We start from the raw sequence: 115,343 nt of genomic DNA, 5'->3' as shown, positions 1-115,343 counted from the left end.
TGATTGTTATTCAGCTAACGCTTCTCTGACTTCCTCACGAAAATATTCCTCCGTTACTAATTTATCGGTCAATGCCTGCACCTGCATTGCTGCAATCTCCAGCTCTGAAAGGTTGAGATCATTTGTAAATAAGATCATCTCAAACCGATTCCCGTCCTCATCTTCTGCATAAACAGCCTGATTCAAAACAAAAGCAGTGCTTCCGCCTTTTTGTGCTGTACGTACAATGGAATCATCCTCTAACTCCAAGTTGAAAATAGCATCCAATTCTTCATAAAATACTTCCGAATAATGTTCTTTATTATTTAACATTGCCATGATTTGATGGTAATCTTCCGCAGTAGCATGCGTCAGCCGATCGGACCAAACCTTTTGTATCGACATATCATTAAGCGGGGCAGCGGCTTCCTCTTTTTCCGCTTCGTCTAATGGATTCTCCTGCCATTCTTCAAAAAGGTCAACCGCTATTTGCCGGTAGGCATCATCATCCAAATCACGTAATGCTTCCTCTAATTGACCTTCTTCAATCCCCTTATCCTCTATTACTTTTTTGGGAATGATAATACTTGCTGTTAACGGATAGATAGGCTCGTGATTGTTCAAATTGAGTTCTTCTATCCGATTGTTTACTTCTTCTAACCCTAATCTTTCAATTAAATAATCGGTATTGGCATTGGAGCTGAAATCCATCATGCCTCGTGCGATTTGTTCCAGGGAAACGTCGCCTTCCTCGTCTTCCAATGTACTTTTCCAGGCGTCATGTGCTCCGCCATCTGTATTCGGAAAATAATACTTGTCTACTTCCTCCATCGCTGTCATTTCAGCAGGATCGATATCCCCTTCTTCCGCCTGGCTGGCAAATTCAATCGCAATGATTATTTTAACAACACTGGCAAGCGGCATAGCTAAATCTGTATTGATCTCTGCTAAGGCCTCATCATTCCAGGTGGCTAGAAAAGCAACCCGGTCCGAATCTTTGTTTTCATTGATAAATTCCATCAAAAGTCCAGTTGCGGGATCCAGATTTTCTTTGTTTTCTTCCAAAGCTTCCTCTTGCTCCATATCATTTGAACCGGCTTCCCGCTCTTCTTCCTTATCATTGGAACAAGCTCCGAGGAAAACCAGAAGACCTACAAACAATAAAGGATAAAATTTCTTCATGAAATCCCGCCCTTTCCGATTAATTTCCAGCCACATCCCGTTTTTTAAAGGTGAGCCATCCTGCTGCCATAAATACGATATAATAAACAAGAAGAACAGCAATGGAAAAACCAAGTGATGTTCCTTCAATTATCGGTGATCCTTCAAAGATTTCTTGAAGGTTTAGATGTGCGGTCAACAGATATTTCGCAATTTCGTATTGGCTTACCATCATCGTAATAATTGGTGCAGCAATATAAATAACAATACTTGCCGCAATAGCCATGGCACTTCCTTTGAATAAAATTGCAATCATAAAGGATAAGGTTGCCACTATAATTAACGGTACAAGCTGAAAGAGGATATCCTTACCAATGGAAGCAATGATAGAGACCTCCGTATAGCCTGAACCCATATTATCTACAATGGTTGGATTCCAAGCATCCACACCGAAAAAAATAAGTCCGATAAGTAATGATAAAACGATTGTGTAGAGGATTAACACAACTGCAAAAAGTAACACCGTAATATATTTTGACGCTAACACAGTCCCTCTTCCCGCTGGTCGGATAAGTAATAATTTAATCGTGCCCCATTTATACTCATTTGAAATAATTTTAGCGGCAACAACAATAATAAAAATCGTGATAAAACTGATATAGGAGATATTTTCCGCCACGAAAGCCCACATATCATAAGCCGGAACCTCTAACCCCATCGACTGATATGCCTGCATGAGTTCCCCTTGGAAGGTTTGATTTATCATCATGCTTTGATCCACTACAAAGTTTGTAATAAGTGCACTGCCAATAAGGAGAATCGCCAGGATAATATACATTGCCCAGGTAGATTTATAATGATGCAGTTTGATAAATTCATTTTTTATAAGCTGTCTTAAATTACTCAATGACATTCTCTCCAATCAAATCGAAAAATTTATCTTCTAACGTGCCTTTGGCAGCTTGAACCTCATATACATTGATATCATGGATTAATAATTCTTTAAGAATAACTGGGATTTGTTCCCGTTTGACCGCCGTTTTTAAGGTAGTTTCATCCACTGCCTCTACAAATAAAGCATCCTCCTCCAAACGATCTAAATGCGCTTTTGCAGTCTGCGCATTACTTACAGAAATGGCGTACTCTGAAATATCACTGTCCTCTGCCTTTCGGTTCTTCTCTACATCCTCTACAGCGATTAAAGCACCATTTTTTATAACACCGATACGATCACACATCAGTTCAATCTCAGACAATAAATGACTGGATACAATCACACTGACTTTTTCTGTCTCTGCCAAAGTACGAATATATTGGCGGATTTCCTTCATTCCAGAGGGATCCAGTCCATTTGTAGGCTCATCTAAAATGAGAATCGATGGTTTATGTAACAAGGCCTGGGCAATCCCCAGCCGCTGCCGCATTCCGAGAGAATACCCGCCAACCCGGTCATTGACCACTTTTTCAAGTCCAACTAATCGAACAACTTCTTCTATCCGCTCTTTTGTCGTACCTGGAATCATCCGGGCGAACTGTTCTAAATTCTTTCTTCCTGTTAAAAAGGGATACATCTCCGGATTTTCCACGATTGCGCCAACCTCTCTGATGGCTTTACTATAATCTGTTTGGATGCTTTTACCGACAATGCGGATATCCCCTTCTGTCAATTTCATCAAACCGACCATCATCCGGATTGTTGTCGTTTTACCGGCTCCATTAGGCCCGACAAAGCCAAACACCTCCCCTTGTTTTATTTGAAAGCTGACATCTTTAATAATTTCTTTATTCTTGATGCGCTTACTCACATTTTTTAATTCCATTGCAATTTCTGTCAATTCTAGTCCTCCTCTTCCAATCTTTCTTCTTAATCAGGTTATACGAAAGAATGGAATAAAAGTTTCAAATTCACCAATATTTTTAAATACTTCGTTTATTAAGGACAATCGTCCAAAAAATCCTATGGAATGAAGTTTTATTTTATGAATCTACATTCTCCACGTGAAAATGTGTTAGCTCCTATTAAGTTTGTCTAATCTCTTTTTTCTTCCTTGCGTATATTGAATGAGAAAGGAGGGATAAGCTATGTGCGGTCATCACTCATCCAGAAAAAAATGCGAAGATCCTTGTCGCAACACAAGTCGTCGAGGGGGCGACTATCGTCAAAAAGATCATAAATCCAATCATTGTGACAACAGACATCAAAATCATCACAGATGTGGAAGCAGGCATGAAAATTATTGTCACTGCCGGAAACATCAAGGAAACGAGCAGCATCACAGATGCGGAAACAAGCATGAAAATGGTTGTTGGAACCGGGACGGTCACAGAAACGATCATCACCGATGTCGTGAATCGAATCATTGCGATAATAACAGGAATAAAAGGAAGTTCTGTTTTTGCTGTAACCATTTCTACTAATTAGAGCTTGCGGACAGATAACCCTCACTTTTTAAAAACAGCCCAAGCTATCAGAGGTAGAAATCTGATAGCTTGGGCTGTTCGTTAGAAAATGGTTCTTTTTTATTTTGGAAAACGCAGCTTATCCCTAATACTTTACTTATCTTTCTTTTTTCATGCTGTCAGGGAGCTTGGACAGCTGCTTACGGAATAAATCAATGAAATTTTTTGTTTTCCAGCACAATCACTTTGGCAGTCATGGAATGGCTCATTTTTTTGGTTTCCTCTACTAATCGGTCAATTTTTTCACAACATTGCTTCGCGCCGGCAACCAGTAAAGGTTCGCCTAAGAAATTAATATTTAACCCTCTTGCTAAGAAACCACCAACAGACATTACAAATGGTACAGTAGGAGAGGTATTAGAAATAATAACCTTTTCACTTAGCTGATTTCTTTCTTGTAACAAAGCAGCAAACTCTTGTATTGCCGGCACAACATATTTACTATTTCTTCTTCCAATAGTGTATACCGGATTATTGTCTTCATCGATACCATGAAAAATAAGCTTACCGAGGTCATGCTTCGTTAATTTATTAAAATACCTGACGCTTTGTATCTCATCCTTGGTCAGCTTTCGATTTGAAGGTAGTTTTTTTAAATGATAGGCTGCTGTAAGTGAAGTGGTGTGCGTGCCTCCATAATCATTGTATATATAAATCAAATTACTTCTCTCCTTTCCGAAATACCGCGTAATCAATTGAAATCTGCATGCTTGCTTTTCTAATTTTGTTCTCTCCGTTTTGAAATACTTTCCTGTTATGGATAATCAAGCTTTATTATTATCTAAATCCAAAAAAGAATACATATTACATACCTAAACAAACATTCGAAAAACAAAATGGCTTATTCTCTGGTCATATAAAAAGAGGATGGACGTATAACCATTCACCCCATTAAATAAATGTATTGATTTGCTTAAGATTTCGTATAATTCAAATTCCAAATAACACCGATGTTTAAAAGATTAAGTGGTGTTCTTGGTTTTTCTTAATGAAAGCATTCCTTCTTTTTGATTACGCAATTGATTTTTAAAGATACATATGGATACAAGCACTTACTTAATCATCCCCATTAGTTATTGAAAAAATTCTCTGTATAAAACGGCTGATCACTTTCATTAAAGTCCACGCCAATTCCTAAATGGCTGAAATCTCCATGTAAAATATTTTCTCGATGCCCCTCCGAATTCAATAATCCCTGATGCGCAAAAACACTGCTGAATTGCCCATATGCAAGGTTCTCCCCTGCACTTAAGAATGAAATATCATCTTCCTTCATCCGGTCAAAAGGAGATTGTCCTTCTAAATTGGTATGGCTGAAAAATTGATTAGCAGCCATATCTGTACTATGCTTTCTCGCTGTTTCTCTTACTGCTTCATCCCATTCTAAAATAGACAGCTCATGCTTTACGCGAGTTGCATTGGTCAAATCAAATAATTGATACTCCAAGCCTTCTTTTAGAGCCTCACTGCCAGGTGTATAAAGGGTGCTTTTAGCAGATTCCATATCCTCATCTATTAACTGAATTGCCGTTACTTCTTCTGATTCATGCAGGTCATAAAAAATGGTTGCGTAGGTCCCTTCCATATGATATACATCATATTCGCCTTCGCTTTCAATTTTATAATTAAACCAGCCATTACGGATCATTTCTTCCGGCTCCCCTAATGTCTCGTTTACAAACGACTTGGGGTCTCCCAGGGCAATACCCTGCTGAGAGGATAGTAAATCCTGATTAGTAAAGAGTCCACGCACCATTTCCTGTTCATCATAAGCAACCATCATAAAGTTTTGATAGTTTTCATGATATGTGAACCATTCCACTCCATACTCATTCTCACTTTGCCGCTTAGCTTCACCATACATTTCTTCCACTTGTTCTCTAGTGTCGCCTATCTCTATATTGCCAACGGAGAATGATTGTTCCTCCGGGGTAGTGAGCTCCGGTGTTTCCACTTGTTCATACGAGGTGTCTGTTTCAGAATCAGTAAAGGATTGAAAAAAAGAAGTTGCTTCATCTGCTACTTGTCGGAAGTAAAAGTCATTATCTATCGCTTCTGAAACAAAATCGCTTGCAGAGGAAAACGTATCACTGACAGCATCGGGGATGGCATCGCGGACCGGGTCTTCCCATAAAGGTCTTGTCCAAATGGCTAACAGAATCATAAACAGCAATAATAATAATCGCTTGAAAATAGCTATCCCAACCTTTATAAATACTTTAATGCAGCAGAAGGATTACCGCTGCTATTCTATTCTTTACGAAATTAGCCTTGGCTAATCCTAAAAAAATCGTCAGCTCGCTGACTTATATAAATTATACTATCTCCAAATTACTTTCAACAAATCTAAACCTTTTTTATTCAGATATACATCAACATAAATAAAAAAATCTGCTTCTGTAATTATGACAGAAGCAGATTTTTAGCCGCCCTACATCAAGGTGCCAAACCATACAGCAAGGAAAGTTCCAACATAGTTCCCAATAATATAACCTAATGTTCCAACGATTAATATCGGACCGACTAATTGTCTCCAGCCCTTCGCAATCGCAAATGCCGCGGCCGTCGTCGGCCCGCCGATGTTTGCATTGCTTGCCAGCAGGATTTCTTCTAAACTCATCCGGAATAATTTCCCGAAAACAAGAGACAGCATTAAATTAATCGCCACAATAATAAATGCAAATACAAGCAGTAATGGTGCCGTTTGAATAATAAGGGCGATAGAAGCTGGTATTCCGATTACGACAAAAAAGATGTGAATCAGATATGTCCCTATTTCCTGGCTGCCATTTAACCCTGAGAAATAGTTTGGAAATACAGCTAAAGCGACAAAAGTAAGGGTCGTTAATACTAAATACTGATCTCCGATAATTCCATTCAACAGGTTATTGAAGAAAGAAGCCTCTTCCCCACTTGGAATAATCCCGGCAAAAAATTCGGCAATTTTTAAGGAAACTATAACTAATAGAAAAGCTGTTCCAATCGAAAGCGCCATGTCCTTCAAAGAAACTTCTTTCCTTTTCCAGAAACTTTCTGCCAATGTTTTCTCATCATCAGCCAGCTGGTTCTTTTCTACCTCATCAATATGTGGTGTCGGATAACGTTTACGGATAAAATGAAGAACAGGTATTATCATAAGTATAATAAACAGCAGAGCCATCATTAAATTATCCGCAACAACCGCTGCAGAAATAATTTCTCCAGGTGTTTCGAATTTAGCAGCCATTGCCGCAAAATTTACGCCTCCCCCAATATATGTAGCACTAAAAATACCGCTCAATTGATCTAACAGAGGTATGTGATTCCGTAAAGTAAAAAATGCGATAATCGTTCCGGCAACCGTACCAATGGAGCTCAACAGGAAAATTAGCAACAATCTGCTGCTTTCCTTCCATATTTTTTTAAGGTTAACGTGAAATAACAAAAGCGGTATGGCTAATGGTACAATAACAGACCAAACTGCGTCATATACCGGTGACTCTGTTGGAATAATTCCGAAGTTGGATAAAGCCATCGCCCCGACTAATGCGATGATTGCCCCTGTCACCTTGGAAGCCCAGCTGTAACGCTGTTCTAAAAAAATACTGACAGATGCCCAGATAATGATAATTCCCCAAAGCGTAATGCTGTCATCTGCTTGAATCAATGTTTCTTTCATCCACTCCCCGCCCCTTCTCTTTTTTCAAGTTGATATATATCATATTTTACCACTTCATTTTAAACATTTGTTAGGTATTGTGGAGTGTTTTTTGAAATTAGCTTATCATGCTGCCGAAAAATTCCCGTCAAAAAACCTCTCTAACCATTGTCAGAGAGGTTTTCAACAGGATTATTTCACTTGCTCTAATAACGCTAGTTTATGGTTCAACGCTTGCAGCTGCTCATCATTTAATGGAAGCAGCGGCAAGCGGACGCCGCCGACATGGACACCATTCCGATTTAATGCTGCTTTTACAGGAGCTGGACTCGGTGCCGCAAACATTTCCTGCATGACCGGCAGGATTCGCTGATGAATCGAAGCAGCTTTTTTCACGGCTCCCTGCTCATATGCAGCAATCATTTCTTGCATTTCATTGCCGATAACATGCCCGGAAACCGAAACAATGCCTATAGCTCCAACTGCAAGAGACGGAAGGGTCAAAGCGTCTTCCCCGCTGTATACAGAAAAGCTTGCATCTGTTTGGGCCGCCATTTCAGTTATCTTATCCATATTGCCGCTTGCATCTTTGATTGCCACAATATTATCAACCGCTGACAAACGAATAACGGTTTCTGCTGCCAAATCAACAGAAGTTCTGCCAGGCACATTATATAGCATGACCGGCAGCTGAACGGAATCAGCCACTGTTTTAAAATGCTCATATAAACCGTCCTGAGAAGGTTTATTATAATAAGGCGTTACAAGCATAATCGCATCCACACCAGTTTTTTCAGCTGCTTGTGATAACGCAATAGACCCTTTCGTCTGATTAGACCCGGTGCCCGCAATTACTGAAATTCTTCCATTTACTTTTTGTACCGTATGTGAAAATAATGCCAGTTTTTCTTCATCTGATAAAGTCGGTGACTCTCCAGTTGTTCCAGCTACCACCAATCCGTCTGAACCGTTTTCGATAAGATGCTCGATTAACTGATCTAATGCCTCGTAATCAATTTCCTGCTGTTCGTTAAATGGCGTTACCATCGCCGTAACCACTTTTCCAAAATTCATAACAACACACCCTTTATATAATATCAACATTCTTTGATGAAAAATAGACGGATAGCACCGGAGTAAAGTGCCAAAAAAACTAGAGGGTGGAAAGTAATAAAGATAAGCAGAATCCCTGTTATTGTTTATTTCCATTTTTCCTGATTCCTTTTTTCTTATCACCATGCATTACTTAAACTATTTCCACAAAATAAAAAGCACCAACGGAGACCGCTGCTGCTTAAACACTTAATGTCCTCTCAGCTGATAGCCCTCCACATAGTTTCCTATATGACAGCACTGGATTTATTTAATCCCAGTACCAGTATAATAAGAATAAGGCTTATTATACTTCGGCAAATTCCCCTTTCCATATGCTTCATCGTCAGCCTATTCTGTCTCAGCATATTTACTAATGGTTTTTGCACCTCTACCGTTCACCTATGAATAATGAATTTGTCTGTATTATAGCAAGAATAACAGAGAAACACAATTGAAAAATAGAGGTTTTTTCAAAAGAGCCAAAAAAGCTTTACAGCGTGCGCATCCTCCATGGTGTTAAAAAATCATGATGAAGCTTCTTTACTGGTAAACTATGCAAAATAAAAAAATAGGTGATTCCCCCGCCCCTCTATTCTTCCTCTTGCAGAAAGTCCATGGACAGGTATCTTTCTCCGGTGTCAGGTGCGATACAAACCACCTTTTGCTCAGGATTCAGACGCTTGGCGACTTCTGTGGCTGCATAAACAGCTGCTGCTCCAGACGGTCCGAGGAACAAGCCTTCCTTCTGGGCAAGCTCTTTTAACAAACTTAATGCCTGCTCATCATTGATCTGAATGATTTCATCATAAACCGATGTGTTTAAGATTTCAGGCACAAAACCCGGACTCGTTCCCACCAATTTATGCGAACCAGGCTCTCCGCCGGATAGTACAGGAGAACCTTTAGGCTCCACAACTGCAATATGCAAATCCGGAATATAAGATCTTAGCGATTCTCCTGTACCTGTTACAGTTCCTCCTGTACCCGCAGTACAAACAAACGCATCCAATTGATGATTCAAATCATTTAAAATCTCCAAAGCTGTTGTATTACGATGCGCATCCGGATTTGCTATATTTTTAAATTGCTGTGGAATAAAACTGTTTGGTATTTCTTGTTGCAATTCTAATGCTTTTTGAATAGCACCCGGCATTTTTTCACTGCTTGGCGTTAAAACTACCTTGGCTCCATATGCTTTCAAAAGATTTCGTCTTTCCTGCGTACTATTATCCGGCATTACCAGAATCGCCTGATATCCCTTTGCAGAGGCAGCCATGGCCAATCCGATTCCTGTATTTCCGCTTGTCGGCTCAATAATCGTATCTCCGGCCTTTATCAGTCCTTCCTGCTCAGCAATATGAATCATATGCACTGCAGCCCGGTCCTTCACACTGCCGCTTGGATTAAACATTTCCAGTTTCACATATATCTTTGCAGCATTTTCAGGCTGCAGTTTATTTAGTGTTATCATAGGAGTATCTCCCACGAGCTCTGTAATATTATCCGCTACTCTCATTCTTTATTCTCCTTCCTCATCCTTTAATAAACGTTTATCTACTGAAATATTTGGATTTAACTTCGCCAATTCTTCTACAAAAGCAAGCTTATCCTTGGGCGAAATAGCTATCAGATCATATTTTCCGCTTCGAATCTGGATACGGTCCAATGATAATGCCGGTGCAATTAGCGGCATCTTAGATTGAAGAATCAATTCCATATTTTCTATATAAATCGTTTGCCGGATAGGGCCATAATAAACAATTAACCGGTCTCTATCAATTTTATACCCCGTGCGGAACCAGAACCAGAGCAATATACCGCATAACAGCAGCATAATCGCTACATTGATTACCTGGCCCCTGAATAGGGGAATGAGCACCCCGCTAATCACAATAGCCCAGAGAACGATCGCCATCCATTTATCCTTCTTTGATTTAAAATACATTCAATTCCCCCATTCATTCGAACAATATTCCTTCTTTTATTATAGCTTTTGTATGACTTTATACCAAACTTCAGCAATCCGTTTCTGCTAATTATTTAACAATAAGGAAAACTTATACTGACTCCACATTAGTTCTTTATTAAGAACAACATGTTTTTTGCTCCCTTGAACAATCTATATATGCTTACAGGCTGTGAATATTCTTTTTCAAACAAGAATTATAAAAACAGCGAAAAGAGGGGTATCCACCGTACCCCTAACAGGTATACAAGATACCCCCCATTTCATTCTGAAGATAAATTAAAACGATATAGATGTTTGATCCTTTATAGGTGCCAGTAACCGGTCTACATGCTTCCATTCCAGCTTATCTAGTGCTGATGTCACTTTCTCTTCTTTAAAATTCCATTTAGAATCCTCTAAATCACAGCTAATTGGCACGTCACATTTAATCTCGGCAAGCGTCCGGGATAAATAGAGCATATCCATATCTGTCTGTAATTTATTTTGCACCCCTTTTGGAAGCTTTTCTATATTATTTACTAATTCATCAATGGTTCCGAATTCCTGTAATAATTTCAAGGCTGTTTTTTCTCCGATTCCTTTTACCCCTGGATAATTATCCGAGGAGTCTCCCATTAACCCTTTTAAATCTATAATTTGCGCAGGAGTAAGTGCTTTTTTCTCATAGAAGTTATCTTTATCAAAGACTTCATAGTTCCCCTGGCCTTTCCGCATAATAATTACGCGGATATTCTCCTTGACTAATTGCAGCAAATCCTGATCTCCTGACAGAATAAACACGTCATTTTCCGGATTATACATATTGGCAAGCGTCCCCATGCAATCATCCGCTTCAAAGTTTTCTAAACCGATATTAGGAATATCAAAGGATTCTACTACTTCTTTTACTAAATCAAACTGCGGAATCAGTTCCACCGGCGGCTCATCCCGATTGGCTTTATAGCCGTTATACATTTCTGTGCGGAAGGTTTTGCTCCCCATGTCCCAGCAGCAAACCACATGAGACGGCTCAAATGTATGAATAGCATCTGTTAAATAACGTAAAAACTGATAAACTCCGTTTGTCGGAACTCCTTTTGAATTATACATAAAATTTCCGCGGAAAGAAGTGGCGAAGAAGCCCCTAAACAGGAGCGCCATGCCATCTACTAATAAAACTTTTTTTGTTGTCATGCTTCATTTCCTTCCTCTCTGTATACAGTCAGGATAACATCCATCTGTTGTTTCGTTTTCATTAAATAATCCATATCCACCTCTACAAACAGACGGTCAATAAATTGCTGATAAAGGACATCCGCTTCATGTACAAGCGTTGTTTTTTCCTGTTCTATTCCTTTATCCCACTGCGCTTGGTAAGAAGACTGAATTAACCTCCCGCCTTCTTCTACAAATGCCAGGATGTTTGGTTCAATAATTGTATAAAGCTGTTCTTTGATTTCTTCTTTTTGATTCTGAACAAAGAAGGTTTTCGTATCTTTAAACTTAGCAAATAATTTTTGCAGCTCATTCTGCTTGTTGATCGATAGTTTTATCGTTATATCCGGTGTGTCAAAAGCCGCCATATCCCAATCCGAAATGGAAAAAACCGGATCCAGTTTTTTTGCTTCCTCAATCATTTCTTGCTGATTGGTTTTTAATAAGCTTTTTAACAGCTGTTCTATCCGTAAAGAAATCGCTAATAATTCCTGATGCAATTCAGATTCCATGTACTGAACCAGCTGTTCAAATTGCTTTGTGAGCTGTTCCCGTCCCGTTTTTCCAGACTCTGTAATGGTTGTCGGGTTATAAATTTCTTTAAACAGGTCATGGAAACGGATGGTAAAACGTCCATTCAAAAAGTACGTTTGCTTTTCTAATTTCTGATGCCAGCGATTTTCGGTCGAAGAGATATCCCGTTTTTCTACATGTTGAACAAGTTGCTGATACGCATTCTCTAATGTTTCTTTCCGTTTCGTTTTTGCAGATTGATCCAGTTTTAAGGATTGGATAAATTGGTCCAATGCCTCCCCGGAACGTTCGATATCGCTGATTGCAGCTCTTTTCGCAAGGGCAGTTAAATCATGGTGAATAAAGTCATAGAACCGTGTTTCAAAAGCCTGCATCTGTTCGTTCAAGGTCTTCTGGGCTGTTTTTTCTGCCAAAGAAAGCTTGCTGGAAACTGGGTAAAGACGCGGAAAACGAATTCCCAATTGCGCTAATTGTTCTTTAACATAAGTGGTTACCATATTTAATTCTGCCGGATTGCTGGCAAGGTCTGCGGCATTGACGATGAAGAACATTTTATCCAGTTCAAATACATCCTTTACACGCCCCAGCTGCATCAGAAAATCTTTATCTGCACGAGATAAAGCATGATTATAATAGGTAACATATAAAATAGCATCCGCATGCTTGATATATTCAAAGGATACATTGGTATGTCTGGCATTGATCGAATCCGCCCCCGGCGTGTCCACAAGCGTAATTCCCTGTCTTGTCACTTCACAATCATAAAAAAGATCCATCGATGCAATATAACACGCTTTTTCTTCATCTGTCACATACGACTCAAAATCATCGAAGGTTATTTTTTTCGAGGCACCAATTGCCGGTTTTGCCTCTACATACCCTTCCAGCATGGCACGTAAATATGCCTGATACATTTTTGGCAAACGCGTATCTGTCAGTACTTTTTCTGTTTTCAGCCATGTAATCAGCTCGTCCAGAGAAGCTTCCGGCGGTTCACATTCTTTTGCCAGTGTTTGAATATCGTCGGCCAGCATTTCCTCGGATTTAAAGGTTACAATAACATCCCGGTGCTGATTTTCACTGGTAACCGGACGAATCCGATTGACCGCAGCGGTTGTCGGATTCGGGGAAACCGGCAAGACACGTTCCCCAAGAATGGCATTGGCAAAGGATGATTTCCCGGCACTGAAGGCACCAAATAAAGCAATCGTATAGGAACGCTCTGTCAGAGAAATTTTTCGTTTCTTTAAATCCTGCTGGTAGCTTTCGAAGCCCGGCAATTGAATCAGCTGTAATACATGATCAATATCATCGACGACATCCTGAGCTGTATTATCATGCCATTCCTTCTCTTTCTCTAAGGCTTCTTGTTCCTCTTCAGGCTTATCTGCCGGTATTTCCTCATTAGATATTTCCAAAGCAGCTGTACCCTGCTCTGGAATCACTTGGCGGGCTTCCAGCTCCTCCTTCATTTCCGTAATAATTTCTGCCGGCACTTCCGGGTGTTCTTCCGCCTCATCTAAATGGTTGAAATAAGCTGCCTTTTCCTTATCAAGCGTCTGATTAGCCTCTCGTTCTGACGCTTTCTTCTGCCATTCCTCCAATGCTTGTTTTAACTCATTTAATTTACTCTCATTTTTATTTTCAAGTTCTTTTTTCACTTCATTAGCCAGCTGTCTCATCTGTTTCTTAAAATATGATTTTAAACTGGCTGCAATTTCATTTGTATAATTTAAAACATAGTCGCCGTTTATCGTAGCTCCTTTACGCAAATTATTTTCCAGCAGCTCTTCACTTAACGTCCATTCCAGGAAAGAAACTCCTTTTTCCTGATAGGAAGAATCGAGCTGATTGCTTTCAATATACTCATACCACTTATCACGAAGCTTCCATTTTAATGTTGTCTCGACATTCTTTTCTAAAGCTTCCATGAAATTTTGTTTTCGTTCTAATTTAGCTTCTTTTGTTTTTTTGCTGCTAGTGAATAACCCGCCGACCTTAAAATCAGGCTGTACAGATTCTAAATATTCCTTCGCAAGCTCTCTTAAATCAGCTGGCATCAGATAAGCATTTTTCGCAGTCTGATCCACCTCCGTTAAAAAACCGGCTGCTATCTTTTCCGGCTGCTGCTCCAGATTTTCAATTTCGTTTGTTAAGCTTTCTATTTTCTGAGCCAACGATGCTTCATCAACGTCATCCAGGGATGCTTTCTGATTCGATATTTCCCGATGCACCTTTTCTTTATGATCACGCACAATTTGTCGAATGCTCGCCTCCATCGTCATATACTCATGCTTCGATTGCAGCATATGAAACACGGTATCTTTCAGCTCTGACCACTCATTGTGCGGTGCTTCCGGATTTTTAAGAGATGTGTAGAAAATGGAAGAAGGGTGCAGATTCCATTGATCAAACGTTTGTTTAATTTTTTTATCAAATTCGACAAAAGGCAATTCTGCTTCATTATGCTTATCTATCTGGTTGATAACAATCATAAATGGCAGCTCATTTTCCTGCATTGCCTGTAAAAATAATAGATTCACTTCGGATTGCACATGGTTATAATCCGTTACATAAATAAGATAATCGGATAAATGAAGAGAAGCTTCTGTCAGCATCCGGTCCACGTCATCTGCAGCATCGATTCCCGGCGTATCTAAAATAGCCGTATAGGGCGGCAAAATGTCATCACCTGTGCTGATATGCATTTTTTTAATATCATTTTTATTGGTGGCGAACTGCTTGATTTGCTCCAGATTGTACGGTTCATGATATTCTACCACGTCTCCATTGTGATAAAACACACTGACAGTGCCCTCTCCAGATGAGATTTTTACAACATTCGCACTGGTAGGAATCGGACTGTTCGCTAAAATTTCTTCCCCTAATAAATGATTGATTAAAGAAGACTTCCCCGCAGAAAAATGACCTGTTAAGGTGATAATAAACTCCTGGTTAACGTATTTTTCCAAGATATCAAGCATCTTATCTGCATTTACCTGATCTCCCTTGCTTTTCATTTCATTATAGAGGAATGCAATTTGTTGTTCTGTTACTCTTTTTTCCATATACGTGATCACAAGCCTTTACCCCTTTTTTCAACTTATTCATATCTACTTTTAGCGTCTATGACGTTTCTTCCTGTCTTTATAGAATCGTTCAAGTACTTTACATAACACCTTCATTATACGCAATATTTGTTTTGATTTCTAGATGCTAATCAGATTCTGATAAAGCGAAACTGTCAAGCCTTCTTTATCCCTCAAACGGGTGTCTTACTAAAGCCCTTCGATGGGGCAAGTAATCACAGCAACGGTTTTAATAGACCGAGTAATCGCAGGTCTCAATGCTGTCAGCTTAGTACGCCGCTGCTGAAAAAAAGCACAAAAACAGCATAACATATGAATAACCCCCTGCGTGCAGGGGGTTATCAATCTATTACTTTATCATTTAACAGCATGTTCCGGTTATCTTATTTTTTAAAATAGCCTTTCCAAAGGGAGAAACCGATGATAATAAGACAAATGATAAATCCGTAAAGCCATATGGAAAGCATCGGATTAACAAACATCCACACTCACCCTCTCTTTAATTTGCCCGGACTTGATTTTTTTCTGCTTCTTTCTCTTCAGGTAAAGAAGGGTCTTTCAATATCTTTGCCAGAATCGTAATCGTTGCTATACCAATAAAAGTTGCTGCCGCGCCAGCTGACATGGTGCTTGGAATAATACCAGTAAAGTAAATAATAAGGTAGGAAAATAACCCGGCTGCCATCGACAGCTCTGCCGCTCTCGCAGGTGCTTTTTTCTTGCTGTAAATAGCATGTAAAATCGGTCCCATCGTTCCTGCAGCAATACCGGAAATTCCAATCCACATCACATCGCCCATATATGCGGGCGGCCTCAATACAATTAAAAAGGCGATCAAGCCCACCAGCGGAACAGCCAGACGGCTGATTTTCAGCGCAATTTTCTGCGCCCTCTCATTGCTTATATTGATAATTTTCTTTTTCACGAGGAATTTCAAGAAAATATCATTGGCAAATACGGTAGAAATGGAAACAAATATCCCGTCCGTTGTGGACATGGCAGCAGCAAGAATAACGATTCCAAAAAGAGCTACAAAAATTGCCGGAAAGGCCCAAACGACATATTCCATTAATGCTAAGTCAGCGGCCACGACATTATCGCCAAGCGCTGTTCTGCTGTATAATCCTCCGAAAAGAACAAGCAGACAAAAGACAGCGGTAATAACATAGGTTACAATCATTTTTCCCATGTCTCTTTCATGCTTCAGACCAAGTACTTTATTGAACAAATGCGGTGCAGAAGCAAAGGCCCACTGAATAATAATAGCGCCAGAAATTGCCCCAAACGAATAGAAATGAAGCGAATCAGGGTTAAATACACGGACTAGATTCCCATTCTGAGCACTGAGATTGTCCGTAATGCCAGTAAATGTTGCTGTAACACTTCCTTCCCAGAAAATAATAATTCCGGAAATAAATATAGCTAAACCTGCAATTGCCATCATAACCGCTTGGACAGCGTCTGTATAAATATCAGCAAATGCTCCTCCGGCATATACATACAGAACAACAATGGCTGCGATGAATATCAATCCGCTTGTATAGGACATCCCTAAAAGATACTCAAAAATTCTTGCTCCTGCTACAAACTGAGCTGCTATATAAAAAATGTTAAACAGTAAAATCAGCCCAGTCCCTACTCTTAAAATATCACTATTATAGAAGTCGCCAAGCCAATCCGGCAGGGAAAGGGACTTTTGTTTTGTATTCAGCTTCCTGACCTTTTTGGCTACCATCAGCACTCCTATCGGCCCGCCGCCGATCATCGCTAAAAACAGCCAGAGATTGGACAGTCCCCAGTCATGAGTCCAGCCGGGGTAACCCAGAAATGTTGCTGCACTTAAATAAGTAGCGGCAAAAGACAACCCCAGCACATAGGGCCCCAGACTTCCGCCGCCTGTAGCGAAATCACTGATGTTTTTCGTTTTTTTAGCACTTATGTAACCAAGGATCAGCATAACAGCTAGAAATATTGCAAAACCAATCCATGTATACAGCATAATTGTACTCATCTCTGACCTCCTTACACATACGAGTAAACCGGGGAATTTGCTTCCCCGTTATCTTTGCTGTAAACTGCCAAGCTTTCTCGCAGGATGGTTATCGGGCAAATGGGGATTTCCTTTTCCAAACATATTTTCTCTGAGTGTCTTTCCTTCATATTCAGTCCGGTAAATGCCTCGTTTTTGCAATTCAGGAACAACTAGATCCACAAATTCCCGAAATGTATCTGGAGAGTATGTCTGCGCGATATTGAATCCATCGACATCACCTTCAACTGCCCATTCTTCCATTCGATCCGCGATTTGTTCAGGCGTCCCGATAAATTTCACTGTACCATTACCGAGTCCATGATTTTTGACCGCTTCCCACAATGTCCATTTCTTATTCGGATCTTTTGTATACATATCCAGATTTCCTTGCACTGCTTCTGTCTGTATATCTTCAATATACTGATCCGGATCATATTTTGAAAAATCGATTCCTGTATGTCCGGAAAGAAGAGATGCAGTACCTTCATAGCTGACATGATCCGTTAAATCTTTATATTTCGCCAGCGCTTCTTCCTCCGTTGCTCCAATGATTGGCAAAATCATTGGAAAAACAAATATATCCCGCTGGTCTCTTCCCTGTTCCTGTGTTCGTTTCCGAATATCTGCAACATAGGCCTTTAATGCATCCAGCGAATGATTTTTGGTGAAAACCGCCTCTGCATGTTTGGCTGCAAAATCTCTTCCTTTTGGTGAAGCTCCCGCCTGGAATAAAACAGGAGTACGCTGCGGAGAAGGTTCAACCAAATGTGGACCAGGAACTTTGAAAAATTCACCTTCATGATCGATCAATCGAACTTTGTCCGGATGTGCAAATGTATCATTCGCACCATCATAAACAACAGCATCGTCTTCCCAGCTGTGCTCCCAAAGCTTATAGACAACTTCAAGAAATTCATCTGCTCGGTCATAACGCTGTTCTTTAGGAAGACGGCTGGAAAGACCCAGATTGACTGCCTCACTTTCTAAATAAGAAGTCACCACATTCCAGGCAACCCTTCCATTCGTTAAATGATCTAATGTTGATAGCTGCCTTGCCAGCGCGTATGGTTGTGCATATGTAGCAGAAATAGTTGGCGCAAAGCCGAGATTTTCAGTTACAGCAGCCATCGCAGAAATCGGAATCAACGGGTCATGAGCCGGAAGCTGCACAGCATGCCGGACAGCTGCTTCATGACTATTTCCATATACACTGTAGGTTCCAAGCACATCGGCAATAAACATGGCATCAAATTTTCCGCGTTCCAGGATTTTTGCTGTTTCTGTCCAATATGACAGGTCATTATGTTTTGTCCCCTCGTCCTTTTCATGCTTCCATAATCCTGTCGAGTGAGGGGAAGGTGAATTTTGAATAAATCCATTCAGGTGAATTTGTTTAGTCATCGTTTCGATAAACTCCTTTTCTCATAAATTTTCATCTTGACCGCTTCACCAAAATCTATGATTGTAAGCTAGATTTTATCGTAGTGTAACTGGCTGGGACTGAGACTGCGATTACCAATGTTGTCAGGTTAACGCGACCGCTACTGATTAAAGTTTCTCTTTATTTGATTTAGACAACCATTGATTTTGGTGTTGACCCTACCCTCTTTTGATTGCTGCTTACTTATGATTCATCGAAAGCATTTAAGGCATTTACACTATGTGCCACTGCTGAGCCAGCTTTTAAAGCAGCTGCTACAAAAATAGCTTCTGATATTTCCTCTAGACTGGACCCTGTTTTTTTGGCATTTTTCGTATGCAGGTCAATGCAATAAGGGCAGCCTGTAGTGTGTGCTGATGCCACCGCGATAAGTTCTTTTTCCTTTTCGGACAATTTTCCTGCTTTAATGGATTTATGATCAAAAGCAGCAAATGCCTTGAATGTACCCGCATCAATGTCACCAAATTCTGTTAATCTATTAAAATAGGATGCTTTGTACAGCTCGTCTTTTTCCTCTTCATCAAACGCATTTAGCGCATTCACACCATGAGCAACTGCTAAACCAGCCTTTAGAGCTGTTGCAACAAAAATGGCCTCTGTTACTTCCTCTTTATCAGCATTATTCTTTTTAGCATTCCCCACGTGTAAATCAATGCAGTACGGGCATCCAGTAATGTGTGCTACGGCTACCGCAATTAATTCCTTTAATTTAACTGATAAATTTCCCTCAGCCAATGCCTTGTCGTTAAAAGCAAAAAAAGTTCGAAATGCTTCAGGCGCATATTCTTTTAATTCTGTTATCCGGTTAAAATAAGATTTTTGATATAAACTATCTGTTTTAGTCAATGAAATCTCTCCTCATACATTTAAAATTTTTGTTTTTTGTTTGTCATAAAATCATAAAAACTGTAAGCTCATTTCGCTTATTTTCGTACAACTCCAGCAATAATTAAACTTTACCTATCTAATTACTCGGTTTTAGTCATACTTATACCATTGAAATTATTCCCTCCCTATCATTGTTTAAAATGAAAAAAACCCTTTCCAATGAGAAGAGGTTTTTTTATACACTGCCTCATCTCCCAAGTGAAAAGCTTGCTGGAATTAGCACCATTTTACTGTGTTTTAAGTAATGGTTGCTGCGGGATTACAGGACCAGTTCCTCCCCCGGCTCTTGATAAGGAATTACATTATTTAGTTTTTTAAGATTTCTTCATATACTATCGAATTCTAAAAAATGTGTCAAGCGGAAATTTTAATTAAATTAAGTGGTTCCTTACCAAAACCTATCGATGATGCGAGTAAAAATAATTTTACTGTAAGCGGCCATTAGTCGTTTTAACACTTTTAATTATATTTTCCAACCATAGATTTTGGTATTGGTCAATCTGAGCAAGTTTTTTTGAAATCAGTTCGAAACACAAATTATAGTTTACATAATATTATTATGGTTAAATAAATGTTTTTATACGCTTCATAAAAAACGCCTAGCCCCTATTGGTCTAAGCGTTTTCTTATTCGCCTACACAGGATATACCCCATGTTTTCTCTCGGTAAATTGCTTTTTCTTATTCTGATAAATGGTAAAACGTCTTGTCAGCTCGCTCCGAAGATGATCTGGATCAATAATATCATCAATAATCATTTCGGAAGCTAAGCGATAAATATCAATATTCTCTTTATAGGAGGCCTGCTTCTCTGCGATATATGCCTCTCTTTCTTCTTCAGGAAGCTGAGCGATTTTATTTGCTTCTACTGCATTCACTGCTGCTTCCGGTCCCATAACAGCAATTTGTGCATTCGGAAAGGCTAAGCAGCAATCCGGGTCGAAAGCAGGTCCTGACATCGCGTATAGACCAGCTCCATAAGCCTTTCGAACAATAACAGAAATTTTAGGTACCGTTACTTCACTCATTGCAAATAGCATTTTGGCTCCATGGCGGATAATTCCCTGTTTCTCCACTCTTGTTCCAATCATAAATCCTGGTACATCCGTTAAGAACAGCAGCGGAATTTCAAACGCATCACATAATTGGATAAACTTTGCTGCTTTATCTGCTGAATCAGTAAAAAGAACGCCTCCCTTGACACGCGGCTGATTGGCGATGATTCCTATACTTTGACCGTCGATGCGGGCCAGCCCAGTAATTAGTTCTGGAGCAAACCGCTTTTTTATTTCACAAAAACTGCCTTCATCGATCGTACGGTCAATCAGTTCATACATGTCAAATGCAGCATTTTGATTATCTGGAATAATTTCGCTGATTGGCTTATCAAAGCTTTTTGGTTCTACAGATGCTGCTTTTTTTGGCTTCTCACGAAAATTAGCAGGAAAATACGTTAAGTACTTCTGTGCAAATTGAATCGCTTCTTCTTCGGTATCCACTAAAACATCGCCCACTCCTGAGGTCGTACAGTGCATTTTTGCTCCGCCCATTTCCTCTAAGGAAACCTTTTCACCAATGACCTTTTCAGCCATTCGCGGGGAACCTAAATACATCGATGCATTCCCATCAACCATGACAACGATATCACAAAAGGCAGGGATATAGGCACCGCCGGCAGCAGATGGACCAAACAATAAACAGACTTGCGGCACTCTTCCTGACAGCTTGATTTGATTGTAGAAAATACGTCCCGCTCCTCTTCTGCCCGGGAACATATCTATTTGATCGGTAATGCGGGCACCTGCAGAGTCAACCAGATAAATCATAGGTACTTCCAGTCGTTCTGCCGTCTCTTGAATACGTAAAATCTTCTCTACCGTCCGCTGTCCCCAGCTTCCGGCTTTCACGGTGGAATCATTTGCCATCGCACAGACTGTCTGGCCATTTATTTTCCCTGTCACGGTAATCACGCCATCTGCCGGCAGATCTTCATCCATCGCATTGGCAAATAAACCATCCTCAATTGTCTCATGAGAGTCAAAAAGAAGCTGTATTCTTTCCCTAGCAAAAAGCTTGCCCTTTTCAGCATTGCTGTCGTGATACTTTTGTTTTCCTCCCTTTTTTATTTTTTCTATACGCTTCTTTAGTTCCTTATTTACAGGCATATAAGCATACTCCTTCCTGGCTTTAACTTCCGTGGTAATCAGGCTTTCTTTTCTCTTGAAATGCAAGCAATCCTTCTTTTCTGTCCTTTGTCGGTATAAGTTTTACATAAGATGCATGTTCCAGTTGAACCGCTTCATCTATCGGAAGTTCTATCCCCTGATTAATCGCTTTTTTAGCCTGCTTCATAGCAATCGGCCCATTTTGGCTTATTTTCCGGGCGATACTGATTGCTTCGTCTTGTAAAAAAGAAGCAGCGACTGACCGCTCAATCAGTCCAATAGCTAATGCATCCTCTGCTGAAATTGTTTTGGCAGTATAAATAAGCATTTTGGCTTGCCCGACCCCGATTAATCTTGGCAAACGCTGTGTCCCGCCGGCTCCGGGTATAATCGCCAGAGAGGTTTCCGTCAACCCCAGCTTTACATGATTGGCTGCAATACGCAGGTCACAGGCTAAAGCGATTTCCAGCCCGCCTCCAAAGGCGACGCCATTAATAGCAGCAATTACAGGGACCTCTATTTTTTCTATGGAATCGGCAAGTCTGCTAATTTTCTGTACAGCAGCAACAACTTCCTCCTCATTCATTGCCTTTCGTTCTTTCAAATCTGCTCCGGCACAGAAAGCTTTTTCTCCGCTGGCTGTAATAATCACACAGCGTATAGTATCATCAGCACGGATTTTTTGAATACAATTCTCTAAATCTGTTAATAACGCAAAAGATAACGCATTGGCAGCTTCCGGCCGATTTAATGTGATAACAGCGATATGATTATCTACTGTTTCAACGTTTACAAGTTGCATAGGCATTCACTCCAAACTGATTTAGTCAACGATTGCAATCGTATCTCCTTCATTAACAAAATCTCCTTCTTGGACCTTCCATTCCTTCAAAATTCCTTTTCCCTCTGAAGCAATCGGAATTTCCATTTTCATTGACTCGAGAATAACGACATCCTGCCCTTCTTCCACAGCCTCTCCCTGCTGCACTGTAATTTTCCATACGTTTCCTGCCATCGATGCTTTGATTTCCATCTTAATTCCCTCCTGTAGTTGGTTGATAATATTTATCTAAAAAGTTTGTTTGTGTATTTCCTTTTTTAAATGCCTCATAGGTGATGATTTCCTGAAGCATCGGTATATTGGTTTTTATCCCTTCTATTTTGAACCGACCCAGCGCTTTTTCCAGCTTATTCCTCGCTTCTGCCCGATTTTCCCCGAAAACGATCAGTTTTGCAATCATCGGATCATAAAAAGGCGTTACCGTATCTCCGGAGGTGACAGCACATTCATTACGGACACCTGCTCCTTCAGGCAGTTCCAGTGCTGTGATTTTACCAGGCGACGGAAAGAATCGAATGGGGTCTTCTGCGTAAACTCTTATTTCTATCGCATGGCCGTTTCGTGTGATTTCTTCCTGTGTAAAAGATAGTGCCTGCTGATTGGCAATACGGATCTGTTCTTTGACAATATCAATCCCTGTTATTTCTTCTGTGACGGGGTGTTCTACCTGAATACGTGTATTCATTTCCAGAAAATAAAATTGCTCCGATTCATCAACTAAAAATTCAATTGTTCCGGCATTGGTATAATCAATTGCCTCCGCAGCGATAACAGCTGTTTCTCCTAATTTCATGCGAAGTGCTTCAGAAATAGATGGCGATGGGGCTTCTTCTAACACCTTTTGGTTCCGGCGCTGAATAGAGCATTCTCTTTCAAATAAATGAACCGTATGCTGATGACAATCTGCTAAAACCTGTACTTCAATATGTCGGCTGTTTGTTATGTGTTTCTCTAAAAACATTGCTCCATCTCCAAAGAAAGACAAGGCCCGCTTGGAGTTATTTTCAAAAGCTTTTCGCAGTTCATCTGAAGCGTGCACAACCTCCATTCCGATACCTCCGCCGCCAGCAGATGCTTTTAACATCACAGGGTAGCCAATTTGCTCAGCAAAAGTGACCGCTTCTTCCAATGATTCCACCGCGCGATCAGTACCGGGAATAACAGGTACACCCGCCGCTATCATTGCTTTTCGAGCTTCAATTTTACTTCCCATCAGACTTAAAATAGCCGCTTCCGGTCCAATAAAAATAATTCCTTCTTCTTTACAGCGTTCAGCGAATGAAGGGCTTTCACTCAAGAAACCGTAGCCTGGATGAATCGCATCGGCATTTGTTTTTTTGGCCACTTCTATGATTTTATCTAATTGAAGATAGCTTTGCTGCACTTGTGAAGGACCGATAGGATAAGCTTCGTCAGCTTCTTGTTTAAATAAAGCATTCGCATCTGCTTCGGAATAGACAGCTACCGTCCTGATACCTGACTCTTTGCAGCTGCGGATAATTCTTCTGGCTATCTCACCGCGATTAGCAATCAATACTTTTTGTATCATGGTCTTCTCTCCTTCTCTAGCAGCCTAGCTGTCTTGCAATAACCAAGCGTTGGATTTCAGACGTCCCCTCTCCAATTTCCAATAACTTAGCATCCCTGAGCAGCCTTTCCACTTCATATTCACGCATATAACCATAACCGCCATGAATTTGAATCGCCTGATTTGCCGCACGAAATGCCATTTCCGTTGCATATAATTTTGCATATGCTGCCTCTTTGGAAAAGCTTCTATTCTGATCCTTTAACCAGGCTGCTTTATAAACCATATTACGGGCAAGCTCAATTTCCATCGCTATATCTGCTAATTTAAATTGGATTGCCTGAAAACTGGAAATAGATTTACCGAATTGTTTACGGTCCTTTGCATACTGCAAGGAGCGGTCTAAAGCCGCCTGGCCAATACCGACAGCTAATGACGCAATAGAAATCCTTCCGCCATCTAATGTTTTTAAAAATTGCTGATGACCTTGATGTTCTGTACCAAGTAAATTTTCTTTGGGAACACGGACATTATCCAAGATGACTTCTGCGGTATCTGACCCGCGTACGCCCATTTTGTCATAACCACTGCGGATAGTCAGTCCTTCAGCATCTGTCGGCACAATGATGGCAGATATTTTATTCTTGTTATTTGCGTCCTTTTTCGTGACGGCCGTTACAATAATAAAATCTGCAAAACTGGCATTCGTGATAAAACATTTTTCCCCTTGAATAATATATTCGTCTCCGTCTAATTTAGCAGTAGTTTTTGTCCCCCCGGAATCAGACCCTGCATTCGGTTCTGTTAAACCAAAAGCTCCAAGAGAACGGCCTTCAGCAATTGATTTTAAAAACCGCTGCTTTTGTTCTTCTGTTCCAAAATAATAAATCGGGCTGGCGCCTAAAGAAACTGCAGCGGCATAACTTAAGCCCGTACTTCCGCATCGGCGGCCGATTTCCTCTACAGCGATGGCATATGAAACGGTGTCACCGCCCGAACCTCCATAGCTTTCAGGAAATGGAATCCCTAATAAACCAAGCTCTCCCATGTCTTGAAAAATATCTTCCGGGAAAGCTGCGTTAACATCAATATCGATTGCTCTTGGACGGATAGTTTTTTCAGCAAAGTCAGAAACCATCCGCTGAATCATCTTTTGTTCCTTCGTTAAATCAAAATCCATTCTCGTACCCCCTTTTGACGAATTGAACACGCTTACATTATCATTTTATCAAAAGCTGGGATTTAGGCAAAGGAAAAGCTAAAAATCTTTTTCTTGAGCAGCTGCTCTTACTTCTTCATTCAACTAAAATACAAAAATCTCCCTAACAATGTTTTGGCATTGTCAGGGAGTTAATATCATTTTTTTACGATTCTTCATCATTATTTTCAAATGGTTTTTCATACACTGTTTCTTTATATACTTCCATCACTTCACCGGTCTGATCTGCATCAATCATAAACGATCCGTTGCCATAACGATCGGAGGCGGATAACTCCAGCGGATATACCTTCTGTGTATCGCCATTTTTCGTTTTATAGCAAATCATTTCCTGATTATTCACCATAAAGAATCCTTGGATCCGATGCGGTTTTTTCTTTAATTCCTTCAGCATAAGCAATCCGCGCTTCGCCCGGCTTGCTTTTTCAAAGGATTTTAGCTTCATGCGTTTGCTGGCTCCGCGCTGCGTAATGATAAATAAATCTTTTGGCGCTTCCAGATCAAATACTTGTCCATTGACAACAAAATCATCCTCTTTTAAAGAGATCGATTTTACTCCGGCTGCTCTCTGCCCGACAATGGACACTTCTGCTTCTTCATACCATAGACCATAGCCTTTGTTGGTTGCAATAAATATATCTTTCCTGCCATCTGTACGGCTTACATGAACCAGTTCATCATCATTCTTCAGATTTAATGCAATTAACGCCTTACCACGTCGCTGCGCTTCATAAAGCTGAAATTCGCTGCGTTTGACCATGCCATTTCGAGTAAAGAACATTAGAAAGCCGTCTTCTTCTTTAAAATCACGTACAGGTATGACCTTAATCAAATGCTCTTCTTTCTCCAACGGAACAATATGTGAAATGTGCTGTCCCATATCCTTCCAGCGTATATCCGGAAGCTCGTGAACAGAACAAATAATATATCTTCCTTTGTTCGTAAATAACATGATATTATCTGTTGTATTGATTTCCAGGAGACTTATCGGATGATCATCGTCCTTCAGCGGTAAATCCTCACTATTGGAAGCTGCATAGGACCGCAGGCTGGTTCGTTTGACATAACCGTCTCTGGTTACGGAAACTAACACATCCTCACTTGCCACGGTTACCTCAATATTTATTTTCAGTTCTTCCACTTTTTCCTCGATATGAGTGCGCCGGTCATCTGCAAATTTTTTCTTGATTTGTCTTAAATCATTTTTAATGGTTTGCAGTAATTTCTTTTCGCTTTCCAAAATAGCAGACAGCTTCTCCATTTGTTTTCTTAATTCGCTAGCTTCTTCCTCAAGCTGAACAATATCCGTATTTGTCAGCCGATAAAGCTGCAAGGTAACAATTGCTTCCGCCTGCGGTTCGGTAAAACCATATTTATCCATAATCTGGTTTTTTGCATCCGCCTTATCTTTTGATGCACGGATGGTGGCAATCAACTCATCTAAAATCGAAATTGCTTTGATTAAGCCTTCGACAATATGCGCTCTCTTTTTCGCCTTATTTAAATCAAATCGGGTTTGATTCGTTACAACCTCGCGCTGATGACTGACATATGCATCTAGAAGCTGCGGCAGGGATAAGAGTGTCGGCGTTTTATCTTTGATAGCAACCATATTGAAATGGTATGTGATCTGCAGGTCTGTGTTTTTATATAAAAAGTTTAAAATACCTTCACTATTTGCATCCTTCTTTAACTCAACAACAATACGGAGGCCTGTCCGGTCTGTTTCGTCGCGCACTTCCGCAATGCCCTCGACCTTCCTGTCAATACGGAGCTCGTCCATTTTCTTCACCATTGCTGCTTTGTTCACCTCAAAAGGTACCTCTGTCACAACGATTTGTTCACGATTCCCTTTTAACGTTTCAATGGCTGCCTTTCCACGAACGACAACCTTTCCTTTGCCGGTTTCATATGCTTTTTTGATTCCTTCGACCCCTTGAATAATACCGCCGGTCGGGAAATCAGGTCCTTTCAGCACACGCATTAAATCATTTACACTTGATTCCGGTTTATCGATTCGCATAATCACTGCATCGATTACTTCTCCTAAATTATGAGGCGGAATGTCGGTTGCATACCCTGCGGAGATTCCTGTAGAACCATTTACTAAGAGATTCGGAAATTTCGCCGGTAAAACAACCGGCTCATCGGTTGTTTCATCGAAGTTAGGGATGTATTCAACTGTCTCTTTGTCAATATCCCGAAGAAGCTCTGACGCAATCGGAGATAATCTTGCCTCTGTATAACGCATTGCAGCAGGAGGATCTCCATCGATACTGCCGTTATTCCCGTGCATTTCTATCAGTCTGTTACGTACCTTCCAGTTTTGGCTTAAGCGGACCATTGCTTCGTATACAGAAGAATCTCCATGTGGATGGTAATTCCCGATTACGGTTCCAACCGTTTTAGCAGCTTTTCTAAAATTCTTGTCATGCGTATTTCTCTCTACATGCATGGCATAAAGAATACGCCGCTGTACAGGCTTCAAGCCGTCTCTGGCATCAGGCAGTGCACGATCTTGAATGATATATTTACTGTATCTTCCGAAGCGATCTCCGATAACTTCTTCTAAGGGGAGATCTAAATATTTCTCTGTTTGATCCAAATGGAATCACTCCTTACAATCCGAACTAATCTTCCTTATGAATATTTTCATTTTCTAAAATGGTTGCATCTTCTTCCAAACCAAATTTAACATGACCTTCAATCCACTTACGGCGGGGTTCTACTTTATCCCCCATTAACGTTGTTACTCTCCGTTCTGCACGCGCTATATCATCAATGGATACACGAATAAGTGTACGTGATTCCGGGTTCATCGTTGTTTCCCACAATTGATCCGCATTCATCTCCCCGAGACCTTTATAACGCTGGATATCATAGCCATTTTTTAATTCCTTCACTGCTTTTTGGAGTTCATTTTCATCCCAGGCATAACGTGTTTTTTCTTGTTTTCCCTTTCCTTTAGATACTTTAAACAGCGGCGGGAGAGCAATAAACACTTTTCCCGACTCCACTAAAGAACGCATATATCGATAGAAAAAGGTTAACAACAGCACCTGAATGTGCGCTCCATCGGTATCTGCATCGGTCATAATAATAATTTTATCATACTGGACGTCTTCCAAATTAAAATCTCCGCCGACTCCGGCACCTATCGTATGGATAATCGTTGAAATTTCTTCATTTTTAAAGACATCCTCCAGCTTAGCTTTCTCGGTATTGATAACCTTCCCCCGGAGCGGAAGCACAGCTTGGAATTTACGGTCGCGCCCTTGCTTTGCTGAACCGCCGGCAGAGTCTCCCTCTACAAGATAAAGCTCATTCTTTTTTGGGTTCTTTGATTGTGCCGGGGTCAGCTTTCCACTAAGCAACGTATCTTTTCGCTTTCGTTTCTTCCCGGTACGAGCTTCCTCACGTGCTTTTCTGGCAGCTTCCCGCGCTTCTTTTGCACGAATAGATTTTTTAATCAGCAAAGAAGAAATCTCTGCATTTTCCTCTAAAAAGTATGTCAGATGTTCAGATACTACGCCATCAACGGCCGAACGGGCTTCTGTTGTTCCCAGCTTGCCTTTTGTCTGACCTTCAAATTGCAGCTTGTTCTCCGGAACACGGACGGACACAATCGCAGTTAATCCTTCCCGGATATCTGTCCCTTCCAAGTTCTTATCTTTTTCTTTTAATAACCCTGCTCTTCTTGCATAATCATTTATAGTACGGGTAATTGCCGTTCTGGCTCCAAATTCATGTGTACCACCGTCTCTGGTCCGCACATGGTTTACAAAGGAAAGCATATTTTCTGCAAAGCCGTCATTGAACTGAAAAGCAAATTCAACTTCAATTTCCGATTGCTCCCCTTCAAATGAAACAACTGGCTGAAGCACGTCCTTTTCCTCATTAAGCCACTCTACAAAAGATTTTAGGCCATCAGGATATTCATAAATCTGCCGCTCTCCATTGTGTTCATCCTTCAGTTCGATTTTTAGCCCTTTTAATAAGAAGGCAGATTCCCGTAAACGCTCGGAAATCGTTTCAAAATTAAATACCGTTGTCGAGAAGATAGATGGATCCGGCTTAAAATGAATACAGGAGCCTTTCTTCCTGGAAGGCCCTTTATCCTCTAAGGTCGTTGCCGGGTGTCCTCCATTTTCAAAACGCTGCTCATATTTATGACCGTCGCGGTAAGTGGTTACTGTCAGCCATTCCGATAAGGCATTAACAACAGAAGCACCTACCCCGTGTAATCCTCCGCTTGTTTTATAGCTTCCTTGCCCAAACTTTCCGCCTGCATGCAGCACAGTAAATATAACCTCAGTGGTTGGTTTTCCGGTTGCATGCATTCCGATCGGCATACCGCGGCCGCTATCTTCCACAGAAATACTGTCATCTTTATGTATGGTTACCGTAATTTGATTGCCGTGACCAGCCAGCGCTTCGTCAACAGCATTATCAACAATTTCATAAACAAGATGATGCAGCCCGCGAATGTCTGTACTCCCAATATACATTCCTGGGCGTTTTCGTACAGCATCCAGTCCTTCCAGCACCTGAATGGAGCTATCAGAGTATTGATATTCTTTCTCCACGAATCATCTTCTCCTTTCAATACTACCTCTATATACATCATAGAACATTCGTTCTTATTAAGCAAACAGAAAATCATCCTGCTTGTAACACGAACACAATGTTCCTGTATTAGCGTTCCTCATAAATGTTTATCCTCGATACGAGTCAGCGATTCAATCAGGACTTACATGATTAAAGTATAAGGAGCTTCAAAAAGCAGCCTGCGCTCTCAAGAGGCCCTTTTAAAATGCCATGCTTTCTTATAAAGTGAAACTTCATTGCAATCTTCTAACAGAAAAACAATTTTTGTTGATAAAAGTCTGCAGGTTAGAATGGGAGGCAGCTATACTTATATTACGCTTCTTTCAACCCTTGTTCTATCTATATAACATGAAGCATCCTTTCGAGGAAAGTTTATAAACGCTTATCGGTGATAAATAAAACCTTGTTTATACACTATAGAGCAAAATTTGTTTCTCCGTCTAGTCTAAACATGCTCATTCCACATAAAGGGTAAACGCACTATATCCATATTTACATCATTAATATCTTATGGGAAAAATCGCAGAAAAGCAAGGTAATCATTTATTTACATAGAATCACAGACAATTGTCGACCCCGTTTTTTAGCGATGAGAATACACGTAAAAGTTCTCCGGCGGGACGAGCAACTGCACCAATGCGGGGCAGGTTAATACGTTTTTGCTGCAATAACCGTTGCATTGTCTCTGTGACAAGCGCATAGTCAGCAGAAGATGCTTTTCACCCGGGCAAGCTGGCAGCTGCATCCGCTGAAACAAAAAGACCGAGCCTGGCTTATCATGCCTGGCTCAGTCTTTAATTGTTTATACACTATTTCAATAAAACTGCGTGTAACACCTTAATGCAAAGGTCCATAACGACTTCAAAATCATGCTCTTTTAAATAATTATAAGCTTCTTCATTCACAATTCCCTGCTGCGCCCAGAACATCTTACAATCCGTCTGTACAGCATCTTTTGCGACATCAGGCAGATGCTCCGGACGGCGGAAAACATTGATAATATCGATTGGTTCGTCTACTTCTGCCAGGGAGCTGTAGGCTTTTTCCCCAAGAACCTCATCAATGGTTGGATTGACAGGAATAATTTTATATCCTTCTTCCTGCATTCTATGAGCTATTTGGTACGATGTTCTTTCTGGATTAGCAGATAAGCCTACAACTGCAATCGTCTTCGCATTCTCCAGAATTTCTTTTATTCTTTCTTTACTTGGATTTTCAATGGACATGATAATTCCTCCTTTAATAACGTACTTAGCATCTTCTCTTTACCTTATTCAATGAAACCATTTTCCATCAGATAATCTCTGGCAACATCCTCTGCAGCTGCATCCTCATAATCCACTTGATAATTCATTTCCTGCATTTCTTCATCCGTGATTTGTCCGCTCAGCTGATTTAATATGTCCTCGAGCTCTGGATATTCCTCTAACGTATCTGCCCGCATTAACGGTGCGCCCTGATATGGCGGAAATAGATTTTCAGAATCTCCCAAGGATACTAACCCTAATTCTACCATATAGCTGTCTGTTCCATAGGCATCAATCACATCTACCTCACCGCTCGAAATGGCCCCCTGACGAAGGCCTGGATCCATTGTATTTACCTCGTTGAAGTCCAGGTTATATACTTCCTGCATCCCGACATAGCCATCATAGCGGTCATTAAACTCGGATGTGAATCCAGCTGTTACCTGGTTTTCAATCGACTTCAAATCAGAGATATCCTCCAAATTGTTTTCTTCCGCAAATTCTTCTGTAACTGCTACCGTATACGTATTATTAAACAACATTGGCTCTAAAAGCTCCAAATTATATGCTTCTTTTATACCGTCTCTGGCTTGTGCATATACTTCCTCTGCTTCATTGGATTCCGCCTGTTCATCAAGCAGCGAAACGATAACCGTCCCTGTGAATTCCGGATAAATGTCAATGCTGCCCTGCTGGAGTGCGTTAAATACCATATCTGTTTTTCCAAGATTCGGTTCTATATCAACAGTGATATCACTTTCTTCCTCAATTAAAATTTTATAGAGATTCATAATAATTTCTGGTTCAGCTCCTAATTTCCCGGCTATCACAATTTCTCCCTTTTGGCTGCTTGGAATCATCAAGGGAATGGTGATGACAAGTACAACAATAACAAGCATTGCAATAAATGCCTGAATACCATATTTTTTAGACATCTTTTCAAATAAACGCAGAATAAAATCAAGCATAACAGCTAATAAAGCTGCCGGTATCGCACCTAATAATACAAGCGGAATATCGCCGCCCCGGTCCAGACCAAGTAAAATGATATCTCCAAGTCCGCCAGCACCGATTAAAGCTGCGATAGTTGTAGTACCAACGATAAGAACCATAGAGGTACGAATACCAGCCATAATAACCGGCATCGCAATTGGCAGATCTACTCGCATTAATTGCTTTTTTGTATTCATCCCCATGCCTCTGGCAGCTTCCCGTAAGGCAGGATCTACACCGTCTATCCCTGTGTATGTATTTCTCAAGATAGGCAGTAGTCCATAAAGGACTAGGGCAACGATAGCCGGCTGGATACCGATTCCTAAAAACGGGATCAAAAAAGCCAATACAGCAAGACTCGGAATTGTCTGTAGAACTGCGGATGTGCCAATGATAGGCTCGGCAATGCGTGGATATCTGGTCAGTATAATGCCGATTGGCACAGCGATTAAAATCGCAATTCCAAGTGATATCAAAGAAATTTGCAAATGCTCCCAAATCGCCTGAAGAAGCATATCCTGCCGATTCTGGAACACGTCTATAAATTCCTTCATAGAACACTCGCCCCTTCCTTCTCCTGCTGATAGAAGTATTGAAGCAATTCATCCCTTGTAACAATTCCGATGATTTTCTGATTGTCAGCGACTACCGGAAAATCAATCTGATTTACTGATTGAATTATTGCATATGCATCCTCTATTGTACTTGTTGCAGGAATTGTCACGACATTTTCCAGCTCCCGGTCACGAGCAGCTGGTATCTCCTTTTTCATGACTTCCTGAACAGATGTCAGCCAGGCTGATTTTCGATTTCCAATGAATTCCTCCACAAAATCATTTTTTGGGTGTTTCATTAATTGTTCAGGCGAACCGCATTGAACCACACCACCTTCTTGCATTAAACAAATCCGGTCGCTCATTTTTAATGCCTCGTCCATATCATGGGTAACAAATACAATCGTCTTCTTGATCTCTTTTTGTAATTTATCGATATCCATTTGTAATTGCTCCCGGCTGATTGGATCGAGTGCACTGAATGGTTCATCCATCAATACGATGTCAGGATCTGCAGCTAATGCCCGGATAACACCGATACGCTGCTGCTGTCCTCCCGAAAGCTCGCTTGGATATCTTTTTTTAAAAATTGATGGATCGAGCCCCACCATCTCCAATAATTCATCTGTTCGTTTCTCTTTTTCTCCTTTTTTCCATTTCAGCAGTTCTGGAACAACTTGAATATTCTCCTGAACAGTCATGTGAGGAAATAAAGCAATCTGCTGCAGAACATATCCAATATTCCATCGTAATGCATCAATGGAATACTCACTTACCGGCTTCTCGTTTATGTATATGGTTCCTGCAGATGGGTCAATCAGACGATTAATCATCTTCATTGTTGTTGTTTTACCGCAGCCGCTGGGACCAATCAGCGTCATAAATTCCCCTTTTTCGACTGTCAAATTAAATTGATCGACAGCGGTTGTCCCATCAGGGTATGTTTTTGTTATGTCCTTAAATGTAATCATAAGAATAACCTCCTTCGTAAAAAGATTCCCGCTTGTACACATTTAAAAACCTGTCCTGGTTTTATTTTTCACTTTAAATCAAGGATAAAGAGAATAATTTATTCTTAAAAGAGAGCTTTACTGCGTTTTTCTAAAAAATTTTGTACTTAAACAGATTGGTTCATGCTAAAATAGCCATAGGAACATAGAATAAGAATTTGAAAAAGAGAGTTGGGAACGTATGGATTATATTATTTTCGGGATTATCGCATATCTCTTAGGATCTATTCCATTTGCCTTAATCATCGGCAAGCTTGGTTATAAAATAGATATTCGCGAGCATGGAAGCGGCAACCTTGGAGCAACTAATGCCTTTCGTGTGCTTGGAATAAAAGCAGGAAGCATCGTTATCCTGGGCGACATTTTAAAAGGAACATTAGCTGCTGTATTGCCTCAATTATTTCATGCGGATGCTTATCCATTGATAATAGGTATTATCGCTGTTTTAGGCCATACTTATCCGATATTTGCTAAATTTAAAGGCGGAAAGGCTGTTGCAACATCGGGAGGGATGATACTAGGAATCAACCCTATCCTGTTTATTATTATGATTGCAACATTTTTACTGTCATTATATTTATCTAAATATGTTTCCCTTTCTTCTATGATTACGGGAGTTGTAGCCTTTTTTGCGTCACTGTTTTTCCAAAATACCGGGTTGTCCGTCGTTATCCTGATATTAACTGCTTTTGTGGCGTATCGACACTGGGCAAATATTAAACGGATAATAAATGGAACAGAGCCTAAAATAACCTGGATGTAAAAAGCCGATAAATTGAATATTTAAGCCGAATTCAGTATACTAGTGGCTATAATTAAAGATTGTTTGAACATCCTTGAGCTTCTAGTCTAAGCTTTCAGATGTTTATCAGGAAAGGACGTTTTTATGCATCAATTAAACACGATTCCATTAAAAAAACTTCCTTCAAAGGAAGAAAGACATAAATTATTTGGTTCTGTTCCTCCTGGCGAGAAGAAAAAACCGACTGAAAAAAATGAAATGGCTGACCTGCAAAATGTAAAACGTGATTTTCTTTTTGATTTGGATGTTGTCGGTGTTTCAAATGTAAAATATCCTGTCCGCGTTTTAAGCGGACAAGCACCATTTGAGCAAACCACTGTCGGCACGTTCACCTTTTCATCCAGCATCCCTGCGAATAGCAAAGGAACGAATATGAGCCGTTTTATGGAGCTGTTAGAGCAATATCATCAAGGCGGATTTACCGTTTCTATTGATGAATTAAAACAGTTCGCAAAAGATCTGGCCGTGAAATTGGAACAAACAGATGCGACGGTTTCTGTCAGCTTCCCCTGGTTCTATGAGCGGAAAGCGCCGCAAACCTATGCTGCTGGTTTAAACCATGCAGAAGCAGCTGTTTCCGTACGTTACTCCAAATACGAGGATTATCAAATCAGTGTTTCTTTAAACGTACAAATAACAACATTATGCCCATGCTCCAAAGAAATCAGTGAATACAGCGCTCATAACCAGCGCGGTAATGTAACAGTGGAAACCGAACTGGAGCCAAGCTTTTCTAATACAGATGGGGATTGGAAGGGCATTTTGTTAGAAGCTGCAGAAAGCAATGCAAGTGCCAGACTCCACCCTATCCTGAAAAGACCGGATGAAAAAATGGTGACAGAAGCAGCTTATGAAAACCCCCGATTTGTAGAGGATATGGTCCGCTTGATTGCTGCCGACCTTTACGAGCTGCCGGCAGTAATGAAGTTCCATGTAGCATGCCGTAATGAAGAATCAATTCATATGCATGATGCGATTGCTTCTGTTACCTATGATAAACGTAACAGACAAGGGTAACTGTCCAATGAAATATATTTTTATTGGACTGATTCGTTTTTACCAGCTTGCTATCAGCCCTTTTACACCAGCAACCTGTCGTTTCTATCCAACCTGTTCAGCTTATGCATTGGAAGCATTTCAGCGTTTTGGATTTTTTAAAGGTGGAATATTAACTATAAAGCGAATAAGTAAATGTCATCCATTTCACCCAGGCGGCGTAGATTACGTTCCGGAAAAAAGGGAAAAGAAAAAACAGCAGGAAAAGGGAGAGATATAATGGAAATCACCGTATCAGAACAAGCAGCAAAATGGTATAAAGAGGAATTAGATTTACAAAACGAAAAGAATATACGATTCTTCCCGAGATATGGCGGAGTCGGCGGCAGAATTGCCGGTTTTTCCCTCGGTATCAAAGCAGAAGCACCTGAAAACGAATCTGCTTCCACATCAGTAGAAGGGATCCATTTCTTTATCGAAGAATCAGACGATTGGTATTTTGAAGGTGCAGACTTATCTGTTTCTTATGACGAGACAAAAAAGGAACCAAAAATCGAATACCCTGAGAAAAACGAATCAAATTAAAAAATTAAAAAATGCAGGTCGGTACCTTTCCCGCCTGCATTTTTATTATTTAAACCGTTCTAATTGCTCCAGCCGATTTTCTGATTTTAAAATTTTCCACTGATGTTCGCCGAACAAATCAAAATGGGGATATTTGGGCTTTAAATCAATCCAGGATTCATCCAACTGATATTTTCTACCCCATTCTTTCAACTTTTCCAAATCACTGCAACCCACTTTGGTTACTGTATTACAGCCTGGAAAACGGTCATCCAGCCAATAATGAGTAATAAAATCAATCTTTCCGGCACGGACATTCTGCTTCCACTCGTTTAACTCTTCTCTTTTTAATCCAAAAGCCATTCCTATTCCTCTTTCTTTAGAAAACTTGGTAGTCACCAAGCCTTTAGGTGACAACCTTAGTTACACTTATGCAGTAAGAAAGTTTATACTTTCTTAACTGCCAAGCTGGTTTTGATATGCTGCATGCCAATCAGGAAATTTTCTTCGAATAGACAGCGGCCGAAACGTATCTTTATCAACAATCGTATGGGTCGTCGTACCAGTGACAGCTAAATCTCCAGATCCATTCAAAATTTCATAACGGTAAACCGTACGCAAGCCGTCATAAGCATCAAGCCACGTTCTTACAACAGGTTTTTCACCATAACGAATTGCGTTTTTATATGAAATCTGAGCATCAATCACTGGAGAAACCACATTTTGCTGTTCCATTCCTTGATGGTAGTTAAGCCCCAAGGCTTCTACAAACTTTGTACGTCCGATTTCAAACCAAACAAGATAGTTTGCATGGTAGACGACACCCATCTGGTCGGTTTCTTGGTATCTTACTTCTATTGGTGTTTCTGTAACTAACAATCTTTCTTCCTCCTTGCTTCTCTTTCAATCAATCCATTCCTTGAACCATTTCTTCCATAAATTCATAGTCCATCGGCCCGATTCTTCTAGGCTGTTGTATATTTCCGTCCGTACCTATAAAATATGTCGTCGGTGCGGCATAGACAACATACGGCTCCGTTAACGTATCCTCTCTATCTAAAGGAACAGTAAAGGTATGCTCATGCTCATCGATAAAATCGCCAACATCCGAAAGCTGATTCTCATGCTTCGTCATATTGACAGCAACAACTTCAACCTCATCCTGATATTCCTCATAGAATTCCTGTATTTCAGGCATTTCTTCAATACAAGGCGGGCACCAGGAATACCAGAAGTTTAAAATCACTTTCTTTCCTTGCAAATCAGAAAGTTTGAAAGTCTCTCCTTCTAATGTCTCCAGTTCGAAATCTGGAGCTGGCTCACCAGGCTCTACTCCGGCACTTTCCGCAGGTGCAATCGCAGCTCCCTGACTGGAAGATCCATCGTCTACAAGCACCGCTTCCTCTTCTTCAGCAGCATTGTCCGCAGCTCTGTTCTGAAGCACATTTGCGATAACAATTCCAACAAGCACTAATAATAAAACAAGCGAAAATATCCGTTTATACAATTTGTATCTCCCACCATCCACATTGTTTTCCTACTTCTATCGTAAAGAGAAACTTCACTTTTGTAAAGAATACAGACCTCAATAAGAATGCATAGAAAAAGAGCCTTGCTCCATAAAAAGCAAAGACCCTTTTTCTCTTACAAAGCAGCTGGCTGCTTATGCTTTTACTTTTTCACGCAGTACCATGCGAAGGATACCGCCATGACGATAGTAATCAATTTCTACATCACTGTCGAAACGGGCAACTGCTTTAAATGAAGTTACTTTTCCAGCTTCATCTGTTGCAGTTACATTCACTAAATCACCTGGTTTAACAGACTCATCTACTTCTACAGCAAACGTTTCTTTACCAGTTAATCCTAAGCTTTCCGCGCTGTCGCCTTTTTCAAATTGAAGCGGCAATACACCCATCATAACAAGGTTAGAACGGTGAATACGCTCGAAGCTTTCAGCAATTACTGTTTTGATTCCTAACAGGTTGGTACCTTTGGCAGCCCAGTCACGGGATGATCCCATTCCATAATCTTTTCCGCCGATAACTACAAGACCCGTTCCGTCCTGCTGATATTTCATAGCAGCATCATAGATTGCCATGACTTCGCCAGTTGGCCAGTAAGTTGTATAACCACCCTCTGTGCCAGGAGCCAGCAGGTTACGGATACGAATATTAGCAAATGTACCACGCATCATGATTTCATGGTTACCGCGGCGAGAACCGTAAGAGTTAAAGTTTCTTGGTGAAACTCCTTTCTCTTGCAAGAATTTACCTGCCGGCATGTCTTTTGCGATAGCACCTGCTGGTGAAATATGGTCTGTTGTTACAGAATCGCCAAACAATCCGATAGCACGTAATCCGCTAAGCGGCTCAACAGTTCCAGCTTCCGGCGTCAACCCTTCAAAGAATGGAGGGTTTTGGATGTAAGTAGAATCCTCATCCCATTCAAATAAAGGCTCATCTGTCGTATCGATTTCATTCCACTTCTCGTTAGATTGGAATACATTTTCATACTCTTTGCGGAAAATTTCAGGTGTTACTACTTTTTCCACTTCTTCTTTAATTTCAGTAAGTGATGGCCAGATATCATTCATGTAAACATCATTACCATCTTTATCTTTACCGATTGCTTCTTTTACAAGGTCGATATCTGTTGTTCCAGCAAGCGCATATGCTACAACAAGCGGTGGAGATGCAAGGTAGTTTGCTTTTACCAGCGGATGGATACGACCTTCAAAGTTACGGTTACCAGATAATACAGAAGATGCGATTAAATCATTCGCTGCAATCGCTTCTTCAATCTCTTCACGTAAAGGACCGGAGTTACCGATACACGTTGTACATCCATAACCTACAAGGTTAAAGCCCAGTTTATCTAAATATGTTTGTAAACCGGCGTCCTCTAAGTAGCGGGTTACCACTTTTGAACCTGGTGCCAAGGAAGTTTTTACGTATTCAGGAACTTCCAAGCCTTTTTCGACAGCTTTTTTAGCAACCAGACCTGCACCTAACATAACGTATGGGTTAGATGTGTTTGTACAAGATGTAATTGCTGCAATAGCAAGACTTCCTGTCTTCATAACAGAAGTTTTTCCATTTGGATGATTGATTTCAACTTCTTTATCAAATTCAGATTTATCTAATCCAAACCCTTGGTTACCCTCTTTTGCAGTAATTGCTTTATTAAATTCTTTCTTCATGTCAGAAAGCGCGATTAAATCTTGCGGACGTTTTGGTCCGGAAAGATTCGGCTCTAATTCGGACAAATTAATTTCAATTACTTTTGTGTATTCCGGATCAGCACCATCTGCGTCATACCATAAATCATTTTCTTTACAGTATTTTTCAACAACGCTGATTAATTCATCACTGCGTCCAGTCAGCTTCATGTAATCAAGTGTTTCCTGATCAACCGGGAAGAACCCGCAAGTAGCGCCATATTCTGGAGCCATATTTGAAATTGTAGCACGGTCAGCCAATGGCATATCCTTTAGCCCAGGTCCAAAGTACTCTACAAATTTCCCAACTACACTTTGTTCACGCAGCACCTGCGTTACCTTTAGCGCCAGATCCGTCGCTGTTGTTCCATTCGGGAAGGAACCAGTAAATTTGACCCCGATAACTTCCGGTGCAGGGAAGTAAGAAGGCTGTCCTAACATGCCTGCTTCTGCTTCGATTCCGCCAACGCCCCAGCCAAGGATACCCAGGCCGTTGATCATTGTTGTATGGGAGTCAGTACCTACAAGTGTATCAGGGAATGTTTCGTAAGTTCCGTCTTCATTTTCTCGCGCATGTACAACGTCAGCCAGATACTCCAGGTTAACCTGGTGAACGATACCAGTTGCCGGCGGAACTGCACGGTAGTTATTAAACGCTTTTTGTGCCCAGTTCAAGAACTGATAACGCTCTGCATTACGTTCGAATTCCAATTCCATATTGGCACGCAGCGCATCTGGAGTTCCATATTGGTCAACCTGTACAGAGTGGTCAATAACCAAATCTACTGGAACTTCCGGATTGATTTTATCCGGCTCTCCTCCAAGATCAACCGTTGCTTTACGAAGGGACGCAAGGTCAACGACTGCAGGCACTCCTGTAAAGTCTTGAAGAATAACACGGGAAGGCTTGAATGGAACATCTGCCCCAGTTGCTTTATCCGTTCCCCAATGTGCTAATGATTCAACATGCTCATTTTTGATTTGATGACCGTCTTGTTGTCTTAATAATGATTCTAAAAGAACACGGACAGAAAAAGGCAAACGATCTACTTTACCTAGCCCCGCTTCTTCCAGCGTCTTTAAACGGTAATAGTTGTACGTCTTACCGTTTAATTCGAACTGCTTTTTTGCATTGTACGCATTTGTGTTCGACATATTGTGTTACCCCTTTCATTTCCTCTCCTTCTCGCCAATAAATGAGAAGGTATTACTTTTTTTAATCCATACTGCTATTCAACTAAATAGAGCCTTCAATATATATAATATAGGAATCTAGCAAATAAAACAAATAATTATTGTTAAATAGTAGATAGTAAAAAGTTATGCCAAAAGATAAGTATTACTTATCTAATTGCTGAATTATTAATAGTGAAAATAATAGCTGCCTGCAAAAAAGATAGAAATTCTGCGAAATTACAATTATTCTTTCTGATAAAACGCATTAATCAGCTTTTGAAAAAATAATTTCAAATGTGCTTCCTTTATGTTCATTATTGTACATATGAAAATCTGCATCATGATTATGGAGGATTTTCTTGGTTATCAGCAACCCGAGCCCTGTACCCGATGTCTTTGTCGTAAAAAATGGCTCTCCAAGCCGATGTAAAATATCTTCAGATAATCCGCAGCCTTCGTCAATAACAGATATAATTATTTTTTGATCTGCCTCTTTCGCCTCTACAATTATTTTCCCAGGCTTCTCCATAGCTTCAATCGCATTTTTTATCAGGTTAATTAAAACTTGTTTAATCTGAGAACGATCGCAAAGAACGGATGCATTTGTACTGCTTTGCAGCTGAATTTGAATATCCTTTTGATTTGCCTGGGACTGTAATAATAATTCCACATCCTGCATCATTTTTGTAACACTTTCTTTAGAACGGTTATCTGTTAAAGGCTTTGAAATAAATAACAATTCCGATGTGATTGACTCAATTTTCTCCACCTCTTCAATCATCACATGAAAGTATTCTTCTTTATGCTGTGCGCCAGCCTGAAGCAATTGCAGGAATCCTTTTAGTGAAGTCAGCGGATTGCGTATTTCATGAACTAAGCTTGCTGCCAGCTGTCCAGCTACATTCATCTTCTCTGAACGTATCATGATATCATCCAGTCTCATATCTTTTGTTTTTCTTTCTAAATAAAGTAAAAACTTTTTTTCGACATCGATATCTTCAAAAACATCATTTAACTCACATGAGAAAGATAAATTCTCCCCTTCTTTGGTCGAAATATCTATTAAAAGCTTTTTATGCTTTATTTTGTTGCCAACGAGTGCTTGTGAAATAATTTTTGAATCTATTTTAACCGGGAAATCACCCAGCTTTTTCCCGACTGCTTCTTTTGGCTCATAGCCAAGAATCTCATAAACGGAATCACTTATATATTCTATTTCACTATCTGTATTAATCACGATCACTATTCCTTCTGTTTTTTTACTCAGCCAAGAAATAATGGCCGCTGAAAGCGTTGCATCGGGGTGTAAATTATGACGACTTTCAGAACTTTGCAAGTCATTGGGGTTCTTATTTTTGTGGTTTTTATCCATACCCATGCTCCTTTCAGAAGTTATTAAAAAGTATAATTTCATTCCATTGGGATTTTGCTGCGTTCCTAGCGGAATAAAACGCTAGATTACTCACTCATAAAAAACGATTTTCATTGAACCAATCGAGTTTATACCGGCAATTAGTCCCTGGTTACCCTTTCTACATAATTTTTCGTTTTTTGAAGCGAGTGGTTTACTGCCAGTTTAACTGCGATAAATAATATGTATGATTATGACGAAACAATTATGATTACTTGTGTATATTTCTTAATAACTTTATAATGTACAAGTGAGGAATAATAACAAAGGTTAAATTAATGTTACTACAATTTTCTAAAAAAATAAATTGATAGTTGATAATAAATTAGCAATATTCGTAATTTTTTTATGTAAAATTAAGGTGAGGTGTACGATGATATCACTGTTTATTATCCTGTGGGGATGTTTATTAATTGGTCTGATGGCAATCGGTGGGTATTTTATGTTTCGAAAGTTTTTAAAGCGGCTCCCTAAAGAGGATGGGCGTTCCATTATGGATTGGGAGGAATATTATTTCGAAAAAACATTACATAAATGGTCTCAAGCAGAAAAAGATTTCCTGGAAGAGCTGGTTTCTCCTGTTCCCGAACTATTCAGAGATGTCGCCAGACAAAGAATTGCCAGTAAAATTGGAGAACTTTCTATTCAAAAGGACGAGGAAAGCATTAAACGCTCTACATTGATTGAAGGGTATATTTTAGCGACCCCCAAAAGAGACCATAAATTTCTGCGAAAAAAGCTAAAAGAAAAAAATATCGATATCGCACCCTATGAGCCTTTCTTCCAACAATCCAAAGAGGATTATCAGGAAAATTGGGAAGAAAAATACAAGCAGAAAAGATCTTAGTTCAGCGAAAAAGAAGCAAAGTGCAGAAATTTACGCACTTTGCTTCTTTGTTAATTGTACATATTGATAAAGCATGGCTATTCTCCAGGTACCAATCATCCCAAACGCCAGCAAAAAGAACATTCCTGAAGTTTCGCCAACAGAGATGCTTGTACCAATAATCAGTTTTATTATAATTCGGATAACTAATAATCCAATTAAAATGACCGGAAACATTTTTGACGGCTTGACATATATTTCTCCGTCCAAGAATTCTAATTTTGATGTTTTAATTAAAAAAATAGAAAATATTATTCCGACAGTCAGTGCTTCTGCAACTTGAAGCCAGCTTATCTGAAACATGGGGAACAAGAACATCAGTGCCCCCGTACTCATAAAAAATGGCGGTAATATAATCTTTTTTACAGATGCCGGTTTTCTAGAAGCGCGCATACGCACAAATATCATCACAATCGCCATAAATGCAAAAACAGCAGTAGTTGCAATTGCTAAATACATACATAACAACTCTTTTCTTTATACGCTGAAAAAATATCGGCCAAAACGATTCAGGCCGATATTTTTCATCGTTCCATAAAAATAATGTCGTAACCTTGATTTTGAATCATATTATTTCATTTTAAAATCCGGTAAACCCAAATAAATTTGCTAAAAATGCAGTAACCTTCGTCATCCAGTCAAAGAATAATGCGATTCCCATTAAAACCATTACCCAGCCGCCAATTTTCACCATTTTTTTACTGTGTTTCCGAAACCATTTCAATTTACCAATAAAGAAAGCAAGTAATAAGAATGGAATGGAAAAACCTAAAATATAGCTAATCATCATAACAAGTCCAAGATTAGGATTGGTTGCAGCTAATGAGAATACTACCATTAAAATTGGACCGGTACATGGTGTCCAGCCTAAAGAAAACGCCATTCCAATAAGAAAAGAACCAAAAAAACCTGCTGGACGATTTTTAAAATGAATTTTACGATCCTTCATAAGAAATTCGAAATTCAATACACCCACAATGACCAAGCCGAAAAAGATAATTAAAATTGCGCCAATCTGTCTGATGGTATCCTGATAGGTCATTAAAAATTCGGAAACATATGTCGTTGTAAACCCAATCATCACAAAAATACTTGAAAATCCGATTAGAAAACAGGCCGTATGTAATATTGCTTTTCGATCAAGCCGTTTATTATCCTGATTTATTTCATCCATGCTCATCCCGGTAATATAAGAAAGAAACACCGGATACAGCGGAAGAACACAAGGCGAAATAAATGAAAGAAACCCAGCTGCAAAAGCCAAGAAAACATTAATTTCTTCCATATGAAGCCCCCCTTACTCAATCATTTCTATTCTAACAGAGAAATAAAAAAATAAAAGTCAAATTTATGACAATATCTATACATTTTTATGAAAGGGGCTTTCAAATAATGCAGGTATTTCTCCCCGCTTAAATCAAAAAACACCGGCTTCAGCATTCTGGTGAATTCTTTCGTAACGAGTAATTGCAGCGATGCTGTCAGGTTAGTGTGACCGCTGCGACGGGTTATGGTGAGGCGGGTGAAGAGAATGCCCCCAGGCAGACTAACGTCCTGGGTTTGCGATTACTCGTCCCATCGAAAACATTTGTACGTAGGAAAGGAAAACGGTCTGCCACAGCGGTGCTTTACACTTCACCTTCTATTCTTTGTCAAGAGAGTTATCGAAGGAACAATCAACTCCTTTTTCTATGGAAATGAAGTTACTTTTCAATGTAAAAAAGTTGAGTAAAAATAAACTGAATGGGTTAAATATACTCTCGCACATCATAAATTTTTCCGTTTTCAACATTTTCGTCATCCATTAAGATGTCGATTAAAACGCCGCCGATGATGTCTGTTCCTCTTAACAGATTATTCTCTTTCAAGGCACGGAAGCTGTCCACGTCTTTAAATGCTTCCTGTGAACTGGAACGGATCGTCTCTTGCATTTCTGTATCCATTACACCCGGGCTAAATGCAATAACAGCATGCTCTGTTCCTTCCTGTTCTATTGCTGCCACTTGCGTATACATATTTATACTGGCTTTTGTAGAACAATATACGCTCCATCCATACTTCGGTTTTTCTGCTGCTCCCGAAGTTACCACTGCTGCCAGAAGCTGGACATGATGTTCTGAAGCTTTTTTCAAAAAATGATTCGTTAAGGCCATTGGTGCAACTGTATTGATTTGAACCTGTTTCATCAAATCATCTATCTCGATATTTTCGGCACGATCAATTGGATCAACTAAACCTGCGTTATTAATTAAGTATACTTTAGATAACGTTTCGTGAAACAGCATTTCATCCACGCTTTTGCATGCTTTTTGTAGAGAGGCCTGCTCAGATAAATCACATGCTATGAAATGATAAGTCGCATTATTTTGTTTCGCATAGTCATATAACTTGGTATTATCCGTCCTCGAAATTCCTATCACATTTATTCCAGACTCCAAGAATAGCTTAGCAACGGATGCTCCCAGCCCTTTGGAAGCACCTGTAATGATTGCAGTCTCCATAAATTCTGCTCCTCTCTATTTCTAATTATTATTCTATTCCCCATTTTTCTATATTTTGCACATGAAATTTTTGTCGTTTTGCCTTATAAGACTGGAAGCGGTGATCCTCCCGAAAATAAAAAAGATCCCCTCTCAACAAGGTCGTACGCATTGAAAGCAGATCTTTTTTTCATCCTTCTATTAACTATTTCGTTTTCAAGTTAAAGTTCATTCCAATAATAAGCTAATGTTTCCATCCCTTTTTCAAAACTGTCTACCGGAAAGCTTTCATTTGGAGAATGTAACCGGTCTTCTGGGGTACCAAAACCTAACAGAACAATTGGATATTGATAAGCCGCCTCCAACCATTCAACAACTGGAATGGATCCTCCCATTCTCAGGAAAACCGTTTCTTTTCCAAAAGCCTTGCTATAACTTTTGGCAGCCTTTTTTATCAAAGGATGATCTGGCTCTACTTTATAAGCTTTCGCAGAGAGCTTTTCTTTTTCAACATGAACGTGCACACCCGACGGTGCAAACTTTTGGACATGATTCACTAATTTTTCTTGAATATCCTGCGGGTCCTGCCCGGGAACCAAACGGCATGTAATCTTAGCAGTTGCTGTAGATGGAATAATTGTCTTTGTCCCATCTCCCTGGTAACCGCCAAATAGTCCATTCACTTCCAATGTCGGTCTGCCCATTGTATGTTCTTTTGCTGTATATCCTTTTTCCGATACAGTTTCCGGAATATTTGTTGCTTTTACAAAATCTTCTCCCGGCGCTTTTTTCATCAGTTCTCTCTCTGCTGATGACAAGTCCTCAACATCATCATAAAATCCGTCTATTGTAATAACTTCTTTCTCGTCCTTCATTGATGCCAACAAATGACTCATTGCCATTAATGGATTTCGGACTGCACCACCGTACATTCCAGAGTGAAGATCATGATCTGGACCGGTTAATGTAATTTCAATTCCTGTAAATCCTTTCAATCCATATAAAATCGTCGGCTGATTTTTCTCTGCCATCCCGGAATCCGAAATTACGGCAAAGTCAGCTTGGAATTGTTCTTTTTTATCCTGCAGGAGCTCGTAAAGATTTTCACTGCCTATCTCTTCTTCTCCTTCGATACAAACTTTTACATTCATCGGCAGTTTTCCTTCTGTTTTTAAAAAAGCTTCAAAAACGGCAAGATGCATAAAAGTTTGTCCTTTATCATCACTTGATCCGCGGGCGTAGATTCTTCCATCACGTACTTCTGCCTGGAAGGGTTCACTGTCCCATAAATCAATTGGATCCACCGGCTGTACATCATAATGACCATAAAGCAAAACAGTCGGTGCTTCCGGTCCTGCTTCTGTATATTCTGCAAAAACGAGCGGATGACCTTTTGTTTCCATTTTCTCTACATTTTCAAAGCCCAATTCATTTAAATATCCTGTTAAAAAGTCAGCCGCACGCTGTACATCTTCTTTATGCGCCGGGTCCGTGCTGACACTTGGAATTGCTAAAAAATCATATAGCTTTTGTAATAAAGCTTCCTGATTTTCTTTCAGATAAGCAATTGCTTTTTCGCTCATTATTTCTATTCCTCCTTCAGCATTTTAAATATTAACCTTTTCACTGTGTCAAAAGCTTTCCACTAAACGTGTTATCTTTTCCAAGCACGCATAATTCGGCAGCCGCATAACAAATATCACCTGTTAAGCAACTGCCATTTTTTTCTTAATTAAAATACTTCATGCCATGCATCTTTATGCTTCAGCATTTCCTCCGCTATTTCCTTAGCACCCTCTAAGCTGTGATTAGCCGCCCAGCCGCACTGTACTTCATTACATGCCGGAACTTCTGTTGCTTCTAAAACATCCGTCAGTGTTTTTTCCAGCATGTCAAGAACTTCATCGTAATTATCATGATTTATTAAAGAAAGATAAAAACCGGTCTGGCATCCCATCGGACCGATATCTAATACGGCATCTGAATGATTACGAATATTTTCAGCCATTAAATGCTCTATGGAATGTAATCCGTCCATTTCCATATGTGCTTGGTTCGGCTGGGTAAAACGAATATCATATTTATGGACTTTGTCTCCATGCGCTCCTTCTGTTATACCTACGAGCCGTACATAAGGAGCCTTCACTTTTGTATGATCTAAATTAAAACTCTCCACATTCATTTTTTGGGTCATATTGTCCTTCATCCCTTCTCTATTCTATCCTTTAGCAGGAACTGTATCTTTTTCCATCATACATGAAAAAAACGTGTAAGAAAAGGGTAGAGCGCTGATGTATACCAGCTGATACATCCTTCTATGCCAGATTCCGATTAAAAAAATCCAATCCCGCAGTTTATATAGCTAACGGAATTGGATTTGTACCATATTATATGGTTGAAAAAGCGCGAATCATAAGATGCATGATATTATTTTGCATCTGGGAAAACGCGATCGATCATGCCGCCAATTTGATCAAAGAAGCCTTCAACTGGATTTCCATTGTCCATATCATTGACATATCTGTCAGCTAAATCCAAGAAATCCGGATTAGATGTTACATATACGTTATCAATGGATGAGTCAACAGAACGTACAATATCTGCAATTCGTTCTTTTACATCATCTGTAATCTCCATACTGCTTTCATTATTTTCTTGGTTATTTCTGTTTCCTTCATTATCAATATCCAAGTTGGCTCCTACATAAGCGTTGTTTCTGGTTGTTAATACATAAGCATGATCAATTTCGTCCATTTCATCCGTTATTTTCTCAGCTGCCTCTTTGGACACATTATATTCTGCGTCTGTATTACGGTCAGAAACTCTGTCTATCGTATGGTCACGATTACGGTCTCTTGCATTATCATCGATATGCTGACCTTGATATCGAGTCGGCTCCACATTTCCATCCGAGTTATTCGGATTGGTATCGTCGTTATTCGTATTTTGACAAGCAACTAAGACCATCATAAGAACGGTTAATACCGCAAATAAGCGTAATTTCATTTTCATTCCTCCTTACCTATTTGCCTCTTATTATGGTTAGGCAGATAAGGATTTATGCATATGAAAAACGTTAATTTATGGAAAGCAGACCATGAAAGTAGCGGTGATATTTAAGAAATAATGGAGAAGCTATGGAAGAAGCCTTTCACCAATAAGATTGTTTACCGGAATTCCTTCTTGATAAAGGAGTGAAAATGTTGATACCTGATTATGATAAAGCTTTATATTACACCATATGGGGACAGTGGGACAATTTATTCATATTAATGTCACGGACTAATGATGATTTACTCGCTAAAAAAATTGAGCATTTTCTGTATGCCTACCATCATTCTTCCAGTCAAAAATATGTCGATCAATCACATGATACACTGCTTTATTATTTAGAGCATGCCCTTCAATTCAGCAGTCCATGGATGTATGAATTTGAATAATTTACCGCAGTGTAACCAGCTGTAGTTTCACTTTACCGTGCTGAAGAAGCAGATGCCGGTTAAAACTGGAATTCCATCTGCTTTTTACAGCTTTAGCCGATATTCAAGTGTCTGCTTGAAGACAACTGTTCACGAGCCCGGCGAAATTTTAATCACGTTAGTACTTCATTGGTCTATAATGATTCATCCTGGCCACTGTCTTTATCATCAGAAACATCATCTGTTAACTCATTATCCTTTGGTTTTATTGGCGTTTTTTCTTGTTTTATAGAACGGTTAATATCAGACTCTTGTTCACCATAAAAAAAATTAATAATTGCACGATCATCTGCGTCTGTCATATCAAAATGCGTCTGTTCTATATCTACATTACGATTTGCCAATTCTGTAGCCATTACTTCGTTCATTGATTTATTTTCATTTTTTGCTACTTCTCTCACCTCTTCTGGAATAATCAACGTTGCAACATCCCAATCAGGCAGGGTTTCTATGTAAGGATTAATTTGCGAAATGAGTTCTCTCGGGTTCCCGTTTTGATTTTCACAGCTCACTCCTACAATCATTGTTTTTTGCTCTGCCAGCCCTCTGTTTTCACTTTCATCAACAATATGCGTTAATACAGAATGGATAGGCTTGTCTTGAATACTGTTGATTTCTTCCAGCAGCTTATCTGCAGAGCTATTCAATGCATTGACGTCTGTAACCATTAATTCATCATTTAATTCTAATTCAATACTGGGGTTTATATCAATGGCAACATAAGCATGCGTTTCTGTATCACCCATTCCGTAAAAAAGCGGATATCCAAAAATCAACAGCATCAAAAGTACAACGGCTGATAATCTTACTGCGATAGGAGTCTTATCCCAATACCTTCTCCACCTGGGCCTTCCAGATACAGGTTGAAAAATAACTTCATCCCCTCGTTCCGCATGCTCTGTTAGTATAATTCCCTTCTCAAAACTGCCATCCTTCGTAAGCAAGATGGCGTATTTGCGATGGATTTCCATCACAATTCCTTTTTTCATTTTTCCACATCCTTGAGGTAATCCTTAAGGTAGTCCTTAAGATAAGCATATTCACTGCTCAGCACAATAAAAATAGCTAAAATAAACTTGCGATTCCGTTCTAATGTTTTTTTACTTACTTCAACTTTCATTAATAACTTTTTAATTGGGAGCTTTTTTTTACGATAAACATACTCACTTAACTGATTATCCTGATATAAAATATAAGCTACCTGTACAGCAGATTCCCGGGCGTCCCGATGCTTGGGGGAAGCATTTGTCAATTCTTCCAGTGTAAGCCGGTATGATTTTAGCTTCTCCTTGAATAAAATAATTTCTTCCCGTCTTTTGCTGTTCTCTGCTTCCCTTTGGTGTTTTTCTTTTGCAGCAGCAATAACAAGCGGATTTTCCATTTGCTCCTCTTCATTTATTTCATCTAAAGACAGCAGATTCGGACGTTTTTGATGATAGCGGATGTAATCAATCACTTTTCTTTTCACAACAAGCTTTGCAAAGGATAGAAATGAACTGCCTTTATCTGGTTCATAAGAAAATATAGCATCATTAAATGCCATTAATCCGACACTGAATTCATCATCTTTTTTAGGATCAATGTACCGCTTGCAAACCTCTGATACACATTTAGCAATAAATGGCTTGTACGTATGAAGCAGCTCATTTTGCAGTACAATATCTCCTTGTTGGATTGCTTCAATTTTTTCTTCAATAGGGGTGTCTGTTAATTGATTGGTCATCATCATTTGTCAGCTCCCCCTAACACTATATCATTCGTTATTATTTTTATTTTTCCGGGTTTTAAATTTATATTCATCAAATATTTCTTTTTATTTATTATTTTCATATCAAATAATCTCCATTTTTATCATTCTTATTAGTTATTGCGGCATCATTGCCCATACCCTTTCTCCTCAAAGTTCAAAAGGATAGCAAATCTGATTTAAGGAGAGATGATGGACAATCATTTCCTAAACCGCTTCTCGTAGGTGAGGATATTCTCCACACGTATCAAAATTTATTTATCTAATCCGTTTTATTTTTCGTAGCAATAAAATCTAGTTTATTGGTTAAATATATACAGGTCATTCTAGCCTGTACATATAATACTACCCTATATCCAAAACGGTTACTATCACAAATGAATAACATTTCATTTAAATTAATATGACGAAAATCCATATTTTTGTAAAACATCCTCGAAAAATGTTGGAATTTGTAATGAAATCTTTAAATAAGAAATAAATATGCAAAAATTAAAAAGCATTTTTCCTTTGTCTGTGACGAAAAAGGAGAAATGCTGGGATTTGGATATGATGAAATTCAAAAGAATTGGTTATCAAGCATTCGTTACTCAAATGTTAAATAATCTAAATTTCTTTATCAAAAACGCAGAGGAATATAATGGGAAACAATTCGGTATCATTTGCTTCTTTTATTCTTCTTTTCATATATTTTTATTGAAATATATGAAATTATTGAAACAGACAATACAGCCATTCCGATTACAAGCGTAAAATTTTTTAAAGTGAATATAGGGGAATTATTACTCTGATAATTAATATAGAATACGATTGTTAAGAATGTAAACAGTACTATATTTCTAATAAAATATCTTTTCAGGGATTTTATCGTAGGTGTCATAATCTTCATCCTCTTTAACTTCTTTATCCTGATATGTTCCCGTTTACATAAAGGGCCAGAGAACCATAATACTCGGAGGGTAATTGTGAAAAGAAAGATTATCAAGTCAATCTTGTGTAGTACTTAATTCTAATACTCTGCTTATTCTAATGATAAAGGTGAAAGAAAAATAATAAGAAGATATTCAGCTTCAAGCTGTAACCTGTGATGCAGATAAATCTATTGCTAATATTGGTTATATTGCAATTGCTCAGCTTGAAGAAACGCCGGGGCAAAGAAGACAATCAAGGGGACTAGTATACTCCAGTCACTTATTTGCACCTTTTATATAGAAGCTTTTGCGTTACTTAATATTATTAAACATTAAGCCGTAAAAGCAACACACAACTAAAAAACGTACAGAAATCTTACCATTTGTGCTATTTTATTTCGAAAAATTTAATCTTCATCTCTTCTTTTAACATTTTGGTAAGTAAACCAGCATCCCAAAAGAACAAAGAAAAGCAAAACGAAGCTATCTATCAAGACAGAGAAGCCCACAGTCCATCTTAAAGTTACTGCTATCACTATAAAAGTCAAAGAAAGGATAATCTGTTTTAATTTAAAATTCACCGGGGCCACTCCCCTATCTTATGAATCAGCATCTTGCATTGCATGAATCCACTTAGGAATGATTTAAGTGATGAAATACTTCTTCTTTATCTTTAAATGGTGTTACCTGCTCTAAACCTTCCACAGAATCATCCAGATACAAATCTTTTTCAAACCAATCTACCGACGTCACCTGATCTGTCCGATATAAATATAGGTTATTTTCTACATAGCTTTCGTTGCTGTTTACTACAAGATATTGTATCTTTCCTTCTTCTGTTAAAATAATATTATCGACGAGTCCAATTTTACCGTCTGTTGCATGTGCTTTAAATTCCATAAACTCCTCTATGCTTCTCAGGTTATCACTTGCATTTTCAGGTGCAGCTAAATCCGGTTCCGGCGGCACACTGGTATTCTCCAGCTGTCCGTTTCCAGTTGTTACCGGACCGTGATCAGAATCTAACACCGCATTTTCCTTATAGCTGTTCCACCCGAAATAATCTAATACCACTTCTTGATAAGAAGAAACGAAATCTTTATCTTCAGGCACCTCAGGGCTTTCGCGAATCGTTTCCTTATCTCTGTCTACCTTGAGATAACCTTCCTCCAGATTAATTTCTTCCTGTACATGGAAAGGAAGCAGAACTTTCTTGCCTGGAAGCCATTTTCTTGTATCGACCACAATAAATCGCAACTCCCAATCATCATTGAAATATAAATCTTTTACCTTTCCTATTTCTCCATCTGTTGCTTGAATAGTTAAATTCGTTAAGGTTGAACCAAGAAACATGACAACACCTCCAAAAAAGGTTTTATCCCGGAAATCGCCCGTAAACCCCGCTCTAACGCCTCTAATATAAAGAATGAAAATGCATTATACAGACGAGAGATCAGGCGGGCTGAATCCCTGAATCATTTTATTATCTAATACCCTTTCAGCAAGGTGTTAAACAAATCTATTATAATTGTTAATTATTTGTAAAATAACTTATCGGCACATAAAGACCGACCCTGCCATGCTCTTCATGATTTAACGTTGCGAAAATAACACCAATGACATTGCCCTCCTGATTCATAACAGGACTGCCGCTATTCCCCCGGTAAACGGGCGCACGGATCATCATGACTTCCTTTTCCCAGCCAGAAAGCTGCAGCGGACCTAATATCGTGCCCTCATTGGCAATTCCGTTAAAAAATAAAGGGTTGCCTATAAAACGGATGTCGTCTTCATACTCGACGGGTGCTGTTTCATCTAATGTCAAATAAGGAAGGTTATTTCCCTCAACTTCTACAACCGCTAAATCTATCTCCGGCATTTCTTCCACTACTTCTCCTTGAAATAAACCTTCTTCCGGAAAAGCAACCGTTATCGTCTGCTCATCCCCAATCACATGATAATTTGTTAAAATCGTCCCATCATCGGAGACAGCAAAGCCCGTGCCTCTTCCATCATTTGTTTCAATAACCACGACAGCTTCCTTGGATGCTGCTACCTGTTCCTCCTGTGATAACCGGCTGGACGCTTGAAGGAAATCTACAGCAGGAACCGAAATTACTCTCGGAAATAAGGAAAGTACATAAAACGTCATCGCAAAGGCTATCAGGATGGCTAATACTTTCGGAAAACGACGCTTTGGTTTAGGCTCTTCTTCTGCACGTGCTCTTTCCAATGCTTCCACTTTCGCTTGCATAACCAGTTCCTGCATTTCTTCCTCATCTATGTCTTCTATTAGATCCTCGTCCATATGCTTTTTAAGCTTATCCTTTTCGTCTTGTTCTTTCAACGTCCAGCCTCCTTTCGCAGCTTAATGAATCACTTTCATCTTATTTTAATAGAAGGAGCTCTGCTTTTCTATTAAAACAGCGTATCTCCCCTGTAATATAGGCGAAGATACGCTTCCTTCTTCCGTGTATTAATCAATTATTATACTTAAACACTCACCTTCAAAGAACCTTGCTGCATTTGATACATTTGATAATACGATCCACGTTCCGCAATCAAAGTATCATGATTCCCCTGCTCGATAAGGCTTCCTTTATCCAGAACAATAATTTGATCAGCCTGCTGGATGGTAGACAGCCGGTGAGCGATAACAAGTGTCGTTCTTCCTTGCTTCAGTACCTCCAGTGCATGCTGAATCAACAGCTCTGTTTCCGTATCGATATTTGCTGTAGCTTCATCTAAGATAAGAATCGATGGGTCAAAGGCAAGTGCCCGTGCAAAGGAAATTAATTGCCGTTCTCCTAATGAATAGGTAGATCCGTTTTCCGTCACTTCTTCATCATAACCGTTTGGAAGCTTTTCAATGAACCGGTCTGCCCCAACTGCTTTCAAGGCAGCAATCGCTGTTTCTCTCGTTATTTTTTCATCCTGCATCGTGACATTGCTCAAAATCGTACCCGAGAATAGAAATGGATCTTGAAGCACGATTCCCATATGACTGCGAACCTGCTGTCTGGACAAGGATAATGTATCCATCCCATCGATGGTAATCCTTCCTCTTTGCGGATCATAAAAACGAAATAGTAAATTCATAATCGAGCTTTTCCCAGATCCTGTGTGTCCTACAAAAGCAGTGGTCTGGCCCGCACCTACGTTAAAGGAAATATCTTTTAAGATATATTCGTCCTTTTGATAAGCAAAGGATACATGGTCAAAGGAAATCGTTCCTCTGTATTTATCGATTGCCCGGTTATCCGTTTCTTCCGCAGGCTGGTCTAACAGCTCAAATACACGGCTGCCCGCTACTCTTGCCTGTTCAATTAATGGAAGCTGATTCACGATATCTGTTACTGGCTCAAACAATCGGTTAATATAGTCGACAAAAGCATACAGGACGCCAATCGATATCAAACTCGTCATATCAAAAGAAGAAGCTCCAAAATACCAGATAAAACCGACAAAGGTAACATTACGAAATACCGTTACTAAATTATAAGAGGTTAGCGCGCTTAAGCGGATTAATTTCTTTTGGAATGTATAATTGCGATGATTTAATTCTTCAAAATCCGCTTTCATCGCTTTTTCTCTGTTGAAAGCTTGAATAATCGGCATACCTTGAATAGCTTCATTGATATTACCGTTAATTTGACTGATTGTTTTCCGTATCACCTGATTATATTTACCGCCAAAATACTTATAAAAACGCATCCAGCCATATAATAACGGAATCACAAGCAGGCAAAGTGCTGCGAGCTGCGGGTCCAAAATAAATAAGGCGATAAAGATTCCAGCCATATAAACCAGGCTGGCAACTACGATTGACAGGACGCGCTCATATAAATCACGAATTGCTTCCGTATCATTGGTGATTCTTGCAACAATGGTTCCCGCCGGCTGATCGATATAATAATTAATCGGCAGCCGCTCCGTATGCGCAAATAAATCTGTCCGCATCCGCTTGACAATCTGATTTGCAGACTTTTGTAATAAAAATGTTTGATAAAATTGAAAAACACCTGCAATAATCAATAAAACCATATATAATACCAGCAAACCGATGATTGGCGCTTTCTCCGGCTCGAAGAACGGATACGCTTCTTGGACAGATAATCGCTCCCCTTCCGCTCGAACGATATCATTATTCGAGGTAATCGTCAGCTCTCCATTATTCATCTCCCGTTCTCCTGTCAGAGGAAGCTCACCTTCAAAAACATAATAAGAAATACCGATTTGTAATAAGGTGTAGGTAGCCCCTGTGGGAGTATCTTCATTTTCCACGCGGTCCGATCGTTTTAACAGCTGTTCGTGATAAGGAGCTGTTGTATCATCTGCTGTTTCTACAGCTTCCCAATATCCTTCGACACCGAGAATATGATTATCAATGACCCGTTTAGCAATCAATGGCCCTGCTAATTCCAAAGCAACTGCTATCATTAAACAGACAAGACCTAAAATAATCCCTTTTTTATATTTTAAGGCGTATTGAAATAACCGCCTTTCCGTACTCTTCATCTTTCCACCTCCCTAGTCTCCCATCTGCTGCTGAACATATTGCTTGTAATACCATCCTTTTTCCTTCATCAATTGCTCATGGGTACCCTCCTCCGCTATTTCGCCATCCTCCAAAACGATGATATGGTCTGCATGCGTTACTGCAGAGAGGCGGTGTGCTGCTATAAATGTTGTTTTATTTTTTCGTTCCTCTTTCAGATGAGCAATAATAGCTGCCTCTGTTTTACCGTCAACTGCTGATAGCGAATCATCTAAAATAAGAATCTCTGGATCTTTAATAAAGGCACGAGCCAAAGCCACACGCTGCTTTTGACCTCCGGATAATGTAATTCCGCTTTCACCGACCTGAGTGTCTAACCCTTCAGGAAGCTGCAAAATATCACTTGCGAAATACGCCAGCTCAAGCGATCGGAAAATTTCTTCATCGGTCGCAGCCTCTTTACCAAACTGGATATTTTCACGAATAGTTTTGGAGAACATCATTTGATCCTGAGGAACATATCCTATCCATTCCCGAAGCTGCTTTAACGGGAGACTTTCTATTTCCTCTCCAGAAATCACTATCTTTCCTTGTACATCCGGATACTGTCTCAGCAATAATTTAAACAGCGTTGTTTTCCCTGCTCCTGTTTTCCCGACAACTCCAATAGTATCTCCAACCCGCACCTTTAAAGAAACTGCTTTTAAAGCCTTCCCTGCCGTATTTGGATAGGCAAAGGATACGTTATGAAAATGAAGCTCTTTCACTGCTTCAACTTGCTTCAGCTCCCTGTCATCCCGCACATCCGGCGGGTAGGATAATGTCTTGTTTACCCGGTCTAAGGAGGCATTTCCCCGCTGAAGGATATTAATTAGCTCTCCTACTGCGAACATCGGCCAAATCAACATCCCAAGGTAGACATTAAAAGTTACTAAATCTCCTAAAGTTAATCTGTTTTCAAAGACAAGCATTGCTCCGTAGCCAATTCCGATTGTATAAGACAAGCCGACCAGAATTTTCATTGTCGGTTCAAATAATGCATCGATTTGGGCGACTTCCATATTTTTGTCATACACATCTTTTGTCATATTCTCAAACCGTGTTTTTTCCTGTTCTTCCTGGACAAAGGCACGAATTGCACGAACGCCGCGAATGGATTCTAAAACACTGTTATTCATTTCCCCAAAAGCATCCTGTGCCTTGGTAAAACGACGATGTATCGCGCTTCCGTAAAAATTCATCATAACAGCCATAATGGGTAATGGAAGCAAAGCTGCAAAAGTCAGCGGCCAGCTGATGGTCAGCCCCATTACCGCAATAATCATCAGCATAAATATACTGGAATCAACCAATGTCAGGACACCAAAACCAGCTGTCAGACTGATTGCTTTTAAATCATTGGTCGATCTTGCCATTAAATCTCCTGTACGATATTTCCCAAAAAACGTTGGAGACATCGATAAAAAATGATCCATCAGCTTGCTCCGCATCCATCGTTCTAAAATAACCGCTCCGCCAAAAAGTGTATAATCCCATAAAAATGAAATAATATAATGGACAGTCAGCAGTACAATGTAACCTGTAATAACTGCCGTCAGAATTTGTACCGTTAATGTTTCAAATTGGATATGGTCGATAATATATCCGACTAATTTCGGAGGAATCAATCCAACTGCACTTGCCAAAATTAAAGCGATAATAGCGAATGTATATCGTTTCCAGTAATGCGCAAAGAACCAGCTTAGTTTCTTAAATACGGCAAACATCCTTTCACCTGCTTTCTATACCAAATTTTGCATTCTAAATTCATTTTCTGTTGAAACCCTCCCCGTAAAACGACCTGTAAGTTTCCGCCCCGATTCAATCATTAAGAAAGCACGTCAATTCTACATAGCGAACGGCAGCCAGATCGCATCTCCTTATTCACACCCCATTCTCTGGTTAAAAAATGCATCAAAAAAAGCGCACGCCATCTGTCGGCATACGCTTATAATAATCATTCTACTTATCCCATTATCAGCCGGCCACACGGAAACCTGCGGCCAGACAAACACTTCTCCCTTAAAAATTAAGAGAAAGCAAACCTGTTTATTGGAGGCCACAAAATCGTATTCTGTTGTATTTGATTAGATTGGTTGTTTTGATACTGTAAATTCATCATTTTGTGATTCCCTCCTTTTTTATTCATTTGAAAATTGAATGCCTTTTCATTATATATTCCTGTAATTGGTAAGTCAATTGTTTTTTTAATTTTAATAAAATTATATTATTTGAAAGCATTTTTTTATACGTTTCTCACGATTTTTTTCACCCTATTTATTTTCATATAATAAATTCCGTGCTATTATTTTTATTTAAGGGAGATGAAAGATATGAATTTAGATCAACTTTTAGATTTCAACGAAAAATTTGTAGACAGCAAAGATTATGAAGCATATGCAACGGACAAGTTCCCGAATAAACGTATGGTTATTTTCACTTGCATGGATACGCGTTTAGTGGAACTGCTGCCCAGAGCACTGAATATCCGAAACGGCGATGTGAAAATGGTGAAAAATGCCGGAGCTATTATCCGGAAACCATTTGACAGTATTATGAAAAGCTTATTAGTGGCTATTTACAGCTTAAAAGCAGAGGAAGTTGTTGTAATCGGCCATCACGGCTGCGGAATGTCCAATGTAGACACAGAAGCGTTACAACAAACTATGCTTGACCGCGGTATATCGGAAGACACGTTACATACCCTGGAGCATTCCGGTATTAACCTTCATAAAGAATTCCATGGTTTCGAGAAAATTGAGGACTCTGTGACTCAAAGTGTAGGAATTATTCGCAATCACCCGCTTCTTCCTAAGGAAGTGAAGGTTCATGGGCTCGTTATTGACCCGGAAACCGGAAAATTAGACGTCGTTTCCAGAGAAGACTAAAATAATATAAGAAAGGGCCCGCTCATTTTATGAAGCAGGCCCTTTTTAAACATTAAAAATGCTATTAGCTTATTTCTTTTGCATCGATTGAATAATTTCAATAACTTTATTCCTTGACTCTTCACTCTTATATTTTTTCATTTCATCCAGCATGACTGGCGCTGCTTTTTTTAGTGCAGCTGCTTCTTGAACCAGCTTTTCTGTTGTTAACGTTTCCTCTTCAACAACCTTCGCATATTTTTTTTCTTTAAAGGAATTTGCATTAATAATCTGATCCCCTCTGCTCGCCCCGCGAGAAAGCGGGATCAACAGCATCGGCTTCCGCAAAGCTAAAAATTCAAAAATTGCATTGGAGCCGGCACGGGATACAACAAAATCTGTAGCCGCGAAAATATCTTTCAGTTCCTCATGTACGTATTCAAATTGCGCATATCCTGGAACACGGAGAGATGGATCGACTTTCCCGCTTCCGCAAATATGAATAATATCAAACTGCATTAACAAGTCATCTAAAGCCTCACGGATTGTTGAATTTATTTTTTCCGATCCGCCGCTCCCCCCCATAACCAAAAGCACCGGCTTTTCTCCTGAAAGCTGGGCAAATGCTAATCCTGCCTTTTTATCGCCTGTAAATAATTCATCCCGAATCACCGCTCCAACATAAGCAGCCTTCTTCTCCGGAAGATATTGCATGGTCTCCGGAAATGTCGCCAATACTTTTTTAGTAAATGGAATAGAAAGCTTGTTTGCAAGTCCCGGTGTGAAATCAGATTCGTGAATCACTGAGGGAATGCCTCTTAATTTTGCTGCAGCAACTACCGGGACCGAGACAAATCCGCCTTTTGAAAAAACAACAGATGGCTTTCTTTTGCCTAAAATACGAAAAGCCTGCATCGTCCCCTTTAATACCTTAAACGGGTCTTTAAAGTTTTCTTTGGACATATAGCGGCGCAGTTTCCCGGTAGATACCGGATGATAGGTCACGCCCTCCAATTTTTCAATCAAGTTTCGTTCGATTCCTTCATAGGAACCGATGTAATCTACTTCATAACCCTGCTCCTGATAATATGGTATAAGTGCTAAATTAACAATGACATGACCGGCAGTTCCGCCGCCAGTAAATAAAATACGTTTTTTATTTCTTTTTTCCATGGATCAATTCATCCTTTCCCAGATTATTATATCAGCGTATAATGGGCAATGCACCTATTAATGTAACGAAAAATCGAATTACGAAATGTCAGGAAGATGAATGATGTACGAAACAACAAATCGAAGACAAAAAATCAAACTTTTTATTATCATTATGCTGCCGATTCTTGTGACTCAGGTCAGTATGAACCTGATGAATTTTTTTGATACGGTTATGTCCGGACAAGCCAGCGCCGTTGATTTAGCAGGAGTTGCAATCGGATCCAGCCTTTGGATACCTATTTTAACAGCTGTCAATGGGATTGTTCTCGCAATAACTCCAATTGTCTCTCAGCTTATTGGCGCAAAAGAGAAGCAGGATATTCCGCAGGTTATTCAGCAGGGTATTTATTTATCTGTCGGATTATCTTTCATTATTCTCATTACCGGTTTTTTTGTTTTAGAGCCTGTGTTACAGCTGATGAGCCTGGAACCGGATGTACACCATGTGGCAAAATATTATTTAATTTTTCTTGCTGCGGGCATTATGCCATTGTTTATTTTCCACACCGTACGAAGCTTTATGGATGGTCTTGGACAGACGAGGGCTTCTATGATTATTATCTTAATTTCTCTGCCAATCAATGCTTTTTTGAACTATATCTTTATTTTTGGAAAGCTGGGAATCCCCGCATTTGGCGGCATCGGCGCTGGAATTGCAACGAGTATTACCTATTGGATAGTCAGTATCATTTCTTTATATATGATACATAAGGTTGCTCCATTTACATCGTATCAAGTCTTTCAGGTGCGCTTTAAACCGCAGATTTCTTATTGGCTCAGTCAATTAAAAATTGGGCTGCCGATCGGACTTGCGATGTTTTTTGAAACAAGTATCTTTTCTGTGGTAACGATGATGATGAGTGTGTATGATACAAATACCATTGCCGCCCATCAGGCAGCAATGAACTTTGCCGGATTATTATACATGCTGCCGCTAAGCGTTGGAATGGCACTTACCATCGCCGTCGGGTTTGAAATTGGAGCGAAACGTTTTCAGGATGCTCGTACCTATACGTATCTTGGAATTACAGGCGGGATGATTATTGCCTTATTTATCGGGGTTATTTTGTTTGTATTTGATGACGCAGTAGCAGGGTTATATCATAATAATCCAGAAGTCATTGCCTTAACAAAGCAATTTATTCTGTTTGCGATATTTTACCAGCTTGCAGATGCAATTGGCGCTCCTATCCAAGGGGCATTAAGAGGATATAAGGATGTGAACGTCACCCTTGTTCTCGCATTGATTTCTTATTGGCTTATCGGCTTGCCGGCTGGATTTTTATTTGCAAACTATACCCATTTTGATGCCTTTGGCTACTGGATTGGAATTATTGTCGGTTTAAGTGCAGGCGCAATTGCTCTGCTGTTCCGATTATTACATATTCAGCGTAAAACAAAGCTAGTTTACCAGGCAAAGCGCGATTGAAAATGTTCTAATAAGGATTATAAAAAGCACCATGAATCTTTTTAATTGATTCATGGTGCTTTGATGTTATTTCTACAAGAATAGTCCAACGATGGTTGCTGAAAGAATAGATACCAGTATGGACCCGGCCAAAAGCTTCATTCCAAATTTAGAAACAATGACAGCTTTGGCATTATCAATCCCTTTTACAGTACCTGCGATAATACCGATAGAAGAGAAATTGGCAAAACTTGTTAAGAATACTGTTACAATACCAACTGTTTTATCAGATAGCTGATCCAGCAATGGTTGTAATTCCAGCATTGCTACAAATTCATTTGTTACAATTTTTGTACCCATAATCGATCCAGCTTGAACAACTTCACCTGGCGCAATCCCCATTAATACGCCTAGAGGAGAAATGATATAACCAAGAATTTCCTGCAGGGTAATTCCGGCGAAAACAGCTTGGATAATCCAGTTGACCAGTTCTAATGAGGCAATAAAAGCAATTAACATTGCAGCAACGATCAGTGCAATTTTCCCGCCTTCTAATGCACCATTTCCCATTGCCTCAAAAATACTTTTATCCTGACTGACGTCCGAAATATCCACTTTGTCTTCTTCCTTTGGAACGTTTACAGGGGCGATGATTGAAGCGATCATCAAGCAACTGAACATATTCAACGGCAAAGCAACCAAAACATATTCTGCAGGCAGCATTTGAATATACGATCCCACGATAGAAGCTGATACGGAACTCATTGCTGAGGCACAGACAATAAATAAACGATTTTCATTTAAATGGTGAAATTGCGAGCGTATTGCAATCAATGCCTCAGATTGACCGAAGAAAACACTATTTACACCATTAAATGATTCAATTCGAGGTAATCCTGTTATTTTGGAAATAACAGCTCCAATATACTTAATAATAATTGGAAGAACTTTTAAATAAGTAAGAACGGAAAGAATTGTTGCAAAAAAGATAATTAAGAGAAGCACATTGAAGAAGAATACGCCGCCCTCTGCCAACTCAAATCCACCTAACACAAATCCAATACCTTCTTGTCCGAATTCAATTAACTTATTGAATAAGTTTGAAATCCATCTGATAATGTCTTCACCAATTGCCGTAGAAAACATAAACCATGTAATAAGCAATTGGATAACTAACATAATACCAATGGCATAGAAGTTGATTTTTTTCTTATCATTCGACATTAAAAATGCTAAGCCGAGTGTAATGATAACTGCCAAAATCCCCAACAAAATATCCATATTACCGCCTCCTCCACATTATTGCCTGTAAACGCTTTATCATATATAACAAAAAATTTACAGGAAAAATTTCAAATCTACATATTAAAACAATACAAAACATTGAAATTCCTAAAAAAATGAATGTGATTATTTCATTAAGAACTCCTATTCAATTACTATCATATTAGTAATTGAAAATAATTTCAATGCTTGGAAAAGAGAATTAATAATTAAAAAAATTAGAAATAAATTGTAATATTTAGGATAAATAATCTATTTATGTCATATTAAATAAATCATATATAATATTTCCTAATTGCTTAAGAAAATACAACTTCAATTTGTCTGCACCTGTCGAGATTCGGAACTATTTTGGCTTCTTTATGATTTCCTAAGCTGCACTTATTGCTGAACATTCGAATCATAACAAGACTTCACTTAAAATCTCCCTGATTTTTAATATTTACAGCGGGATTTGAATTAGATATTTGCTGGAGAGGCTAACTATACTTTCTTAACATATATAAAATAAGAACACCATTAGGCTTTTAAAACACTGGTGTTCTTGCTAACAAGAATTATGTTTTATTTGCTTTTTTACAAAGAAATGATGTTAATTATAGCCACACTTTTGATGGGGCGAGTAATCGCAGTCCCAGAACGAAAGCCCTTTCCTATTCCTTTTAAAAAAGCCTTGATACGAGCATATCAGCTGATATCAAGACTTTTTCATTTTTTAACCTTCTAACAATAAATCATATGGATCTTCAAGCATTTCCTTGATTCGAACTAAGAATTGAACAGCTTCTTTTCCATCTACAATACGGTGATCATAGGATAATGCAATATACATCATCGGACGCACTTCAATGGAATCATCAGGCATAGCGATTGGACGCTTAATGATGTTATGCATTCCTAAAATACCAACCTGCGGCGCATTTAAAATTGGCGTTGACATCATTGAGCCGAAAGTACCGCCATTCGTAATTGTGAAGGAACCGCCTTGTAAATCGTTTAAGGATAATTTGTTATCACGTGCTTTTTTACCTAAATCAACGATATCTTGTTCAATTCCTGCGAAGTCTTTTCGATCTGCATCGCGAACAACTGGAACAACAAGACCATCATCTGTAGAAACAGCAATACCGATATCATAGAATTTCTTAATAACTAATTCATTGCCTTGGATTTCTGCATTCAGAAGCGGGAATTCTTTTAACGCTCCGACAACAGCTTTAGCAAAGAAAGACATAAATCCTAGTTTCACACCATTTTTCTCTAGGAATTTATCTTTTCGCTGCTTACGAAGCTCCATCACGGAAGTCATGTCTACTTCATTAAATGTAGTTAACATAGCTGTATTATGCTGTACTTCTACAAGGTTTTTAGCAATTGTCTGACGGCGGCGTGTCATTTTAACACGCTCTACCGGCTTATCAAACTCTGTTTTCTCTGATTTAGATTCTTCTTTTTTCTCCGGCTTCGATGGTGCAGACTCTTTTTTAGGCGCATTATTATGTGCATTGACATCATCCGGACGAACTCTGCCAAGCGGATCACGAGTCTGTACTTCACTTAAGTCAATACCCAGTTCGCGGGCACGTTTTCTTGCAGCAGGAGAAGCGATCACATCACCATTATTTTGTTCAGGTGCAGCTTCCTGCTTGCTTTCCTCTGCAGAATCCTGCTTAGGCTCTTCTTTAGGAGCTTTTTCATTTTTATCTGTTTCTTCCGCTTTGCTTTCTTCCTCGCCGGAAGATGCTCCCGCTTCGCCATTTTCATCTAATTTGCCGATGACATCTCCTACTGAAACGTCCTCGCCCTCATTACTGGTAATTTCAGCGATAACGCCTGAAAATTCTGAGTTGACTTCCACGTTTACTTTATCCGTCTCTAACTCTACAATTGCATCGCCTTTCTCTACTTTATCGCCTTCTTTTACAAGCCATTCTGCTATTGTTCCTTCTGTAATAGATTCCGCTAATTCAGGTATTTTAATTTCTTGCACTTTATTTTCCTCCTTCAAATTCGTTCAATGCTTGGTCGATAATATATTGATGCGCTGTTTTATGCACAGTAGGTATGCCTCCAGCTGGTGCTGCACGCTTCGGTCTGCTGATAACGTGTAATTCTTGATCCTCTTCAAGAAGCTCTCTCAACAAGTCATCTACAAAATCCCATGAACCCATATTTTTCGGTTCTTCTTGTACCCAGACGATTTCTTTTAAGTTAGGAAGTTTTTGGATTTCTTCTTGAATTGCTTTTTTAGGGAACGGATAGATTTGCTCTACACGTAAGGCGCGAATCCAATCACAGCTCGCTTCTGCTTCTTCCATTTCTCCTTCAATATCAATCATTATTTTCCCGCTTCCCAATAACAGACGGGTTGCTTTTTCTGAATCCGTATCAAAGTATGGCTGTTCACGCAATGGTTTAAATCCGCCAGTCGTAAATTCTTCGGCACTGGAAGCCATCTTAGTATCTCTGATAAGACTGCTTTTCGGTGTCATCAGAATCAATGGACGAGCCTCTGGGCGAGAACGCATTGCTGCCTGACGGCGAAGCAGATGGAATAACTGCGCAGAAGAAGTGACATTTGCTACAATCCAGTTATTCTCTGCAGCCATCTGCAAGTAACGTTCTAAACGTGCGCTGGAATGCTCTGGCCCTTGCCCTTCATACCCATGAGGAAGCAGCAATACCATATTTGATTTTTCATCCCATTTTGCTCTCGCTGAAGAAATAAATTGGTCAATAATTACCTGACCGGCATTGGCGAAATCACCAAACTGTGCTTCCCAAATAACTAAGGTACTTGGTGAATAAACACTATAGCCATACTCAAAGCCTAAAACTCCGGTTTCTGATAATGGGCTGTTACGAACATCAAAGGATGCTTTGACATCAGCCAATCCATGCATCGGACTATATTTTTCTCCTGTATTCACATCATGCAGGACAACATGGCGGTGCGCAAAGGTTCCCCGCTCTGTATCCTGACCTGTTAAGCGGATTGGTGTGCCATCTTTTAATATAGATGCAAATGCTAACGCTTCCCCGGTTCCCCAGTCAGCTTTGTTTCCTTCTTCTAATGCATCTTCTCTGCGTTTCAAGATTCTTTCCGTTTTCTTAAAGCCTTTAAATCCTTCTGGACGTTTCAGCAGTTCTTTATTGATTCCCTTTAAAGTCTCTAAATCTACTGCTGTTTCAAATTGATCTAATCTATTAGATAATACTTCCGGCATAGACTTCGGCTGCGGCTCACCAATTTCCGTTTCTGTCATACCCTTGTATATATCAGATAGTTTTGTATCAATCTCATTTTTAATTTTTTCAAATCCATCTGATTCTAATAGATTTCTTTCTTCCATTGCACGCGCAAATAACGTTGATACCGATGGATGATTATCAATTTCACTGTATAATTGCGGCTGTGTCGTTCTCGGCTCATCCATTTCATTATGTCCGTAACGGCGATAACCTACTAAATCAATTAGAACATCTTTATGGAATTTTTTACGATACTCACAAGCTATTTTCACAGCAGAAATACAAGAAATCGGATCATCTGCACTGACACGGATAATCGGAATTTCAAAACCTTTGGCCAAATCACTTGCATAGCGTGTAGAGCGTCCGTCTACGCGGTCTGTTGTATAACCGAGCTGGTTATTCGCAATCAGGTGAACAGTTCCGCCTGTTGTATACCCCGGCAATCCGCTTAAATTAAGCGTTTCTGCAACCACACCTTCTCCGATAAATGCTGCATCCCCATGAATAATCAGCGGCATTGCTTTATTCGTATCTCTAACAGGATAACCGCTTACATCACGTTCATCCTGTGCCGCCCGGGCAAATCCTTCCACAACCGGGTTGACAAATTCAAGGTGTGACGGATTATGCGCAAGTGTAATTTTTGTGTTTACTTTACTTCCATGGATAACTTCTTTTTCTGCACCAAAATGATATTTTACGTCTCCGGTCCAGCCATAGTTAATTGCTTTAGAACCTTCTGACGGCATCAATTCCTTGTCTCTTGTATAATTAAACTCGGAAAAAATCTTATCATATGGCTTTTTCAGTACATTCGCAAGCACAGCTAAACGTCCGCGGTGCGCCATTCCCATCATTACATGTTCAATGTTATCTTCGTTTGCATATTTTACGAGATAGTCAATCATCGGAACCATTGACTCTAAGCCTTCGATGGAAAAACGTTTTTGGCCGACAAATGTTTTATGAAGGAATTTTTCAAAACCCTCTACTTCATATAAACGCTTTAAAATATCCTTTCTGTCCTCTTGATCAGGATCAAATCTTGCATTTCCTTCTTCAATCAAATCAAACAGCCAGGTCCGCTCTTCATCATTATTGACATGGTCATATTCAAACGTAATGGTTCCTGTATAGTATTTCTTCAGCAGGTTAATAACATCCAAACCTGTTTGAACATCTTCTTTTTCCCGTTCCCAGATCCAGGAGGCCGGGATTTTTTTCAAATCTTCTTCTGTTAAATTATAATGCTTTAAATCAAGCATTACGGACGGAGCACTTTTATAGCCGCCAACGGAATAAATATCCGCATCTGTATGACCGTAACGCCGAATAGCCTCAACAAGTTTGATTGCTGAGGTTAATTTCGTCACATCAAAATCTTCTGATATATTCCCATTGGAAGCTGTTTGTTCACTGATAGGAAAGACTACTTCTGCCCCCGTCATCCAAGCAGGAGCTCCATATGCATCAAACAATGCTTTAATAGAAGATTCCACTTGTTCTGGATCTTCTTTGTACAATTCATACTGTTGTTCTAAATACCCCGCATTTGGTCCGTGAAACTGTCCCCAAAATTTTTCTGCAGACTCTTCATTTCCTGGCACGACTGATACCCCCATTGAATTAACTAATCCGTTCGTGAAAACGGTTCAAATTATTAATAAAACTATTGATTTCTTTACACCAACTAATATACATGATTTTTAAGGAGGTTACAAGGAATCAGAACCGATTTATTGGGATAATTCGACATTTTCTATTCTTCCATAAAAATAAATCAAAACAGCCTATTTTTTATATTATTGCGACAATTGTTTGAGCGGCTTTTGAACTCAAAATTCCGAGAAAAAGACGGCTGATTAAAATTAATATAGGAATAGTTCACAACCAGTGATTTTTCCGTTATAATAAGGACAAATTAGTAAATACAACTTCATTCTGCCAGAGAATCCCGGATTCAGCAGATTGGTAGTTACATGCAGCAAGCTTTGCAGGCAGTTTTCTATTCTTCTTTCAACGATTTCTGTAACAGAAGAGATATGTTTACATACAGCTGCCGCAAGATAAAAGCGTATCCATTACCCAAATGAAAATACGACGCATTTCTTTATGATGTAACATTGGATACCATCACTACATAAAAGGAGGAATCTTATTATGAAATTAGCATTGATCTTAGGAGTAGCTGTTACATTTATTGTTTCCTGTTTCACAGCTGGCTACGAAGCAAAACCGGGAGTACCAAAAGAAGATCAGCGTACTTAAGTATTAAAATAACGTTTTTCAAAATCACTTTATGTTCACTAAAAAAAGATGCCTCCATTTTTCGGAGACATCTTTTTTAATGTAAATTTGGAAAACCCTGCTGCCTTAATGCTTCATAGATAATAATGGAGGCTGTATTGGACAGATTTAAGGAACGAACCTCGTCATTCATATGAATTCGCAGGCATTTATCTTCTTTATCTGTCAGCAGTTCCCGCGGAATTCCTGTAGACTCTTTTCCAAATACAAAAAATTGATCCTGCTCCACAGAGGAAAAATCAAAATCAGTATAATATTTGGTTCCAAAGTTCTCTATATAGTAAAAGCTCCCTGCCGGATAGGTTTGATATAATTCATCGATGGAATCATATTCTTTAACATCAACATGCTCCCAGTAATCCAGACCGGCGCGGCGCACCATTTTACTGTCTGTTGAAAAGCCAAGCGGACGGATAAGGTGTAACGTCGTTCCGGTCGCTAAACATGTTCTCCCGATATTCCCCGTATTTGCCGGGATTTCTGGTTCAAATAATACTACGTGCAAACTCACCATTCATTCTCCTTCAATTGTAAATTCTAAAAGGGGATATCCCCAAAAGCTGGTTCTCTTCTTTCTATCCCAAAAACAATTATACACTAACTTATCTCAATCCGAAAAAACTTATATTCGATTTCCGGTGTCCAGGCAGCCGAGTCCTCATAAGACCAATAGCGGTTGCGGCTATTATCGGTATGCGCATTGACAAGCGGCATATTATCAGCATCTTTTGCTACTACAATGGTTGTATGATTCCATGTACCGTCTCCTTCAAAATCATAGCAAATCACATCACCAGGATTTAATTCTTCCGGCGTTTCCATCTCGATTCCCCTGATGCCGCGTTCCGAACCGCTTAAATACCATCGGAACGAATGCGCCACAGACCAGCTGAAGCTCCATGAGTCTTTCCCATACCACCAGCCTCTCTCCCGGACCGGCTCTCCCCACATCGGTCCTCCCCCCGCACGGAGACATTGGGAAATGTAATTCGTGCAATCATCTTCAAAACGACGATATTCCGGATTATAGCTGTTCCACCAGCGCTCTGCATATTTCACTGCTTCCAGCCGGTTATATTCTATTTCACGATTATTATCCTTGAGGTTTCCTTGTTTTAATACAGGGAGCTGATTACTGCCGTTTTCCGCTGGAGGCTTTTCAATCGATTGATGTCTGATTTCTCTATCTGATTGTTTCACAAGCTGATAAGGGACGACCTGCTCTTCCGTATAAAAAAAATCGCCCTGCTTCATTAGATATACCAAGTGTACCGCATATCCAGTACTTCTGGTTGTATCATAGGATTGTTTGCTGAAGACGTGGCCTTTTCCTTTTATCTTTACGATTTGTGCCTTTCGCTTTTCACAAAGCTTCTGCTTCTTACGCCACCAATCTTGGCCTTCCTTGCTGTCCTTGAAAAATTGCTGCCAATACGTTGTAATATCGCCCATAAAAAATCGCCTCCTCATCACAGCTTATGCATAAAGGAGGAGAATTAGGTCATAGAAACCGCTGGAATACCCGTGTGTCTTCCCTCTACTTCACCGTCATACCTGACAGCGCATTTTCCATTTCATACTGCACTTGTTCATGATCTTCTTTTTCCAGTGCTTTGGAGAGCGCTTCTCTCGCAGTATCTGTTCCTATCTTCCCTAATGACCAGGCAGCAGTACCACGGATAACCGGCCGCGGATCCTTTTCCATTACAGCTATTAAATCAGCTTCCGCGGATGCTTCTTTATAATGACCCAACGCTAAAATAACATTACGCTGAATTGGCTTTTTCCCTCTCCAAAAGCCGGACATATGCCCGAATTTTTCTTTGAACTCCCGATTTGATAAATGAAGCATCGGTTTAAGTCTTGGTTTAACCAATTCTGGCTCCGGCTCTAACTCCTGATGGAAATGGGAATCTTTATCACGGTTCCAGGGACATACCTGCTGACACGTATCACATCCATATAAACGATTTCCAATCTTATTACGGAATTCCTCCGGCAGAAAATCCTTGGTCTGGGTTAAAAACGCAATACAGCGCTGCGCATTCAATTGTCCTCCTTGTACAATAGCACCTGTAGGACAGGCATCTAAACAAATCGTACAATCACCACAGCCGTCCTCTACCGGCGAGTCAGGAATAAACGGAATATTAGTCAGCATTTCTCCCAGGTAAACAAACGATCCATATTCCTTGGTAATAATGGAGGTATTTTTTCCGCTGAAGCCGATGCCGGCTCGTTCAGCTACAGCCCGGTCGCTTAATTCCCCAGTATCTACCATCGACTTGATAACAGCATCCGGCATTTTTTCTTTAATATACTCTCCAAGCTTATCCAGCCGTTCCCGCAAGGCAACATGGTAATCAATCCCCCATGAAGCACGGGCAAAAATGCCGCGTCTGTCTCCTTTTGTCCCTCTCGGTGTCGTTTCCATTCTCGAAGGATAGGCGACGGCAATGGAGATGATAGACTTCGCTTCCGGCAGTAACCGCCCGGGCTCCGTTCTTTCCTCAATACTCCCTTTTTCAAAACCAGATTGGTATTTTAGTTCTTGCTGACGTCTTAACCGTTCTTTCATTTCTGTAAAAATATCAGCCGTTGCAAAACCAATTTTATCAATACCGATTGTTTTCGCGTAGGCCTGGATATCCTTTTTCAGCTCTTCTACTTTCACCATACCGCCTCCCTTCTATCTATTTTTTATCATGATTCGCTCACTTCAAACATTCGGATTCGGATTGCAGTTACACTTCCATAAAAAATCTTGCTTTACGCATTCGGTTCAATACCGCAGCAATTTCATTTTTCCTTGGTCTGGCTAAATCTCCTGGATGTTTTCCATTGCTTTTTGTCAATGTTTCCAGTCCTTGATCCATTTTTTTATCAATCTGATCGATCAATGCTGCAAACGAAGAAAAATGCTTCCCTTCATTTCGGTAAAGGTATTGGATAATCTCTGCAATCATTCTTGTTTGCGAAGCATCTACCAGCTGTTCTGTATAAGCAAAAGAAATAGGTTCTTTTCCAAATAAAATTTGAAATTGGCCTTTTGCCTGGATTTTAAACCTTTTATCTGTTTGCTTCGGAAACGTTGAAGCAGACAGCTGTCGTTTTTCTACGTTCATGAAATTCGTCTGCTCTACCTCACTATCGGCAATAGGGTCTTCTTTTATAATTTCCTGTGCTCTTTGTGTGACATTCTTTGGTTTATATTCCTCCATAAGAATAACCGTATCTGCCACGGCAAAATAATCCCCAGAGCCGCCGGTTACTAAAATAACTGATTTATCCGCTTCATCCACCAATTGTCTGATGCGATGTATAAACGGGGTGATTGGTTCATTTTTATGATCAATCAGTTTTTGCATGCGGCTGTCGCGAATCATAAAATTGGTTGCACTGGTATCCTCGTCAATCAGCAGGGTCTCTGCTCCAATCTCTAAGGCTTCCATCACGTTCGCCGCCTGGGAAGTACTTCCACTTGCATTACTTGTTGAAAAAGAAGTTGTATCTTTACCATGCGGAAGATTAGAAATAAATGGAGAGATATTCACCGACGAAATTTCTCTCCCATCTTCTGCCCGAATTTTGACAGCGCTCGGATCTGTACAGATATATTCCCGTCCATCACCCTCGCAATGAGGATAAATACCGCGTTCTATCGCTTGAAGCAGTGTACTCTTTCCATGATAACCGCCTCCGGTAATCAAGGTCACTCCCTGCTTGACCGCCATTCCTGTCAATGTTTTGCCATGAGGAAGCTTTAATTCTACCTCGTCTTCCGGCGGACTTTGAAAAGCAACCGCACCTTTGGCAGGTAAGTCACTTACGCCGCTTTTTCTTGGCAATACAGACCCATTGGCAATAAAGCTCACCCAGTTATTTTCTTTCATTGCACGCCATATAGCCTCTTGCTGATCAGCTAATTGAACAGCCTGCTGAATCGTTTTATCCTGAATATGAAAGACAGAATTCTCGATGATAGATGGAACTGCCTCATCGAATAACTTGATTGCTTCCTTTCCGTTAATGGATCGTCCATTAGCCGGCAGACCTGCAGACAGACAAACCGTTATGCCCTCCCCGGAAATACGTACTGCTGTCCGCTCTAATATCTCCTGACCCGGTCCATCAAAAGCAATCATGCCGCTTTTACCAGAACCTTTAATAAATGTTTTATTTTGATGCACTGCTTTATCGATCACTCTCGCAAAAGCGTCCTCTGCTGCTGTCTGTCGAGATTTTGTTTCCAGCCACTCAGCAGCTATATGCCGTTCCTTCTCCGGTATCCCGATTCTTATTTTGGAAGGGCTGGCAAACGGATCTCCTTGTACATAGTCGATATAAAGTGTATATCTCGGATACGTGTAGCTTCCGGCAATTTGTTTGTATGCTTTGTAACTTTTTCGGTCGATTTGTAATAAATTATTTTTAAGACGCTTCATCCTGGCTCCTCCATTCTGTTTTATTCTTTATAAACAGGGTACTATACTTAAAGTGCAAGTTCAAAAAGTCCGATAAATAGGACCAAGAAGTTCAAGGCGACGAGCTATTTCCAAACGGACTTCCACAGGATGTGGTGACTTCTGTGTTGTCCACAGGACGTGGACGGTTTTAACAGAAGTTCTTCTATGCTTTATAATACGTGAGTAACGGTTTTGGTGGGGCGAGTAATCGCAGTCCCAGTCCCATTGGAAATAGCTCGTCAACGCACTTCCGCAGGATGCGGTGGCTTCTGCGTTGCCCACACGACGTGGGCGTTCTTAGTAGAAGATCCTTTTCCCGACGTGTCATTTTTATTGGATTTTTTGAACTTCCTCTTATAGGTGAGGAAACAAATATTTTACAAAATAAAAACGCAACACTTCGTAAGACTAAGTACGAAACACTGCGTTATCACATATGTATGGAGCGGGTGAAGGGAATCGAACCCTCATCATCAGCTTGGAAGGCTGAGGTTTTACCACTAAACTACACCCGCATGATTTGTTTTGTTTTCCAACGACAAAATTTATTATAGCAACGTATTCGATAAAAATCAACAATAAATTTAATTTTTTTCATGAAAACTTAACCGAAAATTAATATTTAACAAAAATATACCTAAGAATAATTTATAATACCGGTGCATATACTTCTATAATGCCCAAATGTTTCTCGTATAATCTGTTTACATTCGTCTGGTCGCGTAATAAACTATTATTATGCTTCACGGAGAGGAGAATTTTAAAATGTCAGTATATTCAACCATTCTTACCCAATCGGAATTTGTGGATAAGGATAGTCTCAGCTACCCATTTGAAGAAAGAGGATTACAGTTTGGCGATGGCGTTTATGAAGTGATTCGGATTTATAAAGGAGAGTACTATCTCCTGAAAGAACATGTGGATCGCCTGTACCGTTCTGCCGAAGCCATTAAAATCAAAATCCCTTATCATAAAGAAGAGATGACAGACCTATTACATCAATTAATGGAAAAAAATAATATGAAAGATGATGGAAAGGTGTATATGCAAATCACACGTGGCTCTGCTCCCCGGGATCATGCCTTTCCATATGAAGTCACACCTAATATCTATGCTTACCTCCAGGATCTGCCCAGAAATGAAAAGATTCTGGAGAACGGCGTAAAGACCATCTCGCAGCGTGATGTCCGTTGGGAAAACTGTTATATCAAAAGCTTAAATCTGCTGCCAAATGTTTTAGCAAAGCAGACAGCAAAAGAAAATAATTGCTATGAAGCCATTCTGCATCGAGATGGCGTGGTAACAGAATGCAGCTCTTCCAATATCTATCTCGTAAAAGACGGAAAAGTATACACGCATCCAGCTACTAATAATATTTTGCATGGATGTGTACGGATGGCCGTGGAGCGCTTTTTAAAAGCTGAAAATATTCCGCTGATTGAAGAAGCTTTCCAAATTGAAGATATCCAACATGCAGATGAAATGTTTTTATCCAGCAGTACATCAGAGGTACTGCCTGTTATCCAGCTCGACAATGTAGTTGTCGGAAATGGTGAACCCGGAAAAATTACCCGTACCCTGCAAAGAGCGTATGAGCAGGATGCTAAAATTACTGATAAGTTAATTAAAAATGTGTAATAAGAAACAGTCGTCTCTTTTTTAAAGGCGGCTGTTTTTATATAGAAAATATGTATATCAAGTCTTTTTACAAAATAAACCCAATAATCATTTCCGGCATGGACTCACTGGAAAAATTATTTCCCGATTATTTGATATAAAAGAAAGACTAACTATATAAAGTCAAGTGAGAAATAAAAGAGATGGTTTTAGAGTTGAATAATGATTTTACAGAAATGAAAGCACACGAAATAAACCTGAGAAAAGTTCTTTTTTCGCAAGGTTATTGTCTAATTTCATAGGGTTCATTCTTCTTGAGTATCGCATGAATGATATAGCACAGTTTTCTAGCGACAGCTCCAACAGCCGTGAGGTGATGCTTTCCTTCTGAACGCTTTTTTTGATAGAAGTCTTTAAGAACAGGATCGTGTTGTGATGCCACCAAAGCAGCTGAAAATAAAGATTTTCGCAAATAAGGTGACCCTCGCTTGCTCATGACGTTATGTGTAGCTTCATATTCACCAGGTTGTGTGACAGAAGCATCTAAACCAGCATAAGCTACTAACTTTGCAGGATTGGAAAACTTATGAATATCGCCAATTTCTCCAAGAATAGAAGCACCGTTAATGGGGCCGATTCCTGGAACGGTTTCAATGACGGAATGTAGCGTATGCATAATTTTCTTGATTTCCATTTCTGTTTCCTTAATTTGTGTTTCGAGAAACTTCAGCTGTTCAATCATAGAGCGAAGTTGGAAAGTAAAGGCATCTTGGGCAAATTTGATTCCAAAAGAGTGTGACGCTGCCTGTTTTAATGATTCTGCTTTTTCCATACCTAATCGGCTTCGACTGGCTTCACTAAGTAATTCAGCTAATGTATCCGCCGGGACTTTATGAAGTTTTTCAGGGGAGCTATATTCAAGTAAAATTTCTTTGGACGCTTTTCCAAAGATACCTATTTTGCTAAATACAGAATCGTATTCAGGAAATACTTGATCCAATACGGCAATAATTTTTCGTTTAAAGTCACTGGATGTGCCAACCAAATAAGTACGATAACGAGACAATTGTTTGAGAGAGAATATGTTCTCATCGGAAAGGGATGTTTCTATGAAAGCTCCATAGCGAATTAAGTCTGCGATTAATACAGAATCGATAATATCATTCTTTCGTTTTCGAATTTCTGTTCCTTTCCGCCAACCATCTGTTTGAATGGGATTCAGGACATGGATTAAAAGATGACGGTCATGTAAAAATGAGTAGATGGCTAACCAATAGTGCCCAGTAGCTTCCATACCTACAGTAAAGTCGTCTATGGAAGGGGAAAAGGATTGGAGTTTTGTAAGTAATTTTTCTCCACCTTCTGTTGTGTTAGGAAAAGAGAATCCTTTAAGTACAACCTTGCCTTCTTCATTCATAACAGAAGCTACATGAGTACGTTTACCAATATCGATACCAAGGTAGAACATGAAATCACCCTTAAAAAATATTTTGGATTGAATGCCACTCATCTGAAAAGCGTTACTACCTTGTCCTAGATACGGAGTAAGGCGAAAGCCTTCAACATCTAACTCATTCGTAAACTGCTTATCAGAGAGAGGCGCCAGTCTTTCGATAACGAGTTCATAGACCCAAGGAGAAAACGGCTTAACCTCTCAATCCAATAAATATATTATCTCAGAAAAACTGAGTTAATATCTAACTAAATTACTTTGGTTCATAGAGTTTCCTATTAAAAATCGGAAGATAAAAACTCTAAATATAATATACAAGGAGATAACAATCGTTATTATTAGGCTGACTGCTATAATTTTCAAGAAGGATTTCCGTTTTATTTGACTAGGTTGTTCTACTTTCATTGCTTCTTTTTCCACTTGATAAGAAAGCATCTTCGACGGTACCGTATCTGATGCCGTTACTCCATACAGCTGTCTATGCCCTGCTATTTCAAACATACGCTCATCTGTTACTGATCCGAACGCACGTCTGTCCAGTTCCTTCAGCAGTTTTGCTCTATCCTTCCGTTTGGTTAGACTTAATAAAAAATTTACTTTTACAATATGAGGAATCTCGTCTACTTGTAAACGCTTGGCTAATAGCTTTCCTGCAAATAAACGTTTTCGAAATGCTTTATATTCTTCTTTATCCGCTAAATAAATTTCTATCGAACTGGTAAGTTGATGTTTATATATTTGATACCTTTTAATATCCTGCCATTGAATAAAAATCGCACGTTTTAATGGATGTTTGATAATAAGCATATCTTTTGTCAGCGTGAGATACGGTTTTAAATCGACAAGCATTTTAATCGCAAAAAGTGTGGAACCCCCAAAAATCAAGGGAAGGATAGTAAAATATAACCATCTACCGTATTCCCTTCCTTAAAAGAATAGATACATATCGCCATTCCCAATATAAAATAAGTAAGAGAGAGAATAAGAGCTAAAACACTCTTCCCTTTTGAAACGTATAAATAAACTTCCTGTGTACCCAACATTATAACCTCCGAATCATTTTCGTGTCATTCTATTGATTCTTTATTTTACCATATTTTACTTGATATACATTTAAAAAATATACAAATAAGCTCTATAGCTAACCAAATCTGTACAGTTAATCCTTATTGATTCGAATTCCGAAATAGTTTAAACTAAAATTATATAGAACGAAATTCATTTAAAATTGAGGAGGAATTACATGTCTGCATCAACAGAAAAAAGACCCGTTACCACAACCGATTTTCAGAATATTAAGGTTCTTAGTGAACCAGAGTTTATTTCAAAAAATAAATATAGTTATGTCATCACCTCTGTGAATGAAGATAAAGAATATAAATCACAGATTTATGTACATAACTTGAAAGATGATTCTCACAAGCAATGGACTGCAGATAATCATCGTAATCATACGTTCCGTGTTTGCCCGAATAAGGATAAAGCCTTCTTCCTTTCCAACCGCAGCGGAGCTTCACAGATTTGGCTAATAGCTTTGGACGGCGGGGAAGCAAAACAGATCACTACTTTTCCAAACGGCGTCTTCTCCCCTATCTGGTCAAACGATGGAAAGTCGATTATATTCTGCTCCTTTCTGGAAAAAGATGATGATATTGCTGCCTTAAAAGAGTTAAGCAACGAAGAAAAAGAGGCAAAACAAAAGGAAGCACAAACAAAACCGCTTATTGTCGACCGTTTAAAGTACAAGTCGGATGCCAGAGGCTTCCATGACCAATCCACTGTACAAATCATCAAATATGATATAAACGCAGACAAATTTCATCAGCTCACAACCAAAGAGGCAGATCATCATTTGGTTGACCTTGCCCCGAACGGCGAACACCTTATCTTTGCGGCTAATTTCGAGGAAGATGCGGATGCCTCCCTGATTTCTGATTTGTATTTACTGGATCTGCAGTCAAAGGAAATAACGAAATTAACAAACAGTAAAGGCAGCTATTCTGACGCCAGATTCTCCAGAGACAGTAAAAAAATTATTGCTTGCGGGCATGAGTTTGAATATGCAGGCGCAACGCTCATTAAGCTGTTTCTGTACGATGTAGAAAACAAAGAAAGAAAATTGCTTTCTGGAGATTGGAGCATTCAGCCTGGTGATACCATGGTTGGCGATACGCGTCTTGGCAGCTCAGAAACTGGTCCTGTCTGGTCACATGACAATGCATCCATTTATTTTCTTGGATCAGATGCTGGAGCTGTCAATCTATATGAAACAGATTTAGAAGGAAATTTAAAAACACGTTACAGCGATGATAATCACGTATTCGGCTTTTCTTATCATCCAGAGACAGACAGCTTTATTTTAGGAATCAGCAAACCGGAAGACCCTTGCAATTTTTATAAACTGGACTCAGATAATACCCTGGAGCAGCTGACAGATGTAAATAAAGCTTTTATTCATGAAGCAGCTTTATGCGAACCAGAAGAAATCTCCTATACATCAAGCGATGGCTTAGAAATTCAAGGCTGGCTGCTTCGCCCTTACGGATTCCAGGAGGGAAAGAAGTATCCATTTGTTTTGGAGGTGCACGGCGGTCCGCATGCTATGTATGGGCAAACCTTCTTCCATGAACTCCAGCTGCTTGCAGCGAAAGGGTATGTTGTCCTTTATACCAATCCACGCGGCAGTCATGGATATGGACAGGAATTTGTTAACGGGGTGCGGGAGAACTATGGCAAAGGAGATTATCGCGATCTGATGGAGGCGGTCGATTATTGCTTAGAACAGTATTCCTTTATTGATGAAAACCGCTTAGGCGTGACTGGCGGAAGCTACGGCGGGTTTATGACGAACTGGATTGTCGGTCATACGAACCGTTTCAAAGCAGCCGTGACACAAAGGTCCATTTCCAATTGGTTAAGCTTTTATGGAGTCAGTGATATCGGCTTCTTCTTTACCAAGTGGGAGCACGGCGTGAATTTATTAGAGGATCCAACCGGACTGTGGGATATATCTCCGTTGAAATATGCAGAAAACGTGGAGACACCGCTTCTTATACTGCACGGCGAAAAGGATTATCGCTGCCCGATTGAGCAAGGGGAACAATTATTTATCACATTAAAGCATTTAAATAAAGAAGTGGAATTCGTCCGTTTCCCGAATGCTACTCATGAATTAAGCCGAAGCGGCGATCCATCACTTCGGGCTGCCCGGCTGGAAAATATCTGCCGCTGGTTTGATAAATATCTTTAAAACCACATACATTTTAAAAATAGAGGCGACAATTTTTGTCAGCCTCTATTTTTAATTATCCTATGATGATACACTGCCAATTTTTGGCTCGTGTTGATCCTTCTGCGTTCGCAATGTCTGTAAATACGTCTGTAAAGATTGAATATCTTCATTCTTCAAGTGCTGGTTTTGCCAAACAAGCTTTGCCGTTTCCAGACTGGTAAAATACGGGATATTAAGCTGCGTACAAAGCTCTCTTAACTGAAAGCCAAATCGTTCTTTATCTCTGCCGACGCTTGGCACATTAATCACATAAGCAGGCGGGTCCTGTAAAAACAGCTTTTTGAGATTAGCTAATTCCCGATCTACTGCTGCGGAAGGAATATGGTTTTTCTCCAGATAAGCACTCGTTCCCTGCGTAGCGATTATTTCTGTGTTTCCGGCAATTTCCTGAATAAACGGGATGCTTTCTTTCTTATGATGGTCACTTATCGATACAAACCATTTTTTTGTATCATGCAGCTTGTGCTGAGAAGGAAACACCGCCTTACGAATTGCTTTTTCCAATGTCACATCCATCCCGATAGCTTCCCCGGTTGATTTCATTTCCGGTCCTAAAATATGGTCAACACCTTTTAATTTATTTTTAGAAAAGACAGGTGCTTTCACCGTATAATATTCCGGTTCCTGGTAAGAAGTGAATTCTTTCATAAAATCCTGCAAAGACTCCCCTAATTGTGCATTGACAGCTAAAGCAACCAGCGGAATCCCTGTTACCTTGCTGACTGCCGGAACTGTGCGGGAGGATCTAGGATTTACTTCCAGAACATACACTTCTTCTTGGTAAAGAACAAACTGGATATTCATCATCCCGATAATCGGAAGCTCTCTGGCAATCTTTTTAGAGATTTGATAGATTTGCTTCTTTTGCTGTTCCGTCAGTGTTATCGCCGGGAATACGCTCGTGCTGTCTCCTGAATGCACCCCTGCTTTTTCGATATGTTCAAAGATTCCTGGAATAATCACATTTTCGCCGTCACTCACGACATCGACTTCACATTCCAGTCCAGGCATATAGGAATCCATTAATAATGGCCAGCATTGATCGTAGGTATCTACCTGTACTCTTTGTACATTGCTGAGTAATTCTTCTTTATTGTAACAGACAAACATCGACTGACCGCCAATCACATAAGATGGACGAATCAGAACAGGATATCCGAGCTGATAAGCCGCTTCCTTCGCTTCCTCCACACTATGGACAATTTCCCCATGGATGTGAGCAATATCTAATTGCTCTAAGAAGGTATAAAATTGCTCTCTGTCTTCCATTTTATCCATATTTTCAGGCGCTGTTCCTAAAACAGAAACACCGGCTTCTTTTAACTGATTCATAAGGTTAATAGCTGTCTGTCCGCCAAATTGGACGAGGACGTCTTGAATATTCTCTTTTTCCATGACACGTAGTACATCCTCCAGAGCCAATGGTTCAAAATAAAGGCGATCAGCTACTGTATAGTCCGTGCTCACTGTTTCCGGGTTATTATTGATCATAATTGCCTCATACCCGGCTTTTTGAAGTGCCTGCACAGCATGCACAGAGCAATAGTCAAATTCAACTCCCTGCCCGATACGGATAGGACCAGAACCGATAACCAGCGCTTTTTTCTTATTCGATACGGTCTGCACTTGATTGGAACCTGACCAGGTTGAATAAAAATAGGTAGAATGTTTCCCCGACGTTCCCGGGCATGTATCAACAAAACGATAATTAGGTGACAATCCATGATTTTTATAAAATTCACGGAGTACAGCCGGTTCAATATGGAGGAGCTTTGCTAATTGGACATCACTGATACTATACTGCTTCGCCTGCAAGATTTTCTCTTCCGTTATATTCCCCCAGCCGGTTGCTGCCAATTCCTTTTCCAATTGGATGATAGCTGCTATTTTCTCCAGGAAATAAGGCTGAATCAGTGTCCGTTTTGCAATCTCATCTACAGTGAATTGACGCCATAAGGCTTCACCGATAGCGAAAAGACGTAAATCATTCGGCTCTTCAAGCAACGCCATTAATGCTTCATCCGACTTTTCTGCAAAGGATGGCCACCGCAAGGATTGAACATTCATTTCCAGAGAGCGGACCGCTTTATTTAATGCGCCTTCGAAGGTTTTATCTAAGGACATGACTTCTCCTGTTGCTTTCATTTGTGTTCCAAGCGTACGATCTGCTTCGGAAAATTTATCAAATGGAAAACGCGGGATTTTTACAACGGTATAATCCAAATCCGGTGTAAAATGAAGATAGGTCGCTCCGCTGACCGGATCAACTAGTTCATCCAAATGATAGCCGACTGCACATTTTGCTGCCACTCTGGCAATCGGATAGCCTGTTGCTTTAGAAGCCAGCGCAGAAGAACGGCTGACGCGGGGATTTACCTCGATAATACAATATTCATTTGTTTCCGGATGGAAGGCAAATTGAATGTTACAGCCACCCACCACTTCCAGCGCACGAATTATTTTTATCGATGCGTCACGCAAGATTTTACTTTGTTCAGCAGTTAATGTCTGAGCAGGAGCGACTACAATGGAATCGCCGGTATGCACACCGACAGCGTCGACATTTTCCATGTCACAAATAATTTGACAGGCGTCATTCTCATCGCGCATCACTTCATACTCCATCTCTTTCCAGCCTTTAATGCTGCGCTCAACAAGCACCTGCGTAATCGGGCTTAGATGAAGCCCCTTTGCCAGCAGCTCGCAAAATTCTTCCTTATTATTTGCAAATCCTCCGCCTTCTCCGCCAAGAGTATAAGCTGGACGGAGAATAACGGGATAGCCTATTTTCTCTGCAAACGTCAGGCCGTCCTCTATATTTGTCACAATTTGTGATTCAGAAATGGGCTCCTTGATGGAAATCATTAACTCTCTGAATTTTTCTCTGTCTTCCCCCTTTTGTATGGAAGCAATGGAGGTTCCGAGCAGGGTTACATCGTGTTTCTTCAGAATCCCTTTCTCATGAAGCTCTAAGGATAGATTTAACCCTGTCTGTCCGCCCAAGGTGCCAATTAAACCATCCGGCTTTTCCTTTTCAATGATTTTTTCGACGACCTCTACTTCTAACGGTTCTAAATAGACTTGGTCGGCGATGGTTTCATCTGTCATAATGGTAGCAGGGTTGTTATTGATAAGCACAACCTCCAGCCCCTCTTCCTTTAAAGCAAGACAGGCTTGCGTCCCGGCATAATCAAACTCTGCCGCCTGCCCGATAACAATCGGCCCCGATCCTAAAACAAGTACTTTCTTCATCCCTGGATGTATTGGCATATCTTATTCTCCCTTCTCCTCTATGTCTGCTGCAATAGCCGTTATCACTCCGATAAAAGTGAATAACTCTTCTTTCTCTGTTGTTAATGGAGGCAAAATACGCACGACATGCTCTCCTGCTGTTAATACAAGAACCTGTTTTTCTCTTAATTTCTCCACCCAGACCCCTGCTTTATTTTCAACTTCCAGCCCGATAAGAAATCCTTTTCCTCTTACCCCTTTAATAAGTGAATTGGTTTCAGCAATTTTCGTTAACCCTTCAACTAACAAGGTGCATTTTTCCTGTAAATCTTGTAAAAAAGCAGGGTCTGCAATTTGCTCTAATGTAGCCAGCCCAGCTGTTGCCGCCAGCGGATTTCCCCCAAAGGTGCTGCCATGGGTTCCTGGTGAAAAACTGTCCGCAGCTTTGTTTTTTGCCAATAATGCTCCAATCGGAAAACCAGAGCCTAATCCTTTAGCCAAAGCGATAGCATCCGGCTCAATATCGTACTGTTCATAGGCAAACAAAGTACCCGTCCTGCCGACCCCAGTCTGGATTTCATCGACCATAAACAGAATATCTGCCTGCTTACAATAGTCATACAGTGCTTTTACCCACTCTGCGTCCGCCGGATGAACGCCGCCTTCTCCCTGGACCAGCTCCAGTAAGACGCCCGCTGTTTTATCAGTGTCTATTTGCTCCAGCGCTTCCGGCTGATTAAACGGCAAATAGGTAAAACCAGGTGTTAATGGGGTAAATCCGCTATGGATTTTGGGCTGTGCAGTTGCAGCCATCGTATAACCGGTTCTTCCATGAAAAGAGTTTGAAAAAGTAACCATTTCCGTTCTTTCCGGCTTCTGCTGGTCCTTTGCATATTTTTTAGCTAATTTGATTGCTGCTTCATTTGCTTCAGCACCGCTGTTACAGAAAAAGGCCTGATCAAAGCAGCTTAGCGAGACTAACTTTTCTGCCAATGCTTCCTGCTGGGGAATCTGATATAAATTAGAAACATGCCATAAGTTCTCTAATTGCTCGGATAACTTTCCCCGTACATAATCCGGCACATGGCCTAAACTGCATGTTGCAATCCCGGATGTATAGTCCAGGTATTTCACATCCTGATTATCCCATACATAGCTTCCTTTTCCTTTTACAATGGTAAGCGGCAAACGCTGATAATTTTTCATTAATGCTGATGTTGTCATTGTATTAGACATGCTCAAACTCCTTTTCACTTAAAATCGTCCCTACTTTTTCTCCGTCTAAATATTTCAAAATATCATTTGGTTCTAATCCATTTAAAATAACCGATTCCTCTACGCCGCCCTGCAAGCTTGCCAACGCCGAACGCACCTTGGGAATCATGCCGCCATAAATAACGCCGGAATCAATCAGTGCTTCTACATCCCTTTTCGTTAAATGATGGTGGATCACTTCTTTTTGGTCGATTGTTTCCATCACCCCGGGAATATTACTGATCAGAACAAGTTTACAGCCTAATGCCTCCGCTACTGCACCAGCCGCTGTATCGCCGTTAATATTGAAACGGGTTTCTCCCTCACCTGCTGCAATCGGGGAAATAACAGGAATACCGCCTGCATCCAGAATCATGTCGATCCAGGACGTTTCCACTTTGGTAACCTCTCCGACAAAACCAAGCTTCCCATTTTGAATTTGTTTTGCCTGCAGCAGGTTGCCGTCTACGCCGCTAAGGCCAATTGCTTTTCCATTTTGATTTTGAAAGGAACTGACGATTCGTTTATTGATGGTACCGCTCATTACCATTTGCGCAACTTCTAACACTTCTTCCGTGGTAACTCGAAGTCCATCGACAAATGTACTTTCAATATTCATCTGCTCCAGCGCCTGGTTGATTTCCAGACCGCCGCCGTGAACAATTACTGGTTCACAAATCTTTTTTTCTTTCAGCTCGATTAACAGCTCATAAAAAGTCTTTGGCAGCTCCTGCAAAATACTTCCGCCTACTTTAAACACTACTTTTGTCATTAGAACACCTCACGTTCGATAGGATGCGTTGATTTGTACGTAATCATAGGTTAAATCACAGCCCCAGACAGTTGCTTTCTCCACGCCGTCTGTTAACCCGATAAAAAGGTGAACCGTATCTTTAACCAATTCCTCTACACAATTCGGTTCATGGAAGGAAAGCAGCTGCCCTTCCTTAATAATCTGCTCTGAGCCAATTGCAAGCGATAGCCCCTGTTTATCAAATGCTACGCCGCTTGCGCCAAGTGCACTGATAATTCTCCCCCAGTTGGCATCTTCACCATAAATTGCTGTTTTCACCAGACTGGAGCCAATCACTGCTTTTGCCATCTGCGCCGCTTCCTGCTCCGATTTGGCCCCTTCTATACTTACTTCAACCAGCTTGGTTGCTCCCTCTCCGTCCTTAGCTATCATTTTTGCAAGCTCCCGGCTGACGAATTGCCATGCTTCCATAAATTGATGCCATTCTGGATGCTGCGGATGAAGCGTTTCATTATTCTGCATTCCATTGGCTAAGATAAGTACCATGTCATTTGTGCTGCTGTCTCCGTCCACTGTAATACGATTAAAGGACTGATCGGTTGTTTGTCTTAATCCCTGCTGAAGGCTTTCCGTTTCTACATTTGCATCGGTTGCAATAAAGGAAAGCATGGTCGCCATATTCGGATGAATCATACCTGATCCTTTTGCAGCGCCCGCAATGGTGATAACTTTTCCATTTATTTCAACCTCGACAGCAATATGCTTCGTTTTCGTATCCGTTGTTAAAATGGCATGTTCAAAATCAGCAGCTGCTTCGCTCTCCCCAATACGGGCGATAGCCCCTTTAATAACATCCATTGGCAGCATCTCGCCAATGACTCCTGTGGAGGCGACAGCGACTAAGGAAGAGTCAATTCCTATTTTTTCGGCTGTAAGCTGCTGCATTTCTAACGCATCCTGATAGCCTTGTTCACCTGTATACGAATTGGCATTAGCAGAATTGACAACGACTGCCTGCAGCTGGCCGGAATGCTTTAGTGCCTGCTGTGTTACATCCAGCGGGGCTGCCTGAAATGTATTCTGCGTATACACTCCCGCGGCATTTGCTGGTACATCGGAATAAAGCCAGCCGAAATCACGCTTAGATTTCCGCAGCCCTGCGTGTATGCCTCCTGCAGTAAATCCTTTAGGCTGATCAATATGTGCATTTTCTAAAATTTTAAATGACTTCGATAATGTATGTTCCACCTATGGTTTTCCTCCTCAAAGTTGTTCTCTTTTAGATTATGGAAATACTGGAATAAACTCCAATCCCATTGTCTCATCCCATCCGTTCATCAGATTAGCATTATGAATTGCCTGGCCAGCCGCTCCTTTTACTAAATTATCAATCGCCGACGCTATCACAATGCTGTTTGTCCGCTCGTCTACATACGCTCCAATATCACAGTAATTACTGCCCGTTACCCCTTTTGTTGCCGGAAAATGACCTTCTGGCAAAATACGGACAAAGGATTTCTCCTGATAGTATTCCTGTAGATAATCTAAAATGGAGGCGGTGGTTTCCTGACTTTTCAAATCTGCATATATTGTGCATAACAGCCCTCTTGTCATTGGAATCAAATGCGTTGTAAAAGAAACCTTTACATCATTATCTGCAAATTGGGATGCATAACGTTCAATCTCCGGGATATGCTGATGCTGGCCAATTTTATATGGAACAACATTTTCATTTGCTGAAGAGAAATGGGCTTTTTCACTTAAACCTTTTCCAGCTCCGGAAATCCCTGTTTTCGCATCGATGCGAATACCCTCTGTCTGAATTTTATTCCCATCAATAAGCGGGATTAATGCGGATAAAGCAGCAGTCGGGAAACAGCCCGGGTTAGAAATAATCGACGCTGATTTGATTTCCTCTGTAAAAATATCACTGAGTCCAAATACTGCTTTCTCCAGCACATCTGCAGAAGCAGGTTCTTTTCCATACCATTCCTTATATTCCTCTGAAGTAAGCCGGAAGTCGCCAGATAAATCGATACATTGAACGGAGGTATCTTGGAAAGAAGGAATAATATTTTTAGCGACACCAGCTGGAGTTGCTAAAAATAAAATATCAATCTCTTTTTCTAACTCCTCGGTATTTAATGCTTCCATCTCTTTCGTAATAATACCGTTTAAATGCGGATAAGTAGCTGATAACTCCTCTCCTGCCTGTGATTGTGATATAATTTTAGTAATCTCGATTTCTTTATGTGATTGGAGAAGCCGGATAAGCTCGATCGCCCCATACCCGGTTCCGCCAATAATTGCTGCTTTCTTCAAAACACTCTCTCCCTTGTCTGAAAAATGAATTATTCATTATTATAAATTTTTATGTATGTTTATGCAAGGGAATTTATAAATATTAATTAAATTTCTTCAAATTAATTGTTTACTTGTATAATATATGAATAAAAAAAGACACTGACCAGGCTTTATGATCAATGTCTTTTTCTTATCACACATCTTATATAAATGGTATCCAAACCTTTGTATATCGGAGTTTTTGAAGCATCCTTAAATCAAGTTTCGTAGTATCTCAACTCAGATTCCTGTTATTTTCTCTTGTTTCTAACAGAAAAAATTTATGCAGTCCTCCTGCATCCTCATTCAGCTTCCCGCACAAACCGTTCCAGAAAATCATCCAATGTTTCCTTATATAATTCCTCATCTTTTACATAGGACTCCCCGTGGCTCGCCTCATCCACAAGCAGAAGCTCCTTTTCACTTTTGGTATTTTCATAGAGCTCCTCTGTCATCTCAGTCGGCACAAAGACATCTTCTTTTCCATGAATATATAAAATCGGAACTTCCGCTTTTGCAACTTGATCTAAAGCAGAGGCTTCCTTCAGCCCGTAACCGGCGCGCAGCTGTGTTACGAGACTGGTAGATGGGATAAACGGAAAGGAAGGCAAATGGAACATCCGGTCAATTTGGTAAGAGAATAATTCATTGACATCTGTATAGGAAGCATCTGCGACAACAGCTTTCACATTTGGCGGCAATTCCTCCCCGCTTGCCATTAAAACAGAGGATCCTCCCATGGAAACACCATGCAGCACAATTTCAGCATCATCACCGACACGTTCCATTACTTTATCAATCCAATCGAGCAGATCTAAACGGTCATGCCAGCCAAAGCCGATATAATCTCCTTCACTCTCTCCATGTCCGCGCATATCTGCTGTAAAAATGTTATATCCTAAATCCTCATAATAATGCTGTCCGTATAAAGCCATATCTTTTCCGCGCCCCAAATAGCCATGGGCAAAGATAACCACTTTATTCGTAGGCTGTTCTGCTTCCAGATAATATCCTTGTAAATCAAGGTTATCATAGGAAATCTGATGCCAAGTTTCAAACGGCTGTTCATCCGACCAATCCCGCCAATCACCTTCTAATAAAATATCCAGTGTTTCTGCTTCCACTTCCAGGTCATCATTATCATTTAGAAAATCTTTTACATTCCTTTCAATGGCGAGGTTATAAAAGAAAATCGCAGCAGCAAAATTTATAATAAGGAGTATCAGCACAACTCCTAAAATAATCCAAATCCATTTCTTCTTTTTCTTCACACCCTGACCCTCTTTTCTATCTAACATTCTAACTACCTATTATACTAGAAATTCCCTAAAGTATATAATCCAAGTTATGGGAGAAAGTCAGGAAATTTGTTTAATCGTACATATACAAATAAACGTATAAGGCTTTGCCAGCGCACAAAGCCTTATACGTTTTACACATGCTGTCTGATTAAATATGTCGTCTTTCCATTAAATGAATGCCTAGTCCGGTAAATAAGACAGTCATCAATGTTAAAATACTGATCGGCTGCAGGAGCTCTGTAAAGGAATAGCCGTAAACTGCTGCTCCCTGAATAATATCTAAACCGTATTTGATTGGATTCAAATTTGCTAAAAACAGCAGGACAGGATTGCTGACAATTTCTAACGGCCAAAATGCGCCGCCAATCATGGCTAAACTTACTGTAATAATACTGATCGCTGCATTAAACTGCTCCACATTTTTAACAAGTGCTGTAATCAAAATAGACATAGCAACAATAGCTAAAGCATATGGAATCAGCATCAGTAAAATTTCAATCATTCGATCATTAAAGGTAATCCCCCGCCAGAAATAGAAGAAACTAAAAATAATTATAATTTGCAGATAGCCTTCTATAAAACTGTAAAACAGGTTCGCAATATACATTTCTGATTTCTTGATTGGCGATAAAATCATCCGGTCCCAGACACCCATTCTTTTTTCTGTCAGGATTTTGACTACCCCATATGCGATGGTATAAATCGCAAAAAATAATGCAAAGCCGCCCACACGATGTACATTATCATCATATTGCCAGGATTCCTCTCCTGAAAAGCTGTGTACCGACAAGTCAAATGTACCTTCCGAGGCAGCTTCCTGGTAGGATGAAACGACTTGACCCGCTTCCATTCCTTCTGCGTCTGCTGCCTCCCGGATTAATGCCTCTTGCATATCTGTTGTATATACTTCCTGGACCGTCTGTTGGATCAGACCTGCATTGGGAGATTCTACGCCTACTAAAATATCAAAACGATCCACAGATAAGATAACGCCCGTATCTGCATCCCCTTCCCTTAACTCTTCTTGCAATGCTTCTTTATCAACTTCATAAAAACGAAAGGCTTCCTGCTCCTCCAGAGAATGCTGGTAATCACTTGCTCCGTCTTCCACATAGACAGGAACTGGAATTCCGCCGCCTCCTTCCCCTACATTTAAAGAAGAAATAACCCAGGCAAACACAATCGACATTCCTGTAAAAAGGAGAAAAGTAAATGGATTACGAATAAACTCCCTTATCCGTGCTAATAATATGCCTTTCATCGTGTCGACCCCCTTTTTGGAAAGCTTATTGCAGCAACTATAATCATCAGAGCACCAAAACCAATCATGTAGATAAGATAATTTGAAATGTCCTTTATGCCGCTTCCTTGGAGTAACTGGATATAAGCACTTAATCCAGAGCCATTCGGTGTCATATTACCGATACGCTGAATCATTTCTGATAATTCTCCAATCGGGAAAAAGCTCCCTCCGATAAATGCAAAAATAGAAGTAACGACCCCTGAGAAAAAGCCAACAATCGCATCTGATTTAAAACGATAGCTGATAGCTGTTAATAGTACGGTGATCCCGCCTACAGCAACAGCATAGGAAAAGGTAGTTAACAAAAATGCCAGCACATCATGAAACGCGACTTGGAAAACAAAATAAGAAAAACCAAAAATAATCATTAGCTGAATAAAGGCAATAATCATACCAGAAATCAGGATGCTGAAGAAGTACATCCATCTCGGCATATCACCGACAATAATACGGTCAAACACCTGATCCTGCCTTTCTCTGGTTGCAAAGAAACCAATGGTAGAAGCAACATATAACCCGGTAAAAACTGCCATGGCAACCGTATAATAATCACGAGAGGAAATCGGATCCTGCTGTTCAATTTGTGTCTGCTCACCGACGTTTGTGACAGCCTGCATCTCATCTATATCTACAGCCAAATCATTTTCCTGCAGAAAAGCCTGTGTTGTCAGATTCTCATCAAATTGCTCCAAAATTTGTGATAAGACAGATGAATAGATTCCATCCTCCTGATTGACATGCAGCGTTAAATCTGGTTTGGCAGTGCCCTGTCCTGAGATAGCCTGCAGCATATCATAGGTGAAATTTTCTGGTACTTCGATTAAACCGGAAAAGGAATCATCCGCCAGCACATCTGCTTTTTCCTCTTCCTGTATGACCTCTAATTCAATCATTTCCTGCAAATCTTCTCCTTGAAAAATATCCTCCCGGAGCATTGTAACCATCTGCAGGTCTTCGCTGTCACCAAACGCCTCTGCCGGCGCACCAATTGCTTCCATTTCATTGATAAATCGCTCAACCTGATCCGCTTCATCTTGATGCTCCAGCCAGGCTACTTTTAATTCAAGCTTTGGACTGCCGCTTTCCATAAACCCTGCCAATGCAAAGCTTAAAATAAGAATGAGTATAATCGGCAACCCCAGAAGTAAGAAAATCTGGACAGGATTACGCCATAGCAGGAGCAATTGTTTTTTAACTAGTTGAAATATCATAGCCGTCCTCCTCTAATCACGTAATGCTCTTCCGGTTAAGTGCAGGAATACATCCTCCAGCGTCGGGGACTTCACATGCAGCGAGCGTAAAGAAATAGCATATTTCTCCGTCATCGAAATAATTTCAGAAAACAAATTGACTTCCTTTGGCGTAATTAATGTAATCTCTTTTTCTTCCACATGCACATTTGTCACGGATTCATGCTCCTTCAAATGGGCAATAAATGCTTCACTCCAATGGTCAGCCTGGATTGAAATCGTATTTTCGGAAGAAAGAATCTGCTTGATTTCCTCCTTCGTCCCAGAAGCAATTAAATTCCCCTGATCCATAATATAAATACGGTCACACAGATAATCTACTTCTTCCATGTAATGGCTTGTATAGACGACCGTCATTTGATTTTCTTTGTTCAAACGTTTGACAGTCTCCAAAATATAGCTTCTTGATTGCGGGTCGATGCCGACAGTCGGTTCATCCATAATTAAAATTTTAGGGCTGTGGAGCATAGCCACCCCAATATTCAACCTTCTTTTCATCCCTCCGGAAAAAGACTCTACCAACGCTTTTCGCTTCTCTGTTAAACCAATTTGCTCTAAAATCTCATTCACCCGCTGTTTTAAATTTGAGCCCTTCAAACGATAAATTCTTCCAAAGAAAAGCAGGTTTTCTTCCGCCGATAACTGCGGATAAAGTGCGATTTCCTGCGGTACGACCCCAATGGCTTTCCGTAATGGAGATGGCTTTTTAATGACAGACTTTTTCAAAAACCGGACGTCTCCCTGTGTCGGCTCAATCAATGTAGAAAGGATAGAAATAGCCGTTGATTTACCAGCTCCGTTCGGACCGAGCAGACCGACGATTTCTCCCTGTTCAATAAACATATTTAATGCCTTTACTGCTTCTATTTTTTTAAAACGCTTTGAAATATCAACTAATTCCAGCATGTTAGCCCTCCTGTCAAATCTACTTATATTTTATCGTCTTCCCGAGCAAAGCAACACTTTCCTCCGTCACTAATCGGATGGAAAAAAGTGACTCCAGTCATTTTTTTCATCCAACACTTCTTCTTTCCTTGCTTAACACAAAAACAGCAGAACTGATTTTCAGCTCTGCTGTCATTAGGTAATTCATCCTTTTTCATTTTTAAATTGCCTTTGAGACCAAACCAGCGTAATAACGAATACGAGTGCGATGCTGAACAGAAAAATCAAAATTCCCATCTGCTGCTCATAAACCGGGTCAAAAGGCAGAAAACCAATATAGAATTCATCCGGCATTTGCAAATCGACCGGGATACAGACCCGTAATGATTCTAAAAAGACAGCCGGATCCTTGTAGGTTTGATAAATGCCTGTACCTGCTAAAAGACCATAAAAGCAATAGGGTAAGAATGCAGATATTTGAACGGCCGTTGCATACCATCTGACACGATTATTCAGCCAATAATAGAAAAATGCAGCCCAGAAATTCAATGCAGCCAAAAACAGACACATCATAAAGAAATGATTCCAGTACAGCTCTATTCGGGCAATATCAAACATAAATGGCAAATGATAACCGTAAAAAAAGACCGTCAGCAGGGTAATAGCTACTGCAGGCTTCCGGAAATAAGCAAGTGCGCTTTGTATCCAGCTGATTTTTTCACTGATCCACGATTTTGGCCTCCATCCAATAACAAGCAAGGGAGCCGCAACAAAAAGTAAACCGACAATTTGATACATATGTGCCTGCAAGGTCAGCCTGCCAATAATATTTAATGGACTTCCCACAGACAAAAATAAGACAACCATGCCGAAGAGAAAAGAGATAATATAAAGCATACCGCTCTTTCCCTTGGAAGGAATCATAAAAAAATAACAAACAATCATAAATGCACAAAACAAAAAGATTCCGCCATTCCACAGGGTTGAAAAATGAAATTCATCTAAAAATATTGCAATCATCTCTTCTTCACCAAACTTTTATTTAAGGTTACTTCTATTTTAAATTATGTAACGGCGGACTACAGCAGGGAATTCGTACAATTTCTTGACATTCGTTCTTGAAACTTCCTTTTTAAGAAATATCATGAGTAACCGCATAGATAGCGAGCTGCGTCCGGTCACGTAAATCAGTCTTTTGCAGAATAACAGAAATATGATTTTTTATCGTCCCTATAGAAAGATACAATTCAGCAGCGATTTCTTTATTCGTTTTTCCCTGTCCAACCTTCTGAATAATTGCTCTTTCCCTTTCTGTTAGCTCAATATTTGCTGCAGCGCTTGTTTTCTTAGATTGCTTTAACAATCTCGGCATTACTTTCGCGGTCACCTCATCATGCAGCACCAAGCCGCCCTTCATAACACTGTATACCGCTTCGATAAGCTTTTTGCCGTCAGAGGTTTTCAATAAAAAACCGCTTGCTCCTTCATTCAGTGCTTCCAGAGCATATTCATCGTCATTAAAGGTGGTCAGAATGAGAACAGGCACATCCGGCCACTGTTCTTTTATTTTCCTAGTCGCCTCAATACCATTCATATCCGGCATCCGGATGTCCATAAAAACAATGTCAACACGATGCGCGCTCATCTTTTCCATCGCTTCGAATCCATTACTTGCTTCGCAGCTTACACGAATCTGTTCATCCTGTTCCAGAATCATACGCAGTCCTTGACGTACGATTTCCTGATCCTCTACAAGCATCACGTGGAACATACATTATCATCTCCTTCCGTCATCAATATCAGCTGGGAATCCTTCCTGATAAAACAAACTTATCAGGTAACTGAAGAATCTCTAATTTCCCATCGAATTCCTCCACACGACTTTGCATATTTGTTAGTCCAAATCCCGGTTCATATGCTTTTACTTGATGTATTTTATTACTGATTTCAAAATGGATTGCCTGATCTGCAGATTTACTTAAAGTTACAAAAACCTCACGGCTGTTGGCATGGCGCATGGCATTGGTAATCCCTTCCTGAATCACCCGATAAAGAACAACACTTTTAGCATTAGAAATCGGCACGGATAAAACCCCTTTCTTCATCGTGAAATGCACATTCAAATGACTCTCACTTTCTAATTTCCGAATCAGCTGGACAACCGTTGCGATTCCTTCCGATTCCTCCACTTTTAAAGCTTTGACAGCATCTCTCGTTTCCTCCAGGCTTCTGTTTGCCAATTCCTTCATCTGTCCTGTTTTCAAATCCGGATATTGAATCGACAGCATTTCTATCTGCATCATTAATGCGGTCAAATGATGTCCGACAGAATCATGCATATCTCTGGCGATACGTGCTCTTTCCTCTGTTTTTGCATTTTTCTCCGCATCCACATGCTGCCGTTTCAGCTGCCTGTAGGAATCATTCAACTCCTCGTATAAATGCTTATAATACTGGTTATGACTCCATTGCTGATGCAGGAGAATACTTATTGCCAAAATAAAAATACTTCCAAGAAATAATTCAAGCGAAATCGATGAAAAAAAAGAAAAGAACATACACGCTGCTATTGCTGCAGCTGACAGCGTATAATATGCTTGTGTTTCTACCTGTCTGGCAGCTAATACCAGCAAAAACCATATTAAACTGATAGAAAATAAAACATTATCTGTGAAAAAGAAACCGGCACATAGAATAACAATGATATTGCCTAAGAAAAGATACAACTCCTTCGTTCGAAACGATAAGAGAAAGAAAAAAGCCAGACTCAGTGCAAATAAAAAGAAATGATAAGGGATAAATGTACTGTTAAATAAGAGTAATCCAACCCATAATATTGAAAAAAGCAGAAATTGCAGCCAAAATTGTTTCATTCTGTCCCCCTCTGGATTTACGACCTTATATCTTCTAAATAGGTAGTAACTACACGCCACGCTTCTATCTTCTCTTCAAATGTTTTATTATATTTTCCAGGAATAGGACTTGTAGAAGGAAGCTTTATCACATCGACTTCCTGCTGGAGCACCGGAGCGATAAACTTCTGAAACATTTGATATGCTTTTGTTCCATTACAAGCGATCAGCTGAATAGAAGGATATGCCTTTAAAAGTCCTGCAATATCATTAGGTTCTTCTTCTTGAATATGCATATCCAGGCTCCCTTGCCGATAACAATAGCCGACAGTATCCCATAACGCCAAGTGATACTTCTTCATTAAATGTAATTTTTCAGAATACGTCTCTACGGCTTTTTCATTTAAAATATGATACATAATCGGCCAGAAATGATTTCTGGGATTTCCATAGTATTCTTGTTCTTTTAATGACTTTTTACTCGGCATGGAACCGACAATCAGCACTTTAGGCTGATCCCCGATAACCGGCGCAAATGATTGAAGCTTATCCATCATAGCCCTCCCCGCTGAATACTGTTTTAAAGAGATTGTTTAATAAACACATCCTTACAATTCTACACTTTTAATAAACATAGCCGGATTTCCTCCGTAAACAACGTTTGCAGGAACATCCTTAGTCACGACAGAACCGGAAGCAATTACTGCATTATCACCAATCGTTACACCAGGGTTAATTATTGCCCCGCCGCCAATCCATACATTATCACCTATGGTTACTGCCTTACCAAATTCTTTTCCGGAATTACGCTCTACCGGATTGATCGGATGCGTTGCAGTATAAATATGTACACCTGGAGCCAGCATGCAATTGTCGCCGATTCGAATCGGGCAAACATCTAACATAACACAGTTAAAGTTTGCATAAAAGTTTTCCCCGACATGAATGTTATAACCATAATCACAATGAAAATCAGGTTCAATAAACAGGGATCCCCCTGTTGAGCCAAATATTTCTTTCAGACAGCTTGTCCGTCTTACCGTATCATCCTCTGTCAGCCCGTTATAATAACGCATCATCTTTCTGACATGCAGCCGGTCCTTTACTAATTCACTATCTCCCGGATTATATATTTCCCCTGCCTGCATCTTCTCTTTTTCTGTTGTCATTACATCTCCTCTTTCATTTTGTTTTTGTCCTGCTTCTGAATACGGTTTTTAACCCATTGAATGATTCTTTTTACTTTAGGGAACAGAAACTCATATAGCCGTTTAAATTCTGCACCAAATAAGACCCAAAAAAGGATATACAGATGCCCTAATAAGAGAAAGACACCTATACCGCTTCTTCCTCTGGCCTGCTGCCATATATATGCGATTTCATTCATACCCTCTGGACGATTAATACTATATAGAAAGCCCGCAAGCGGTAATAACAGAGATAAAATAATAGCTAGAACAGCCAACACTTCAAATCGTCTTCTCACCCACTGAATAATACCAATTATCAATGCAGCTGATATAACCAGCCCGTAGATAAGGAGTGTGCTGTTTGATAAATCAGTCATCCCTATGACTCCTCCTTCCATTTTTTAAGATTACAGGGAGCGTTGAAATCGTATTTTTACTTTTTTAGCATCCCTTATACGCTTCATATCATATCCAACATACTTTCTTCCTTAAATTCTCTATACTTTCTTAAAATACATGAAAATATATACTTCGATTTTAGCGTAACCCGGTCTTGAATTCCAGTAATCTTTGAAACAACAATAAAAAACTGCCACCGAAGTGACAGTTTCAATGCTTATTTAAGATACTTCTTCAGCAAGCTCTCTTGTTCCAGTAACCTGCTTTTCTTTTTTACGCCGCGGTGTCATATTGAAAATTATATTTAATACAATCGCTGTAACACTTCCTGCAACAATGCCGTTGCTGGTTAAAATTTGCAGTGAGTTCGGAAGTACATCAAATAATTCCGGTACGACTGTTACACCGAGACCCATTCCAATCGAACAAGCAATAATCATAGAATTCTCCGGCGACTCCGATATTACAGCACCAAGCATTTTTATGCCTTGTGCAACAACCATTCCAAACATCGCTAACATCGCTCCGCCCAGCACAGAGGTCGGAATAATCGTTGTCACGGCAGCAATCTTAGGGACAAATCCTAATACAACCAGCATCACCCCGGTAATCACAATGACACGTCTTTTTTTCACACCTGTCATCTGCATCAAACCGACATTTTGAGAAAAGGCTGTGTACTGAAATGCGTTAAAGATTCCTCCAAGGAAAATCGCTAATCCTTCTGCACGATATCCTCTGGATAAATCTTTTTCATTTAATTTTTTATCCGTAATATCACCTAATGCAAAATAAACACCTGTTGATTCGACCAGTGACACCATCGCAACTAAAATCATTGTAATAATTGCCGACCATTCAAAGGTCGGTGTCCCAAAGTAAAATGGATGAACCATATGGAAATAAGAAGCCTCTGCAACAGCTGAAAAATCAACTCTTCCCATAAATGCAGCTGCAATCGTTCCTGCACCTAAACCAATCAGGATGGAAATGGATTTTAAAAATCCTGTTGTAAACCGGTACATTAAAATAATAAATAATAATGTTCCAAATCCAAGCGCGATATGCGCAGTTGATCCGAAATCTCCTGCTCCTTCTCCGCCGCCCAGATTATTAATGGCTACAGGAATCAAGGTAATTCCGATAATTGTTACAACGGAGCCGGTAACGACCGGCGGAAAAAAGCGGACCAGCTTTCCAAAAAATCCGCTCACGACGACTACAAATAACCCGGATACAATAATCGCACCGTATATCGCCGTGATGCCATACTGTCCGCCGATAGCAATCATAGGAGCAACTGCAGTAAAGGTACACCCTAAGACAACCGGAAGTCCGATACCGATAAATTTGCTGTTTAATACTTGCAGCAGTGTCGCCACACCGCACATTAAAATATCAATTGCTACCAAGTACGTTAATTGCTCTGTACTCAGTCCGAGAGCATCCCCGACAATCAGCGGAACTAAAATTGCTCCGGCATACATTGCTAATAGGTGCTGGAAACCTAATGCTGCCATTTTCATTGCCTGAGAGCCTCCTCTTTAAAAGCCACCTGATTATTTTCTAAGGAATCGATAATAGCCAACGATTCTACTTTAATTCCTTTCTCACGGAGCGCCTGTCCGCCTTCTTGAAAGCCTTTTTCAATGACGATACCGATACCGGCAACGTCTGCCTTTGCCTGCTTTGCAATATCTATTAATCCAAGTGCTGCCTGTCCATTAGCCAGGAAATCATCAATAACCAGCAGGTTGTCGCCCTCTTTAATAAAATCATGGGAAACAGAAACCTTGCTTGTCGTCTGTTTTGTAAAAGAATAAACCTCTGCAGTTAAGAGATTATCTGTTAACGTCAACGATTGACGTTTTCTTGCAAAAATAACCGGAACACCAAGCTCCAGCCCTGCCATCGTCGCAGGAGCAATGCCTGAAGATTCCAGCGTAAGAATTTTAGTTATCCTTTTGTCACGGAATCGATTCGCGAATTCCTTCCCGATTTCCTGCATTAATACAGGATCAACTTGATGATTTAAAAAAGCATCTACTTTTAACACGCTATCTGATAATACTTTTCCTTCTGTTACAATTTTTTCTTTTAGTAAATCCATGAATGATTCCTCCTAAAGTATAAAAAAGCCCGAAAATCTACCATGGGAAAAGTAGATTTTCGAGCTTTTTGTCGAATAATCAAGCAAGCGTGCATTGTTTTAAGACATAATACAAGCTTTTTAATACTTTTCCATAGTCAGTTTATTTACGGTAAACCGGTAGAAACTTGCAGGCCGTATCCCCACGATTATATGAAAAATATTCATTTTTGGGTTGAGTTAAAAAATAAAGAATGCCTATAGTATAGCACGTACAATCACAAAAACAAGCATAAGGGAAAAATTAAAATCTTTCTAATAATTCCGATTAAAAAAAATGAATTTCTTATTTATTTTCCCACTCCAAGAATTCCAGCCTGTTCCCGAATGGATCCTTGACATAGAATCTTCGCGCATTCGGAAGTTTACTGTCCCATTTTGTCGAAATACCGGCGTTTTCTAAATAAGTCTGTAATGCGTCGATTCTTGATACACTAAAAGCAGGATGTGCTTTTTTCATAGGGGAAAACGGTTCCTCGATTCCAATATGAAGCGCGATTTCTCCTTCGCTAAACCAGACACCCCCATTTGGCTTTAGCGACTCCGGTTTTTCTTCTTCTGCAAACCCTAAAATATCACGGTAGAACTTTTTCGCTGTTTCCTCCGAACCCTTTGGTGCAGACAGCTGAATATGATCTAATTTTTCTAATTGAAATGTCATTATTACTCTTCCTCCTTTAAATGGAAAGCTTTATATCAAGCATAGCAAGAAGAAGCGAAAAGTAAAAATCGTATTTTTGAATCTGTTTGTATTTGTTTTACTTATTGGATGGAAACTGTAAATTTAACCGATATCTGCCAATGAAAAAATCTCCCTGCATCAGGAGACTTTTATTCCAATTATATACTTGTATATCCGCCATCGACCAACAAGCTTGCTCCTGTTATGAAAGAAGCTTCTTCACTTGCTAAAAATAACACTGCATTGGCAACTTCCTCTGGTTTTCCGAGCCTGCCAATAGGATGAAGACGTATTAAATCTTGTTTTGCTTCATCTGGCGCATCTTTGAGTAATGGTGTATCAATATAGCCTGGATTGACATTATTGATTCGAATTCCTTTCGCAGCATATTCTGCTGTAGCTGTCTGGGTTAACAGCTTTACGCCTCCTTTTGCTGCTGCATAAGCGCTGACCCCGGCTTTGCCGACAAAGCCATGGATCGAATCGTTATTTACAATGGCGCCGCCCTTTTCTTGTTTTAACATTTGCTCAATCGCATATTTATTCGTTAGAAATACGCCTGTTAAATTAACGTCGATTACCTTCTGCCAATCCTTTAAAGACAATTCATGCAGGAGCGTGCTGTTCCCGATTCCTGCATTTGCAAAAACGATGTCCAGACGGCCATATGCAGCAACTGTTTCCTGCACTAATTTTTGAACATCCTCTTCATTCGTCACATCCGTTTGGATAAAAGTTGTCTCCAGTCCCTTATGATTGAGTTCATCTGACAGCTGTCTCCCTTTCTCAGACATATCAGAGAGTACCACCTTGGCACCCTGTTCAGCAAATTTTACCGCAGTTGCTTTTCCAATCCCGCTTGCTGCGCCTGTTACAATCGCTACCTTACCATCAAATCGACTTGTCATTTCCAATACATCCTTTCTGTACTTCAGTTCAATTCATTAAATTGTATTGTTTCCAAGTCGGAAAAAGATAACCATTTTTCCAAACTGATGCTAATGACAATGCAAATTTTCTCTTTCACCTTAATGAAAGAGAGCTTATTTAAAATTATAAAAAATCCCGGGAGCGAGGCCGCTGCCGGGATAGGATAATAAATTATGTATACAGGCCACATTTGCCGTACCATGCAATAAAAAGTTTTAAACCACCACTTCGCAAAGTGGGTGTCCGCAGAAACCTTCCTGTCTTCCATTCCTTTATGACGGCTCGACATTTCAATTTCGATGTAAAACTCCCTATTCCAACATTAGAGGTTAAAACTTTTATTGATACGAACAATGTAGCTTGTAGAATTTATCATACGCCTTTTTTCTAAAAAAAGCAATGATAAGGATAGCCTAATTTTTTCTTTTTAAACAGTTAAAAAGTAACCATCGTTTTTTGATTACCTGATATCAATTGCTGTGAAATTAAACTCTATTTTTTATAAAAACAGCTTCGTTGATCCCCGCCCTGTCTTATTTTTAGAGCCTGCTTTGGGATAGCTTCGGCGTTTACTTGCTTTTGACGCCAGCCATCTTTCTAAAAAGTGTTCCGCATCCCCATCCTGCTGAGCTTCCAACGCCTTCATCAAAATGAATGCGGAAGCCTTTGCATCTTCTAGGGCATGGTGATGGATCAATGGAATATCGTGATAATCTGCTACTGTATGCAAGCGGTGATTTTCTAAATGCGGCCATACACGCTGCGAGATTTTCACAGTGCATAAAGAAGCAAAATCATGATGTCTTAAATCATATTTTAATAGAGATTGACGCAGCACACTCATGTCAAAACTGGCATTATGTGCTACAATGATATGCCCTTCCAGCTTTTCATACAGAGCAGGCCACAGGTCTTCGAAAGTCGGTGCGTCCTGCACATCATCCTCTCTAATGCCGTGAATCCGGATATTCATACTGCGAAAATCGCTAAGCGGGTTTATCAAGGAATAATATTCATCCAAAATCTCCTGCTCATCAAATCGGACGACTCCTATCGAACAGGCACTGTTTCTTTTTTCATTGGCTGTTTCAAAATCAATTGCTGCAAACTTCATCTGTTATCAGCTCCTAATAGCTTGTAAATCTTTGGCCGGGAGTTCGTAATAGTTCTTCCCTTTTTTGGTCTGTACGTTTATTTTCGACTGTTCCTCTAAATAAATCAATCGTGTCAAGGTCGCCATAAATTGACTGGCAAAGGCAAGACTTTTCATCGGACCATACGCTTTTGTTGTTAATTTAAAAGCAGTCATTTCTTCCTCTTCCATCAGCTCTAATAATTGCTGCAGCCGTTTTTCATGACGTTGGAATATATCTGTTATCCGTTCATTTAGGTCTTCAATGATATCCCCATGCCCCGGCAATGCCCGGCGCACCTGATAGCCCTTCAATAGCTCCAGTGCTTCAAAATAAGCTTCCAGCGGATTGTGTTCCTCTCCCATCCATAACCCGATTACCGGGGAAAGATGGTTTAATACATGATCACCAATAATCATGATTTCTGTTTCCGGCTGATAGAAGCAATAATGATCAAGTGCGTGGCCAGGCGTCCATATCGTCTGGTATGACCGGTTTCCAAGTGTTATTTCATCATTATCTTCAAAAAATCCATCCGGCTCAAATTTATAAATATGGGATTCATCTCTTATTTTTAAAGGAATCGGCGGAGCTCCATGTTTTTTGATTAAACGCTTTATTCGATTTTTACGAGCTTTCGCATCTCTTCCCTTATGCATTTCTTCATAACCGCGTTTGGACACATACACAGGAATTTCATAGATTTCTTGAAACCAGCGAGCTAAGCCGATATGATCCTCATGCGTATGTGTCAGCACAAGCTTTTCAATTTTATACTTACTTAGAACACGCTCCCATAAAGCTTTTGTTTCTGGTGCATGGATCCCTGTATCAATCACGGTATAACCATTGTCGCCTTTGATAAGATAACTGTTTACCTCTCCCATAGCCCCTTTAAACCGGACAACAAGACGGTAAATGTCATCTGTTATTTGCTCCAGCATGTCGAACCTCTCTTTTCTGCATCCTTTATATTGTTATTTTATCGCGATTTCCTGCTTTTGCAAACTGAAAGATACTGACTATTGGTAATGACTTGATGTCCAGCCTTTAAAGAATAACCAATTACTGGTAGTCTAAATAAGGTGAAAGGAGCAGATAAAATTGAAAAAAGATACATTGAATATTATCTTTGCAATAATCGTTTGTACAACGATTATTACCGTTGGCAGTATTTTAGCTATTCAAATTAATAACAATCATAAAGCAAACGAGCTGATTATTGAAAAGTGTATGGAGAACTTTCATGAAGAAGAAAGTGTTACATTGGAAAAAGAAGGACTTTGGTCACCAGTGGTCTGTAAAAAATAATGTTGAAATTCAAATATAAGCAGTTCATTTTAGCATATTTAATTTAGTGTTCTTCACAAAAGAAAGGGAGCGAAAACCGCTCCCTTCTACATTTATCTCTTATTCCCGAATTTGCCCTTCACCGGAAACAATAAATTTATTCGATGTTAATGCTTTTAAGCCCATTGGCCCTCTCGCATGCAGTTTTTGTGTGCTGATGCCGATTTCTGCACCAAACCCGAATTCAAAGCCATCCGTAAAACGCGTAGAAGCATTATGGTACACTGTTGTTGCATCTACTTTTTGCTTGAAAATTTCAGCGTGAGCTGCCGTTTCTGTAATAATTGCTTCTGAGTGTTTCGTGCCATACGTATTAATATGATCAATTGCTTCATACACATCCGCTACGATTTTCACACTGATTTCTAAACCAAGATACTCCGTTCTCCAGTCTTCCTCTGCCGCCTCTTGTACAAAAGGTATCTTTTCTACAACACGGGCATCGCCATGAACTGTAACGCCTTGTTCAATCAAAGAAGCAATTAACTCATTTCCGTGCTGATCAAACCAATCGGATTGAATAAGGAGGGACTCAATCGCATTACACACAGACGGGCGCTGCAGTTTCGCATTTAAGGTAATTTCTTTTGCCATCTCTGGATTTGCAGTTTCATCTACAAAAACATGGCAGTTTCCTGCCCCTGTTTCGATTACTGGAACACGCGACTCTCTGACAACGGTATCAATCAGGTTTTTCCCTCCACGCGGGATAAGCACGTCTAAATATGCGTTTAATCGAAATAGTTCACTTGCGGTTTCTCTGCTTGTATCCTCTATTAATTGAATCGCATCAGGAATCACGGCACTGTTTTCCAGCGCTTCATGAATGACCTTGACGATTGCCAGATTAGAATGAATCGCAGATGAGCTGCCTCGCAAGATAATGGCATTCCCTGTTTTAACAGCAAGTGTTGCTGCATCAACAGTGACATTTGGTCTTGCTTCGTAAATCATGCCGACGACGCCGATTGGGACACGTGTATTAACAATCTTTAAGCCATTATCCTTTTCAATCGTTTCAAGTATTTCACCGATTGGATCAGTTAAATCAATAATTTGCAGAATCGCATCCGCAATGTCAGCAATACGCTGGTGATTTAATTCCACACGGTCAAGCAGTGACGCAGATAAGCCTTTCTCTTTTCCAGCCTGGATATCCAATCGATTGGCTGCAAGAATCGCTTCTTCATTTTCTCTTAATCCATTGGCAATTTTTAATAACGCTTCATTTTTTTCCTTTGTCGTGCATGTTCCAATTTGATAACTGGCTTTTTTAGCAAGCTTTCCTTTTTCGATTACTTCACTCATGATAATTCCCCTTTCATTGTCTCGAATGAGACCCACTTGTCACGGTGGATCACTTCAATTGTCGGTACAGCGTGAATATAATCTGATTCACGCAATTTCATAACGGCTTCTAATTCTTCGGAGGAGCATTTTACCTGTCCTCTCCCTAATAAAGCGGACTTTCCATAAACCTCGACAACATCCCCTTTTACAAAATAACCCTCTACCGCTGTAATACCCGGGGAAAGCAGGCTGCTGCCGTGATACATTAAGGCTTTTTCTGCCCCTTCATCTATTACTACCCGGCCATCTAAATCCGAATGCAGTGAAATCCATTGTTTATTCGCCGGTAAATGCGCTTTTCTTTCGCTGTCGATATAGGTGCCGTCACCCTTCCCTTCTAAAATAGCTGCCAGCTTCTCTTTTCCGTAACCCCGTCCAATAAATACCGGAATACCGACGGAGGATGCCATTTTCGCAGCCATCAGCTTCGACTTCATACCGCCTGTTCCTACCTTGGATCCAGTTGCGTCTGTCTGCGCAATCAGCTCTGTGCTGAGCTTCATTAAATGGTCGTAGCGTGTTGCGTCCGGGTGTCTAGCGGGATTTTTATCATATATGCCATTGATATCAGTTAAAAGAATTAAATGGTCCGCATGAATTAAACCGCCTACTAATGCAGAAAGCATATCGTTATCTCCAAACGTAAGCTCGTCAATGGCAATCGTATCATTTTCATTGATAACCGGGATGACCCGCCGCTCCAGCAATTCTTCCATTGTCGCATAAGCATTTCGATATCTCCCCTGATCGGAAAAATCACTTCTGGTCAAAAGGATTTGAGCAGCAGTAATATCGTATTCTTTTAGTTTTTCCATATAGGTCTGGATTAGAAGCCCCTGACCTACAGCTGCTGCAGCCTGCTTTCCTTTTTGCGTAACAGGTCTTGAAGAATAGCCCAGCTGCTTAAACCCTGCAGCAATTGCTCCCGAGGAAACCAAAATCACTTCCATATTATTCTGATGAAGCAGCGCGAGGGCATGGACATGATCCTCCAGCTGCTGTTGGTCTATTTCCCCATGCGTATTGGTTAACGAGCTGCTTCCTATTTTAACGACAATACGTTTTGCTGCCATTGTCATTCCACCTCTCACTTTCTAAAAACATTTTAACCAGGAAATAAAAAAACTCCTCCATCCCCTATAAACAGAAGGGACGAAAGAGTTTACTTCCGCGGTACCACCACAACTTAAATACGATTCTTTAACTGCGCCCGCCTGGGCAACCGTATTTCACTTATTCCGGGATAACGCTCGGAAGACGCTTATGTTTTGCATAAGACTGATAAAGGCAGGTTCAGTAAATCAACAATGAGGAATCTCACAGCTTTGGACAGATGCAATTAAAATTTGCTTCCATCCTCTGATTCCATCTCTGTCATTGTGACGGCTTACTTACTAGTCCTTCCATAACGTTCGATGTATTGATATTAATTATTATCAGATTTTTTCTCGTTGTCAATAGAGAAACGCATTTTATTTCAGGGAATGCGATAACATTGATTCTAAAATATCAGAAAAGTATACTGAAGACAAGCTATTCATTCGAGATTGAAAGAAAAAAGGAGGATCTATTCCATGTGCTTAATCACCTTTGCCTATCATGCACATCCAAAATATAAATTCATTTTACTCAGTAATCGGGATGAGTTTTATCATAGACCTGCGCTCCCGGCAGCTTTTTGGGATGACAAGCCGGATATTCTGGCTGGCAGAGATTTGCTGCAGCTGGGAACCTGGCTGGCCGTTTCCAAGCAAGGGAAATTTGCAGCGGTGACCAATTATCGGGACCCTTCTCTTCCAGCATCTAAAACATTTTCCCGTGGAGAGCTTCCGGTAGATTTTTTGTTACAGAATTTTGACGGGGAATTGTTTTTAGAGCAGCTTTCAAAAAATCGTCATAACTATGCTGGATATAACATTCTTTTCGGTGACAAGGACACATTGTATCACTATAATAATGTGTATAATCAGGGTTCTAAGATAAAAGCAGGGGTTTATGGATTAAGTAATGATACGCTGAATACACCCTGGCCCAAAGTTGAACATTCTAAAAAGGAACTGACGGATTATATCCAGTCACACTCAGAAATGAAAACAGAAGATTTATTACACAGCTTACAAGACAGAACACAAGCTGACAGCGGACTTCTTCCTCAGACAGGGATTCGTGCAGATTTAGAAAAAGCATTATCTTCCATCTTTATCGAAACACCTGATTATGGCACCAGAGCATCCACTATTGTACTCATCGATCACCATAACAAGTTGACTTTTATTGAAAAAACGTATGATAAGGAGGAAATACTTCAGCAATATGAATTTTTGATTGAATCTGATTAAAACTGCATACACAGGGAATGTTAAAAAGTAGAGTAAAAAAATACATAGAGGAGGTTGACCCATGACCTTATTTGAAGATCCGGCGTATGCCAGCCGGATGCTGACGCTGTTGACATTATCATTTCATATTATTTATGCCACAATCGGTGTCGGTGTTCCTTTGATGATTATGATTGCCCAGTGGATCGGGATCAAAAATAACGATAATCATTACCTGCTGATGGCCAGACGCTGGGCGAAAGGATTTGTTGTTACCGTTGCTGTCGGAGTAGTAACAGGTACCATTATCGGACTTCAATTATCCCTGCTGTGGCCGAGCTTTATGGAATTAGCAGGAAATATTATCGCGATGCCATTATTTATGGAAGTGTTCGCCTTTTTCTTTGAAGCGATTTTCTTAGGAATTTATTTATATACCTGGGATCGTTTTGATAATCCGAAAAAACACTTGCTTTTATTGATTCCGGTAGCTGTCGGCGGCGGCATGTCAGCTTATTTTATCACTGTGGTGAATTCATTTATGAACAGCCCGGCAGGCTTTGATATCATTGGAGGAGATTTGGTTAATGCGAATCCGGTTCTGGCCATGTTTACTGTGTCCATGCCGACAAAGGTTGCTCATGTGCTATCTACAGCCTATATGACGATTGCCTTTATGTTCGCTGCGATTGCGGCTTTCCGGCTGCTTCAAAAGAAAAATCAGGAGTATCATAAAAAATCGTTGCATATGGCCATGAAGATTGGTTTGATTTTTGCAATTGCTACAGCTCTAATTGGCGATTTATCTGGTAAATACTTAGCAGAATATCAGCCTGAAAAGCTGGCTGCGGCAGAATGGCATTTTGAGACAAGCACGGAAGCACCATTGGTGATGTGGGGCGTATTAGATGAAAATAATGAAGCCAATTATGCCCTGCATATTCCTTATGCCTTGAGTATTCTTGCGCATGGCTTCCCAAGTTCAGAAGTAACCGGTCTGGAGGAATTTCCGGCGGAAGAACAGCCTCCGCTCGTCATCCATTATTTCTTTGATACGATGGTCACCATCGGGATGTTTATGATTGCCTTATCTCTGCTTTACTGGTTTGGAATGAGGAGAAAATGGGCTTTCGTCGAAAAATCATGGTACCGCTGGCTGATTGTCGCAGGCGGACCGCTCTCCTTCTTAGCTATTGAAGCCGGCTGGTGGATGGCGGAAGTCGGCCGTCAGCCGTGGATTTTAAGAGGGCTGATGACCATAGAGGAAGCCGCTACAACAAGTGACTATGTCGGCTGGATGTTTGTGTTATTTGCCGTCCTTTACCTTATTCTGGGTGTCGGAACGGTTGTTGTATTAACGTATATGTTCCGGAAAAACCCGGTCGAAAAGGATTTAGAACGCATGCAAGGTGGTGACGAATCATGATATTAGAAATTATCGGTATTTCCGTTCTCTGGTTATTCTTATTTGGTTATATCATTGTCGGATCCATCGATTACGGTGCTGGATTTTTCAACGCTTACAGCATCGTTACCGGAAAGCAGCATATTCTTTCCAAAATTATTCAGCGTTATCTGTCACCTGTATGGGAAGTTACCAATGTATTCTTTGTCTTCTTCTTTGTCGGAATCGTCGGCTTCTTCCCGCAGTCTGCTTACTATTTCGGAACCATTTTACTGATTCCGGGCAGCTTGGCACTGATTTTACTGGCGATACGGGGTTCTTATTATGCATTTGAATCCTACGGAAAACAGGGGCATAAAGGATATGCCATTATGTACGGGCTTTCCGGGTTGCTTATTCCGGCTTCCCTGTCGATTGTTCTGACCATTTCGGAGGGCGGCTTTGTCTTTATGGAGGATGGAAATCCGGTCTTAGATTACAGCGCCCTGTTTTTCAGCCCGTTAACCTGGTCCATTGTTGTTTTAAGTATTGTGGCTGTGCTATATATATCAGCAGTGTTCTTAACCTGGTATGCAGATGAAACAGGCGATATGGATGCAACAAACTTAATGAGAAAGTACGCATTAGGCTGGTCCATTCCTTTGATTATTGCCGCTTCAGGAATAATTGTCGAGCTTTACTTCCATAACGAAGCTCATTTTGCAAATCTCTTAAGTCTCTGGTGGATGTTTGCCGTTTCCTTTGTGTTATGGATATTGACCGTCATCCTGATTTGGAAGCGCAAAAATTATGGAATAGCATTTTGGCTGCTTACCGGACAATTTGCCTTTGCTTTCTTCGGTTACGGGATAGCCCATTATCCATACCTTTTATACCCTCATATCAGCATTCATGAAGGGTTTACCAATCCGGCAATGGCCATCTCGCTTATCGTTGTCTTTATCTTAGGTATGGCGCTTTTAGTTCCGTCTCTGTATTTATTGTTAAAGCTATTCCTGTTTGATAAAAACTATATTAAAGGAAAGAAGTGATAATATGTTGAACCAATTTCTGATTTTCATCGCTCCTTTCATCGTCCTGATTGCAGCAATTGTTTTAGCATTTGTCGCTGCAGCTAAGGATAGATAATGCACAAATGCCCTCAGCTAACCGATTTTTTAATCGGATTAGCTGAGGGCATTTTTGGTTCCCCTTATAAGCGAAAAATACAAAATATCCTTTTTAGATACGACTGTTTATTGCCGTTACACCAGCTGACTATTTTCCAGCTCCTTCATCGCTTTAAAGTAGCCGTCTTTCTTCCCCATCAGCTCCATATAAGTGCCTTGTTCAACGACTTCTCCGTGGTTCATGACAATAATCTGATCCATCTTTTCCAAGCCTGTTAAACGATGCCTGATGGTTACCACCGTCTGATATTTTGTTGCCTTTTCTATTTCCTCCATTATTTCCTGCTCTGTAATCGAATCTAACGATGATGTCGGCTCATCCAGCAGCCAGACTGAAGCATCCCGTAAAAACAGACGGGCAAGTGCCAGACGCTGCTTTTCTCCGCCAGACAGGTTTGTTCCCTTTTCCAATACTTGGTCCTCTAATGAAAAATGGCTTAATTGAACCTTTTCTAATGCTTCCTGGCAGGCTTCTCCCCCCGCCTCTTTATTCGCAAATCGCAGGTTTTCATAAATACTTCCGTAGAAAAAATGATTATGCTGCAGGGATACATTCATTTGTCTCCATAAACTTTCTGGAGCAATTTTATCAAGCTCTTCCCCATTTACTAAAAGATGACCGGATTGGATGGGAGCAAAGGTGAGCATCGCCTGCATCAACGTCGATTTCCCTGAACCGCTTGGCCCGACAATGGCGATATTTTTTCCCGGTTTTATTTGAAAAGCCGCGAGACGCACAGCCGGCTTATTTTCATTTGGATATTGAATGGAAACATCCTTAAAATCAAATTGAATCGGGACATCTGTTTCAAGTTCATGAACAGCCTCTTCGGTTTGCGCCTCCTTTTCCCAAACCTTGATGAGACGTTTAGAGGAGGCTTTGCTTTCTTCTAAATGCGCAGGAAGCACTGCCATCGATGGCGTATCCTCAAACACCGTAATGGCAATCATAAACAGCATCGCTAACAGTGTTCCGGCAAGGTTTCCCTCTGATACATAAAACCCTGCCTGCACGAGAATAATTACTGCAATGAAAAAAGAAAAGAAGATAACAACGGCTTCCCGGATAGCAAGCTGGCGATTTTCTTTCGCCTTTATTTCTTCGTATTGCTTCATATTATTATCGAGCTGCTGTTTTTTCCTTTCCGCCTGTTGAAAGATTGTCAATTCCCGGAACCCGTACAGATAGTCTGTAAATTCCGAGGACAATGCACCTCTTTTTTCCCGCATCGTTACAGCTGTCTTTTTCTGAAACAGATAAAAGATGGATGGGAAAACAACCAGTACGATAATCACCCCGCCAATCATTGTCATAGCCACCCCTATAGATAAATACATCGTAAAGAAAATCGTAGCTGTAAAAACGGCTGCCAATACCACCGGCGGATAAAATACACGTAAAAAGAAATGCTGTAAGCTCTCTACATCACCAACGATCCGTGCCAGAATATCCCCGCTTCTGTATTTTTGCAAAAGTCGGCTTGCCAGCGGCTCTATCTGATCATAAACCTTCAGGCGGATATTTTTCAGAATCGTAAAGGTTCCGCGATGAGAAAAATAGCGTTCCCCGTATCTGCTGACAGCTGAGGTAATCCCCAACAGCTTCACACTCGCTACCAGAATCATCAAGGTATAGATCGGCGGTGCAAAAGCGGCTTGTGAAATCAAATAACCGCTTGCTGCAAATAAGGAGACAGCGGTAATCCCCGCTAAAAATCCAAAGAAGATAGAAATCAGAATATCCTTTTTTTCTTTCAGCATCATTTTTAAGACCAGACTGATATCCTTCATGCTTCCCGCCCTCCTTGCTGTGTATGGATCATTTTTCGATACATTTCATTGTTTTCGTAAAGTTCTTCATGTGTCCCTTCTCCTGCTATTTCTCCCTGATCTAATAAAAATATTTTATCGGCGTTACGGATTGTATGCAGACGGTGAGCAACAGTAATCATCGTTGCTTGATTTTTTAAAGTATCTAACGATTTTTGCAAGATATGCTCGGTCTGAATATCCAGGCCAGTAGTCGGCTCATCAAAGAATAGAATTTGCGGCTTTTTCAAAAGGGTACGGGCAATTGCAATCCGCTGCTTCTCTCCTCCTGATAAGCCTCTGCCTCCCTCTCCGATAATTGTATCTAATCCGTCAGGCAAAGCAGTGATCCACTTCCATATTCCCGCATGCTCTGCAACCTCCTGTATGACTGTATCATGCTGTTCTTCCTGAGAGCCGAGCAATATATTTTCCCGCACGGTTCCAGAAAACACATAAGGCTGCTGCGATAAATAACCAATCCGCCCGAACCAATCTGCTTTTTCTACCTTTTCTTGCGTAATACCGTCAATCAGAAAGCTTCCTTCTTTCGCCGGCAGAAAACCAGCTAATACATGCAGCAAGGTTGACTTACCTGCACCGGTTTTACCAATGATTGCCACCTGCTCATACGGTAAAATCCGCATGGAAGCCGGAGCTAATTGAAAGTTTCCCTCTTCATAATGGAAGGAGACCTGTTCCAGCCTTAATTCGGGTGCTTTATCGGTTTTTAATGAAGCAGCTCCCCAAGGAACTGGAGTCGTTTCTTCATCAAGCACATCCTCCACCCGTGAAGCTGCGCCCATACTTGCGCGTCCGGAATGAAAGGCGGAGCCCAGCTGTCTCAATTGGCTGAACAGCTCCGGCGCAAGAAGTAAAACAAAAAATCCCGTAAAAAAGCTGAGATTTTGAAAAATAATCATCCGGATTGCAATCTCTAAAGCAATCAGACCGATACTCAGCATAGCGATAAATTCCAAGGCTAAGGAGTTTGTAAAGGCAACCTTCAGCACACCCATCGTTGCATCCCGGAAGCTTGTACTGTCCTGATCAATTTTATTTCTCTGCTCTTGAGACCGGCCAAATAATTTCACTGTCGGCAGACCCTGTAATGTATCCAGGAACGTTCCTGAAAAGGCTGCTAATTCAGATAGCTGTTCCTTTGATTTATCCTTTGTTTTTATACCAATAATCATCATAAAAATAGGTATAAAGGGAGCTGAAACAAGAATAATTAGTCCGCTCGTCCAATTCTGAATAAAAATAACTACCCAGACAATCAGAACAATGCCGACAGATTGAATAACCTGTGGAAGGTACTGACTGAAATAGCCATCTATTTCATCGACCGTATCCATAAATAAGCTTGTCTTCCGGCCGGACTGTCCTTTATCTGCATCGATCATAGGCTGGCTGGTAAAATGACGGAGCAGTCTTTTCCGTATCGAAACCTTCGCAGTCTGTGCCATTTTTATGCCAGACCCTTTTATCATAAATTGAAAAACCGTTCGTACCAAAAGCATGCCAATCAATATAAAAACAGCAGGAAGAATAGATGAAAATGCCGCATTATCCAAAAACAGATTCTGAATAATCGTTACCACAAGATAGCTCTGCCCTACGATGGCCAGTGCCATAAAAAGGGACGCCATCCCCATCCAAATCATCCTGTTCCGAAAAACTTTTGTAAATTCCTTTAACAACGGATCACCACCCTTAAACACAACGTAATCAATTACAATATATCCTCTACTCCATTATACAACAGCACGCTTTCCACCGCTCACCACACAGTGCACTGCTCCATTTAGAAATGAATATTTTATGAACATCCGCTATTTGTAGAGTTTTTTCAGGAAACACATATATTAACCTATATATAACTATTCCATGAATATGAGACAATAATAAAAAGATTTACAGGAGTGTCCTATCATGTCTAATTTTTTCCTTAACACCCCAACAAATTTTAATATGAGCGAGAAAAGCCTTGGTGATAAATTACTTTATTATGGCGGAGTGGTTACTACATTGGGAAGTATTATGTCCCTCGTCGGATCAACGATTTTATACAATGAAGATGTAGAAGAGGAAGAAGAAGCTTTTGAAGAAAATTCACCTGTTACGAGCCGCCAGCTGATAGAAATGCAGCAGCAGCTTGACCTTTTACAGAAAAAAATAGATAAGTTAGAGAATCAAGGGCAGTAGATAATTCATTTCCTGTCCCTGATTCACCTTTTTAAAAGTTTATTCTTCTTAACTTAACGGGTTCTGTTCTCCATTTGTTTTTTCTCTCCCGTCCAGCAAAACGAAAGAAGCGGACAATCTTCACATAACGGCGTCTTCTTACAATATTGTTTTCCATGCTCCACAATTAATGCGTGAAATTCCTGATGCATTTTTAAGTCATGCGGAAAGAAATTCTCCACTTCAATTTTAAGCGCATGATAGGTTTTGGGAAGCTGATAGCCGATTCGATAAAACAATCGCATCGCATAGTTATCCGCAATAAAACCGGCTTTATCAAAAGCGTACAGCATCATCGCATCCGCAGTTTCCTCTCCGATTCCATGGATTGCCAGCAGTTCTTTACGGAGAACAGCTTGATCAACGCTTTGAATCCTCTCTACCTGAAAGTCATATTCTTGAAACCAATGCAGCCAGGCCTTGATTTTCTTCGCTTTCATTCGATAGAAGCCGCTTGGGCGTATTTTTTCAGCAAGCTCTGCTTCTTCCATTTGTATTAAACTCTCAGCAGTTGCTTCTTTCCCCAGATGCGCCAGAGCCAACTCGACATTTTTCCAATTTGTCCGCTGTACCAAAATAGCGCTGATCAGCATTTGAAAATCAGAAGCTGCCGGCCACCACCCTTGAGGGCCATAGTGATGAAATAATTGTCGATATAATTCCGTATAGCTTATCTTTTCTGTCATCTGAATCTCCTCTATTTCCATTAATCGAAATTTCACTCAGCAGGAGTTTTACGAACGATTCTCCGTGATAAAGCTGATTTCTTTTCTAATCACTCTGAACAAGATACACTAGCAATACATTTACGAAAGAAATGGAGAGCAACAATGAAATCTGTTCATACTGATATTATACAATTCCGTGGAAGTCATTATCAATTCGGACTTTTTCAGGCAGAAAAACTAAAAAATTCACCCATAATAAACCATCGGAAAGCACTGCTCAGCAAACGCTGGAGAAACTTCCTTGTTGACGAAGAAGAAGTAAAAGCTGTATTCAAAGCATTTTCTCCGGCTATTTGGGAAGAAATAGAAGGATTAAGTGATGGGTTAGGTATCCCCTGGAATGATGCCATTCGCGAATTTGGCGGTTACTATTATGAGTATGGCCGCAGCGGCTGTTCCATTAATACCAAGCAGGATTACCTGGTGCGAAATTATGATAATGCCCCCCATTCCTATGAAGGCCGTTATGTTTTATACGCCCCCTCTGACTCCGGATATGCCAGCGCCGGTCCTTCCATGCAAATCACCGGGCGTACGGATGGAATCAACGAAAAAGGGCTGACGATGGGCTATAATTTCGTCAACCGTAAAAAATCAGGCGATGGCTTTGTCTGCAATATGATTGGCAGGCTGCTTTTAGAAAACTGTGCCACAGTGGATGAAGCCGTTCAATTACTGCGCGAAATTCCGCACCGGAATACCTTCAACTATGTATTATTAGATACAACTGGAAAATCACTCGTTGTGGAGGTTTCCCCCCGCTCTTTCTTTGTCCGGAAAGATAGCAGCTGTACAAACCATTTCGATGCATTAACAGAAGAGAACCGGTACCGTTCAGATGAATCAATGGAACGGCTGGAGAGAATCATAACAAAGCAGAGGGATATTCAAACATCCTATGAAGCGTTTCGTATGTTAAATGATATCGAGCAAGGAATCTTTTCTGAAAAATACGGTGCATGGGCAGGGACACTGCATACAGCACTGTACTTGCCAAAAGAACGATCTGCTTGGTTTGCATTGGGAGGTAATCGTCAGCCATTTATTTTCTCGTTTCAAAAATGGCTGCAGGGAGAAAAATTACATGCAACCAAGATAAAGGGACAGATCAATGCAACCGATTCGTTTATTAACGTATAGCGGAATCTTGCCTGTCGCATTTCGATGGCTTTACAATTGAGTTAGAAAGGATTATCCTAGCTACAAAGGAAAAGTAATTTTTAGAGAGTCAGCATCATTTTTTTATGAGTATAACTGACTTTAAGGAGGAAAACCAATGACTATGAAAAAAGCATTAACCCTTGCTGGTTCTGACTCTAGCGGCGGAGCCGGGATTGCTGCAGATTTAAAAACCTTTCAGGAGCATAACGTATATGGCATGACTGCTCTGACTTCCATCGTGACAATGAATCCAGAAGGCTGGGGACATGATGTTACACCAATTGATGCGGAAGTCGTTGAAAAACAATTGAACACGATTCTTTCTGTCGGCGTAGATGCAATGAAATCCGGCATGCTGGGATCTGTAGATATTATTAATTTAGGTGCAAAAAAAATTGATGAATACAATATTGAGAAGTATGTTCTTGACCCTGTCATGGTATGTAAAGGAGAAGATGAAGTGCTTCAGCCGGAAAACACAGACGCGATGCGTGAAGAATTATTGCCTCGTTCTCTGGTTGTAACGCCTAACTTGTTTGAAGCAGCGCAATTAGCTCAAATGGCTCCGATTAAAACCATTGAGCAAATGAAGGAAGCTGCCAAAAAAATTCACGCCTTAGGTGCAAAAAATGTTGTCGTTAAAGGCGGAAAACAGCTGGATCACGATAAGGCTGTCGATTTATTCTATGACGGAACAGACTTTGACTTATTAGAAAGCGAAAAAATAGAAACAAGCTATAACCATGGAGCAGGATGTACTTTCGCTGCGGCAATTACTGCAAACTTAGCTCACGGTGAAAATGTGCACGATGCCGTTAAAGCAGCAAAAACCTTCGTTGCAGCTGCTATTGCTAACGGCTGGAAGCTAAACGAGTATGTTGGCCCTGTGATGCATGGAGCTTACAACAAAACAGACAGCAAAAAAGTAGAAGTATTCAGCGTATAATGAAAAACCTTAGGACATTTTAGTTCAATCCAAACTGTCCTAAGGTTTTTTATATGCTAATTAGTCACGGTCATGAATAAAGAATGTCAGTATCAGCGCAATAATAGAGATAACCCCCGTAACAAGGAAGGAAACATTTACCCCGTGAACCATCCCTTCAATACCTTGTTCAGGAATTGATGCTGTAG

General features: G+C 40.1%; 96 protein-coding genes, 1 tRNA gene, 1 other RNA gene and 3 riboswitches (1 of these 101 only partly in view). Of the genes, 18 read left to right on the top strand and 80 right to left on the bottom strand.

Annotation, left to right across the window (positions count from 1 at the left end; all coding sequences use genetic code 11):
• Positions 1–6: 6 nt before the first annotated feature.
• From MKY65_RS11245 to MKY65_RS11235, 3 genes are read right to left on the bottom strand one after another with little or no spacing between them, the layout of a single operon-like run.
• Complete coding sequence (locus MKY65_RS11245; RefSeq protein ID WP_339184849.1) at positions 7–1,161, bottom strand: serine hydrolase; 1,155 nt, start codon at positions 1,159–1,161, stop codon at positions 7–9.
• A 19-nt stretch (positions 1,162–1,180) separates the two neighbouring features.
• Entirely contained in the window at positions 1,181–2,047 is an 867-nt protein-coding gene (locus tag MKY65_RS11240; RefSeq protein ID WP_339184847.1) for an ABC transporter permease subunit, read from the bottom strand.
• Complete coding sequence (locus tag MKY65_RS11235; protein ID WP_339184845.1) at positions 2,040–2,975, bottom strand: ABC transporter ATP-binding protein; 936 nt, start codon at positions 2,973–2,975, stop codon at positions 2,040–2,042. Before MKY65_RS11235 ends, MKY65_RS11240 begins: the two co-directional genes overlap by 8 nt.
• Positions 2,976–3,367: 392 nt before the next feature.
• Here MKY65_RS11235 and MKY65_RS11230 point away from each other — a divergent pair, with 392 nt between their 5' ends.
• Complete coding sequence (locus MKY65_RS11230; RefSeq protein WP_339184843.1) at positions 3,368–3,562, top strand: hypothetical protein; 195 nt, start codon at positions 3,368–3,370, stop codon at positions 3,560–3,562.
• Between the two features lie 190 nt (positions 3,563–3,752).
• Here the strand turns inward: MKY65_RS11230 and MKY65_RS11225 are convergent, their stop codons facing one another.
• From MKY65_RS11225 to MKY65_RS11125, 21 genes are all read right to left on the bottom strand, one after another.
• Positions 3,753–4,259: a DUF3189 family protein gene (locus MKY65_RS11225; RefSeq protein ID WP_339184841.1), complete on the bottom strand. Its 507-nt coding sequence runs from the start codon at positions 4,257–4,259 to the stop codon at positions 3,753–3,755.
• Between the two features lie 410 nt (positions 4,260–4,669).
• Positions 4,670–5,764, bottom strand: coding sequence for a CAP domain-containing protein (locus tag MKY65_RS11220; protein ID WP_339185217.1), 1,095 nt, complete (start codon positions 5,762–5,764; stop codon positions 4,670–4,672).
• A gap of 267 nt (positions 5,765–6,031) precedes the next feature.
• Positions 6,032–7,258: a DUF819 family protein gene (locus MKY65_RS11215; RefSeq protein ID WP_339184839.1), complete on the bottom strand. Its 1,227-nt coding sequence runs from the start codon at positions 7,256–7,258 to the stop codon at positions 6,032–6,034.
• 171 nt (positions 7,259–7,429) lie between these two features.
• Positions 7,430–8,311, bottom strand: coding sequence for a 4-hydroxy-tetrahydrodipicolinate synthase (gene dapA, locus MKY65_RS11210; protein ID WP_339184837.1), 882 nt, complete (start codon positions 8,309–8,311; stop codon positions 7,430–7,432).
• A gap of 239 nt (positions 8,312–8,550) precedes the next feature.
• Positions 8,551–8,731: riboswitch (Lysine riboswitch) on the bottom strand.
• Positions 8,732–8,921: 190 nt separating this feature from the next.
• Positions 8,922–9,848 (bottom strand): cysteine synthase A, encoded by a 927-nt coding sequence (cysK, locus tag MKY65_RS11205; protein ID WP_339184836.1) that lies wholly within the window; start codon positions 9,846–9,848, stop codon positions 8,922–8,924.
• A gap of 3 nt (positions 9,849–9,851) precedes the next feature.
• A complete protein-coding gene (locus MKY65_RS11200) occupies positions 9,852–10,277 on the bottom strand; it encodes a PH domain-containing protein (protein WP_042533832.1) in 426 nt (141 codons plus the stop codon).
• A 300-nt stretch (positions 10,278–10,577) separates the two neighbouring features.
• Complete coding sequence (locus MKY65_RS11195; protein WP_339184834.1) at positions 10,578–11,474, bottom strand: 5'-3' exonuclease; 897 nt, start codon at positions 11,472–11,474, stop codon at positions 10,578–10,580.
• Positions 11,471–15,109 carry a dynamin family protein gene (locus tag MKY65_RS11190; RefSeq protein ID WP_339184833.1) on the bottom strand — a complete coding sequence of 1,213 codons (3,639 nt, stop codon included), beginning with the start codon at positions 15,107–15,109 and terminating at the stop codon, positions 11,471–11,473. The genes MKY65_RS11195 and MKY65_RS11190 overlap by 4 nt, the downstream gene beginning before the upstream one ends.
• A gap of 508 nt (positions 15,110–15,617) precedes the next feature.
• Positions 15,618–17,129 (bottom strand): sodium:pantothenate symporter, encoded by a 1,512-nt coding sequence (locus MKY65_RS11185; protein WP_339184832.1) that lies wholly within the window; start codon positions 17,127–17,129, stop codon positions 15,618–15,620.
• Between the two features lie 48 nt (positions 17,130–17,177).
• Complete coding sequence (locus MKY65_RS11180) at positions 17,178–18,551, bottom strand: LLM class flavin-dependent oxidoreductase (RefSeq protein WP_339184830.1); 1,374 nt, start codon at positions 18,549–18,551, stop codon at positions 17,178–17,180.
• A gap of 223 nt (positions 18,552–18,774) precedes the next feature.
• Positions 18,775–19,443, bottom strand: a complete 669-nt coding sequence (locus tag MKY65_RS11175; RefSeq protein WP_339185215.1) for a carboxymuconolactone decarboxylase family protein — start codon at positions 19,441–19,443, stop codon at positions 18,775–18,777.
• A gap of 220 nt (positions 19,444–19,663) precedes the next feature.
• Positions 19,664–19,775: riboswitch (SAM riboswitch) on the bottom strand.
• Between the two features lie 338 nt (positions 19,776–20,113).
• On the bottom strand, positions 20,114–21,643 hold the full coding sequence (locus MKY65_RS11170) for an acyl-CoA carboxylase subunit beta (RefSeq protein ID WP_339184828.1): 1,530 nt from the start codon (positions 21,641–21,643) through the stop codon (positions 20,114–20,116).
• Between the two features lie 22 nt (positions 21,644–21,665).
• On the bottom strand, positions 21,666–22,445 hold the full coding sequence (locus tag MKY65_RS11165; protein ID WP_339184827.1) for an enoyl-CoA hydratase: 780 nt from the start codon (positions 22,443–22,445) through the stop codon (positions 21,666–21,668).
• 21 nt (positions 22,446–22,466) lie between these two features.
• Complete coding sequence (locus tag MKY65_RS11160) at positions 22,467–22,676, bottom strand: acetyl-CoA carboxylase biotin carboxyl carrier protein subunit (protein WP_042533822.1); 210 nt, start codon at positions 22,674–22,676, stop codon at positions 22,467–22,469.
• 1 nt (position 22,677) lies between these two features.
• Positions 22,678–24,033 carry an acetyl-CoA carboxylase biotin carboxylase subunit gene (locus tag MKY65_RS11155; protein ID WP_339184826.1) on the bottom strand — a complete coding sequence of 452 codons (1,356 nt, stop codon included), beginning with the start codon at positions 24,031–24,033 and terminating at the stop codon, positions 22,678–22,680.
• Between the two features lie 16 nt (positions 24,034–24,049).
• Positions 24,050–25,192, bottom strand: coding sequence for an acyl-CoA dehydrogenase family protein (locus MKY65_RS11150; RefSeq protein WP_339184824.1), 1,143 nt, complete (start codon positions 25,190–25,192; stop codon positions 24,050–24,052).
• A gap of 184 nt (positions 25,193–25,376) precedes the next feature.
• Positions 25,377–27,836 (bottom strand): DNA topoisomerase IV subunit A, encoded by a 2,460-nt coding sequence (parC, locus tag MKY65_RS11145; RefSeq protein WP_339184823.1) that lies wholly within the window; start codon positions 27,834–27,836, stop codon positions 25,377–25,379.
• Positions 27,837–27,861: 25 nt separating this feature from the next.
• Positions 27,862–29,817, bottom strand: coding sequence for a DNA topoisomerase IV subunit B (parE, locus tag MKY65_RS11140; RefSeq protein ID WP_339184821.1), 1,956 nt, complete (start codon positions 29,815–29,817; stop codon positions 27,862–27,864).
• An 831-nt stretch (positions 29,818–30,648) separates the two neighbouring features.
• On the bottom strand, positions 30,649–31,059 hold the full coding sequence (locus tag MKY65_RS11135; RefSeq protein WP_339185213.1) for a CoA-binding protein: 411 nt from the start codon (positions 31,057–31,059) through the stop codon (positions 30,649–30,651).
• Positions 31,060–31,109: 50 nt separating this feature from the next.
• Positions 31,110–32,633, bottom strand: a complete 1,524-nt coding sequence (locus tag MKY65_RS11130; protein WP_339184819.1) for an ABC transporter permease/substrate-binding protein — start codon at positions 32,631–32,633, stop codon at positions 31,110–31,112.
• The gene (locus tag MKY65_RS11125) at positions 32,630–33,604 is read right to left on the bottom strand and encodes an ABC transporter ATP-binding protein (protein WP_339184817.1); all 975 of its coding nucleotides are present in this window, start codon (positions 33,602–33,604) and stop codon (positions 32,630–32,632) included. The genes MKY65_RS11130 and MKY65_RS11125 overlap by 4 nt, the downstream gene beginning before the upstream one ends.
• Positions 33,605–33,824: 220 nt before the next feature.
• Here MKY65_RS11125 and plsY point away from each other — a divergent pair, with 220 nt between their 5' ends.
• From plsY to MKY65_RS11105, 4 genes are all read left to right on the top strand, one after another.
• On the top strand, positions 33,825–34,406 hold the full coding sequence (gene plsY / locus MKY65_RS11120; RefSeq protein ID WP_339184815.1) for a glycerol-3-phosphate 1-O-acyltransferase PlsY: 582 nt from the start codon (positions 33,825–33,827) through the stop codon (positions 34,404–34,406).
• A 123-nt stretch (positions 34,407–34,529) separates the two neighbouring features.
• On the top strand, positions 34,530–35,462 hold the full coding sequence (folE2, locus tag MKY65_RS11115) for a GTP cyclohydrolase FolE2 (protein WP_339184813.1): 933 nt from the start codon (positions 34,530–34,532) through the stop codon (positions 35,460–35,462).
• A gap of 7 nt (positions 35,463–35,469) precedes the next feature.
• Positions 35,470–35,721, top strand: a complete 252-nt coding sequence (gene yidD, locus MKY65_RS11110) for a membrane protein insertion efficiency factor YidD (protein ID WP_339184811.1) — start codon at positions 35,470–35,472, stop codon at positions 35,719–35,721.
• Complete coding sequence (locus MKY65_RS11105; RefSeq protein ID WP_339184809.1) at positions 35,721–36,026, top strand: hypothetical protein; 306 nt, start codon at positions 35,721–35,723, stop codon at positions 36,024–36,026. The genes yidD and MKY65_RS11105 overlap by 1 nt, the downstream gene beginning before the upstream one ends.
• A gap of 45 nt (positions 36,027–36,071) precedes the next feature.
• On the opposite strand, the gene MKY65_RS11100 is transcribed toward MKY65_RS11105, so the two are convergent.
• From MKY65_RS11100 to MKY65_RS11080, 5 genes are all read right to left on the bottom strand, one after another.
• Entirely contained in the window at positions 36,072–36,368 is a 297-nt protein-coding gene (locus MKY65_RS11100; protein WP_339184807.1) for a hypothetical protein, read from the bottom strand.
• A gap of 93 nt (positions 36,369–36,461) precedes the next feature.
• Positions 36,462–36,884 carry a thioesterase family protein gene (locus MKY65_RS11095; RefSeq protein WP_339184805.1) on the bottom strand — a complete coding sequence of 141 codons (423 nt, stop codon included), beginning with the start codon at positions 36,882–36,884 and terminating at the stop codon, positions 36,462–36,464.
• A gap of 28 nt (positions 36,885–36,912) precedes the next feature.
• Positions 36,913–37,512 (bottom strand): TlpA disulfide reductase family protein, encoded by a 600-nt coding sequence (locus MKY65_RS11090; RefSeq protein ID WP_339184803.1) that lies wholly within the window; start codon positions 37,510–37,512, stop codon positions 36,913–36,915.
• 156 nt (positions 37,513–37,668) lie between these two features.
• Positions 37,669–40,380, bottom strand: a complete 2,712-nt coding sequence (acnA, locus tag MKY65_RS11085) for an aconitate hydratase AcnA (protein WP_339184801.1) — start codon at positions 40,378–40,380, stop codon at positions 37,669–37,671.
• A gap of 286 nt (positions 40,381–40,666) precedes the next feature.
• Positions 40,667–41,773: an ATP-binding protein gene (locus tag MKY65_RS11080; RefSeq protein ID WP_339184799.1), complete on the bottom strand. Its 1,107-nt coding sequence runs from the start codon at positions 41,771–41,773 to the stop codon at positions 40,667–40,669.
• Between the two features lie 412 nt (positions 41,774–42,185).
• Here MKY65_RS11080 and MKY65_RS11075 point away from each other — a divergent pair, with 412 nt between their 5' ends.
• Positions 42,186–42,659 carry a DUF2621 family protein gene (locus MKY65_RS11075; RefSeq protein WP_339184798.1) on the top strand — a complete coding sequence of 158 codons (474 nt, stop codon included), beginning with the start codon at positions 42,186–42,188 and terminating at the stop codon, positions 42,657–42,659.
• A 30-nt stretch (positions 42,660–42,689) separates the two neighbouring features.
• Here the strand turns inward: MKY65_RS11075 and MKY65_RS11070 are convergent, their stop codons facing one another.
• The 6 genes from MKY65_RS11070 to MKY65_RS11045 all read right to left on the bottom strand — a co-directional run bounded on the left by MKY65_RS11070 (position 42,690) and on the right by MKY65_RS11045 (position 48,184).
• Positions 42,690–43,157, bottom strand: a complete 468-nt coding sequence (locus tag MKY65_RS11070; RefSeq protein ID WP_339184796.1) for a cytochrome c biogenesis protein CcdC — start codon at positions 43,155–43,157, stop codon at positions 42,690–42,692.
• A 121-nt stretch (positions 43,158–43,278) separates the two neighbouring features.
• The gene (locus tag MKY65_RS11065) at positions 43,279–43,983 is read right to left on the bottom strand and encodes a cytochrome c biogenesis protein CcdA (protein ID WP_339184793.1); all 705 of its coding nucleotides are present in this window, start codon (positions 43,981–43,983) and stop codon (positions 43,279–43,281) included.
• Positions 43,984–44,446: 463 nt separating this feature from the next.
• Positions 44,447–45,199 carry a (S)-benzoin forming benzil reductase gene (locus MKY65_RS11060; protein ID WP_339184791.1) on the bottom strand — a complete coding sequence of 251 codons (753 nt, stop codon included), beginning with the start codon at positions 45,197–45,199 and terminating at the stop codon, positions 44,447–44,449.
• 200 nt (positions 45,200–45,399) lie between these two features.
• The gene (locus MKY65_RS11055; RefSeq protein WP_339184789.1) at positions 45,400–46,761 is read right to left on the bottom strand and encodes a dipeptidase; all 1,362 of its coding nucleotides are present in this window, start codon (positions 46,759–46,761) and stop codon (positions 45,400–45,402) included.
• Between the two features lie 149 nt (positions 46,762–46,910).
• Complete coding sequence (locus MKY65_RS11050; RefSeq protein WP_339184787.1) at positions 46,911–47,372, bottom strand: S-ribosylhomocysteine lyase; 462 nt, start codon at positions 47,370–47,372, stop codon at positions 46,911–46,913.
• Between the two features lie 233 nt (positions 47,373–47,605).
• Positions 47,606–48,184: a YhcN/YlaJ family sporulation lipoprotein gene (locus MKY65_RS11045; RefSeq protein ID WP_339184785.1), complete on the bottom strand. Its 579-nt coding sequence runs from the start codon at positions 48,182–48,184 to the stop codon at positions 47,606–47,608.
• 194 nt (positions 48,185–48,378) lie between these two features.
• Between MKY65_RS11045 and MKY65_RS11040 the strand changes: the two genes are divergently transcribed.
• Positions 48,379–48,618, top strand: a complete 240-nt coding sequence (locus MKY65_RS11040) for a YhdB family protein (RefSeq protein WP_042533781.1) — start codon at positions 48,379–48,381, stop codon at positions 48,616–48,618.
• Positions 48,619–48,791: 173 nt separating this feature from the next.
• Here MKY65_RS11040 and MKY65_RS11035 read toward each other — a convergent pair whose 3' ends face one another.
• The 6 genes from MKY65_RS11035 to MKY65_RS11010 all read right to left on the bottom strand — a co-directional run bounded on the left by MKY65_RS11035 (position 48,792) and on the right by MKY65_RS11010 (position 57,579).
• Positions 48,792–49,646 carry an anti-sigma factor domain-containing protein gene (locus MKY65_RS11035; protein WP_339184782.1) on the bottom strand — a complete coding sequence of 285 codons (855 nt, stop codon included), beginning with the start codon at positions 49,644–49,646 and terminating at the stop codon, positions 48,792–48,794.
• Positions 49,643–50,383: an RNA polymerase sigma factor SigI gene (sigI, locus tag MKY65_RS11030; RefSeq protein WP_339185211.1), complete on the bottom strand. Its 741-nt coding sequence runs from the start codon at positions 50,381–50,383 to the stop codon at positions 49,643–49,645. The genes MKY65_RS11035 and sigI overlap by 4 nt, the downstream gene beginning before the upstream one ends.
• 1,565 nt (positions 50,384–51,948) lie before the next feature.
• On the bottom strand, positions 51,949–52,668 hold the full coding sequence (locus MKY65_RS11025; RefSeq protein ID WP_339184779.1) for a PRC-barrel domain-containing protein: 720 nt from the start codon (positions 52,666–52,668) through the stop codon (positions 51,949–51,951).
• 178 nt (positions 52,669–52,846) lie between these two features.
• A complete protein-coding gene (locus MKY65_RS11020) occupies positions 52,847–53,662 on the bottom strand; it encodes a serine protease (RefSeq protein ID WP_339184777.1) in 816 nt (271 codons plus the stop codon).
• Between the two features lie 146 nt (positions 53,663–53,808).
• Positions 53,809–55,833 carry an ABC transporter ATP-binding protein gene (locus tag MKY65_RS11015; protein WP_339184775.1) on the bottom strand — a complete coding sequence of 675 codons (2,025 nt, stop codon included), beginning with the start codon at positions 55,831–55,833 and terminating at the stop codon, positions 53,809–53,811.
• A gap of 12 nt (positions 55,834–55,845) precedes the next feature.
• On the bottom strand, positions 55,846–57,579 hold the full coding sequence (locus MKY65_RS11010) for an ABC transporter ATP-binding protein (RefSeq protein WP_339184773.1): 1,734 nt from the start codon (positions 57,577–57,579) through the stop codon (positions 55,846–55,848).
• Between the two features lie 606 nt (positions 57,580–58,185).
• On the opposite strand from MKY65_RS11010, the gene MKY65_RS11005 reads away from it, so the two are divergent.
• Positions 58,186–58,740 carry a carbonic anhydrase gene (locus MKY65_RS11005; protein ID WP_339184772.1) on the top strand — a complete coding sequence of 185 codons (555 nt, stop codon included), beginning with the start codon at positions 58,186–58,188 and terminating at the stop codon, positions 58,738–58,740.
• 69 nt (positions 58,741–58,809) lie between these two features.
• Here the strand turns inward: MKY65_RS11005 and MKY65_RS11000 are convergent, their stop codons facing one another.
• The gene (locus MKY65_RS11000; RefSeq protein WP_339184770.1) at positions 58,810–59,892 is read right to left on the bottom strand and encodes an undecaprenyldiphospho-muramoylpentapeptide beta-N-acetylglucosaminyltransferase; all 1,083 of its coding nucleotides are present in this window, start codon (positions 59,890–59,892) and stop codon (positions 58,810–58,812) included.
• A gap of 103 nt (positions 59,893–59,995) precedes the next feature.
• Between MKY65_RS11000 and MKY65_RS10995 the strand changes: the two genes are divergently transcribed.
• Complete coding sequence (locus MKY65_RS10995) at positions 59,996–61,363, top strand: MATE family efflux transporter (protein ID WP_339185209.1); 1,368 nt, start codon at positions 59,996–59,998, stop codon at positions 61,361–61,363.
• 72 nt (positions 61,364–61,435) lie between these two features.
• On the opposite strand, the gene MKY65_RS10990 is transcribed toward MKY65_RS10995, so the two are convergent.
• From MKY65_RS10990 to MKY65_RS10955, 8 genes are all read right to left on the bottom strand, one after another.
• Entirely contained in the window at positions 61,436–62,623 is a 1,188-nt protein-coding gene (locus MKY65_RS10990) for a nucleoside transporter C-terminal domain-containing protein (protein ID WP_339184768.1), read from the bottom strand.
• A gap of 718 nt (positions 62,624–63,341) precedes the next feature.
• Positions 63,342–64,616, bottom strand: a complete 1,275-nt coding sequence (gene odhB / locus MKY65_RS10985) for a 2-oxoglutarate dehydrogenase complex dihydrolipoyllysine-residue succinyltransferase (RefSeq protein ID WP_339184766.1) — start codon at positions 64,614–64,616, stop codon at positions 63,342–63,344.
• A 1-nt stretch (position 64,617) separates the two neighbouring features.
• Entirely contained in the window at positions 64,618–67,488 is a 2,871-nt protein-coding gene (locus MKY65_RS10980; protein WP_339184764.1) for a 2-oxoglutarate dehydrogenase E1 component, read from the bottom strand.
• 737 nt (positions 67,489–68,225) lie between these two features.
• Entirely contained in the window at positions 68,226–68,699 is a 474-nt protein-coding gene (locus MKY65_RS10975; RefSeq protein WP_339185207.1) for a tRNA (cytidine(34)-2'-O)-methyltransferase, read from the bottom strand.
• A gap of 86 nt (positions 68,700–68,785) precedes the next feature.
• Complete coding sequence (locus tag MKY65_RS10970) at positions 68,786–69,640, bottom strand: amidase domain-containing protein (protein ID WP_339184762.1); 855 nt, start codon at positions 69,638–69,640, stop codon at positions 68,786–68,788.
• 85 nt (positions 69,641–69,725) lie between these two features.
• Positions 69,726–70,862 carry a tRNA epoxyqueuosine(34) reductase QueG gene (gene queG / locus MKY65_RS10965; protein ID WP_339185205.1) on the bottom strand — a complete coding sequence of 379 codons (1,137 nt, stop codon included), beginning with the start codon at positions 70,860–70,862 and terminating at the stop codon, positions 69,726–69,728.
• 70 nt (positions 70,863–70,932) lie between these two features.
• Positions 70,933–72,633, bottom strand: coding sequence for an ABC-ATPase domain-containing protein (locus MKY65_RS10960; RefSeq protein ID WP_339184760.1), 1,701 nt, complete (start codon positions 72,631–72,633; stop codon positions 70,933–70,935).
• Positions 72,634–73,095: 462 nt separating this feature from the next.
• Positions 73,096–73,169 (bottom strand) — tRNA-Gly (locus tag MKY65_RS10955).
• 250 nt (positions 73,170–73,419) lie between these two features.
• Between MKY65_RS10955 and dat the strand changes: the two genes are divergently transcribed.
• Positions 73,420–74,292, top strand: a complete 873-nt coding sequence (dat, locus tag MKY65_RS10950) for a D-amino-acid transaminase (protein WP_339184759.1) — start codon at positions 73,420–73,422, stop codon at positions 74,290–74,292.
• Between the two features lie 262 nt (positions 74,293–74,554).
• Here the strand turns inward: dat and MKY65_RS10945 are convergent, their stop codons facing one another.
• Positions 74,555–75,739: an IS110 family transposase gene (locus MKY65_RS10945; protein ID WP_339185204.1), complete on the bottom strand. Its 1,185-nt coding sequence runs from the start codon at positions 75,737–75,739 to the stop codon at positions 74,555–74,557.
• Between the two features lie 222 nt (positions 75,740–75,961).
• A complete protein-coding gene (locus tag MKY65_RS10940) occupies positions 75,962–76,609 on the bottom strand; it encodes an STM3941 family protein (RefSeq protein WP_339184757.1) in 648 nt (215 codons plus the stop codon).
• Positions 76,610–76,967: 358 nt separating this feature from the next.
• Between MKY65_RS10940 and MKY65_RS10935 the strand changes: the two genes are divergently transcribed.
• Positions 76,968–78,974, top strand: a complete 2,007-nt coding sequence (locus MKY65_RS10935; RefSeq protein WP_339184755.1) for a S9 family peptidase — start codon at positions 76,968–76,970, stop codon at positions 78,972–78,974.
• A 60-nt stretch (positions 78,975–79,034) separates the two neighbouring features.
• Here MKY65_RS10935 and carB read toward each other — a convergent pair whose 3' ends face one another.
• The 22 genes from carB to MKY65_RS10825 form a co-directional block, all read right to left on the bottom strand.
• A complete protein-coding gene (gene carB / locus MKY65_RS10930; RefSeq protein WP_339184754.1) occupies positions 79,035–82,286 on the bottom strand; it encodes a carbamoyl-phosphate synthase (glutamine-hydrolyzing) large subunit in 3,252 nt (1,083 codons plus the stop codon).
• A gap of 3 nt (positions 82,287–82,289) precedes the next feature.
• Positions 82,290–83,483 carry an aspartate aminotransferase family protein gene (locus MKY65_RS10925; protein ID WP_339184752.1) on the bottom strand — a complete coding sequence of 398 codons (1,194 nt, stop codon included), beginning with the start codon at positions 83,481–83,483 and terminating at the stop codon, positions 82,290–82,292.
• Complete coding sequence (argB, locus tag MKY65_RS10920; RefSeq protein ID WP_339184749.1) at positions 83,476–84,273, bottom strand: acetylglutamate kinase; 798 nt, start codon at positions 84,271–84,273, stop codon at positions 83,476–83,478. The genes MKY65_RS10925 and argB overlap by 8 nt, the downstream gene beginning before the upstream one ends.
• 9 nt (positions 84,274–84,282) lie before the next feature.
• The gene (gene argJ / locus MKY65_RS10915; RefSeq protein WP_339184746.1) at positions 84,283–85,503 is read right to left on the bottom strand and encodes a bifunctional ornithine acetyltransferase/N-acetylglutamate synthase; all 1,221 of its coding nucleotides are present in this window, start codon (positions 85,501–85,503) and stop codon (positions 84,283–84,285) included.
• Positions 85,504–85,539: 36 nt separating this feature from the next.
• On the bottom strand, positions 85,540–86,577 hold the full coding sequence (gene argC, locus MKY65_RS10910) for an N-acetyl-gamma-glutamyl-phosphate reductase (RefSeq protein WP_339184744.1): 1,038 nt from the start codon (positions 86,575–86,577) through the stop codon (positions 85,540–85,542).
• Positions 86,578–86,900: 323 nt separating this feature from the next.
• The gene (locus MKY65_RS10905; protein WP_339184742.1) at positions 86,901–87,869 is read right to left on the bottom strand and encodes an alpha/beta hydrolase; all 969 of its coding nucleotides are present in this window, start codon (positions 87,867–87,869) and stop codon (positions 86,901–86,903) included.
• Positions 87,870–88,047: 178 nt separating this feature from the next.
• The gene (locus MKY65_RS10900) at positions 88,048–89,160 is read right to left on the bottom strand and encodes an ABC transporter permease (protein WP_339184741.1); all 1,113 of its coding nucleotides are present in this window, start codon (positions 89,158–89,160) and stop codon (positions 88,048–88,050) included.
• Positions 89,157–90,413 carry an ABC transporter permease gene (locus MKY65_RS10895; RefSeq protein ID WP_339184739.1) on the bottom strand — a complete coding sequence of 419 codons (1,257 nt, stop codon included), beginning with the start codon at positions 90,411–90,413 and terminating at the stop codon, positions 89,157–89,159. Before MKY65_RS10895 ends, MKY65_RS10900 begins: the two co-directional genes overlap by 4 nt.
• 12 nt (positions 90,414–90,425) lie before the next feature.
• Positions 90,426–91,358 carry an ABC transporter ATP-binding protein gene (locus MKY65_RS10890; RefSeq protein ID WP_339184737.1) on the bottom strand — a complete coding sequence of 311 codons (933 nt, stop codon included), beginning with the start codon at positions 91,356–91,358 and terminating at the stop codon, positions 90,426–90,428.
• Between the two features lie 183 nt (positions 91,359–91,541).
• The gene (locus tag MKY65_RS10885; RefSeq protein WP_339184735.1) at positions 91,542–92,357 is read right to left on the bottom strand and encodes a cytochrome c oxidase assembly protein; all 816 of its coding nucleotides are present in this window, start codon (positions 92,355–92,357) and stop codon (positions 91,542–91,544) included.
• Positions 92,358–92,469: 112 nt separating this feature from the next.
• Positions 92,470–93,108, bottom strand: coding sequence for a response regulator transcription factor (locus MKY65_RS10880; RefSeq protein ID WP_339184733.1), 639 nt, complete (start codon positions 93,106–93,108; stop codon positions 92,470–92,472).
• A gap of 28 nt (positions 93,109–93,136) precedes the next feature.
• On the bottom strand, positions 93,137–94,210 hold the full coding sequence (locus tag MKY65_RS10875) for a sensor histidine kinase (protein ID WP_339184732.1): 1,074 nt from the start codon (positions 94,208–94,210) through the stop codon (positions 93,137–93,139).
• A 17-nt stretch (positions 94,211–94,227) separates the two neighbouring features.
• On the bottom strand, positions 94,228–94,746 hold the full coding sequence (locus tag MKY65_RS10870) for a DNA-deoxyinosine glycosylase (protein ID WP_339184730.1): 519 nt from the start codon (positions 94,744–94,746) through the stop codon (positions 94,228–94,230).
• A 51-nt stretch (positions 94,747–94,797) separates the two neighbouring features.
• Positions 94,798–95,358, bottom strand: coding sequence for a maltose acetyltransferase domain-containing protein (locus MKY65_RS10865; protein ID WP_339184728.1), 561 nt, complete (start codon positions 95,356–95,358; stop codon positions 94,798–94,800).
• Positions 95,358–95,756, bottom strand: coding sequence for a hypothetical protein (locus tag MKY65_RS10860; RefSeq protein ID WP_339184726.1), 399 nt, complete (start codon positions 95,754–95,756; stop codon positions 95,358–95,360). The genes MKY65_RS10865 and MKY65_RS10860 overlap by 1 nt, the downstream gene beginning before the upstream one ends.
• Positions 95,757–95,999: 243 nt before the next feature.
• Positions 96,000–97,304 (bottom strand): nucleobase:cation symporter-2 family protein, encoded by a 1,305-nt coding sequence (locus MKY65_RS10855; protein WP_339184723.1) that lies wholly within the window; start codon positions 97,302–97,304, stop codon positions 96,000–96,002.
• Entirely contained in the window at positions 97,301–97,888 is a 588-nt protein-coding gene (locus MKY65_RS10850) for a xanthine phosphoribosyltransferase (RefSeq protein WP_339184721.1), read from the bottom strand. The genes MKY65_RS10855 and MKY65_RS10850 overlap by 4 nt, the downstream gene beginning before the upstream one ends.
• A gap of 114 nt (positions 97,889–98,002) precedes the next feature.
• Positions 98,003–98,104: riboswitch (purine riboswitch) on the bottom strand.
• Between the two features lie 109 nt (positions 98,105–98,213).
• On the bottom strand, positions 98,214–98,588 hold the full coding sequence (locus MKY65_RS10845) for a VOC family protein (protein WP_339184719.1): 375 nt from the start codon (positions 98,586–98,588) through the stop codon (positions 98,214–98,216).
• A 179-nt stretch (positions 98,589–98,767) separates the two neighbouring features.
• A complete protein-coding gene (locus MKY65_RS10840; protein WP_339184717.1) occupies positions 98,768–99,517 on the bottom strand; it encodes a glucose 1-dehydrogenase in 750 nt (249 codons plus the stop codon).
• Positions 99,518–99,716: 199 nt separating this feature from the next.
• Positions 99,717–99,904: non-coding RNA, 6S RNA (ssrS, locus tag MKY65_RS10835), on the bottom strand.
• Between the two features lie 134 nt (positions 99,905–100,038).
• A complete protein-coding gene (locus MKY65_RS10830; protein WP_339184715.1) occupies positions 100,039–100,653 on the bottom strand; it encodes a 3'-5' exonuclease in 615 nt (204 codons plus the stop codon).
• A 6-nt stretch (positions 100,654–100,659) separates the two neighbouring features.
• Positions 100,660–101,616: an MBL fold metallo-hydrolase gene (locus MKY65_RS10825; protein ID WP_339184714.1), complete on the bottom strand. Its 957-nt coding sequence runs from the start codon at positions 101,614–101,616 to the stop codon at positions 100,660–100,662.
• A 160-nt stretch (positions 101,617–101,776) separates the two neighbouring features.
• Here MKY65_RS10825 and MKY65_RS10820 point away from each other — a divergent pair, with 160 nt between their 5' ends.
• Positions 101,777–101,983: a hypothetical protein gene (locus MKY65_RS10820; protein WP_339184712.1), complete on the top strand. Its 207-nt coding sequence runs from the start codon at positions 101,777–101,779 to the stop codon at positions 101,981–101,983.
• Positions 101,984–102,082: 99 nt separating this feature from the next.
• Here MKY65_RS10820 and MKY65_RS10815 read toward each other — a convergent pair whose 3' ends face one another.
• Both MKY65_RS10815 and proB read right to left on the bottom strand, forming a co-directional pair.
• Positions 102,083–103,330: a glutamate-5-semialdehyde dehydrogenase gene (locus MKY65_RS10815; RefSeq protein WP_339184711.1), complete on the bottom strand. Its 1,248-nt coding sequence runs from the start codon at positions 103,328–103,330 to the stop codon at positions 102,083–102,085.
• On the bottom strand, positions 103,327–104,445 hold the full coding sequence (gene proB, locus MKY65_RS10810; RefSeq protein ID WP_339184710.1) for a glutamate 5-kinase: 1,119 nt from the start codon (positions 104,443–104,445) through the stop codon (positions 103,327–103,329). The genes MKY65_RS10815 and proB overlap by 4 nt, the downstream gene beginning before the upstream one ends.
• Before the next feature lie 501 nt (positions 104,446–104,946).
• Here proB and MKY65_RS10805 point away from each other — a divergent pair.
• The 3 genes from MKY65_RS10805 to MKY65_RS10795 all read left to right on the top strand — a co-directional run bounded on the left by MKY65_RS10805 (position 104,947) and on the right by MKY65_RS10795 (position 108,126).
• The gene (locus MKY65_RS10805) at positions 104,947–105,711 is read left to right on the top strand and encodes an NRDE family protein (protein ID WP_339184708.1); all 765 of its coding nucleotides are present in this window, start codon (positions 104,947–104,949) and stop codon (positions 105,709–105,711) included.
• 61 nt (positions 105,712–105,772) lie between these two features.
• The gene (locus tag MKY65_RS10800) at positions 105,773–107,116 is read left to right on the top strand and encodes a cytochrome ubiquinol oxidase subunit I (RefSeq protein ID WP_339184706.1); all 1,344 of its coding nucleotides are present in this window, start codon (positions 105,773–105,775) and stop codon (positions 107,114–107,116) included.
• On the top strand, positions 107,113–108,126 hold the full coding sequence (locus MKY65_RS10795; protein WP_339184704.1) for a cytochrome d ubiquinol oxidase subunit II: 1,014 nt from the start codon (positions 107,113–107,115) through the stop codon (positions 108,124–108,126). The genes MKY65_RS10800 and MKY65_RS10795 overlap by 4 nt, the downstream gene beginning before the upstream one ends.
• Before the next feature lie 213 nt (positions 108,127–108,339).
• On the opposite strand, the gene cydC is transcribed toward MKY65_RS10795, so the two are convergent.
• Together cydC and cydD are read right to left on the bottom strand one after the other, a co-directional pair.
• Positions 108,340–110,055 carry a thiol reductant ABC exporter subunit CydC gene (cydC, locus tag MKY65_RS10790; RefSeq protein WP_339184702.1) on the bottom strand — a complete coding sequence of 572 codons (1,716 nt, stop codon included), beginning with the start codon at positions 110,053–110,055 and terminating at the stop codon, positions 108,340–108,342.
• Complete coding sequence (gene cydD / locus MKY65_RS10785) at positions 110,052–111,776, bottom strand: thiol reductant ABC exporter subunit CydD (RefSeq protein ID WP_339184700.1); 1,725 nt, start codon at positions 111,774–111,776, stop codon at positions 110,052–110,054. The genes cydC and cydD overlap by 4 nt, the downstream gene beginning before the upstream one ends.
• Before the next feature lie 232 nt (positions 111,777–112,008).
• Here cydD and MKY65_RS10780 point away from each other — a divergent pair, with 232 nt between their 5' ends.
• Positions 112,009–112,281: a hypothetical protein gene (locus MKY65_RS10780; RefSeq protein ID WP_339184698.1), complete on the top strand. Its 273-nt coding sequence runs from the start codon at positions 112,009–112,011 to the stop codon at positions 112,279–112,281.
• Between the two features lie 53 nt (positions 112,282–112,334).
• On the opposite strand, the gene MKY65_RS10775 is transcribed toward MKY65_RS10780, so the two are convergent.
• Entirely contained in the window at positions 112,335–113,006 is a 672-nt protein-coding gene (locus MKY65_RS10775; protein ID WP_339184695.1) for an endonuclease, read from the bottom strand.
• Between the two features lie 144 nt (positions 113,007–113,150).
• Between MKY65_RS10775 and MKY65_RS10770 the strand changes: the two genes are divergently transcribed.
• Positions 113,151–114,188, top strand: a complete 1,038-nt coding sequence (locus tag MKY65_RS10770; protein WP_339184693.1) for a C45 family peptidase — start codon at positions 113,151–113,153, stop codon at positions 114,186–114,188.
• A 136-nt stretch (positions 114,189–114,324) separates the two neighbouring features.
• On the top strand, positions 114,325–115,155 hold the full coding sequence (gene pdxK / locus MKY65_RS10765; RefSeq protein ID WP_193062019.1) for a pyridoxine/pyridoxal/pyridoxamine kinase: 831 nt from the start codon (positions 114,325–114,327) through the stop codon (positions 115,153–115,155).
• Positions 115,156–115,215: 60 nt separating this feature from the next.
• On the opposite strand, the gene MKY65_RS10760 is transcribed toward pdxK, so the two are convergent.
• Positions 115,216–115,343 carry the 3' portion of a DHA2 family efflux MFS transporter permease subunit gene (locus MKY65_RS10760; RefSeq protein ID WP_339184692.1) on the bottom strand. It continues 1,267 nt past the right edge of the window, so 128 of the gene's 1,395 nt are visible here — the last part of the coding sequence; its start codon lies beyond the right edge, outside the window; its stop codon occupies positions 115,216–115,218.

Source organism: Oceanobacillus sp. FSL W7-1293, assembly GCF_037969815.1.
Classification (GTDB): Bacteria; Bacillota; Bacilli; order Bacillales; family Amphibacillaceae; genus Oceanobacillus; species Oceanobacillus oncorhynchi.
This window is presented reverse-complemented; position numbering and strand designations above follow the sequence as displayed.

Coding starts and splice junctions, on each gene's coding strand:
- MKY65_RS11245 (WP_339184849.1), bottom strand. CDS start 1,161: ATGAAGAAATTTTATCCTTTATTGTTTGTAGGTCTTCTGGTTTTCCTC.
- MKY65_RS11230 (WP_339184843.1), top strand. CDS start 3,368: ATGAAAATTATTGTCACTGCCGGAAACATCAAGGAAACGAGCAGCATC.
- MKY65_RS11220 (WP_339185217.1), bottom strand. CDS start 5,764: ATGATTCTGTTAGCCATTTGGACAAGACCTTTATGGGAAGACCCGGTC.
- MKY65_RS11215 (WP_339184839.1), bottom strand. CDS start 7,258: ATGAAAGAAACATTGATTCAAGCAGATGACAGCATTACGCTTTGGGGA.
- dapA (WP_339184837.1), bottom strand. CDS start 8,311: ATGAATTTTGGAAAAGTGGTTACGGCGATGGTAACGCCATTTAACGAA.
- cysK (WP_339184836.1), bottom strand. CDS start 9,848: ATGAGAGTAGCGGATAATATTACAGAGCTCGTGGGAGATACTCCTATG.
- MKY65_RS11200 (WP_042533832.1), bottom strand. CDS start 10,277: ATGTATTTTAAATCAAAGAAGGATAAATGGATGGCGATCGTTCTCTGG.
- MKY65_RS11195 (WP_339184834.1), bottom strand. CDS start 11,474: ATGACAACAAAAAAAGTTTTATTAGTAGATGGCATGGCGCTCCTGTTT.
- MKY65_RS11185 (WP_339184832.1), bottom strand. CDS start 17,129: ATGAGTACAATTATGCTGTATACATGGATTGGTTTTGCAATATTTCTA.
- MKY65_RS11180 (WP_339184830.1), bottom strand. CDS start 18,551: ATGACTAAACAAATTCACCTGAATGGATTTATTCAAAATTCACCTTCC.
- MKY65_RS11170 (WP_339184828.1), bottom strand. CDS start 21,643: ATGCCTGTAAATAAGGAACTAAAGAAGCGTATAGAAAAAATAAAAAAG.
- MKY65_RS11165 (WP_339184827.1), bottom strand. CDS start 22,445: ATGCAACTTGTAAACGTTGAAACAGTAGATAATCATATCGCTGTTATC.
- MKY65_RS11160 (WP_042533822.1), bottom strand. CDS start 22,676: ATGGAAATCAAAGCATCGATGGCAGGAAACGTATGGAAAATTACAGTG.
- MKY65_RS11155 (WP_339184826.1), bottom strand. CDS start 24,033: ATGATACAAAAAGTATTGATTGCTAATCGCGGTGAGATAGCCAGAAGA.
- MKY65_RS11150 (WP_339184824.1), bottom strand. CDS start 25,192: ATGGATTTTGATTTAACGAAGGAACAAAAGATGATTCAGCGGATGGTT.
- MKY65_RS11130 (WP_339184819.1), bottom strand. CDS start 32,633: ATGAAGGAATTTATAGACGTGTTCCAGAATCGGCAGGATATGCTTCTT.
- MKY65_RS11125 (WP_339184817.1), bottom strand. CDS start 33,604: ATGATTACATTTAAGGACATAACAAAAACATACCCTGATGGGACAACC.
- plsY (WP_339184815.1), top strand. CDS start 33,825: ATGGATTATATTATTTTCGGGATTATCGCATATCTCTTAGGATCTATT.
- folE2 (WP_339184813.1), top strand. CDS start 34,530: ATGCATCAATTAAACACGATTCCATTAAAAAAACTTCCTTCAAAGGAA.
- yidD (WP_339184811.1), top strand. CDS start 35,470: ATGAAATATATTTTTATTGGACTGATTCGTTTTTACCAGCTTGCTATC.
- MKY65_RS11105 (WP_339184809.1), top strand. CDS start 35,721: ATGGAAATCACCGTATCAGAACAAGCAGCAAAATGGTATAAAGAGGAA.
- MKY65_RS11100 (WP_339184807.1), bottom strand. CDS start 36,368: ATGGCTTTTGGATTAAAAAGAGAAGAGTTAAACGAGTGGAAGCAGAAT.
- acnA (WP_339184801.1), bottom strand. CDS start 40,380: ATGTCGAACACAAATGCGTACAATGCAAAAAAGCAGTTCGAATTAAAC.
- MKY65_RS11080 (WP_339184799.1), bottom strand. CDS start 41,773: ATGGATAAAAACCACAAAAATAAGAACCCCAATGACTTGCAAAGTTCT.
- MKY65_RS11075 (WP_339184798.1), top strand. CDS start 42,186: ATGATATCACTGTTTATTATCCTGTGGGGATGTTTATTAATTGGTCTG.
- MKY65_RS11070 (WP_339184796.1), bottom strand. CDS start 43,157: ATGTATTTAGCAATTGCAACTACTGCTGTTTTTGCATTTATGGCGATT.
- MKY65_RS11065 (WP_339184793.1), bottom strand. CDS start 43,983: ATGGAAGAAATTAATGTTTTCTTGGCTTTTGCAGCTGGGTTTCTTTCA.
- MKY65_RS11060 (WP_339184791.1), bottom strand. CDS start 45,199: ATGGAGACTGCAATCATTACAGGTGCTTCCAAAGGGCTGGGAGCATCC.
- MKY65_RS11055 (WP_339184789.1), bottom strand. CDS start 46,761: ATGAGCGAAAAAGCAATTGCTTATCTGAAAGAAAATCAGGAAGCTTTA.
- MKY65_RS11050 (WP_339184787.1), bottom strand. CDS start 47,372: ATGACCCAAAAAATGAATGTGGAGAGTTTTAATTTAGATCATACAAAA.
- MKY65_RS11045 (WP_339184785.1), bottom strand. CDS start 48,184: ATGAAATTACGCTTATTTGCGGTATTAACCGTTCTTATGATGGTCTTA.
- MKY65_RS11040 (WP_042533781.1), top strand. CDS start 48,379: ATGTTGATACCTGATTATGATAAAGCTTTATATTACACCATATGGGGA.
- MKY65_RS11035 (WP_339184782.1), bottom strand. CDS start 49,646: ATGAAAAAAGGAATTGTGATGGAAATCCATCGCAAATACGCCATCTTG.
- sigI (WP_339185211.1), bottom strand. CDS start 50,383: ATGATGACCAATCAATTAACAGACACCCCTATTGAAGAAAAAATTGAA.
- MKY65_RS11025 (WP_339184779.1), bottom strand. CDS start 52,668: ATGTTTCTTGGTTCAACCTTAACGAATTTAACTATTCAAGCAACAGAT.
- MKY65_RS11015 (WP_339184775.1), bottom strand. CDS start 55,833: ATGAAGAGTACGGAAAGGCGGTTATTTCAATACGCCTTAAAATATAAA.
- MKY65_RS11010 (WP_339184773.1), bottom strand. CDS start 57,579: ATGTTTGCCGTATTTAAGAAACTAAGCTGGTTCTTTGCGCATTACTGG.
- MKY65_RS11005 (WP_339184772.1), top strand. CDS start 58,186: ATGAATTTAGATCAACTTTTAGATTTCAACGAAAAATTTGTAGACAGC.
- MKY65_RS11000 (WP_339184770.1), bottom strand. CDS start 59,892: ATGGAAAAAAGAAATAAAAAACGTATTTTATTTACTGGCGGCGGAACT.
- MKY65_RS10995 (WP_339185209.1), top strand. CDS start 59,996: ATGTACGAAACAACAAATCGAAGACAAAAAATCAAACTTTTTATTATC.
- MKY65_RS10990 (WP_339184768.1), bottom strand. CDS start 62,623: ATGGATATTTTGTTGGGGATTTTGGCAGTTATCATTACACTCGGCTTA.
- MKY65_RS10970 (WP_339184762.1), bottom strand. CDS start 69,640: ATGGGCGATATTACAACGTATTGGCAGCAATTTTTCAAGGACAGCAAG.
- MKY65_RS10960 (WP_339184760.1), bottom strand. CDS start 72,633: ATGAAGCGTCTTAAAAATAATTTATTACAAATCGACCGAAAAAGTTAC.
- dat (WP_339184759.1), top strand. CDS start 73,420: ATGTCAGTATATTCAACCATTCTTACCCAATCGGAATTTGTGGATAAG.
- MKY65_RS10945 (WP_339185204.1), bottom strand. CDS start 75,739: ATGTTCTACCTTGGTATCGATATTGGTAAACGTACTCATGTAGCTTCT.
- MKY65_RS10935 (WP_339184755.1), top strand. CDS start 76,968: ATGTCTGCATCAACAGAAAAAAGACCCGTTACCACAACCGATTTTCAG.
- carB (WP_339184754.1), bottom strand. CDS start 82,286: ATGCCAATACATCCAGGGATGAAGAAAGTACTTGTTTTAGGATCGGGG.
- MKY65_RS10925 (WP_339184752.1), bottom strand. CDS start 83,483: ATGTCTAATACAATGACAACATCAGCATTAATGAAAAATTATCAGCGT.
- argB (WP_339184749.1), bottom strand. CDS start 84,273: ATGACAAAAGTAGTGTTTAAAGTAGGCGGAAGTATTTTGCAGGAGCTG.
- MKY65_RS10900 (WP_339184741.1), bottom strand. CDS start 89,160: ATGAAAGGCATATTATTAGCACGGATAAGGGAGTTTATTCGTAATCCA.
- MKY65_RS10895 (WP_339184739.1), bottom strand. CDS start 90,413: ATGATATTTCAACTAGTTAAAAAACAATTGCTCCTGCTATGGCGTAAT.
- MKY65_RS10890 (WP_339184737.1), bottom strand. CDS start 91,358: ATGCTGGAATTAGTTGATATTTCAAAGCGTTTTAAAAAAATAGAAGCA.
- MKY65_RS10885 (WP_339184735.1), bottom strand. CDS start 92,357: ATGATTGCAATATTTTTAGATGAATTTCATTTTTCAACCCTGTGGAAT.
- MKY65_RS10880 (WP_339184733.1), bottom strand. CDS start 93,108: ATGTTCCACGTGATGCTTGTAGAGGATCAGGAAATCGTACGTCAAGGA.
- MKY65_RS10875 (WP_339184732.1), bottom strand. CDS start 94,210: ATGAAACAATTTTGGCTGCAATTTCTGCTTTTTTCAATATTATGGGTT.
- MKY65_RS10870 (WP_339184730.1), bottom strand. CDS start 94,746: ATGATGGATAAGCTTCAATCATTTGCGCCGGTTATCGGGGATCAGCCT.
- MKY65_RS10865 (WP_339184728.1), bottom strand. CDS start 95,358: ATGACAACAGAAAAAGAGAAGATGCAGGCAGGGGAAATATATAATCCG.
- MKY65_RS10860 (WP_339184726.1), bottom strand. CDS start 95,756: ATGACTGATTTATCAAACAGCACACTCCTTATCTACGGGCTGGTTATA.
- MKY65_RS10855 (WP_339184723.1), bottom strand. CDS start 97,304: ATGAAAATGGCAGCATTAGGTTTCCAGCACCTATTAGCAATGTATGCC.
- MKY65_RS10850 (WP_339184721.1), bottom strand. CDS start 97,888: ATGGATTTACTAAAAGAAAAAATTGTAACAGAAGGAAAAGTATTATCA.
- MKY65_RS10845 (WP_339184719.1), bottom strand. CDS start 98,588: ATGACATTTCAATTAGAAAAATTAGATCATATTCAGCTGTCTGCACCA.
- MKY65_RS10840 (WP_339184717.1), bottom strand. CDS start 99,517: ATGACAAGTCGATTTGATGGTAAGGTAGCGATTGTAACAGGCGCAGCA.
- MKY65_RS10830 (WP_339184715.1), bottom strand. CDS start 100,653: ATGAAGTTTGCAGCAATTGATTTTGAAACAGCCAATGAAAAAAGAAAC.
- MKY65_RS10825 (WP_339184714.1), bottom strand. CDS start 101,616: ATGCTGGAGCAAATAACAGATGACATTTACCGTCTTGTTGTCCGGTTT.
- MKY65_RS10815 (WP_339184711.1), bottom strand. CDS start 103,330: ATGAGTGAAGTAATCGAAAAAGGAAAGCTTGCTAAAAAAGCCAGTTAT.
- proB (WP_339184710.1), bottom strand. CDS start 104,445: ATGGCAGCAAAACGTATTGTCGTTAAAATAGGAAGCAGCTCGTTAACC.
- MKY65_RS10805 (WP_339184708.1), top strand. CDS start 104,947: ATGTGCTTAATCACCTTTGCCTATCATGCACATCCAAAATATAAATTC.
- MKY65_RS10800 (WP_339184706.1), top strand. CDS start 105,773: ATGACCTTATTTGAAGATCCGGCGTATGCCAGCCGGATGCTGACGCTG.
- MKY65_RS10795 (WP_339184704.1), top strand. CDS start 107,113: ATGATATTAGAAATTATCGGTATTTCCGTTCTCTGGTTATTCTTATTT.
- cydC (WP_339184702.1), bottom strand. CDS start 110,055: ATGAAGGATATCAGTCTGGTCTTAAAAATGATGCTGAAAGAAAAAAAG.
- MKY65_RS10780 (WP_339184698.1), top strand. CDS start 112,009: ATGTCTAATTTTTTCCTTAACACCCCAACAAATTTTAATATGAGCGAG.
- MKY65_RS10775 (WP_339184695.1), bottom strand. CDS start 113,006: ATGACAGAAAAGATAAGCTATACGGAATTATATCGACAATTATTTCAT.
- MKY65_RS10770 (WP_339184693.1), top strand. CDS start 113,151: ATGAAATCTGTTCATACTGATATTATACAATTCCGTGGAAGTCATTAT.
- pdxK (WP_193062019.1), top strand. CDS start 114,325: ATGACTATGAAAAAAGCATTAACCCTTGCTGGTTCTGACTCTAGCGGC.